At 46.5% G+C, this 115,343-nt stretch carries 93 protein-coding genes (2 of these 93 cut by a window edge); 49 read left to right on the forward strand and 44 right to left on the reverse strand.

The annotated features are described in order from the left end of the window. From ACYVE4_RS04240 to ACYVE4_RS04255, 4 genes are all read left to right on the forward strand, one after another. On the forward strand, window positions 1-1,268 hold the 3' portion of the coding sequence (locus tag ACYVE4_RS04240; protein ID WP_460995671.1) for a S41 family peptidase. 394 nt of this gene lie to the left of the window's left edge; only the last 1,268 of its 1,662 coding nucleotides appear in the window; the start codon falls outside the window, past its left edge; its stop codon occupies window positions 1,266-1,268. A 98-nt stretch (window positions 1,269-1,366) separates the two neighbouring features. Next, a complete protein-coding gene (tsaB, locus tag ACYVE4_RS04245; RefSeq protein ID WP_460996057.1) occupies window positions 1,367-2,059 on the forward strand; it encodes a tRNA (adenosine(37)-N6)-threonylcarbamoyltransferase complex dimerization subunit type 1 TsaB in 693 nt (230 codons plus the stop codon). Window positions 2,060-2,151: 92 nt separating this feature from the next. Continuing rightward, on the forward strand, window positions 2,152-2,931 hold the full coding sequence (locus ACYVE4_RS04250; RefSeq protein WP_460996058.1) for a type III pantothenate kinase: 780 nt from the start codon (window positions 2,152-2,154) through the stop codon (window positions 2,929-2,931). Between the two features lie 372 nt (window positions 2,932-3,303). Beyond that, window positions 3,304-3,987 (forward strand): hypothetical protein, encoded by a 684-nt coding sequence (locus ACYVE4_RS04255; protein WP_460995672.1) that lies wholly within the window; start codon window positions 3,304-3,306, stop codon window positions 3,985-3,987. 1 nt (window position 3,988) lies between these two features. Here ACYVE4_RS04255 and ACYVE4_RS04260 read toward each other — a convergent pair whose 3' ends face one another. Both ACYVE4_RS04260 and ACYVE4_RS04265 read right to left on the reverse strand, forming a co-directional pair. Continuing rightward, complete coding sequence (locus tag ACYVE4_RS04260) at window positions 3,989-4,180, reverse strand: type II toxin-antitoxin system antitoxin (RefSeq protein WP_460995673.1); 192 nt, start codon at window positions 4,178-4,180, stop codon at window positions 3,989-3,991. A gap of 115 nt (window positions 4,181-4,295) precedes the next feature. Beyond that, the gene (locus tag ACYVE4_RS04265) at window positions 4,296-5,144 is read right to left on the reverse strand and encodes an SPFH domain-containing protein (RefSeq protein ID WP_460995674.1); all 849 of its coding nucleotides are present in this window, start codon (window positions 5,142-5,144) and stop codon (window positions 4,296-4,298) included. Between the two features lie 409 nt (window positions 5,145-5,553). On the opposite strand from ACYVE4_RS04265, the gene fucP reads away from it, so the two are divergent. From fucP to lysS, 5 genes are all read left to right on the forward strand, one after another. After that, a complete protein-coding gene (gene fucP, locus ACYVE4_RS04270) occupies window positions 5,554-6,807 on the forward strand; it encodes an L-fucose:H+ symporter permease (RefSeq protein ID WP_460995675.1) in 1,254 nt (417 codons plus the stop codon). A 49-nt stretch (window positions 6,808-6,856) separates the two neighbouring features. Further along, complete coding sequence (locus ACYVE4_RS04275) at window positions 6,857-7,207, forward strand: sugar 3,4-ketoisomerase (RefSeq protein WP_460995676.1); 351 nt, start codon at window positions 6,857-6,859, stop codon at window positions 7,205-7,207. Between the two features lie 143 nt (window positions 7,208-7,350). Beyond that, the gene (locus ACYVE4_RS04280; protein ID WP_460995677.1) at window positions 7,351-8,142 is read left to right on the forward strand and encodes an L-fucose dehydrogenase; all 792 of its coding nucleotides are present in this window, start codon (window positions 7,351-7,353) and stop codon (window positions 8,140-8,142) included. A gap of 74 nt (window positions 8,143-8,216) precedes the next feature. Next, the gene (locus tag ACYVE4_RS04285; RefSeq protein ID WP_460995678.1) at window positions 8,217-9,236 is read left to right on the forward strand and encodes a zinc-binding alcohol dehydrogenase family protein; all 1,020 of its coding nucleotides are present in this window, start codon (window positions 8,217-8,219) and stop codon (window positions 9,234-9,236) included. A gap of 209 nt (window positions 9,237-9,445) precedes the next feature. After that, window positions 9,446-11,200 (forward strand): lysine--tRNA ligase, encoded by a 1,755-nt coding sequence (gene lysS, locus ACYVE4_RS04290; protein WP_460996059.1) that lies wholly within the window; start codon window positions 9,446-9,448, stop codon window positions 11,198-11,200. A 65-nt stretch (window positions 11,201-11,265) separates the two neighbouring features. On the opposite strand, the gene ACYVE4_RS04295 is transcribed toward lysS, so the two are convergent. Next, complete coding sequence (locus ACYVE4_RS04295) at window positions 11,266-11,466, reverse strand: cold-shock protein (RefSeq protein WP_460995679.1); 201 nt, start codon at window positions 11,464-11,466, stop codon at window positions 11,266-11,268. A 340-nt stretch (window positions 11,467-11,806) separates the two neighbouring features. Between ACYVE4_RS04295 and ACYVE4_RS04300 the strand changes: the two genes are divergently transcribed. Then, the gene (locus ACYVE4_RS04300) at window positions 11,807-12,028 is read left to right on the forward strand and encodes a PspC domain-containing protein (protein ID WP_460995680.1); all 222 of its coding nucleotides are present in this window, start codon (window positions 11,807-11,809) and stop codon (window positions 12,026-12,028) included. A 51-nt stretch (window positions 12,029-12,079) separates the two neighbouring features. On the opposite strand, the gene ACYVE4_RS04305 is transcribed toward ACYVE4_RS04300, so the two are convergent. The 3 genes from ACYVE4_RS04305 to ACYVE4_RS04315 all read right to left on the reverse strand — a co-directional run bounded on the left by ACYVE4_RS04305 (window position 12,080) and on the right by ACYVE4_RS04315 (window position 15,556). After that, window positions 12,080-13,111 carry a glycosyltransferase family 2 protein gene (locus tag ACYVE4_RS04305; protein WP_460995681.1) on the reverse strand — a complete coding sequence of 344 codons (1,032 nt, stop codon included), beginning with the start codon at window positions 13,109-13,111 and terminating at the stop codon, window positions 12,080-12,082. Window positions 13,112-13,196: 85 nt separating this feature from the next. Next, the gene (locus tag ACYVE4_RS04310) at window positions 13,197-13,532 is read right to left on the reverse strand and encodes a YbaB/EbfC family nucleoid-associated protein (protein ID WP_460995682.1); all 336 of its coding nucleotides are present in this window, start codon (window positions 13,530-13,532) and stop codon (window positions 13,197-13,199) included. A 17-nt stretch (window positions 13,533-13,549) separates the two neighbouring features. After that, entirely contained in the window at window positions 13,550-15,556 is a 2,007-nt protein-coding gene (locus ACYVE4_RS04315; protein ID WP_460995683.1) for a gliding motility-associated C-terminal domain-containing protein, read from the reverse strand. Between the two features lie 202 nt (window positions 15,557-15,758). Between ACYVE4_RS04315 and ACYVE4_RS04320 the strand changes: the two genes are divergently transcribed. From ACYVE4_RS04320 to ACYVE4_RS04350, 7 genes are all read left to right on the forward strand, one after another. Next, entirely contained in the window at window positions 15,759-17,069 is a 1,311-nt protein-coding gene (locus ACYVE4_RS04320) for a bifunctional 3,4-dihydroxy-2-butanone-4-phosphate synthase/GTP cyclohydrolase II (protein WP_460995684.1), read from the forward strand. A 109-nt stretch (window positions 17,070-17,178) separates the two neighbouring features. Next, the gene (gene trxA, locus ACYVE4_RS04325) at window positions 17,179-17,484 is read left to right on the forward strand and encodes a thioredoxin (protein ID WP_460995685.1); all 306 of its coding nucleotides are present in this window, start codon (window positions 17,179-17,181) and stop codon (window positions 17,482-17,484) included. A 217-nt stretch (window positions 17,485-17,701) separates the two neighbouring features. Beyond that, complete coding sequence (locus ACYVE4_RS04330; protein WP_460995686.1) at window positions 17,702-18,250, forward strand: RNA polymerase sigma factor; 549 nt, start codon at window positions 17,702-17,704, stop codon at window positions 18,248-18,250. Between the two features lie 21 nt (window positions 18,251-18,271). After that, on the forward strand, window positions 18,272-19,288 hold the full coding sequence (locus tag ACYVE4_RS04335) for a FecR family protein (protein WP_460995687.1): 1,017 nt from the start codon (window positions 18,272-18,274) through the stop codon (window positions 19,286-19,288). A 194-nt stretch (window positions 19,289-19,482) separates the two neighbouring features. Beyond that, a complete protein-coding gene (locus tag ACYVE4_RS04340) occupies window positions 19,483-23,058 on the forward strand; it encodes a TonB-dependent receptor (RefSeq protein ID WP_460995688.1) in 3,576 nt (1,191 codons plus the stop codon). Between the two features lie 13 nt (window positions 23,059-23,071). Further along, on the forward strand, window positions 23,072-24,847 hold the full coding sequence (locus ACYVE4_RS04345) for a RagB/SusD family nutrient uptake outer membrane protein (protein ID WP_460995689.1): 1,776 nt from the start codon (window positions 23,072-23,074) through the stop codon (window positions 24,845-24,847). A gap of 143 nt (window positions 24,848-24,990) precedes the next feature. After that, window positions 24,991-25,833: an endonuclease/exonuclease/phosphatase family protein gene (locus tag ACYVE4_RS04350; protein WP_460995690.1), complete on the forward strand. Its 843-nt coding sequence runs from the start codon at window positions 24,991-24,993 to the stop codon at window positions 25,831-25,833. A 77-nt stretch (window positions 25,834-25,910) separates the two neighbouring features. On the opposite strand, the gene ACYVE4_RS04355 is transcribed toward ACYVE4_RS04350, so the two are convergent. The 3 genes from ACYVE4_RS04355 to ACYVE4_RS04365 form a co-directional block, all read right to left on the reverse strand. Further along, window positions 25,911-26,792 carry a hypothetical protein gene (locus tag ACYVE4_RS04355; RefSeq protein WP_460995691.1) on the reverse strand — a complete coding sequence of 294 codons (882 nt, stop codon included), beginning with the start codon at window positions 26,790-26,792 and terminating at the stop codon, window positions 25,911-25,913. A 293-nt stretch (window positions 26,793-27,085) separates the two neighbouring features. Continuing rightward, the gene (locus tag ACYVE4_RS04360) at window positions 27,086-28,363 is read right to left on the reverse strand and encodes an AGE family epimerase/isomerase (protein ID WP_460995692.1); all 1,278 of its coding nucleotides are present in this window, start codon (window positions 28,361-28,363) and stop codon (window positions 27,086-27,088) included. Beyond that, the gene (locus ACYVE4_RS04365; RefSeq protein WP_460995693.1) at window positions 28,356-29,369 is read right to left on the reverse strand and encodes a bifunctional heptose 7-phosphate kinase/heptose 1-phosphate adenyltransferase; all 1,014 of its coding nucleotides are present in this window, start codon (window positions 29,367-29,369) and stop codon (window positions 28,356-28,358) included. The genes ACYVE4_RS04360 and ACYVE4_RS04365 overlap by 8 nt, the downstream gene beginning before the upstream one ends. 135 nt (window positions 29,370-29,504) lie before the next feature. Between ACYVE4_RS04365 and ACYVE4_RS04370 the strand changes: the two genes are divergently transcribed. Continuing rightward, a complete protein-coding gene (locus ACYVE4_RS04370) occupies window positions 29,505-30,554 on the forward strand; it encodes a methyltransferase (protein ID WP_460995694.1) in 1,050 nt (349 codons plus the stop codon). Between the two features lie 78 nt (window positions 30,555-30,632). Next, a complete protein-coding gene (locus ACYVE4_RS04375; RefSeq protein ID WP_460995695.1) occupies window positions 30,633-31,913 on the forward strand; it encodes an MFS transporter in 1,281 nt (426 codons plus the stop codon). A gap of 5 nt (window positions 31,914-31,918) precedes the next feature. On the opposite strand, the gene ACYVE4_RS04380 is transcribed toward ACYVE4_RS04375, so the two are convergent. The 3 genes from ACYVE4_RS04380 to ACYVE4_RS04390 all read right to left on the reverse strand — a co-directional run bounded on the left by ACYVE4_RS04380 (window position 31,919) and on the right by ACYVE4_RS04390 (window position 34,412). After that, entirely contained in the window at window positions 31,919-32,527 is a 609-nt protein-coding gene (locus ACYVE4_RS04380; RefSeq protein WP_460995696.1) for a DUF1684 domain-containing protein, read from the reverse strand. Window positions 32,528-32,536: 9 nt separating this feature from the next. Next, on the reverse strand, window positions 32,537-33,370 hold the full coding sequence (locus ACYVE4_RS04385; RefSeq protein ID WP_460995697.1) for a sugar phosphate isomerase/epimerase family protein: 834 nt from the start codon (window positions 33,368-33,370) through the stop codon (window positions 32,537-32,539). Between the two features lie 121 nt (window positions 33,371-33,491). Beyond that, a complete protein-coding gene (locus ACYVE4_RS04390; RefSeq protein ID WP_460995698.1) occupies window positions 33,492-34,412 on the reverse strand; it encodes a 2-oxoadipate dioxygenase/decarboxylase family protein in 921 nt (306 codons plus the stop codon). 210 nt (window positions 34,413-34,622) lie between these two features. On the opposite strand from ACYVE4_RS04390, the gene ACYVE4_RS04395 reads away from it, so the two are divergent. The 11 genes from ACYVE4_RS04395 (at window position 34,623) to ACYVE4_RS04445 (ending at window position 55,330) form a co-directional block, all read left to right on the forward strand. Then, the gene (locus tag ACYVE4_RS04395; protein WP_460995699.1) at window positions 34,623-35,882 is read left to right on the forward strand and encodes an MFS transporter; all 1,260 of its coding nucleotides are present in this window, start codon (window positions 34,623-34,625) and stop codon (window positions 35,880-35,882) included. Window positions 35,883-35,986: 104 nt separating this feature from the next. After that, entirely contained in the window at window positions 35,987-37,480 is a 1,494-nt protein-coding gene (locus ACYVE4_RS04400; protein WP_460995700.1) for an L-fucose/L-arabinose isomerase family protein, read from the forward strand. Between the two features lie 65 nt (window positions 37,481-37,545). Further along, window positions 37,546-40,743 (forward strand): SusC/RagA family TonB-linked outer membrane protein, encoded by a 3,198-nt coding sequence (locus ACYVE4_RS04405; protein ID WP_460995701.1) that lies wholly within the window; start codon window positions 37,546-37,548, stop codon window positions 40,741-40,743. Window positions 40,744-40,770: 27 nt separating this feature from the next. Next, complete coding sequence (locus ACYVE4_RS04410; RefSeq protein ID WP_460995702.1) at window positions 40,771-42,207, forward strand: RagB/SusD family nutrient uptake outer membrane protein; 1,437 nt, start codon at window positions 40,771-40,773, stop codon at window positions 42,205-42,207. Between the two features lie 118 nt (window positions 42,208-42,325). Beyond that, on the forward strand, window positions 42,326-43,549 hold the full coding sequence (locus ACYVE4_RS04415; protein ID WP_460995703.1) for a GDSL-type esterase/lipase family protein: 1,224 nt from the start codon (window positions 42,326-42,328) through the stop codon (window positions 43,547-43,549). 22 nt (window positions 43,550-43,571) lie between these two features. After that, the gene (locus ACYVE4_RS04420) at window positions 43,572-47,066 is read left to right on the forward strand and encodes a PVC-type heme-binding CxxCH protein (protein WP_460995704.1); all 3,495 of its coding nucleotides are present in this window, start codon (window positions 43,572-43,574) and stop codon (window positions 47,064-47,066) included. Between the two features lie 175 nt (window positions 47,067-47,241). Continuing rightward, window positions 47,242-49,782 carry a hypothetical protein gene (locus ACYVE4_RS04425; RefSeq protein ID WP_460995705.1) on the forward strand — a complete coding sequence of 847 codons (2,541 nt, stop codon included), beginning with the start codon at window positions 47,242-47,244 and terminating at the stop codon, window positions 49,780-49,782. A gap of 74 nt (window positions 49,783-49,856) precedes the next feature. Further along, complete coding sequence (locus tag ACYVE4_RS04430) at window positions 49,857-52,613, forward strand: glycosyl hydrolase (protein ID WP_460995706.1); 2,757 nt, start codon at window positions 49,857-49,859, stop codon at window positions 52,611-52,613. Between the two features lie 7 nt (window positions 52,614-52,620). Continuing rightward, window positions 52,621-53,556, forward strand: a complete 936-nt coding sequence (locus tag ACYVE4_RS04435; protein WP_460995707.1) for an alpha/beta hydrolase — start codon at window positions 52,621-52,623, stop codon at window positions 53,554-53,556. Window positions 53,557-53,576: 20 nt separating this feature from the next. Beyond that, on the forward strand, window positions 53,577-54,284 hold the full coding sequence (locus ACYVE4_RS04440) for an SGNH/GDSL hydrolase family protein (RefSeq protein ID WP_460995708.1): 708 nt from the start codon (window positions 53,577-53,579) through the stop codon (window positions 54,282-54,284). 41 nt (window positions 54,285-54,325) lie between these two features. After that, entirely contained in the window at window positions 54,326-55,330 is a 1,005-nt protein-coding gene (locus ACYVE4_RS04445) for a glycoside hydrolase family 43 protein (RefSeq protein WP_460995709.1), read from the forward strand. Between the two features lie 13 nt (window positions 55,331-55,343). On the opposite strand, the gene ACYVE4_RS04450 is transcribed toward ACYVE4_RS04445, so the two are convergent. The 9 genes from ACYVE4_RS04450 to ACYVE4_RS04490 form a co-directional block, all read right to left on the reverse strand. Continuing rightward, entirely contained in the window at window positions 55,344-56,144 is an 801-nt protein-coding gene (locus ACYVE4_RS04450; protein ID WP_460995710.1) for a GntR family transcriptional regulator, read from the reverse strand. A 44-nt stretch (window positions 56,145-56,188) separates the two neighbouring features. Then, entirely contained in the window at window positions 56,189-56,941 is a 753-nt protein-coding gene (locus tag ACYVE4_RS04455) for an acyl-[acyl-carrier-protein] thioesterase (RefSeq protein ID WP_460995711.1), read from the reverse strand. 111 nt (window positions 56,942-57,052) lie between these two features. Then, window positions 57,053-57,553 (reverse strand): hypothetical protein, encoded by a 501-nt coding sequence (locus ACYVE4_RS04460; RefSeq protein WP_460995712.1) that lies wholly within the window; start codon window positions 57,551-57,553, stop codon window positions 57,053-57,055. Between the two features lie 165 nt (window positions 57,554-57,718). Then, on the reverse strand, window positions 57,719-60,841 hold the full coding sequence (locus tag ACYVE4_RS04465; RefSeq protein ID WP_460995713.1) for an efflux RND transporter permease subunit: 3,123 nt from the start codon (window positions 60,839-60,841) through the stop codon (window positions 57,719-57,721). 63 nt (window positions 60,842-60,904) lie between these two features. Further along, entirely contained in the window at window positions 60,905-61,996 is a 1,092-nt protein-coding gene (locus ACYVE4_RS04470) for an efflux RND transporter periplasmic adaptor subunit (protein WP_460995714.1), read from the reverse strand. A 63-nt stretch (window positions 61,997-62,059) separates the two neighbouring features. Continuing rightward, window positions 62,060-63,340 carry a TolC family protein gene (locus tag ACYVE4_RS04475; RefSeq protein ID WP_460995715.1) on the reverse strand — a complete coding sequence of 427 codons (1,281 nt, stop codon included), beginning with the start codon at window positions 63,338-63,340 and terminating at the stop codon, window positions 62,060-62,062. A 137-nt stretch (window positions 63,341-63,477) separates the two neighbouring features. After that, complete coding sequence (locus ACYVE4_RS04480; RefSeq protein WP_460995716.1) at window positions 63,478-64,845, reverse strand: sensor histidine kinase; 1,368 nt, start codon at window positions 64,843-64,845, stop codon at window positions 63,478-63,480. Then, entirely contained in the window at window positions 64,842-65,531 is a 690-nt protein-coding gene (locus ACYVE4_RS04485; RefSeq protein ID WP_460995717.1) for a response regulator transcription factor, read from the reverse strand. The genes ACYVE4_RS04480 and ACYVE4_RS04485 overlap by 4 nt, the downstream gene beginning before the upstream one ends. Window positions 65,532-65,664: 133 nt before the next feature. Next, window positions 65,665-65,907: a type B 50S ribosomal protein L31 gene (locus ACYVE4_RS04490; RefSeq protein WP_460995718.1), complete on the reverse strand. Its 243-nt coding sequence runs from the start codon at window positions 65,905-65,907 to the stop codon at window positions 65,665-65,667. A 593-nt stretch (window positions 65,908-66,500) separates the two neighbouring features. On the opposite strand from ACYVE4_RS04490, the gene ACYVE4_RS04495 reads away from it, so the two are divergent. The 3 genes from ACYVE4_RS04495 to ACYVE4_RS04505 all read left to right on the forward strand — a co-directional run bounded on the left by ACYVE4_RS04495 (window position 66,501) and on the right by ACYVE4_RS04505 (window position 69,594). Further along, a complete protein-coding gene (locus ACYVE4_RS04495; RefSeq protein ID WP_460995719.1) occupies window positions 66,501-68,981 on the forward strand; it encodes a ribonucleoside-diphosphate reductase subunit alpha in 2,481 nt (826 codons plus the stop codon). Between the two features lie 144 nt (window positions 68,982-69,125). Continuing rightward, window positions 69,126-69,425 (forward strand): hypothetical protein, encoded by a 300-nt coding sequence (locus ACYVE4_RS04500; RefSeq protein WP_460995720.1) that lies wholly within the window; start codon window positions 69,126-69,128, stop codon window positions 69,423-69,425. Further along, window positions 69,418-69,594: a hypothetical protein gene (locus tag ACYVE4_RS04505; RefSeq protein WP_460995721.1), complete on the forward strand. Its 177-nt coding sequence runs from the start codon at window positions 69,418-69,420 to the stop codon at window positions 69,592-69,594. Before ACYVE4_RS04500 ends, ACYVE4_RS04505 begins: the two co-directional genes overlap by 8 nt. A gap of 83 nt (window positions 69,595-69,677) precedes the next feature. On the opposite strand, the gene ACYVE4_RS04510 is transcribed toward ACYVE4_RS04505, so the two are convergent. From ACYVE4_RS04510 to ACYVE4_RS04520, 3 genes are all read right to left on the reverse strand, one after another. Continuing rightward, complete coding sequence (locus tag ACYVE4_RS04510) at window positions 69,678-70,460, reverse strand: LytR/AlgR family response regulator transcription factor (RefSeq protein ID WP_460995722.1); 783 nt, start codon at window positions 70,458-70,460, stop codon at window positions 69,678-69,680. 8 nt (window positions 70,461-70,468) lie between these two features. Next, on the reverse strand, window positions 70,469-71,644 hold the full coding sequence (locus tag ACYVE4_RS04515; protein ID WP_460995723.1) for a sensor histidine kinase: 1,176 nt from the start codon (window positions 71,642-71,644) through the stop codon (window positions 70,469-70,471). 159 nt (window positions 71,645-71,803) lie between these two features. After that, window positions 71,804-72,892, reverse strand: coding sequence for a sensor histidine kinase (locus ACYVE4_RS04520; protein ID WP_460995724.1), 1,089 nt, complete (start codon window positions 72,890-72,892; stop codon window positions 71,804-71,806). Between the two features lie 320 nt (window positions 72,893-73,212). Between ACYVE4_RS04520 and ACYVE4_RS04525 the strand changes: the two genes are divergently transcribed. Both ACYVE4_RS04525 and ACYVE4_RS04530 read left to right on the forward strand, forming a co-directional pair. Beyond that, window positions 73,213-74,286: a sensor histidine kinase gene (locus tag ACYVE4_RS04525; protein ID WP_460995725.1), complete on the forward strand. Its 1,074-nt coding sequence runs from the start codon at window positions 73,213-73,215 to the stop codon at window positions 74,284-74,286. Window positions 74,287-74,448: 162 nt separating this feature from the next. Continuing rightward, a complete protein-coding gene (locus tag ACYVE4_RS04530) occupies window positions 74,449-75,525 on the forward strand; it encodes a sensor histidine kinase (protein WP_460995726.1) in 1,077 nt (358 codons plus the stop codon). Window positions 75,526-75,540: 15 nt separating this feature from the next. Here the strand turns inward: ACYVE4_RS04530 and ACYVE4_RS04535 are convergent, their stop codons facing one another. Both ACYVE4_RS04535 and ACYVE4_RS04540 read right to left on the reverse strand, forming a co-directional pair. Continuing rightward, complete coding sequence (locus tag ACYVE4_RS04535) at window positions 75,541-76,344, reverse strand: hypothetical protein (RefSeq protein ID WP_460995728.1); 804 nt, start codon at window positions 76,342-76,344, stop codon at window positions 75,541-75,543. Between the two features lie 311 nt (window positions 76,345-76,655). Next, window positions 76,656-77,195, reverse strand: a complete 540-nt coding sequence (locus ACYVE4_RS04540; RefSeq protein WP_460995730.1) for a hypothetical protein — start codon at window positions 77,193-77,195, stop codon at window positions 76,656-76,658. 271 nt (window positions 77,196-77,466) lie between these two features. Between ACYVE4_RS04540 and ACYVE4_RS04545 the strand changes: the two genes are divergently transcribed. The 6 genes from ACYVE4_RS04545 (at window position 77,467) to ACYVE4_RS04570 (ending at window position 82,997) form a co-directional block, all read left to right on the forward strand. Beyond that, window positions 77,467-78,807, forward strand: a complete 1,341-nt coding sequence (locus tag ACYVE4_RS04545; protein ID WP_460995731.1) for a hypothetical protein — start codon at window positions 77,467-77,469, stop codon at window positions 78,805-78,807. 128 nt (window positions 78,808-78,935) lie between these two features. Then, window positions 78,936-79,649 (forward strand): porin family protein, encoded by a 714-nt coding sequence (locus ACYVE4_RS04550; protein WP_460995732.1) that lies wholly within the window; start codon window positions 78,936-78,938, stop codon window positions 79,647-79,649. 30 nt (window positions 79,650-79,679) lie between these two features. Then, on the forward strand, window positions 79,680-80,249 hold the full coding sequence (locus ACYVE4_RS04555; RefSeq protein WP_460995734.1) for a hypothetical protein: 570 nt from the start codon (window positions 79,680-79,682) through the stop codon (window positions 80,247-80,249). Between the two features lie 341 nt (window positions 80,250-80,590). Then, window positions 80,591-81,715 (forward strand): sensor histidine kinase, encoded by a 1,125-nt coding sequence (locus ACYVE4_RS04560; protein ID WP_460995735.1) that lies wholly within the window; start codon window positions 80,591-80,593, stop codon window positions 81,713-81,715. Continuing rightward, window positions 81,712-82,476 carry a LytR/AlgR family response regulator transcription factor gene (locus ACYVE4_RS04565; protein WP_460995737.1) on the forward strand — a complete coding sequence of 255 codons (765 nt, stop codon included), beginning with the start codon at window positions 81,712-81,714 and terminating at the stop codon, window positions 82,474-82,476. The genes ACYVE4_RS04560 and ACYVE4_RS04565 overlap by 4 nt, the downstream gene beginning before the upstream one ends. A gap of 194 nt (window positions 82,477-82,670) precedes the next feature. Continuing rightward, entirely contained in the window at window positions 82,671-82,997 is a 327-nt protein-coding gene (locus ACYVE4_RS04570; RefSeq protein ID WP_460995738.1) for a hypothetical protein, read from the forward strand. Between the two features lie 150 nt (window positions 82,998-83,147). On the opposite strand, the gene ACYVE4_RS04575 is transcribed toward ACYVE4_RS04570, so the two are convergent. The 5 genes from ACYVE4_RS04575 to ACYVE4_RS04595 all read right to left on the reverse strand — a co-directional run bounded on the left by ACYVE4_RS04575 (window position 83,148) and on the right by ACYVE4_RS04595 (window position 91,974). Continuing rightward, complete coding sequence (locus tag ACYVE4_RS04575) at window positions 83,148-84,920, reverse strand: hypothetical protein (RefSeq protein WP_460995739.1); 1,773 nt, start codon at window positions 84,918-84,920, stop codon at window positions 83,148-83,150. A 137-nt stretch (window positions 84,921-85,057) separates the two neighbouring features. Beyond that, window positions 85,058-86,677: a RagB/SusD family nutrient uptake outer membrane protein gene (locus tag ACYVE4_RS04580; protein ID WP_460995740.1), complete on the reverse strand. Its 1,620-nt coding sequence runs from the start codon at window positions 86,675-86,677 to the stop codon at window positions 85,058-85,060. A 19-nt stretch (window positions 86,678-86,696) separates the two neighbouring features. Beyond that, window positions 86,697-90,119: a SusC/RagA family TonB-linked outer membrane protein gene (locus tag ACYVE4_RS04585; RefSeq protein WP_460995741.1), complete on the reverse strand. Its 3,423-nt coding sequence runs from the start codon at window positions 90,117-90,119 to the stop codon at window positions 86,697-86,699. Window positions 90,120-90,289: 170 nt separating this feature from the next. Continuing rightward, window positions 90,290-91,282, reverse strand: a complete 993-nt coding sequence (locus ACYVE4_RS04590; RefSeq protein WP_460995742.1) for a FecR family protein — start codon at window positions 91,280-91,282, stop codon at window positions 90,290-90,292. Between the two features lie 41 nt (window positions 91,283-91,323). Beyond that, complete coding sequence (locus ACYVE4_RS04595; protein WP_460995743.1) at window positions 91,324-91,974, reverse strand: RNA polymerase sigma-70 factor; 651 nt, start codon at window positions 91,972-91,974, stop codon at window positions 91,324-91,326. 322 nt (window positions 91,975-92,296) lie between these two features. Here ACYVE4_RS04595 and ACYVE4_RS04600 point away from each other — a divergent pair, with 322 nt between their 5' ends. Next, a complete protein-coding gene (locus ACYVE4_RS04600) occupies window positions 92,297-93,283 on the forward strand; it encodes an FAD:protein FMN transferase (RefSeq protein WP_460995744.1) in 987 nt (328 codons plus the stop codon). Window positions 93,284-93,403: 120 nt separating this feature from the next. Here ACYVE4_RS04600 and ACYVE4_RS04605 read toward each other — a convergent pair whose 3' ends face one another. The 4 genes from ACYVE4_RS04605 to kaiC are packed head-to-tail and all read right to left on the reverse strand — an operon-like array spanning window position 93,404 to window position 97,060. After that, window positions 93,404-94,708, reverse strand: coding sequence for a sensor histidine kinase (locus ACYVE4_RS04605; RefSeq protein ID WP_460995745.1), 1,305 nt, complete (start codon window positions 94,706-94,708; stop codon window positions 93,404-93,406). Next, the gene (locus tag ACYVE4_RS04610) at window positions 94,708-95,028 is read right to left on the reverse strand and encodes a circadian clock KaiB family protein (protein WP_460995746.1); all 321 of its coding nucleotides are present in this window, start codon (window positions 95,026-95,028) and stop codon (window positions 94,708-94,710) included. Before ACYVE4_RS04610 ends, ACYVE4_RS04605 begins: the two co-directional genes overlap by 1 nt. Window positions 95,029-95,035: 7 nt before the next feature. Further along, complete coding sequence (locus ACYVE4_RS04615; RefSeq protein WP_460995747.1) at window positions 95,036-95,326, reverse strand: circadian clock KaiB family protein; 291 nt, start codon at window positions 95,324-95,326, stop codon at window positions 95,036-95,038. Window positions 95,327-95,353: 27 nt separating this feature from the next. Next, on the reverse strand, window positions 95,354-97,060 hold the full coding sequence (kaiC, locus tag ACYVE4_RS04620) for a circadian clock protein KaiC (RefSeq protein WP_460995748.1): 1,707 nt from the start codon (window positions 97,058-97,060) through the stop codon (window positions 95,354-95,356). Between the two features lie 630 nt (window positions 97,061-97,690). On the opposite strand from kaiC, the gene ACYVE4_RS04625 reads away from it, so the two are divergent. From ACYVE4_RS04625 to ACYVE4_RS04650, 6 genes are all read left to right on the forward strand, one after another. Beyond that, a complete protein-coding gene (locus tag ACYVE4_RS04625) occupies window positions 97,691-98,029 on the forward strand; it encodes a PadR family transcriptional regulator (protein WP_460995749.1) in 339 nt (112 codons plus the stop codon). Continuing rightward, a complete protein-coding gene (locus tag ACYVE4_RS04630) occupies window positions 98,017-100,746 on the forward strand; it encodes an ABC transporter permease (protein ID WP_460995750.1) in 2,730 nt (909 codons plus the stop codon). The genes ACYVE4_RS04625 and ACYVE4_RS04630 overlap by 13 nt, the downstream gene beginning before the upstream one ends. A gap of 22 nt (window positions 100,747-100,768) precedes the next feature. Continuing rightward, window positions 100,769-101,230: a nuclear transport factor 2 family protein gene (locus ACYVE4_RS04635; RefSeq protein WP_460995751.1), complete on the forward strand. Its 462-nt coding sequence runs from the start codon at window positions 100,769-100,771 to the stop codon at window positions 101,228-101,230. A 258-nt stretch (window positions 101,231-101,488) separates the two neighbouring features. Beyond that, window positions 101,489-102,487 carry an aldo/keto reductase gene (locus ACYVE4_RS04640; protein ID WP_460995752.1) on the forward strand — a complete coding sequence of 333 codons (999 nt, stop codon included), beginning with the start codon at window positions 101,489-101,491 and terminating at the stop codon, window positions 102,485-102,487. Between the two features lie 73 nt (window positions 102,488-102,560). Next, a complete protein-coding gene (locus ACYVE4_RS04645; protein WP_460995754.1) occupies window positions 102,561-103,457 on the forward strand; it encodes a helix-turn-helix domain-containing protein in 897 nt (298 codons plus the stop codon). A 414-nt stretch (window positions 103,458-103,871) separates the two neighbouring features. Continuing rightward, the gene (locus tag ACYVE4_RS04650; RefSeq protein ID WP_460995755.1) at window positions 103,872-105,014 is read left to right on the forward strand and encodes a Gfo/Idh/MocA family protein; all 1,143 of its coding nucleotides are present in this window, start codon (window positions 103,872-103,874) and stop codon (window positions 105,012-105,014) included. Between the two features lie 174 nt (window positions 105,015-105,188). Here the strand turns inward: ACYVE4_RS04650 and ACYVE4_RS04655 are convergent, their stop codons facing one another. The 4 genes from ACYVE4_RS04655 to ACYVE4_RS04670 form a co-directional block, all read right to left on the reverse strand. Then, complete coding sequence (locus ACYVE4_RS04655; protein WP_460995756.1) at window positions 105,189-107,384, reverse strand: PepSY domain-containing protein; 2,196 nt, start codon at window positions 107,382-107,384, stop codon at window positions 105,189-105,191. A gap of 55 nt (window positions 107,385-107,439) precedes the next feature. Continuing rightward, window positions 107,440-107,943 (reverse strand): DUF2271 domain-containing protein, encoded by a 504-nt coding sequence (locus ACYVE4_RS04660; RefSeq protein WP_460995758.1) that lies wholly within the window; start codon window positions 107,941-107,943, stop codon window positions 107,440-107,442. 4 nt (window positions 107,944-107,947) lie between these two features. Then, window positions 107,948-109,423, reverse strand: coding sequence for an ankyrin repeat domain-containing protein (locus ACYVE4_RS04665; protein ID WP_460995759.1), 1,476 nt, complete (start codon window positions 109,421-109,423; stop codon window positions 107,948-107,950). Between the two features lie 216 nt (window positions 109,424-109,639). Continuing rightward, window positions 109,640-110,404, reverse strand: coding sequence for a DUF3575 domain-containing protein (locus tag ACYVE4_RS04670; protein WP_460995760.1), 765 nt, complete (start codon window positions 110,402-110,404; stop codon window positions 109,640-109,642). A 425-nt stretch (window positions 110,405-110,829) separates the two neighbouring features. Here ACYVE4_RS04670 and ACYVE4_RS04675 point away from each other — a divergent pair, with 425 nt between their 5' ends. Continuing rightward, window positions 110,830-111,240, forward strand: coding sequence for a hypothetical protein (locus ACYVE4_RS04675; protein WP_460995761.1), 411 nt, complete (start codon window positions 110,830-110,832; stop codon window positions 111,238-111,240). 87 nt (window positions 111,241-111,327) lie between these two features. On the opposite strand, the gene ACYVE4_RS04680 is transcribed toward ACYVE4_RS04675, so the two are convergent. The 5 genes from ACYVE4_RS04680 to ACYVE4_RS04700 all read right to left on the reverse strand — a co-directional run. Next, entirely contained in the window at window positions 111,328-111,837 is a 510-nt protein-coding gene (locus ACYVE4_RS04680) for a hypothetical protein (protein WP_460995762.1), read from the reverse strand. Window positions 111,838-111,956: 119 nt separating this feature from the next. Next, on the reverse strand, window positions 111,957-113,177 hold the full coding sequence (locus ACYVE4_RS04685) for a hypothetical protein (protein WP_460995763.1): 1,221 nt from the start codon (window positions 113,175-113,177) through the stop codon (window positions 111,957-111,959). Next, entirely contained in the window at window positions 113,158-113,733 is a 576-nt protein-coding gene (locus ACYVE4_RS04690) for an RNA polymerase sigma factor (RefSeq protein ID WP_460995764.1), read from the reverse strand. Before ACYVE4_RS04690 ends, ACYVE4_RS04685 begins: the two co-directional genes overlap by 20 nt. 23 nt (window positions 113,734-113,756) lie before the next feature. Beyond that, complete coding sequence (locus ACYVE4_RS04695) at window positions 113,757-114,830, reverse strand: hypothetical protein (RefSeq protein WP_460995765.1); 1,074 nt, start codon at window positions 114,828-114,830, stop codon at window positions 113,757-113,759. Between the two features lie 211 nt (window positions 114,831-115,041). After that, window positions 115,042-115,343: the 3' portion of a hypothetical protein gene (locus tag ACYVE4_RS04700; protein ID WP_460995766.1), read on the reverse strand. Its footprint extends 253 nt past the window's final position; the window shows 302 of its 555 coding nt (coding positions 254-555); the start codon falls outside the window, past its right edge — the gene reads right to left on this strand; it ends in the stop codon at window positions 115,042-115,044.

Below are 115,343 nucleotides of genomic sequence, written 5' to 3' on the forward strand. Positions count from 1 at the left end.
TTATAAAGATTGATGGCGTTGACATTAAAGCACGCAAGGAAGCAGACCCCGGTAAATTGTTGAAAGGACAGAACAACACGGCTGTAAAGTTGACGGTTCTTCGTTTTGGCGAAAAAGCGCCCGTTGACTTGAGCGTTGTGCGCGACGTGGTGAAAATGACCAACGTACCGTACTATGGCATGATCAACGACGAAGTCGGCTACATTGATCTGAAGGATTTTACCGCAACGGCTTCGCGGGAAGTTCGCACAGCGTTTCAGGAGTTGAAAGGCAAAGGGATGAAAAAGCTTATTCTCGACGTTCGCGAAAATCCGGGTGGACTGCTGAATATGGCTATCGACATTTGTAACACGTTTATTCCCAAAGATTCAGAAGTTGTCACGACGAAGGGGAAAGTCACCGAGTGGAACAAAACCTACACGGCGCTGAATCCACCGTTGGATCTCGAAATGCCAATTATCGTGCTGACGAATAGCCATAGTGCATCGGCGGCTGAAATTGTGTCGGGCGTGATTCAGGACTACGACCGGGGCGTTTTGATTGGTCAGCGTACCTACGGAAAAGGCTTAGTGCAAACCACGCGGGAGCTCTCCTTTAATACGAAGCTGAAAATCACTACGGCTAAATATTACATCCCGAGTGGACGCTGCATTCAGGCTATCGACTATAGTCACCGCAACCCCGATGGCAGCGTTGGTAAAATTCCAGATTCGCTCAAGACAGCGTTCAAAACCAAAGCTGGTCGCGTAGTGTACGACGGTGGTGGGGTGTTGCCTGATGTGGTGATTGAAGCCCAAACGCCAACGCCTATCGCCCTAAGCTTGACAAACAAAGGGCTGATTTTTGATTATGCCGTAAAATACCGACACGAACATCCAACCATCAAACCCGCTCGTGAATTCAAGCTTACGGATGCGGAATACGCTGATTTCACGAAATGGGTAGCTGATAAAGAGTATGATTACACTACACAGGTTGAAAAAGACTTGGGTACGCTGGAAGCATCGGCTAAGAAAGAAAAATATTTTGACCAGATTCAGGATCAGTTGAAGTCGCTGAAAACGAAGATGTCGCACAGCAAAGATGCCGATTTGAACACGTTTAAGCCCGAACTCAAGACATTGCTGGAACAGGAAATTGCGGGTCATTATTACCTGCAAAAAGGGATTAAAGAATCTTCTTTCGCTACTGATCCCGAAATGAAAGCTGCTTTGGATCTGTTTAAAGACATGAATCGATATACGTCGATTCTGAAAGGAAAACAATGAGTAATTAGTGATGATGATGAATGATAAACGATGAGCAAAATCCGAGCTACCAGGATAATTACTCATCGCTTATCACTCATCACTCATCACTCATCAATATGCCGCTAATTCTCTCTATTGATACTTCTACAGCCAGTTGCTCGGTTGCGCTTCATCAGGATAATCGTTTGCTAGGTTGTTACGAATTGTTTACTGAGCGGACCTCAGCGGCTATGCTCACGACGCTTATTGATAATGTAGTTCGTCAGGCTGGTTATGCGCTCAATCAAGTAGACGCGATAGCGGTAGCGAAAGGCCCAGGCTCATATACTGGTTTACGTATTGCCGTTTCAACTGCTAAAGGCTTATGCTTCGCTCTGGATAAATCATTACTGGGCGTCAATACATTAGCCGCTATGACTGAACAAATTCGGGCGTATTTTCCGGCTAATTACCGGCTTTGTCCGATGATCGACGCCCGACGGATGGAAGTCTATTGTGCGATTTACGATACGACAGGTCAGGAAATCCAGCCTACGTCAGCACAGATTATTGACGCCGATTCATTTGGCGAGTGGCTAGCTCAGGGTCCCGTCGTATTTTTTGGTGATGGTGCAGCCAAATGTCAATCCATGCTGGGCGAGAATGCTAACGCTATTTTTCCAGCTATATCTGTAATTCCCTCAGCCCGAACGGTGGGAAAATTAGCAATTGCCGCTTTTGCCGAAGGTGAATTTGAAAATCTAACCACATTTGAGCCGTTTTATTTGAAAGATTTCATGACAACGCAGCCCAAAAAGATGGTTCTGTAAGTAGGCGATCTTACCAGACGGTTAGAGGAATTGGTGGGAATCTGGGGATTTTGTCCTTATTTCGCCCCGGCAACCGTCTATTCTTCGTTCCTGTGCAGATTATCGTTGATATTGGTAATACCGATGCTGTTTTCGGACTTTACGATCAAACAACCTGGCAATACATCTGGCGTACACCTTCCCGTCGCGACGAACCAGCTGAATCCTACGAACGCCGTCTAAGGCTTTGGTTGCTCGAAGCTAGCATCCCCTTAAGTGCCATCGAAACAACTGTATTAAGTAGTGTTGTCCCCGATCTGACGCCTACCATGCGGGCGATGTTAACCGAACTCTTCAGTTATGATCCAATCGTAGTTGGGCCTGGCGTTTATCCGCTCTTACCAATCGAAATCCTACGTCCGCATGAAATTGGTGCTGATTTGGTGGCGAATGCGCTGGCGGCTTATACACACTATAAACGCACCTGCGTAGTGGTTGATTTTGGCACTGCCTTAACTTTTACGACGGTTTCGGGCGAGGGTAAAATTCTGGGTGTTGCTATTGCACCTGGGCTGAAAACCGCTATTCGCTCTCTCTTCGCCAATACTGCTCAACTCCCAGAAGTACCCATTGAAGTCCCTGAATCCGCTCTTGGAACAAGTACGACTCATGCTATTCAGGCTGGGATTGTTTTAGGCTACGAAGGCTTGGTACGTTCTCTGGTTGTTCGGATTCAGGCAGAATTGAACGGTGATTGTATGGCTGTTGCCACGGGTGGTTTATCTGGTCGAATTCCCTCTTTGCGAGATGTTTTTACCGAAATCGTCCCATCATTAACCCTGGAAGGTGTTCGGTTAATCGGCGAATTTGTTTCTAATTCTTCTGAAGAATAAGCTAAAAACCAACTATTTTCCTGTAAACGAAAAATAAGTTACTATCAACTTCTGTTACTCAAAACAGAGTTGATAGTAACTTATTTTTTTGTACTATATCAATATAACCAAAAACAACAGAAAGTATTTTATACCGTTTAGTAGATTTATTACAAGCCCAATATTGAATTAAAAGCCAGAACAATAGTACATTCTTTTTCTTTTTCCTTCTCCATTCTATTGTATCTACATATAATTAAACATGTCATAATAGGACTATTTTTTAGCTGATAACAAGCTACTTGCCTATTTTCTAACTTGACTAGCGTGCCTTGTCGCTGGTACCAATAAATAAGGGTGTCAACTACTACTTCTCACCAAACATGCGCAGTCATGAAAAAATATCTCTTTTCTATTATACTACTACCGATTGTACTTTTCAATGTTTTTTCTGTTCAGGCAGCTACACCCAAGCCTATCTGGTATTCAGGGAAGGTGATTCTGTGGGATAAGACTAGTTTAGAAGGCGACTTATCCTATAACTGGTTGCTGGAATCAATCTTATTCCGTCAGCTCGACGGGCGCATACTCACGTTTTCTACAAAGCAGGTTAGCCAGTTTGGTTGGTTCGATTTCAGCGTTCATAAGTATCGAAATTTCAAAGCGCTTGACAACAATGAAGTAAAAGACCAGGTTCATCAATCATTTTTTGAGATCTGTCAGGATGGCCCATTGATTGTTGTCAGACGAATCAAACCATTACGCGGGTTGCGGAAGCATATGTTTACGAATCCCACTTACTATGCCGATCAACCCTCGATGGTTGAAAACTCGGATCTCTTCGATTATTTCGTATATGATGCGGGGCGTTTACGTAATATAGATCGGTTTCATTCAGAAGTCTACCTCCCCCTCATGACAACCTACGATAAGCAGCTACAAACATATGTACAACGCCATAATATCAATAATCGGTCTTTATTCGGGCGATTGCTGCTTATTCACCAATACAATATGATGGTTGAACAGGATGCTAAACTAGCTTCAACCAAAGCAACAGGAATTGCCCCCGAATAGCTTATTCATCCGGCGATTGCGGAGCATCATTGGGTGTTTGTGATGGACGTTTTTTCCGTTTTCGCAGGGCATCGGCCAGCAGAAATTCAATCTGACCATTCACACTCCGAAACTCCTCCTGCGCCCACCGTTCCAGTTCTTTCAGGGTCTCAGGCTGAATTCGTAATACAAACGCTTTTTTCTCAGCGGGCATAAGTTCTATTTTAACGATGAGTGATGAACGATAAATAATGAGTGGACTGACGCAAACACTGCAACGGCGAGTTATTCATCACCGTTCCAGTGGCCCGGTTATCGTTCATTACTCATCACTGATAAAGAGTTCCTGCGTTTACAATAGGGCTGACGGATTTTTCACCACATAACACAACCAGCAAATTACTGACCATCGCAGCTTTACGTTCTTCGTCTAGTTGCACAACATCTTTTTCGGCCAATCGAGCCAGCGCCATCTCGACCATACCAACGGCCCCCTCTACAATCTGTTTCCGGGCCGATACAACTGCTGTTGCCTGCTGACGCTGAAGCATGGCTCCGGCAATCTCGGGCGCATACGCTAGGTGACTAATCCGAGCTTCCATTACCCGAACTCCGGCCTGTCCAAGTCGCTCGTCCAGTTCCTGTTCCAGAAATTTGTTAATCTGGCCGGTATTATCACGCAAGGTTGTGACTTCATGCTCATCTTCCATGTTGTCATAAGCGTGCGAACTAGCCAGAAAACGGACAGCGGCTTCCGACTGAATCTGCACGAAATTAGCATAGTTATCAACGTCGAAAAGGGCTTTTGCTGTATCGGCCACCTGCCAGACAACGACAGCCGCAATTTCAATCGGATTACCCATTTTATCGTTCACCTTCAGCTGTTGACCGTTTAGGTTACGAGCGCGTAAACTGATTCGGGTCTTGCTATATAATGGGTTTACCCAGCGCAATCCTGTTTCTTTAATCGTTCCAACGTAATCGCCAAAGAACGTAGCAGCGATTCCTTCATTCGGATAGATAACCACAATTCCTTTCAGTAGAAATGCGCCAGTCAGGGCCAAAAGCCCGCTAAAAAACGGTCCGAAATTCAACATAAACGGGGCTATTATAAAACAAAGGATACCGATCAGCACAAATAAGTATCCCGAAACCGATATTAATTTTTTCTCTTCCATTGCGGTAAAGTTTAGTTTAGAAATGATATCAAAATGATATTGCAATGATAGATTATTTATAAATAGGTTGTACGATAACTAGAGGAACGGTCAGGCAAATCCATCAATGGTTTTATTGTCTAGCTGAACTCCAGAATCTATTTAACCTCACCCCAATCCCTATCCTGTTATAGGAGAGTGGCTTATTTCGAAATTCAGAACAAATAGACGAGACAGACGGAGTGTATAACTGCACACTGAATGAAAATAGAAAGTAGTTATAGTTAGTAACTGAACTTTCTAAAAGATTATATTGCCTAAAGGATCGCTCGGATATATTGCTAAAATAGCTTACTATCTGGATAAAATCCTACAAAATAGGAGTTCGTAAACAGAAGTTATTTGTACCTCTAAATCCCTAAGAACCAACGTGTCTAAACCTACAACTCGTTTTGCGATTGCCTTAATTACAGTTCTCTTTTTTCTCTGGGGATTTGCCTTAAATCTAAATCCTATTCTGATCCCACACCTGAAAAAAGCCTGTCAGTTGAGTGATTTACAGTCTGCCTTAATTGACTCAGCTTCCTACATTGCTTATTGCCTGATTGCTATACCCGCTGGATTGTTTATGAAGCGATACGGCTACAAAATGGGGATTACATTAGGGCTTCTGCTGTTTGCAGGTGGAACATTTTTATTCTATCCAGCGGCAGAACTCCGTCAGTTCAGTTTTTTTCTGATTGCTCTATTCATTATTGCCAGTGGATTAACACTGCTCGAAACAGCGGCTAATCCGTACATTACGGTGCTTGGCGATGCCGAAACCAGTACCCAGCGACTCAACTTTGCGCAATCGTTTAATGGGTTAGCGGCTTTTCTGGCTCCGCTCATTGGTGGGCGATTTATTTTGTCGGGAAAGAATCTATCGGCCAGCGAACAGCAGGCTATGTCGCCGGGGCAATTTGATGCGTATCTGAATCAGGAAGCGGCTTCTGTGCAGATTCCATTTCTGATCATTGGTGGGGTTGTCTTGCTCGTTGCTTTCCTGATCAGCCGGACGAAGTTGCCTGTTATTAACGAAGAAGATGATTCACCTGCCATCGTCCAGGGGTCTATTTTTTCTGAAAAGAACCTGATTACCGGAGTTGTTGCACAATTTTTCTACGTGGGCGCCCAAGTCTGTATCAGCAGTTTTTTCATCCGATTCCTGGAACAGGTAGCGAACAAGGGAGAAAAAGAAGCAGCTGACATACTATCATTTGCTTTACTAGGTTTTATGGTTGGGCGTTTCTTTGGTACGTTTCTGATGAAATACGTAACTCCACCTCATCTGCTGGCAACATACAGTTTACTTAATATTGGCCTACTGGCTATTGCTGTATTTGCTCATGGACTCGTACCTGTTTACGCACTGATCGGCGTTGAGTTTTTTATGTCTATCATGTTCCCTACCATTTTTGCGTTAAGTATTAGAGGGTTAGGCTCTAAAACCAAACTGGGATCTTCATTAGTTATTATGGCGATTATGGGCGGGGCCGTATTCCCAGTCATTATGGGCCGAATCTCTGATCTGACGACCATGCAAACGGCTTATCTGGTGCCAGCGGTCTGCTTTTTGCCTATTCTGTATTTCGCTATAAAAAATTTCGCGGTAAAAAATGTAGCCTTAACTACATCCCATTAGCGTATATATGTAGCCATCACTCAACGCTTTAAATCGACTGGTTATGCTTATGCCAAACGCTTCATTATTGGATAAGGTACCTTTTCCGGTACAACGGCTCTACTGGATATACGGCGTTCCGGCAGAGGCAATACGCGGTACGCATGCGCATCGGGTTTGTCAGGAGCACTTGTTGTTACTAAATGGCAAACTGACCATCAATTTAAGAAGTACAGCAGGCGAATTGAGTACATATATTCTTACGGAATCGGGTGAAGGCTTGTACATTCCGACTATGCACTGGAAAGAAATTCACTTTTCGACCAACACAATCGTACTGGTAGCCGCATCAGACCGATACGATCCCGACGATTACATATACGAAGAAGAATTTAATCAATTATGCTTACAGGTAGCCTGAACCACGGCAGCTGTACACGATTTTCATAGGTTGGTTTTAGGAAAGTCCCACCGGCTTGTGTGCGGACTTTTTTTTACCGTAGTTGCCAGTCTGAGACAGCTATTAAACCCCTACTTTTGTTTACATACTTGCTAGATTAAACCATGGATTTACAACTGCAAAACAAAGTTATTATCGTTACGGGTGGGGCCAAAGGCATCGGCGAAGGCATCGTAAAAGGCCTGGCTGCCGAAGGTGCTATTCCGGTCATTATTGGCCGAAATGAAGCCGACAATCAGAAAGTTGTCGATGAGATCGAAGCCGCTGGTCAACAGGCGTTTCAGGTCGTTGCTGAATTGACCCAGCCTACCGAATCTGAAAAAGCGGTTAAAGCCGTACTAGAACAGTTTGGCCGCATTGACGGGGTGGTGAACAATGCAGGGGTAAATGATGGCGTAGGGCTCGAAACGGGTAACTACGAGGCCTTTATGGCGTCGTTGCACAAGAATCTGGTGCATTATTATTTGACTGTCCATTATGCACTGCCAGCTCTGAAAGAATCGAAAGGGGCTATTGTCAATATAAGTTCGAAAACAGCCGAAACAGGTCAGGGTGGTACATCGGCTTATGCAGCCGCAAATGGTGGTCGCAATGCGCTAACCCGCGAATGGGCGGTTGAATTGCTCAAATACGGAATTCGGGTCAATGCTATTATTGTAGCAGAATGCTGGACTCCACTGTACGAACGCTGGATTCAAACACTTCCAAATCCGGACGAGAAATTAGCTTCGATTGTCGCTAAAATTCCGCTCGAAAACCGAATGACGACCGCTGAAGAAATTGCCAATACAACCCTCTTTTTATTATCACCTCGCTCTAGTCATACAACTGGTCAACTTCTATATGTCGACGGCGGCTACGTTCATCTTGACCGCGCTTTAGCCAACGCATCTTAAAATAGGTCCAGGGTTCAAGTTGGCGGGTGAATTATGCGTCAGCCAACTTGAACCCTGAAACTCTAAACTACATTATGCAAACTTTAGTCTGTACAACGCCCGGCCAGTTGACCTATCAGACCGGCATTAAACCGGAATTATCCCCAGATCACGCGATTCTGCGCATACGCCGAATTGGTATCTGCGGTACTGATCTTCATGCTTTTGAAGGAACACAACCCTTTTTTAATTACCCTCGCATTTTAGGTCATGAATTAGCGGGTGAGATCGTTGAAGTGGATAACGCACCTGGTTTTCAGCCGGGCGAAGCCGTTACATTTATTCCCTATTTCAACTGCGGCCATTGTGTTGCCTGCCGATCTGGAAAACCCAATTGCTGCGTTAATTTACAGGTGTCTGGCGTTCATATCGACGGTGGTATGGTCGAATACTTATCCGTTCCATCGTATTCACTGGTGCATGGCAATGGCCTGAGTTTCGACGAATTAGCGCTGGTAGAGCCACTGGCGATTGGCGCACATGGCGTTCGTCGGGCGGCAGTTCAGCCTGGCGAGTGGGTATTGGTGGTAGGTGCCGGACCAATTGGTTTGGGCGTTATGGAATCCGCACGAATTGCTGGAGGGAAAGTAATTGCACTGGATATCAATGAGTCTCGATTAGCATTCTGTAAAAATCGCCTGAAAGTTGAACACACGGTAATGGCTACCGATTCAGATGTTATGGAGCAACTGGCGGCTATCACCAACGGCGAAATGCCGACGGTTGTCATCGACGCAACGGGCAGTTTACGCGCCATCAATAATGCCTTTCAATACATGGCTCACGGCGCTCGTTACGTGCTGATTGGCCTTCAGAAAGGCGAAGTCAGTTTTAGCCATCCAGAATTTCATAAACGGGAAGGTACGCTCATGAGCAGCCGAAACGCTACGCGAGCCGATTTTGAGCACGTAATTGCTTCCATGAAAGCTGGCCTTGTCGATCCGACTACATATATTACGCATCGAGTAACGTACGGGCAAGTACGCGACGACTTTGCAAGCTGGCTCGATCCGGCTAATGGCGTTATTAAAGCAATGGTCGCGTTAAATGACTAAAATCCTCGTGTCTGTGTCCTCACAGACACCTTTCCGGTAGGGCAAACTTTGCTGACGCACAGGTGTCTGTGAGGACACAGACACGGAGGGCTGATAGAAAAACCAATGCCCGTTCAGATACTAACTCTGCAAACGCCAATCCTTTTCACTATTTTTGCGGCCTTAAATCGACGGTCAACGCACACAGGTTGACCAATTTATTGACGATCATGCTCCTGAGTGAACAAGAAATAAACCGCCGGCAAAAACGCGAAGACTTAATGCGGATGGGGATCGATCCCTACCCCGCTGAGCTATTTGACGTTACGGCCACCATTGCCGACATCCAAGAGGCATTCCAAACAATTGAACCTGAGCAAGATCTTTCGAACGATGCGCATTGGGGAAATATTCAACTTGCCGGGCGGCTTATGGGTTTCCGTATCATGGGCAGTGCTTCTTTTGCCGAACTGCAGGATTCAACTGGCCGGATGCAAATCTATTTCCGACGCGACGATCTTTGCCCCGGCGATGATAAAACGCTCTACAATACCGTATTTAAAAAGCTCCTCGACATTGGTGATATTATCGGTATTCGGGGAAATGTATTCTCGACCAAAACAGGTGAATTATCGGTTTACGTTCGGGAATTTAAGATTCTGAATAAATCGTTGCGACCACTACCCGTTGTAAAAGAAGTAGTGAATGAAAACGGTGAAAAAGAAACATACGATGCCTTTACCGACCCAGAACAACGGTATCGCCAACGGTATGTAGATTTGATTGTGAATCCGCAAGTGCGCGATGTGTTTGTAAGACGCACTAAACTAGTGAATTCGATTCGCCAGTTTCTGAGTCAAAAAGGCTATCTGGAAGTCGAAACGCCAATTTTGCAACCGATTCACGGCGGAGCTACAGCCCGGCCTTTCCGTACGCATCATAACACACTCGACATGACGCTTTATATGCGGATTGCCAACGAGTTATACCTAAAACGGTTAATTGTAGGCGGTTACGATGGCGTATTCGAGTTTGCCAAAGATTTCCGGAACGAAGGCATGGACCGTACCCACAATCCGGAATTCACGCAGGTTGAGTTTTACGTAGCTTATAAAGACTATCTCTGGATGATGGATACCATCGAAGAAATGGTCGAAAAAGTCGCGTTGGACGTAGCTGGAACGACTAAAGTAACGGTTGGCGAAAACGTTATCGATTTCAAGCGTCCCTGGAAACGCATGACTATGTTCGAAGCGATTCAGGAATATACGGGCGTCGATGTATCGAACATGGAAGAAGCTGAACTTCGGCAGGTAGCAGAAAATCGGAACATCAAAGTCGATAGCACGATGGGCAAATCGAAACTGATTGACGAACTGTTTGGCGATGCCTGCGAACCTAATCTGATTCAGCCAACATTCATCACCGATTATCCGGTTGAAATGTCGCCGTTGACTAAGAAACACCGAAGTAAACCGGGTTTGGTAGAACGTTTCGAGGCCATTTGTAACGGAAAAGAAATCGCGAACGCCTATTCAGAATTAAATGACCCACTCGATCAACGCGAACGCTTTGAAGAGCAACTTCGCCTAGCCGAGCGGGGAGACGAAGAAGCAATGGCGCTAGACGAAGATTTTCTACGAGCATTGGAATACGGGATGCCTCCAACAGCGGGCGTAGGTTTGGGAATTGATCGTCTGACGATGATTATGACTAACCAACCCTCTATTCAGGATGTGCTATTCTTCCCACAAATGCGTCCTGAAAAGAAACTTGAGCAATCAGAAGAAAGTGATTATGTAGCGGCTGGTGTTCCTGCGGAATGGGTTCCTGCCCTCCAGAAGCTTGGTTTTCTGACTGTTGAACAGTTGCGTACAGCTAATCCCAATAAGCTTTTCAATGACTTAGGAGGTGTTCGCAAAAAATTAAAACTGGATGTACCAATGCCTACTTTGGATCAGGTACGTAGCTGGACAGGAAATTAAACAACGAAACCCCCACCTAAAACTAGGTGGGGTTTCAATATCTTAAGTCGATGCTGAGGGTAATTCTAGTCTGATATCTTTTGCACCTTTACGGCGTTCAATCCTTTTTTGCCGTCAACCACTTCAAATTGCACGCGGTCTTTTTCCCGAATGGTAATTCCATTTAAACCGGTAATGTGAACAAAAATGTCTCTGTTGGTACCGTCTTCAACGATGAATCCGTAACCTTTGCTCTCGTTAAAGAATTTTACTTCACCTGTTTGCATAAAACGTAAACAATTAAACAATTAAACATTTAAAGGGTCAGTTATTAACAAAGATTCAGGAAACAGATACCAGAACATCCCCTTGGTCAGGATACTTAGTTGAGAGCCAACGAACTTTGTTAAAATATAATGGTGAAAATAGCACTTACGGACTATCAACGCCGTTACAACACAAAGAAAACAAAAATGTTCTTACTGCAATGCGTTTGAAGCCACTTTTTGCCTAATTTCACTAAGTTTATATTGTTTTTTTATCGAAAGAGCAAACAATCTATTAAAGTCAGTCGTTAGCATTAGGTCTTATCTTTGCCCAAATTTTATATACTTCGTCATTAATAGAATGGACAAGATACGTTATTTCATTGAAAATCAAGCGTTTGGCGTCTGCGCTTTTCTGGGAGAGAAGATGAGCATCTCGGCCAGTAGCATCCGCCTATATTTTATCTATACGTCTTTCTTAACGCTTGGTTCCCCTGTTATTATTTACCTGATATTAGCTTTCTGGATGGAAATGAATAAACACCTCCGCCGACACGCCCATCCAACCATTTGGGAACTGTGAACCATGTACGACATAGGATCTAGGATGTAGCGCTTACAGGAAAGACACATCTCATATATCATACATCTCCTTAAACGTTTTCTTCTTTTCGGCAAAATACTGCCATACAATGCTTTTTGGGTACAGCTTTACCGTTGTAGTCTGCTGCTGTTTTAAATGTTGTCGCTGCTGATGCAGTTTTGGCAAATGGCCGTAAAAGGCGAAATGTGCCCGTAAAATTGCCCATACATCCAACCATTCTCCTACCTTCATGAACAGGATCGACGATACACCATCTAGTGTCAGTCGTAAAAGAATTTTGGGCCATAACCAGCCATTAGCCGGCCAGTTCTTATAGAGCATGTATAGACTGTTGCGGTAGTTTAAATACGTTTTTTGCGGATTAGATTTGTGCAGTGTTCCTCCACCTACATGATAAACCGTCGATTGACCACACGCCCAGGCTTCGTACCCACGTCGTTGAATACGCCAGCACCAGTCAATCTCTTCCATGTGCGCAAAAAACGAGGCATCGAAGCCACCTGTTTCGTGAAAAACTGCCGATCGGACGAATAAACAGGCGCCTGTAGCCCAAAAAACTGGCCGATTATCATCGTACTGCCCCTGATCAGTTTCGAATGTAGCGAATACGCGCCCACGGCAGAATATATATCCTAACCAATCGACAAAGCCCCCCGCAGCCCCAGCGTGCTCAAATAGTTCTGGTTCGTCGTACGAGCGAATTTTGGGTTGGCAGGCGGCTATTCTGGGATTTTTCTCCATCAAATCCACTACCGGAGAAAGCCATCCAGGCGTTACGTCGATATCCGAATTTAGCAAGACATAATACTTGGCTCCGCCATATTGGCTTCTTACCCGATCGAGGGCAAGATTATAACCTCCTGCATACCCTTCATTTCGGGCAAGCTCAATAACTCGAACGGTAGGGAAAGTGGCGCGCAGAAAGGCAACCGATGAATCAGTAGAAGCACTATCGGCGACATAAACCGGATGTCCATCGGAATTCGCCAGTACGGTCGGCAGGAATTTGGCTAGAAACGGTTGTCCGTTGTAATTAAGAATGACAATGGCAAGAATATCCACGCAGTAAAATTACGAATTACGGTTTACGATTTGACTATCGCAGGATTACAAGAATCATACTCCATACTTCGTAAACCGTAATTTATTACATAAGTCCGTCCAGATTCAGGCCGGGAATGTTAGGGAGTAGTCCTTGGGTAGCCTCTCGAAGATGTTCACGGGCTTTTACGTCCACATTCGCCAACGCCTTATTGGTAGCAGCAACAATCAGATCCTGAAGCATTTCGCGATCTTCGGCTGGCGATTTGATGAGATCAGGATCGATCTCAATTTTCAGCACATTTTTCAGGCCGTTTACGGTCACTTTCACCAATCCGGCTCCAGATTCTCCCGTTTCGGAGACGGTGCTGAGCGTTTCCTGAGCCTCTTTCATCCGGGCCTGAACTTCCTTCATTTTCCCGAACATATCGAACATATTCATAGTCTCTGAGTTAGTTTTTATCTACGACTCCGAACGAGCAATATCGCACCTGTGCGTACCGTTTGCAAACCCGTTTGGTCAATCACTTCAATACGATACATGTATTGCCCTTCAAGTGCATGTTGGCCATTTACAGTACCATCCCACCCCTGTTGTTTATCGGTTGTGGAATACACAACAGCTCCCCAACGGTCGTAAATGGTCATTCGGAATCGATCAAAATAAATGCCTTTCGCCAAAAATAGTTCATTCATGCCATCGCCATCGGGCGTAAAGGCATCGGGCACCCAGATTTTAGCTTCTCGTCGGAAGGTAAAAAAGTTTGAGTAACTAATGGTGCCATCTTCTGAAATAGCAATGATCCGGTACTTCTGCGATTGCGAATCCAGATCAGCAGCATCCAGATCACGATGTGGATTCATGCCGAGACCATCGATTTCCCGTCTCGTATTATTCGCAGAATCAATCACTTCAATTATAAATTCCTGGAGTTTCTCCGGTGTGAAAGGAGATTCTGCGGTCCAGTCAATTCCTTTCGGCGAGTTTGAGTTCAGGAAAACGGTACAAACAGGTTCTGTCGGCGTCGACTCCACACCACAACCGGCCATATAACTCACTTTGTAGCAGTATAAACCTGTTGATGCATCTGCATTTGCATCTGTGTATGTATTCTGATTAACTACCGTAGCTACTTGTTGAAATGAGCCCGAAGCACCATTAGAACGACTGATAACCAATGAGTAACTGGCAGCAGCGGTTGGAACCATAGCGACCAGATAAGGTTTGTTATCCTGAATTGACACTACCGTGGTCCCTAAATCGCCGGGGGTACCACTATTGATCCCAGTGGTACAAACTGCCGCCGAAGTAACCGTCGTTTGCCCAACAATCGCTTCAATCGAATAGCAGTACTGAACTCCACATTGGATATTACTGGCATCCACATACGAACCCTGGTTTAATACACTTGCCTGACCGTTTATAGCGCCATCTCGCCGAACTCGGTAAAATCGAAAATTAGTAGCAGTACCCGCATAAGGTGGCCAGCTTAGTGTATTCTGTTTATCAGTCGCTTTTACCTCGGGAACCAGGCTGCATACTTCATCCGATCTGAGTGAGGGAGCGCTGCTATTACAGGCATCCTGGGTAACCAGTTGAAAACACTGCACTTGTTTAGCATCCGTCTGTATCGTCAGTTTACCAGCGTCGGTACCCGTCTGTCCTGTAGCCACATATGTACCATTTACTTTTTGGTACAACTGCACTGTTGTGCCGGTAGTGACCTGGTAATCAAGATCAATTGTTTTATCACTGGTTGTTTTTAAACTAGTGACTATAGGCTGTGTTGCCGCTGCCTGCAAGGTTATTGATACTGGAGTTAAGGTCGAACGGCAGTCGGCGGGGGGATTATAAATACCCTGAATCGTTAATGTAAAGTTTACAATAGTTGAATTCGTGTAGGTGTGCGACAACTCGATAGCCATTTCAGCACGAGTCTTTTGTTCGCGATTTCCATCACCCCAGTAAATTTCGTATTTATCGTACTGTCCTAATGTAGATGGATCAGGCACCATAATTGCTCGGCGGCCCGAACAGACCTTGACCGTAAACTTTACCGGATCGACTGGCAACACGGTAATTTCCCGACAGGCAATCGTGCCAGTACCCGTACCGTTGCCACTGCCACTTTGTATAATGGTATATGATCCTGGGGTACTGTAGGTATTAAATCTATTTGTGGTGAGTGTGACGCTGCCGATCGGCGTTTTCCCATCGTACTGATAGTTGTATTGGGCATTAATAATACCCGCACCTGTCCCAACGGTAATCTGCTGGCCCACACAAACTCTTGCTTTATCAACAGTAAAGTTGCCAGGGAAGAGAATATTGTTACAGGCATTCTGGCCCTGTGCAGCCTGAAAGCCACTCAATAACGTTAGTAAAAATAAAGGCAAACGTAGCAATCGAGTCAATCCACTGGTGTCCACCTCGACTTCCATCGGCCACAATCGTAAAATTCGCACAGAGGGTAACTATTTTATCGTTCTGTTATAATAAGTAGTACTATGCTAAAACGGATCAGCGGACATTTTCGCGTCTGGCGAAACGTATCTTTCTTAAAATCAGTTTTCCAATCAAGCTGAGTACCATTCAACCGTATCCACAGGTCAGTTCGTTCAGAAAAGAACACCAAATATACTCCCACAGACACGCTTAGACAAAAATATGAGCAATAATAGTACCAACTCCGAAGCCACTGGAAATCAACAAACAACCCTTGGCAACGAGTTAAATTCGTCAGAAATAGCACCCATTCGGCTGGATCGCATTGAAGAGGCTATTGCCGATATTAAGGCGGGTAAAATCGTCATTGCTGTTGATGATGAAGATCGCGAAAACGAAGGCGACATGATTTGCGCGGCCGAAATGGTGACGCCTGAAATGGTCAATTTTATGGTCCGCGAAGCCCGCGGCCTTATGTGCGCGCCCCTCACGCAGGAACGCTGTGACCAATTAGGGCTGGAAATGATGGTCACTAGTAATACGTCTGTTCACACAACTCCGTTTACGGTTTCGGTCGATTTATTGGGTCATGGGTGTACGACCGGTATTTCGGCTGCAGATCGCGCTAAAACCATTCAGGCGTTAGTCGATCCAACCATTACACCCGACGATCTGGGCCGACCAGGTCATATTTTCCCATTGCGAGCTGCCGAAGGTGGCGTGATCCGGCGATGTGGCCATACAGAAGCCGCTGTCGATCTGGCCAGATTAGCTGGCTTATCGCCTGCTGGTGTACTCATCGAAGTACTTAACGAAGATGGCACAATGGCCCGGTTACCCGAGTTGCGCGTTATGGCAGATCGGTTCGGAATGAAACTCGTTAGTATTCAGGACTTAATCGAATATCGTCTTCGTACCGAATCGCTGATTCATCGGGAGATTGGCGTTGATTTGCCTACCGAATGGGGCCATTTCGACCTAATTGCCTACAAACAAAGTAATACGGGCGATACGCACTTAGCGCTTATAAAAGGAAGCTGGGAGCCCAATGAACCGATTCTGGTTCGTGTTCATTCGTCCTGCGTTACGGGTGATATTTTTGGCTCCTGCCGTTGCGATTGTGGCGGTCAACTTCATACAGCGATGGAGATGGTCGAAGCCGAAGGTAAAGGTGTAATCGTTTATATGTTTCAGGAAGGGCGCGGTATTGGCTTGTTAAATAAGTTAAAGGCATATAAACTTCAGGAAATGGGTCGTGATACAGTCGAAGCCAACCTTGAATTAGGCCTGCCTATGGATGCTCGCGATTATGGTATTGGTGCCCAAATCTTGCGCGATCTGGGTGTTCGCAAGCTTCGGCTTATTTCCAACAATCCTAAAAAACGAGCTGGCTTGATGGGCTATGGTCTGGAGATTGTCGATACGGTCCCAATTGAAATTCCAGCGAATCCGCACAACAAACGGTATCTGCAAACGAAGCGCGACAAAATGGGTCATACGATTTTGAACGAGCCCGTCAACGAAGAACAATAAAGACTAATTACGGTTTTGGGTTTACCGTTCGTGACTAGCTGATGTATCATTCACCTGATCTCATCTAGCTGTAAACCAGAAACTATGAACCGTAAACCACAAACTGACTATGAATAAGCAATCATTCAAAGACCTGATCCAGGGGGACAAACCTGTACTGGTCGATTTCTATGCAGATTGGTGTGGTCCCTGCAAACAGCAGGCTCCTATTTTGAAGCAACTGACTGATCGTGCTGGTGACAAAGTTCGTGTCATAAAGATTGATGTCGATAAAGCGCAGGCTGCCGCTCAGCAATACCAGATTCGAAGTATCCCGACGATGATTATGTTTAAAGAAGGGAAAATCGTCTGGCGACAGTCGGGCGTTCAACCGCTACATACATTAGAAGGCTTAGTGAAGCAATTTGGTAGCTAGCATTCTGTAAAACATATCGAAGAGGTTCGCTATCGCGGCCTATCAACATGTCCTGTTTTGTACCCGTTCGGGTTGCATGACAGGACATTTCTGTTTTTATCACAGCTAAAACAAGTCTATATATCAGCTAATTATTGTATTTATCATATAATTTTAAAAATTATTTAGGGATTTCCTCAGCGAAATTGACTATACATAAATTCCAGAGCCCAACTCAATGAATTCACGTGTAACCGATGCAGAGTTAGTTTATTTCCTCAAAGAAGGCAATCAGAAAGCCTTCGAGGAAATATACAATCGGTATTGGTACAAGTTATTCTGCGTGGCCTATCACGAAACCGGAAGTCGGGAAGATGCGGAAGAGTTGGTACATGATCTCTTTGAAAGCCTTTGGAATAAACGACTACAATCGACCATACACCATCTGAGTGCCTACCTCGTCGTATCCATCAAGCACCTGGTTACTAATTATATAAAATCGAAGATTACGCAACGGCGGTATCAGGAATATTTGATTCTCAATGAATTGCACGAGGCCGAATTAACGGATCAGACGGTTCAGTTTTCAGACTTGTCGAAAGCTGTTGAAGAGGTAATGAAAAAATTACCGGAGAAAACCTGCGAGGTTTTCAAGTTGAGTCGCTTCGAAAATCAGCCAGTTAAGCGTATTGCCCAACAACTCAATCTGTCCGAAAAGGCCGTCGAGTACCACATTACCAAGTCGCTCAAAGTGCTGCAGGAGCAACTTAAGATTTACCAAAACTGATATAGTGCAATCTTTTTTCGCATGAGCCAATACGACTTCGATACATTAGTGCAGAAATACCTCGCCGGGGAAGCGACACCTGAGGAAGAAAGGCTCATGCACGAATGGTCGGAGCGGATGCTCGAACAAAGTACGATTGACCTTAGTCCGATAGAAAAACAGGCCATTAAAACCAGAATCTGGCAACGCGTTTACACGAGCACACTACGTAAATCGCTTTTTCTGGTTCGCAATTTCAGATTCTATGCCAGTGCCGTAGCCGCTTCGGTTTTACTACTCCTGGTTGGTCTTTTCGTTCAACGACAAGCGGTTAAATCAGGTATTCGTCAGCATAGCGCTAAATCCCAGACTGAACTTTCGGGAACCATTCATATCGCTAATACATCGGCTAAACCTCAGAAAATCAACCTTAATGATGGGAGTGTCGCTATCCTTAGTCCGCGAAGTGATTTAAGTTATCAGGAGCAGTTTGGGGCTAAAACACGAGAGCTATTTCTACATGGGGAAGCCATTTTCGACGTTGTAAAAGATCCGTCCCGTCCATTTATTGTCCACACAGGTAATCTGGTTACCCAGGTGCTAGGTACTCGCTTTACGATCAAATCATACGACGAGGACAAAGCAATTGAAGTGCAGGTTGCGAGAGGTAAGGTATCGGTGTATGAAGCCACCGAGAAATCGTTGGGTAATCGCAATGGTGTTATCCTGATTCCCAATCAGAAGATCACCTTCGATAAGCTATCTCAGAAACTTACGCCTGCCCTTGTGGAAGCGCCACACATGATTCAGGCACCTGAAAATAAAACAAGTTTCGTCTTTGATCGCGTACCGCTGACCCAGGTTTTAAACACGCTCAACAAAGCTTATGGGATCGACTTTATCGTTGAGAATCAGGCGCTCAACCAGTGTGCGTTTAATGGTGACCTGAATGATCTACCGCTTTTCCTACAACTTGATTTGATCTGTAAGTCACTGAATGCCAGATATGAACGTCGAGGAACAAGCATCTTTATTAATGGAGAAGGTTGTCTGGAATAACATAAAGAAACCTTAATATATCTCTTCTAGAATTAACGCACGGGTAATATCGGTCGATCTACTTTTGCAGTCCTACATCAGGCAGATGTAGTGCTTACCAATAGGCATTAAGAATTAATCGCTAAGCCAACTATTATGAATTCCCTACGATTATGATGAGAAGTATACCCCTAAAAAAGTTTCTGTTCGACGCCATGAAGACAACAGCAATCCAGCTAGTGCTCTTTATGCTTTTCTATGGCTTGTCGTTCGCCCGCGATACGCATGCGCAGGAGGTGCTGAATAAGGAAGTAACGCTGAAAATGGAATCGACGGAAGTATGGAAAATACTGAACCGACTCGAAAAACAGACGGACGTCAAGTTTGTGTACAGCACCAACAGCATTCGGGCCGATCAGAAAATGTCGGTCAATGTGGCGAATGGCAAACTGTCGAAAGTACTGGACGACCTACTGACACCGCTTCGTATTTCGTATGAAGTCGTGGGAACGCGCATCCTGCTTCGCAAAAAAGCAGTTGAATCGTCTACGTTTACTTTACCGTCTATAAATAATGTTTCGCTCCCGGCAGTAGCCACTACCGACCAGGCCGTGACGGGTACGGTTAGCGACGATAAAGGTGAAGTGTTGCCCGGTGTTAGTGTCGTGGTAAAAGGGACGCAACGTGGTACGACAACCGATGCAAAAGGTCAATATCGCATCAGCGTTCCCGACGGGAAAGCAACACTGATCTATTCGTTTGTTGGTTATCTTTCGCAGGAAGTTCTGGTTGGCAATCAAAGCGTTATCAGTCTGGCGCTTAAAGCGGATTCCAAATCACTGGAAGAGGTAATTGTGGTTGGATATGGTACGCAGAAAAAAGTGAACCTGACGGGGGCTGTCGATCAGGTAACCAGCGAAGTGCTGGAAAACCGTTCGTTACCGAACCTGAGTCAGGGATTACAAGGTACGATTCCGAACCTAAACCTGACCATGGGCGACGGTAAACCTATTCAGTCGCCAACCTACAACATTCGGGGAACTACATCGATTGGTCAGGGCGGTAGCGCGCTGGTGCTGATCGATGGGGTAGAGGGTGATCCGAGCCGTCTGAATCCGAACGATGTAGCCACAGTTTCGGTGCTGAAAGATGCTGCTTCGGCTGCGATTTACGGGGCTCGTGGAGCATTTGGTGTAGTACTGATTACGACCAAAAGCCCAACGAAAGATCGGACCAGCGTAACGTATTCGGTTAACCATTCGATCAAAAGCCCAACCTCAGTTCCGCAATTTGTTACGAACGGGTACACCTTCGCCAAGATGTTCAATGAAGGATGGTCAGCCTGGAATGATTATGCGCAAACCCCTCAGAATATCAACAAAACCGTCAAATTCTCTGCGGCTTATCTGACCGAATTAGAGCGTCGGAACAATGACCCCAGCCTGCCCAAAACCATTGTTGACCCGACAACGGGCGAATATGTGTATTATGAAAACACAGACTGGTATGGCGAACTCTACAAAAAAAACACCAGCGCGACTGAACACAATCTGTCGTTTTCGGGTAGCAGCGGTAAGGCCGATTTTTACGTAACGGGCCGCTATTATTCGCAGGATGGCCTTTTCAAATACAATTCCGATGATTACCGAATTTTGAGTTTGCGGGCTAAAGGATCAATTCAACTGTATCCCTGGCTGAAAATTACCAACAACGCCGATTTCTCATCGATGAAGTATCACAACCCGCTGAACGTTGGTGAAGGCGGTGGAATCTGGCGGAACATTTCGGATGAAGGTCATAACGTAGCGCCGATGTTCAACCCAGATGGTACGCTCTCGTACTCAGCTGCTTATACCGTCGGTGATTTCTGGTACGGCAAAAACGGAATCAACATGGATCGGCGCGTATTCCGTAACACGTCTGATTTTGCGACTAATTTTTTCAACGACCAATTTCGGGTAAAGGGGAATTTCACATTCCAGACCACCGACAACGACGAATTTCGGACTCGGGTACCTGTACCCTACAGCCGCAAACCGGGCGTGATCGAATATGTAGGTACCAACTATAACGATCTTCAGAATCTCTATCGCCAAACGCTTTACACAGCCACGAACCTCTACGCTGAATACGAGCCCAAAATCAACGCGAACCATTACGTAAAAGTGCTGGCGGGGTATAACTACGAGCATTCGAATTTTCGCCGATTGGAAGTAGTGCGAAATGGGCTTATTTTTTCTGATGCACAGGATATAAATCTGGCTTTGGGTCAATCGATCAGTACGGCGGGCGGTAGCGAAACCTGGGCGATTCTGGGCGGTTTTTATCGACTGAATTATGCCTTTAAAGAACGGTATTTGCTCGAACTGAACGGTCGTTACGATGGCTCGTCGAAATTTCCGACCGATCAGCGCTATGCGTTCTTTCCGTCGGTTTCCGCCGGTTGGCGCGTATCGAACGAATCATTCTGGAAAGTATCGCCAAAGGCAGTCACTGACCTGAAAATCAGAGCGTCGTATGGTTCATTAGGCAACGGTAGTATTGGTTCATATGCGTTTCAGGAGCAGTTCGGCATTTCGCAATCCGGTCGTATCCTGAATGGCGTAAAACCACAGAAAACCAGTCAGCCGACGGTGATTCCCGACGGTTTAACCTGGGAAACCTCCACTACGTCTGACCTCGGTATCGACCTGGGCATGTTGAACAACCGACTGACGTTTACCGGCGATGCTTACATCCGTAAAACAACGGGTATGTTCACGGTAGGGATGACGTTACCGGCTGTATTCGGTACGACGGTTCCGAAAGGTAACTATGCCGACCTGACCACCAAAGGTTGGGAAGCTGTGTTGACCTGGCGTGATAAATTCGCAGTAGCCAGCAAGCCGTTTAACTACGAGGTTCGCCTGACGATGGCGGATTACATGGCGACAATCGACAGCTACAATAACCCCAATTTACGTCTGACAACCGATAATTCGACCTATTATGTTGGGCAGAAAGTAGGAGAAATCTGGGGCTACGAAACGGCAGGTTATTTTACCTCCGATGACGATGTGAAGGCATCGCCCAAGCAAAATCTTTACAAAGCCTCAAACACAGGTCAGTGGTTAGCGGGCGATATTAAATTCCGGGATCTAAACGGCGATGGCGTAATTTCTTATGGCGATAATACCGTAACCAATCCCGGCGACCGACGAATCATTGGTAACTCGACTCCACGCTACACCTACGGCATTATGCTGGGAGCCGACTGGAACAATTTCTTCTTCTCGTCTTTCTTTCAGGGAGTTGGGCATCAGGATTGGTGGCCCGGAGCGGAAGCCAGTATTTTCTGGGGGCAATATAACCGCCCTTACAACAAACTTCCTGAGTGGCAATTGGGTAAAATCTGGTCGGCCGATAACCCGGATGCGTACCTGCCCCGGTACCGTGGCTATGTGGCTCAGAACAGTCAGGGGGAGTTAGTACAGGCGCAAACCAAGTATTTGCAAAATGTAGCCTGGCTACGGATGAAAAATATCCAGATCGGGTATAACCTACCTAAAACGTTGATCCGAAAAGTCGGTATGAGTGCAGCACGGGTATTCGTATCAGGCGAAAACCTGCTGACCTGGTCTCCCCTCTATAAACTTACTCGCGACATCGATGTCGAAAATATTGGTCGATCTGATTCTGTTTTGAATCCACCATCCAGCACCAGTCCCGATCCGAATAATAATAGCAGTGGTAACGGGAATAATTACCCGATTCTGAAAAGTTTCACAATGGGTTTATCGGCCACTTTCTAACCCCAACAGAATCATGATAAACATTCGATATACCTGGTTTTTTCTCATTGCTCTTTTTCTGATTGGCTGTAGCGAACTGGAACAAGTGCCAGCCTCAACAGCCTCCAAAGGAGCTGTATTCAGCAGTACAGCCGGGCTGGATTTGTATGTAAATTCCTTTTACGACAATTTGCCCGGTGCCAGCGACCTCCATGAGGGCGATCAAATGGCCGATTATGCAGTTCGTACGCAGGTGCCCGACTTTTTACGGCCTGGCGCTTACGGCCCACAGCAAAGTACGGGTTGGGATTGGACAGCCTTACGGAACATTAACTATTTCATTGCCAACTGCAATAGCCCATCTATCTCTGCTGTTGACCAACGGCATTACCTCGGGCTTGCCCGTTTTTTCAGAGCCTGGTTTTATTTCGAGAAAGTAAAACGGTTTGGCGATGCTCCCTGGATCAATAAACCGTTTGGGGTAACCGATCCCGATCTGTACGACGCCCGCGACTCACGCGCCATGGTGATGGATTCCGTACTAGCCGATATCAACTATGCCTGCGACAACATCAAAACCACGGGCGATAATACTCGCAGTCTGATAACGAAATACGTAGCCTATGGTTTCAAATCGCGATTATGCCTCTTTGAGGGCACGTTCCGAAAATACCGGACTAGCTATAATCTCGGCAGCACGGCGGATAAATGGCTGACCGAATCGGTAAATGCTGCTGACAAAGTCATGAAGGAGGGCGGTTTCAGCATCAACGAAACGGGCGGTACGGATAAATCCTATCGGCAGTTGTTTACCAGCACAACGCCCGTTACCAATGAGATTATGCTGGCCTTCATTTGCGACGCTACATTGAGTGTTTTTAATGATGCCAACTGGTGGTGGACGAGTGCTACCTATGGCGCTCGGGTCAGTTTCAACCGTACGTTTATCAATACATACCTCAACATCGACGGAACGCCGTTTACATCAAAGCCAGGTTATGAAACGATGACGTTCATGCAGGAAACAAAAAACCGGGATAAACGCTTGCAACAGACCATTCGTACGCCTGGTTATACCCGTACCAACGGCGGAGCAGTAGAAGCTGGACCGCCGGTTTTCTCCTATACCTATACGGGCTATATGCCAATCAAATGGTCGCTGGATGATGTTTATTATGATGGCGGTTCGCGGAATATCAATTCCATTAGCATGATGCGGTACGCCGAAATTCTGTTGAATTATGCGGAAGCCAAAACGGAACTGGGTACGCTTACCAATGACGATTGGGCCAAAACGGTTGGCGTGTTGCGCAAGCGGGCAGGTATTACCAGCGGTTTAACCACCAAACCAACCACTATCGATTCGTATCTGCAAGCCAATTATTTCCCCGGCATTTCTGATCCAACACTGCTTGAAGTTCGTCGCGAACGGGGTATTGAGTTAGCGCTGGAAGGTTTTCGTTTCCCGGATATTATTCGCTGGAATCGGGGGTCGTTGATGGATCAGCTCTGGAATGGCTTTTACGTACCGGCTCTAGATACGCCAATGGATTTGAACGAAGATGGGAAACCTGATGTGGTTTTCTATAAAGTAAAACCAGCTACGCAAGTAGCGGGCGTTACGTACGTTAACGTTGCCGAAACGGTAAATGGTGTTGCCAATCCACAGCGCCTGAAAAACGATACCTATGGCGAACTAACGTGGCTCACGAATATCACCCGAAAATGGGACGACAAGTTTTATCTTTACCCCATTCCGTCAAACGATCTGCTGGTTAACCCTAAATTGGGTCAGAATCCGGGTTGGTAGGATTTGTATCTTTTCACCTCACCCTAAATCCCTCTCCTAAAACAGGAGAGAGACTTTTATCATCAGTTTTAGCTCCTCTCCCGTTATGGGAGAAGGGTTGGGGTGGGGGAAATTTGTTTGTTATCCCTTAAAAATCTTTTTTCATGCGCTTACTCTTTCTTTTCCTGCTGAGTACGATTCTAATGGCTCAGAATGCTTTTTCTCAAAAATCAGAACCGATTACGGTCGCCAGCTACAACCTTCGTTACAAAAATAAAAGCGACGGCGTTAACAGTTGGGATAACCGAAAGGAGAACGTGAAAGCTCTGATCCGTTTTCATGAATTTGAACTGTTCGGTACGCAGGAAGCCCTTCGCGAACAATTAAACGACATCGCCGAACTGCCTGATTATGCTTTTATCGGAGCCGGTCGTGATGACGGGAAAGAAGCGGGGGAGCATTCCGCTATTTTTTACAAAAAAGATCGGTTTAAAGTACTTCAGTCCGGCAATTTCTGGTTAAGCGAAACACCCGATAAACCGGGCAAAGGCTGGGATGCCACCTGCTGTAATCGCATCAGCTCCTGGGCGAAATTCAACGATGTGAAGACTAAAAAAGAGTTTTACTTTTTCAACGTTCACTTCGATCATCAGGGCGTTGAAGCCCGTCGTGAGTCGGGTAAGTTGATGGTGGCTAAGATTAAGGAAATCGCTAAAAACAATCCGGTTATTCTCACCGGCGATTTTAACTCTACGCCCGAGACCGAACAAATTCAGGCTATTAAAACATTGCTGAGCGATTCTCATGACGTAACCGCAACACCGGCTTATGGTCCCGAAGGTACTTTCAACAGCTTCAAATTCGACGCGCCGATGGACAAACGGATCGATTACATTTTCGTGAGCAAACCATTCAGCGTGTTGAAATATGGAGTCTTAACAGACGCTAAAGAGCAGCGCTATCCCTCCGATCATCAACCCGTTATGATAAAAGTCGTTATGAAATAATTGACAGCTTTAGGTTGGTAATAGTAAAAAGGGGTGGACTTATGGCCACCCTTTTTTTGTTTCTACAAACAGTCGTTTTATGGTTTGAAAATACTCACATCGTACGTTAGCGGATAGATGTATGTCAGGGTTTGACCAGCCGTTTTGCGGATTTCTTCCTTCGAGGTAACCATGCCATCGCTATTCAGCACGTAGTTATATTTTACGTCTTCAAGAACGGTATTGGTGGCCTGATCAAACAGTTGAAATGAGGTCATCAACTTGCTGGAGAACTTACCATAAATAGGCAGGAAGGGGTCAATCTGATCATACATAGTCAGCCAGCTTGGGTTCAAACGATTCTTATCCGTTGCCCCCAGACATTGATAAGTCATTACCTGCTTCTTCCCGTTAATCGAAATATCGATCTTCTTCAGGTTATCGCTGCCATCATATGAGAACGTAAAAATCTGATTGCCAGTGCCATTTATTGACTTCAACTGACCCGTCGCCGTGTACAGATAATCGTATTCCTGATGCGACGTATTGTTTCCGTTGTTGTCATATTTATTTACGAACGTTTTCTGAGCGCGGCCTTTCGCATCGAACAGAACCAGGGTTTTCCGCCAGATTTTAAAGTTATTCACTAGCTGAATAGTCATTCCCGAACCGTTGGAAGCCCGGATGTATTCCCAATAATAGTTTGGTTCGGCCGTCGATTGAAGTTTAGTAATATCCCCATTGGCATCATAAGAAAGCTGCCAATCGCCGTGTTTTTTCAGCGTATATTTCTTGAAGACAGATAGAACGTCGCCACCAGTTGTGGTAGGGATGGTAGGCGTTGTATTATCCGGACGGGTCTCAGTAGTACCATTTTCTGGCCGAACCGAATCCAGCATGCTGTCTTTGTTACAAGATACTAAGCTCATTGTCAGAGCTGTACCCAATAGGGCGATTGTACTTTTTGCGAATGTGTTCATTGTTGTTGTTTGATAGTTGTTGTTCGAATTGCCTGAGCAATTGATGACACAAAACTACCGGGACGCACAGGATCAGGGCGAGTACCAATGAATACTGAGTAGATTTCAGTAAATAACTATCGAGATAAACTGGCTGATATGTATCCAGACAACTCACCAGATCCAGCCAGCGAAATCCGCTCTTTATAAAGGATATCTTTTACTAATGAAAGAGCGGTACAGAGAATTCCCGGCACCGCTCTTTCAAATATATTTATCTAAAAATCAGCTACTTATTGATTTAATCTATCTCACTAAGGTAATTCCTGGCGCAGTAAACTATCCAGTCTCCGAATCGACTGAACTACGGAACGCACAGTATGATAATTGATTTTCCAGGAATGACTCATATGCGTCCAGATCGGAACGCCTTGTCGTGTCATCAATGGCCACCATTCGCCAACCGGATGGTTTACCATTTTATCCATTACAAACCGATGGACGTTTTCATACGCTTTCCAATATTTTTCATCGCCAAAGATTCGGTACGCGTCCAAAAAACCAATTAAGATTTCGGCCTGTTGCCAGAATTCTTTCTCACGGTCGTATACCTCTCCCCCATGCGAGCCTTCCACAAAAACACCCCCGTATTCCCAATCGACGCCATACTCAACGGCATGCGAAAATGATTTCTGGAATTGATCACGGTAGGTTTCTGGCGAAATACCGAGTATGTCCAACGCATGAAGCAACAACCAGGCAAACTCCCCATTGTGGCCATAACTCGTATTATCCTCAGCCTCTTTTTTGACGCCATCTTCCGTAAACCGATCCCAGCCCCAGATTACATCGAATTTGATTTGGGGAGCCACTCGCCAATCGGCCCAGAACTGTGGAATGCCAGTCCCATACGTCGGATGCATTATTCTCCCGACCAGCAATTCGATGACTTCCAGCAATTTCCGGCGATGAATGGAATGCTGTGTACATTCGTAAAGCGTTGTGAAGGCTTCCATCAGGTGCATGTGTGCATCGAGCGTTTTGCGATCTCCACCAGCAGATCCTGGCCCTTTCAGTGTCCAGTCGCGGTGAAACATTTCGAAGTAGCCCCCGTAGCACGTGTCGGCTGCGTATTTCTGCAATAGATCGAACACTTTTTGCGCATACTCAACCCCGCGTGGATCACCCGTTGCTAAGGTGTATTCGCTGAGGCAATAGATCGCAAAACTTTGTCCATATACAATCTTCTGATCGTTCAGGACTTCGCCCTGGCGGTTCGTCATCCAGTAAAATCCACCGTATTCGTCGTCCCACATACGACTGATTAAATAATCGACGCCATGACGAGCCATCTCGGCTAATTTGCCATCGCCGTAGCCTGCCCGATGCGCCGATGAATAGGTATAAATCGAACGAGTCTGGGCAATAAGGGATTTCTCATTTTCGCCCGAATCATTTCCGTATTGATCAAAATGGGTGATAAAGCCCCCGTTCACCGAATCGACGGCCCGTTGCATCCAGAAGGGCAATAATTCATTTGTCAGGTGGTCGTGGAGCTCCTGACGACACTGCTGTAAAGCATCTTTAGTCATTCGAATGGTAGGTATGATGTAAGGCAAGAATTTCAGATAAACTAGCTGTGCCGGTTTGTGCTAATTTCTGTACGGTCACGGCGGCCGCCAGGTTGGCTATTTCCAGGGCTTGTTGCGGAGTGGCGCCAGCGCCGATACAGGCCGACCAGGTTGCTACAACCGTATCGCCCGCACCAACCGTATCGAGTTCACCGGCTAACGGCAATCCGTCAACCATGTGTGTGCCAGAGTCATCCAGATAGAGAATTCCCTCGTGGCCACGTGTAATCAGAAGTGGTCCGCCACTTTGTTTTCGAAATTGATTCCCGTGCTTAACACACCAGTCCAGATCAACATGTTTGGGGAAATCAATCTGTAAGAAATGAGCCAGTTCGGCAGTGTTCACTTTGAGCGTAGCGCCCCGAACCAACATGCCAACGGTTCGCATATCAGCCACAAATCGAACAGTTGGAAATCGCGCAATCAGATCATTGATGGCTGAAATTCGGTGTACAGTTAGTAACGGTCGGGGAAATTGCTGATTGATTATCAACACATCAAGATTGAATAGCAACTGTTCCAATCCTGCCATCAGATTGGCAAAAATCGTATCGTCCAACGTATTGGCTGTCCCAAAATCAATCCGATTCGCTTCCTGACCATTCTGCCCTGGTTTCGTATAGAGGCAAGTGTCCCAATGTTGGGCCGCTACGCCCATATACTCGGTATTTACCCCCAGCGAGCCAAATAGATGCTGCATCTCGCGTCCAAATAGGTCATTGCCCAGACAGCCAATTACCCAATTATGGGTTACGCCAAGAGCGGCCAGGTTTTGAACAACATTACCCGCTGCGCCCAGTGAAGCACTGGGTTTACTTCCCCAGAACACATCGAGACCGGTTTCTAGCGATTGTTCGCCGGTTTGCGTCTGGAGGGTAAAATATAAATCGATGGCAAAATCGCCGATGACGCCCACGTTCAGGGAGCCGAATCGTTGGAAAATCGTCTGAATATCAGTACTGGTCATTATGCTGGATAGCCGTCAATAAAAACACTAAACTCATTATAATACGCCTACTACTCACTAAAGGCTATTTTAGCAGAATAATAACTAGTAGAATAAGGTCGGCGAAAAGCTTCTGTAACGAATAAACGTATAAGTATGCCCGTTTTCAATCAACTCGATTTAGCGCCAATTACCCGTCATTTGCGAGCCATGTTTGGCTCCCGTTTACTTATTGCAGCGGTCCATCATCTGCCCGTTTTTGAGGTATTGACCGACAAACCGCTGACGATTCATGAATTACGGGATCGGCTTCAGTTGGCAGAACGGCCGGCAATGGTTTTATTTCCCGCGCTCTGTGCAATGGAACTTCTAGCTTTCGATGAGGACGGGCGATTGCACATAACAGAACTAGGTAACTACCTGACAGCAGGGCAAATGCCCAATCTTACGGGCTATACAGGATTGGAAAAAGATGATCCGGGGGTTATTGAAATGGCTACACGTTTAAAAAACGATGGTCCCTTAGAGGCAACAGAAGGCATTTCATTTGTAAAAGACGATGAAAGTCCATCACCTATGGATGATCCTGAGCAGGCTCGTTTTTTTACACTGGGTCTGGCCGGTCGCGCCCGTCATCTTTCGCCCATCGTTGCTGCACATATGACCAAACGGGAATGTCATTTGTTGGATGTAGCCGGTGGTACAGGCTTTTATACCTATGAATGGCTGCTCAATAACCCGACTTCAACCGCTACTCTTTTTGATCGCCCAGCCGTGTTGAGTGTAGCAGCTGAGTTGTTAGACGAATTCTCAAAAAGCGAACGTCCAGGTGCAGTTAGTGTGAAAGACCGCGTAACCTTTCTATCCGGCGATATGCTAACGGACGAACTGCCGAAAACCGATATTCTGCTGGCGGCCAGTCTCTTCCACGATTGGCCTACCTCTACGTGTCAACAGCTTGCTCATCGCTTTGCCAACGCAATCCATCCAGGTGGTGAACTGTGGGTACACGACGCGTTTCTAAATGATTCGCTTGATGGTCCGCTGGCGGTCACGGATTATTCGGCTCAGTTATTCTGGAATACAAAAGGCCGCTGTTATAATCGGGCTGCTTATCGAAGTTGGTTTACGCAGGCAGGTCTTACGCCAACAACAGAAAATATTCCTACTCAGATGGACTATGGCTTAATCTGGGCGCGTAAATAGATCGTGCCTACTCAGTAGAGTTTTCCGGTCTTTGCTCTTTCCAATTACGAACCTATCGAAACCGTTTCAGTTTTACGAATGAGCCAACCTCTTGCGAAATCCCGCTGGTACCGTCTGATACCGATTGCCTTTATTACTTATAGTCTGGCTTATTTAGACCGGGCCAATTTTGGATTCGGCGCTGCCAGCGGTATGGCTGCCGACCTGCATATTACGCCTGATATGTCGTCTTTATTAGGCTCACTGTTTTTTCTGGGATACTTTTTCTTTCAGGTTCCGGGGGCTGTATACGCCGAAAAACAAAGCGCTAAAAAGCTCATTTTCTGGTCGTTGATTTTTTGGGGAGGATTAGCGGTAGCAACGGGTATTGTCAGTAATGTATCGGTCTTAATTGTTATTCGGTTTATGCTTGGCGTGGTCGAAAGCGCGGTCATGCCATCGATGCTTTTGTTTCTAAGTCGGTGGTTTACCAAAGCGGAGCGTTCACAGGCCAATACGTTTCTGATTCTTGGCAATCCGGCTACGATTCTCTGGATGTCTATTTTGTCCGGGTATTTAATTAAGGCGGTCGGCTGGCGATGGATGTTTATCATCGAAGGTCTACCAGCAGTAATTTGGGCATTTTTCTGGTGGAGACTAGTCGACGATAACCCCGACGATGCCAACTGGTTAAGTAAGGCAGAAAAACAGGCCGTAGCCGATGAACTGCAACGGGAGCAGCAAGGGATTAAGCCCGTCAAAAACTATGGAGAAGCTTTCAAATCCCGAATTGTCATTCTATTGAGCTTACAATACGCGCTCTGGAGCATTGGCGTATATGGTTTCGTCATGTGGTTGCCCTCAATTCTGAAGGCAGCCCCCAACATGTCGATTGTCAAAACGGGCTGGCTCTCGTCAGTTCCTTATGTATTGGCCATCATCGGCATGCTGAGTGCGTCGTATTTTTCGGACAAAACCTTAAACCGAAAAGCATTTGTCTGGCCGTTTTTGCTTCTGGGTGCCGCTGCCTTTTATGGTTCGTACTTAGTTGGTGTAGACAATTTCTGGCTCTCTTTTATGCTTCTGGTCCTTGCGGGCGGAGCCATGTACGCGCCTTACGGACCTTTTTTCGCGATCATTCCCGATTTATTACCCAAGAACGTAGCCGGTGGTGCTATGGCCCTGATCAACAGTTTTGGTGCTTTAGGTTCCTTTATTGGCGCCTATATTGTCGGCTATCTGAATGGCAAAACGGGTGATTTCGGAGCTTCCTACATTTTTATGGCAGGTTCACTTTTTCTCTCAGCAATCATTACGATAGTGGCTGTGCGGAAGCCTGTCACAACAACGATCGCTGAGCCAGCAAAAACTTTACCCTGAACTACTTAATGGTCTTTTGCAAAGGTCTTTTCTCCAGCTTTAATGGGAATCGCCAGTTCATTATTTTTAGGCGGAATGGGGCAAGGGTACCCTTCCTGATACGCGCAATAGGGGTTATAGGCCTTATTAAAATCCAGTGTCAGATGGTCGTTTTTAATTTCTCCTACACGCACATCCAGATAACGACCTCCTCCATATGTTTCGTTGCCTGACGTGGCATCTTTGAAGGGTAGAAATAAATAATCCCGAAACTCAGGCAGCCGAATCGTATTCAGGTTTCGATACAGCGTCAACGTCTGCTTTTTTCCATTCAGCACAAACGATAACAGGGCATACACTACGTGTGGCCTCGTTTGACCATTGTAGGTAGGCATTTCGAATGGTTCCGCATGCGTTGTGCGCTCTACCGTAGCGACAACGCGATACGTCGAATCCGGTGGATAAAACCGGACATATGCCAGATCTGCTGCGTCTTTTAAAGGCCCGCCCGACGAGGTAAGCAAGTCTTTTTTATACGTTTCCCGGTGTTTGGCTAACTGATCGGCAAACAAGTTTTGTGCCATCGCAGCAATCGACAGTAGTAAACACGCATACAAAAACAAAAAGGACCGCATATAGCTACATCATTTAAGCCCTTCTAAAAAGACCAGGCTTTGCGGAACCTGTTCCATAGAACGTGATGATTCATCTTCGATAAAATAGTGCTTCACACCTGATTTTTTCGCCTGTTTCATAATCGCAGCAATTCCCACATCGCCCTGCCCGAGTGTTACATTCGATTCCACATCGGCATGGCCGTTCTGACTGTCGGGGGTCCCTGGCTTACGGTCTTTCAGGTGCAACAGCAAAAAGCGTTTTGGGTATTTCTGAAGAAGTGCCACAGGGTCGTAACCGGGAGATTTTACCCAATAAACATCCATCTCAAAATTGACATATTTCGGATCAAGATTGTCAGCTAAATAGTCAAAAAAGGTACCGTCTTTGTAGATTTGAAATTCATATCCGTGCGTATGGTAGCACAAGGTAACGCCATTTTCAGCCAGGATTCTTCCGGCTGTACTAAACACGTCGATAGCCCGTTCGGCGTGATTTATAGTAAATACATCGCCTTCATGAGGAATCCAGAAGCAAGCTACATACTTGGCTCCCAGGGCTTTTGCCTCGGCCAATACTTTGGGCACGTTCGTATCTAAATCCTCAAAACTGGCTCCCACACTTATGGCCTTCAGACCGTTCTTATCAAGAATCTTCCGGAATTCGGCTGTACTCTGGCCGTAAGTTCCGGCTACTTCAACTTCCCGGAAGCCCATTTGTCTGGCTTTCATCATGGTACCGGAAATATCTTTCGCAAACTGATTCCGAAAACTATATAAACCTAAACCTACGGGAGCCGATTTCTGCGCCAGGGCAATCAGACTCTGTAGCAATAGCCAGGTAAAGACAAGGGTGGGTTTCATGATTGTCAAAGGTTAAGGAGCGATGAGTGATGAACGATAAGTGATAAATGAATTACTGAGCTTTTTTTACTTTTTACCGTTCCGACGGACCGGTTATCACTTATCGTTCATCACTTATCGCTCATTTCCCCGTCTGGGTAGTAAATGTGCTTTCGAAAATCTTATCGGCGTTGCCCGTCTCAAACCCTTCGCGCCGTTGCTGACGGCCTATTTGATCAGCAGGAAGGTGCTGAAATTGGGGGAGAACTCGACGTTCGGCAAATTCGACATACGAGCCAGCAATGCGAAATAGGTCGCCACCAGCAAATTCAGCGTCAATCATTTGCGCAACCGTTGACGCTTGCCGCAATCCACCATCGGGGCTAACCTTAATGGTTCCGCCCGCCGAATTAAGCTTTAGCCCGTGTCGTTGCAGGAAAGCGACAAATTCATCAATCGTATTATAACCACCCTTCAGATTATGCACGCTGATGGTGAAATGATTTAGGTAATAACGGTTATAAATGACCCAGGCAGCATATTCACTCTCCGCTAATAATGCCTGATAGTCAGCGAGTGTAGGGGTTTGCCAGAGTGGTTGATGCAGAAATTGGTCCACGGCTTCAGCATCGTCCAGATTCAGCGCATCAACTGGATCGCTTGTAACGGTATTGGTGTATTTGCGGATGATTTGTTGGACCTCCTCTGATAATTCATGGACACGAAGTTCGCTGGCAAAAATTCGGGGGTAATGCGGTTCAGGTGGACTATACCAATAAGCCGTTAGTTTCTTTTCAATGAAGTTATATTCATCCCGTTTTTCATAACCATAGTGGAGGAAAATTTTCTCGAACGAGGCAATCCCCAGATTGGGAACGCCCATTGTTCGAAACGCAATGTGGTCATTTTCAATCTCGTTGGCGGAATCAATTACCTCCTCCTGAATCATTGCGTTAATAACCTTCTGTACATCAGGAACACGCTCACTATAGCGTCGCATGAGTCCGCCCAAAACGGCGTCGAGAGTTTGGTGGGTTGTTTGTTGACCGGGTATAGTAATCATAGGATATTTCTAGAACAGGTTACAAGCAAATATCGCAATCCCAGGCACAGTTTGCTATAGAATGGTAATGTTTTCGCTAAAAGCCTGGCCATTCAGATGATGCGAAACATGACTATATTTCTATTTAACAGAAAAAAAATACTATCTCTATTGCTTTTCTCTTTTCTCCTCTTATATCTTTGCATTACCTAACTTAGTGCGTTAAGTACTATGCAAACACCCTTACGCTGGTTCATTGTTTTCCTGCTTTTCATTGCTACCGGACTGAGTTTTCTGGATCGGCAAGTGTTGTCGATTGCGATCATCAAGATTCAGCAGGAATTCAGCATCACCGATGTCCAGTACGGCATGGTGAACACTAGCTTTCTGATTAGTTACGCCCTAATGTTCACGCTGGGCGGTTGGCTGATTGACCGAGTGGGAGGCAAACTAGGGTTGGCTCTCTCGGTGGGTGTGTGGTCGGTGGCTAATAGCCTGCATGCAATCATTACCAACTTCGCACAACTGGTAACCTTTCGCTTTTTTCTGGGCATAGGTGAAGGAGGTTGCTTTCCGGGGGCGGCCTGGACTGTCTACCGATGGTTTAACAAAGAAGAGCGGGCGTTGGCCAACGGTATTGCTATTGGCGGCTCAGCCATTGGTGCAGTTGTAGCGCCACCATTAACGATCTGGCTATCATCCAATTATGGTTGGCGGGGAGGATTTTTGATCCCAGGACTTATTGGCATTGCCTGGGTAATTATCTGGTTAGCAGTTCCCTGGAAAAAAGAAAATCTGGTGGTTGATCCATCAGCAGAATCAGGAAAAAACCAGACAATTTCATTTCTATTATTGCTCAAACAGAGGGCTACGTGGGTATTTATCGTGATCCGTTTTCTGCTCGATCCAGTCTTCTATTTTATGATGTTCTGGATTCCGAAATACCTGAGTTCAGTACGAAATGTATCGTTTGAGCAGATTGGTAATTTGTTCTGGATTCCGTTCCTGGCGCTAGGTATCGCTAACGTTTTGGGCGGTTGGTTTTCGGGACAACTCATTGCTCGGAATTATTCAGTGAACAAAGCTCGCAAAACAGTTATGGGCATTGCGGCTTTCCTGACACTGGCGGCACCAGCCATCGAGTGGGTGTCGTCGGTGAACGTAGCGGTGGCACTGATGGCCGTTTTCATGTTCGCGCACGGTTTCTGGATCACTAATTACATCACATCCATTTCCGATATGTTCGGGCAAAAAGCCACATCAACCGTGGTTGGTTTATCGGGAACGGCGGGGGCGATTTCGGGTTTGCTACTTAATCCGTTGATGGGCGTAGTTATCCAGAATTACTCCTATCGCCCGCTCTGGATCGCATCAGGTTTGTTGTATCCACTCGCGTTTATACTTCTTATTCTATTGATTCCCATAATCAAATCTTTGAATTTGGGCCAAAAGGCAGACCCAATAATAGATACCGTAGAACACGGATCATAAGCAATCAATCTAATCGATCGGGCGGCTAACTAGGTTTCTATTTTTTTGCAAAAAAACAACTTAGTGCACTAACTAAAAATTGTTAAGACATAAACTACATCTATATGAAAAACCAATCCCTAAATGGCCTGGCCGAGTACCCAATCAATCCGGTGAAACGAAAGAAAACGCGTCCTCGAATTGGTGTATTTGGCGTCGGCTATTTTAAATACTGGGGCCAGTTCGACGGGTTGCTGGATGACATGCTGAAAAAACAGGCAGTCTTTATTCAGAAAATCGAAGCACTGGATTCAGCAGAAATCGTTGATTTTGGCCTGGTTGACGACGTAACAAAAGCGTATGAGATGGTTCCAAAACTGGCCGCTGCCAATCTCGACCTGATTTTCTGCGACATGCTTACGTACGCTACGTCCAGCACGTTCGGCATTATCATCAAAAGTATCGATGTGCCTATCGTATTAGTGGCTCTCCAGCCCGACAAAGCAATGGATTACAGCCGCGCATCGACGTATATGCAATTGTACAACGACGACATCTGTTCGCTGCCTGAGTTTGCCGGTGTAGCCGTCCGGATGGGAAAAAAGGTACCGCAAACAATTATCGGTACGCTACATGACGATACGGCGGCTGATGCTGAAATCGAAAAATTCTGCCGTATTGCTGCCGTATTGCACGATCTAAAAACGTCGCGAATTGGGCACATCGGCCACCCGATCGAAGCCATGCTCGATATGCACTCCGACTCGACCATGCTGACAGCTCATTTTGGGGCTCACATCGTTCAATGCGAAGCGCACGAAATTGTTACCCAGTATCAGCAGGCTACAGACAAAGAAATAGACGCGGTAAAAGAGCGTATTCTAGACTATTTCGATACGCCTGACCCCGTTTCGGACCCGATCTCGGAGAAATTACGTGACTCTGATTTACATATTGCCGCCCAGGCAGCGGTAGCGCTGGAACGATTTATCAAAGCCAAGAAACTGGATGGTCTAGCCTATTATTATGATGGCCCTGACAATAGCGACACGCGCGTAGTCATGTCGAACCTGATTGTGGGTAACTCACTGCTTCAGGGAGCAGGTTTTCCGATGTGTGGCGAATCAGATCTGAAAACCTGCATTGCTATGCTTATTATGGAGCGTTTAGGCATTGGTGGCAGTTTCGCCGAATTTCACCCCGTTGATTTCAAAGAAGATTTCGTCCTGGTCGGACATGACGGACCTCACAACATTGCCATTGCTGAAGGCCAGCCCGTGTTACGTAGCCTGAAAAAATACCACGGCAAACCCGGTTTTGGCGCTGGCGTCGAGTTCAAAATCAAGGAAGGACCGATTACGATGTTAAGCATCAGTTCGACCTTCGACGGCAAAATGAAATTCGTCATTGCCGAAGGCGAATCGATTGCGGGGCCAATTCCACCAACGGGCAATACCAATACGCGCGGCTTTTTCAAACCTGATGTGCGGACCTTCCTCAAACGCTGGATTAGCGAAGGGCCAACACACCATTTCGCGCTCGGTGTGGGCCACCATGCCGAAACGATTCAACAGATTGCGGACTATCTCAAGGTCGAATCTGTCATTATTCGCGGATAAGTAACTGTCAATTAGCCTCACACCACCAATAAATTCATTCGTAACTCCTTAAACCCACAGTATGTATGTATCACATTCTAGTACATCGCCTGCGACGCCGGGTGATTGGCAGTGCGTTGAGCCTGCTGGTCTCTCTAAGCGTTGTTATGGCGCAATCGGCCAAGGTGCCAGTTAGCGGAAAAATCACAACGGTCGACGATGGCGAGGCTTTGGTTGGAGCTACCGTTTCGGAAAAAGGCACAACCAATGGCACAACCTCCGACGTGAGCGGTAACTTCAAATTAAGCGTATCAGCCAATGCGACACTGGTTGTCAGCTTTATTGGTTACGCCCCACAGGAAATTCAGGTAAGTGGGCGGTCAACGATTAACGTAGCGTTGAAATCCGACCAGCAGCAATTGCAGGACGTGGTGGTGGTTGGCTACGGAACGCAGCGAAAAAAGGACCTGACCGGGTCTATCGTCAATCTGACGAGCAAAGACCTGGTCCCTGTTCCATCCGCTACGAGCGTCGATCAGATGATGCAGGGGAAAGTAGCGGGCGTGCAAATTACCCAGAATTCGGGCGCTCCCGGCGGAAATGTTAACGTTATTATTCGCGGAATTAGCTCGATTACAGGCGGTAATTCTCCGCTCTACGTAGTAGATGGGTACGCAATCGGCACGGGTGGGGGTGGCTCTGACCTAAGCACCTTTGCGTCAAATTCGTATTCGGCCAGTGGCATTGCCAGCAGTAGTTCGACCAACCGAATTAACCCGCTCAGCATTATTAATCCAGCTGATATTGAGACAATTCAAGTATTGAAAGACGCATCGGCTACGGCTATTTATGGCTCACGTGGAGCAAATGGTGTGGTGATTATTACGACAAAACGGGGGAAACTGGGCAAGCCAACCATCAGCTTTGAACATTCGACGGGTGTTCAGGAACTGGCAAAAAAACTCAAGCTGCTAACACCTCGACAGTATGCGGAGTACGTTGCCGAAGGTCGTGATAATGCGTGGGTGTTTGCCGGGGGAAAAGCGACTGATCCTAACAATGTCCGCAGTACGGCTACACAGGTAAAACCCGAATTTCGGAACCCAGGCCAGTTTGCCGATCAGGGGTACGGAACTGATTGGCAAGACGTTATTTTCCGGCAAGGCATGGTCCAGAACTATCAATTATCAGCCAGTGGCACCAGCCGGGATGTAAGCTACTATGTATCGGGCGGCTACTTCGATCAGAAAGGAATTATTATCGGGTCGGATCTGAAAAAATTCACACTACGGACCAACATCGACGCCCAACTGACCGAACGTTTGAAAATTGGCGCTTCATTCTCAGGTGCCCATTCTTATGGCGACTTTGCCCGCGCGGAGGGTCACCTCCAATTTCGAGGATTGATTTCAGCCGCGTTAGCCAGCGATCCAACCATTCCTGTTTACAACGCTGACGGTACGCCTTACTCGGAATTCTCGAGTCCAACAGGGATTCCGGTTGAAAATCCGGTGGTGATTGCGGCTGAGTTTTCTGACAAACGAAACAATACGAATGTATTCACTAACAATTATTTACAGTACGAATTAATGCCCGGACTGATTTTTAAAACATCCGTTGGGGTCAACTATTCGAACAACGTAACGCGGCTTTGGAAATCATCGAAAGTGGGGCTAGCCACTAGCCGGACGGGCGCGGCTACGGCTGGTTCGACCGAAATTAAAAGTCTGAACTGGCTGAATGAGAACACCATTAATTATCGACATAAATTTGGTCAGCACGATATCGATGCGTTAGCAGGATACACCATTCAGAAAAATTCGGACGAGATTTTACAGGCTGGCGCTACGGGTTTTTCGACGGATTATGTACCGTATCTGGCTGCCGGCACCGTTTCGACCGGAACGAATTACATCAGCCAATGGGCCATCATGTCGTGGCTGGCGCGGGTGAATTATACGTATGCAGGCAAATACCTCCTCACAGCCACCATACGGACGGACGGTAGCTCGCGGTTTGGCGCCAAGAATCGCTGGGGTACGTTCCCATCGCTTTCGCTCGCGTATCGATTGTCTGACGAAGCGTTTATGAAGCCGCTTTCGGCAATTAGCGATCTGAAAATCCGGGCCAGTTATGGCGTATCGGGAAATAACCTGATTCCGAATTATGCAACGCAAGGTTTGTTGAGCGTATCGCGCACAGTTTCGAACGGTCAGATTGTATCGGGCGTCGTACCGTCATCGCTGGCTAACGATCTGTTGACCTGGGAATTATCGCAGCAAACCAATCTAGGTTTTGATCTGTCACTATTCCAGAATCGGCTGTCGTTTACGTTCGATGCGTACCGGGCTTATAAAAAGAATCTTTTGCTGAATGTAACGCTCCCAGCAGCATCGGGTTTTGGCAGTTCGGTACAGAACATCGGTGAAGTTGAAAATAAAGGTCTGGAACTCACCATCAATTCGCAGAATATTGCGAAAGGGCCATTCCAGTGGAGCACTGATTTCAACATTAGCTGGAACCAGAATAAAGTACTGGCGCTCAACTCCGAAGCCGCTCGTATCGTTACATCCGATTATCAGGTAGCGCAGGTAGGCTATCCGATTGGCAGTTTCCGATTACTAAACATCCTGGGTGTTTTCCAGACGCAGGAGGAAATCAGCAAAAGCCCATTGCAGAATCCGCGCGTGCAACCCGGTGATTTCAAATACCAGGACGTCGATGGTAACGGAACGGTCAATACGTCGGATAAAACGATTGTCGGCAATCCATGGCCGAACTTTACGTGGGGATTGGGCAACCGATTTACCTACAAGAACTTCGCGCTCAGTGTGAGTCTGAACGGCACGTCTGGTAATCAGATTTATTTCCAGGGTGGCGAAGTGTCTCTAAATGGTGCGGGAGTACAAAATCAGTTAGCCGTGATGGCCGATCGGTGGAAATCGCCGGATAATCCGGGAGCCGGTTTATACAGCCGAGCTATTCGGAATGACTACGCATTTGGTTTCAGCGCTGGTACGACCAAATACTTGTTTGATGGCTCATTTACTCGTATTCGAGATGTGAACCTGTCTTATACGTTCCCGTCGACGGTCATGAGTAAGCTGAAATTACAGGCGTTGTCGGTCTATGCCGATATAACGAATCTGTACACATTCACGAAATATCCTGGCTACGATCCCGAAGGAAGCACGAGTGGTGATAATCTGGCTCGAAGTGGCATCGACTTTTTCGCGTATCCGAACCCACGTACCTATACGCTTGGCCTCCGTGTAACTTTTTAATTCATTGATTGGCAAAACATTACTGTCATGAAAAAGCGAATTCTCTCCATATTATTTCTGGCGGTCACGTTCACGTCCTGTAGTGACTTCCTGAATCTGAAACCCGAATACCAGATTAGCGACCAGAGTTTTTACCAGAATCAGAACGATTTTGAAACGGCACTAGTCGGCGTTTACAGTACATTCCGCGGCCTATACAGCACAAGCAACGTACTGTACATGAGCGAATTGAATACAGATAACGCCGAAATCCAGTGGTCGTCGCCCTCAGCGGATGAAATGCAGATGGATCAGAACGCGGTTACGCCAACCAATGCGTTTGTACGCGGTGTCTGGAGTACGTGTCTGTATACGATTTCGCAGAGTACCAATATTCTGAACCGAATCGACGCTGTCAATTTCGACCAGACCGCCAAAAACCGAATCAAAGGTGAAGCCCAGTTTCTACGAGCGTTCAGCTATTTCTATCTGGTGCGTTTTTTCGGGAATGTGCCGATCACCAATCAAACGTTCAGCAGCCCAGCCCAGGTAGCATCCGCCGACTTGACATTAAAACCTGCGGAAGAAGTCTACAAGCTGATTCTAAGCGACCTAACGAGTGCCGAAGGTTTGCTACCCGCAACGCTGAATGCAGATAAAACCCGCGCGTCGCAGATGACTGTCAAGTCACTATTAGGGAAAGTATATCTCACCCAAAAGAATTACGATCTGGCAGCCACCAAACTAAAAGAGGTCATCGACTCGAAGCAATATTCGCTGGTTGCCGACTATAAAACGTTGTCGACCAATGGCAATACGAATCTGGCTGAAACCATTCTGGAAGTCGATTACTTATCCGGCCAATCGTTAGGCAACAATTATTCGGCCCTATTTACGCCAGCTATCACAAGTATGGCTATTTTTCCGGGTAATTTACAAGGGTCCGGCCGTATCGTACCAACATTGAACCTGATTCAGTCCTACGAAGCGGGAGATGTACGGAAAGCCATTTCGGTCAATGATTCGGTCACATTAATTGGTGGCAGGAAATCCTATAGCCGTTACGGGCTAAAATTTGTGGATTTTAAAGCTGTTGACCTGAGTGATGGCAGCGTCTCGTTTACGATATTGCGGTATGCTGATGTGCTGCTGATGTATGCCGAAGTCCTGAACGAACAGGGTAAAACTGCAGATGCATTGCCTTATCTGAATCAGATTCGTCAGCGGGCAAAACTGGCGGCTTCGGCGGGATTATCACAGGCCGACATGCGATTGGCACTGGAACGGGAACGGCGGGTTGAATTTCTGTTTGAAGGACATCGCTGGTTTGATTTGGTACGTACCGGGCGGGCACAAACCGTTCTGAACGCACACTACGTCAGCCAGAAGCTTAATTTTTCAGTGCAGGATTTCGAATTACTTTTCCCAATTCCACAAACCGAAATCGACCTAAACCCCGCGTTGAAGCAGAATACAGGATATTAACTCACCTCACCCCCGGCCCCTCTCCTAAACAGGAGAGAGGAGAATTCGGTGTTAAGCCCCTCTCCTGTTTTAGGAGAGGGGTTGGGGTGAGGTCAACAACCAAACAAGTGTATTACCGATGCGAAAATCGACCACGATTGGCTTACTTTTCTTCGTACTGAGTTACCTCACCAGTGGGTTCATCCAGGCGCAAAACGCGGCAGAGCCCTTCGAACTCAAATCGGGCGACCGGGTCGTATTTCTAGGTAATTCGCTGTTTGAGAACGATATGCAGTTCGGGTATCTGGAACTAGCCTTAACCACACGCTGGCCAGATAAAGAGGTAACGTATCGCAATCTGGGCTGGTCGGGCGATGACGTGTTTGCCGACGGTCGTAGCGATATTACGTCGCCACCAACGGCGTATGAATCATTGATTAACGAAATCGCAAAAGCCAAACCAACAATCGTGTTCATGGCGTATGGCGGTATCGAAGCGCAGGAAGGTGAGTCGGGGTTGCCCCACTTTCAGCGCGGATTAAATCAGTTGCTCAATAAGATTGATTCGCTCGGTGCCAAAACCATCCTGCTATCGCCGATTCCGATTCTGTCGGGGCAATCGACCGATAAGTTGGCGCAACGGAATGCTGAACTGGAACTGTATTCGTCGGCAATGGCTAAGCTGGCATCGGAACGGGAAAAGCGGTACATCGATATTTTTAAGCCTATTCAGGAGGCCAGTAAGAAGGCCATGATAACCGACAACGGTATTCACCTAAATGAAACCGGCTATTATTATCTGGCTACCATTCTTGAGAAAAGCCTCGGTTTTGGTCCGCGTTTCGGAGAAATAAGCCTTGATGTAACGCAGCCAGCAACTGCTGGTGCTTCCGCTACGGCCATAAACGTCGACAAATCGACCGGAAATCTGAGCTTTAAGGTAACTGATACATATCTACCGTTGCTATCACCCGAACAGGATGGCAAAATTGTGGAGGTCGATAATGGGCGACTCATTAAAATCGCAGGGTTGAAAAAAGGATTCTACACGCTGGCCATCGATAACGACGAAGTAAGAACGGCATCGGCTAAGCAGTGGGCAGAGGGCGTTGTTATTCAACAGGGCCCCGCTTTTACGCAGTCGGCGGAGTTGCGGCAGATGATTTTGAAGAAGAACGAGCAGTTCTTTTTCCAGTATCGACCACTCAATCGAACCTATATCATCGGCTTTCGGTCGTATGAGCAGGGACGGCATAAAAAGGGGCTGGAAGAGCAAAGTTTAATCATCAAATGGCTGGAAGGGCAAATTGCCGTCAGCCGTCAGCCCAAGCCTGCCACGTATCACCTTACTCAGCTCAAGTAGATAGCCTCGACAACCAGAGATTATGCGAAAAATGAATTCCATACGACCAGTAGCCCTTCTGCGCAAAAGCCTGCTTATTCCGGTTATTCTACTGACAACAGCGTTGGTGAATCAGGACAATAATCCTGACGTACCCGACCCAGACGTAAAGCGTGAACTTGAATCGTTCAAGGTTGCCGATGGATTTGAAGTCACCCTGTTTGCCGCCGAACCGCTTGTAGCAAAACCAATTCAAATGAACTGGGATGCTGATGGACGGCTTTGGGTAGTGAGCAGTACGGCCTATCCGCACCTTAAAACGGGAGAACAGGCCAACGACAAGATTTTTGTAATAGAAGATACCAACGGCGATGGTAAGGCAGATAAATCGACAATTTTCGCCGAAGGCTTGCTAACGCCAACAGGTATTTTGCCTGGTGATGGCGGTGTGTATGTAGCGAACTCAACCGAAATTCTGCATTTCGCCGATACCGATGGCGACGGGAAAGCGGATAAAAAACGCCGAATTTTGAGCGGCTTCGGCACCGCCGACACGCACCACTTAATTCACACATTTCGCTGGGGACCAGAGGGAAGTCTGTATTTCAATCAGTCGATCTATATCTACAGTCACGTCGAAACACCGTCAGGTATTAAGCGACTGGAAGGCGGTGGCGTCTGGCAGTATCGTCCCGAAAAGCAGGAACTGAGTGTATTCGCTAAAGGGCTTGTCAATCCCTGGGGACTCCAGTTCGACCGTTGGGGCGCTACGTTCCTGACTGATGGTGCGGGTTTCGAAGGCATTAACTATGGATTTCCGGGTGCTACATTCCTGACATCACCTGGTGCCGAACGGATTCTGCGTGGACTAAATCCAGGGCAGCCGAAACACAGTGGACTCGATGTTATTTCGGGCCGGCATTTGCCCGAAGCCTGGCAGGGAAGCGTGATTACGAACGATTTTCGCGCGAATCGAATCAACCGATTTAAGCTGGAAGAGCAGGGAAGCGGTTTTGCCTCGAAGCAACAAGGAGATTTGTTATGGACTGACAACGTAGCGTTTCGCCCAGTTGATATTTCAGTTGGCCCCGACGGTGCGATCTATGTAGCAGACTGGTATAACCCGATCATTCAGCATGGCGAAGTCGACTTCCACGATCCGCGTCGCGATCAGCAGCATGGCCGTATCTGGCGCATCGTCGCTAAAAATCGACCGCTAGTCAAAAAGGGGCAACTTGAAAAAGCAACTGTTTCCGAATTACTGGAAGCCCTTCGAGCGCCGGAGGATTGGACTCGATTACAGGCCAAGCAACTCCTGAAAAAACGTGGCGCCAGCGAAGTGATTCCAGCACTCGAAAAATGGGTGAGTGCGCTTGACAAGAAAGATGCTGATTACGAGCACCTTTTACTGGAAGTACTCTGGACGTACCAGACGTTGGATGTTGTCAATGAAGCGCTATTAACTAGTTTGTTGAAGGCCGAAAACCACAACGCACGGGCGGCAGCGTTACGAGCTTTCTGGTTATGGCACGGCAAACTAAAAAATGAGGCTGCCCTACTAGCGAAAGCCGTACAGGACCCGCACCCACGCGTTCGTCTGGAAGCAGTGATTGCGCTACGAAACGTACCAACGGCAGAATCAGCCCGTACGGCGTTGTCAGTATTAGACCAACCGATGGATGAATTTCTGGATTTTGCTCTCTGGCAAACTGTCCGCGAACTGGAGCCAAAATGGATAAGTCGCGTAAAAACCGACCCAGCGTTTTTGGGCGATGCACGCAGAACGACGTTTGCCCTGAAATCAGTGGGAAATCCAGATGCCGTTGCCCAACTAACTCAGCTGTATCAGAAAGGACAAGTGCCGGAAGACTATCAGAAAGACGTGCTGGCGTCGATTGGCAAATATGGAAAAGCGTCGGAGCTGAATACGCTTTTCGACGTGACTGTTCAGGGCAATACAGCTCAAGATAAGAATACGGCTGCCCGATTAGCAACCTTAGTCGATGCTGCTCGCCAACGGGCCGTAAAACCAACAAATGAGCTGAACCGGATTGTCAATTTCGTCGGTAGTGATGACGAAGCCGTTGCCACTAACGCCATTCGATTGATCGGATTATGGCGCATGGCCGACCTGAGCGACCGATTGGTTAGGCTGATTCGGCAAGGCGATAAACCCGTTAAAAAAGCAGCATTAGGTGCTCTGGCGACAATCGGCAATGAGAATGCCCGAAAGCAGCTGGTCGAGATGACGGGCCCGAAGAACACACCAGAATTGCGTGTGTTAGCTACAGCGCAACTCGTAACAATGGACGCCCCCGAAGCGGCTCGTATCGGCACTGATCTACTGCGAACGATCCCAGAGCAAACCGACGCAACCGAACTGTTTCAGGCCTTTTTTGCCTCGAAAGCAGGGACGCAAGCCTTGGGCGAAGCTATTTCAGCCAAAAATATTCCAGAACTATATGCTAAAGCGGGTCGACAACTGATGCCCCGTGGTATTCCCTGGAATCGGCAAAAGGCCGATGAGGTAGTTGCCTTGCAAAAAGCGCTGGAAGCCTCGGGTGGCACACTCCCGACCGAACGAATGCCGCAACAACTGAACAATCAGGAAATTAGTGCATTAGCGAAAACGATAAGTTCAACCGCTGACCCGATGCTTGGCGAAAAGGTATTTCGCAAAAGTACGCTGCTTTGCCAAACGTGCCATGCCATTGGCGGTGCGGGCGGCCGTATTGGACCTGATTTGAGTAGTCTGGGGACGAGTTCGCCGGTCGAAACCATTATTCGGTCAGTGCTATATCCAACGCTGTCGATTAAAGAAGGGTATGAACTTCAGCGTATTCTGAAAAAAGACGGCACTGAAATGATGGCCTATCTGGTCAGCAACGGCACATCGGAAGTGGTGGTTCGCGACGTAACGGGAATGGAAGTCTCGATTCCGAAGGCGCAAATCAATACGATTGAGAAAACACCCGGTTCACTGATGCCAGTCGGATTGACCGCCGGGCTGGAAAAAGAGGAATTTATTAATCTCATTGGATTTCTGTCAAAAATTGGTGAGTCGGGCCAATTTCGGGTGCCCACAGCCCGTTTTGTCCGTCGCTGGAGTACTGTTTCAACCAGTAAAGAATTGGTAAAGAAGATTGGTGATGCGGGTGTTGGTTACGTAGCGAAAGAGGCCGCTAAACTCTTCGTTCAACCCGTTTACAGCAAAGTATCGGGCGATTTGCCGATTGACGAATTACCCGTTGTTGAGATCAGCCCGACCAAACGTTACAACTTCGTTCGATTTGATATTGAGGTTGTTAGCAAAGGAAACATAGAACTTGCTATCAATTCAACGGCTGGAATAACGGCCTGGGCTGGTCAGAAACCGATTAAACTGACGGCAAACGGCGTCATGACGGATCTTCCACAAGGAATTCATTCCATTACCCTGGCTATTGATAAAACACAGTTTAAAGAAAGCCAGCTGAGTATTCAACTTCAGGATGCACCACAGGCTTCTGCCCAAACCCGGCTCATTATGGGACGATAAACAACTCATTACGTATATGATTTTCCGAACGTTTTAAGCGATTAGGAAACTCCCCGTTGCTGTGTCCTCACAGCAACCTATGCGTCAGCTAAACATGCCTACCGACAGATTGCTGTGAGAACACAGCAACAGGAATCGTATTGCTTTTTCGGAGTAAATTTTAAACATTTCAACCATGCGTACGCAATTCATCCTCTTCGTTAGTACGCTGAGTATCGCCATCTTCGGCTTTACGACCAGCACCGATACGCCTAATCTGGACAACTCGACACTCCGTGGTAAGTCGTTCAACAACATTACGCTGGAGTTGTCGCTCAAGCCGTTCAAAAAGAACGACAAAGCTTACATCGCACAGGTAGCAACCGAACTATTTACACAATGGTCTTCGCTGCTGCGCCATACAGATACCGTATCGGTAATGCTCTGGACATCAGATGGGTCGGAAATCCTGGATTACACGGGCAAGTTAAATCAGCCGCTTGAGTGGGCTAAGTACATGGGAAATCCAAATACCGACCATGAGGTGGGATCAGGCCCAGCTGACCTTTCTCTGCACCAGCGTGCCCAGATTTACATGGATAATCCTCCGGCATTTACGTATGGCGATTTGAAATACATTATCCAGACGCTGAAAGAAGCCGGAAGGCGGGTAACGGGAAAACCCATTCGCATTGGCGCTACGTTCGATCCGGGGCCAGAGTTTGCCAAATCTGAGTTTAAGTACAAAAAACACACTGAAATTCTCGGCGGAAATGCGATGGGCCACAAAACAATGGTCAGTTGCTATTCAACGCTGAATGCTGACAATCAGGCGTATGCAGGTTTTCCGAAAGGCATTCCAGCCAATACGCCGTTTGGCACATTTCTGGGACGGCAAAGTCAACACTTTCTGAGCGATTTAGGGTATGATTTCATCTGGCTCAGCAATGGGTTTGGATTTGGCGTAGAAGGTTGGTCATCGACGGGAGCTATTTTTAACGGGAAAGAATTTGCCGCCGAAAAACTGGCGAATACCCGTGAACTGATCGCTGGCTTCTGGAATTTATTCCGAAAAGAATGCCCTGATTTCCAGATCCAGACGCGTGGAACGAATCTTTCAACGGGCGCTGATTTAGCCCGTGACGGTGTCGATCTAAAACAGATTTACAGCGGAAAATACAACATGTTGCCACCACCGAATTCGCCCTGGGCGGCTTTGGATGGCGATTTTGGATTAGAAATGGTAGGCTATATGTCGCGGATGGCCGAGCTGCCTGACGAACGATATTTGTTTCGCTATTACACCCACGACCCCTGGTGGGTTAATAGCCCCTGGCTGGATCGCTATGGGCAGGAACCGCACGATATTTACCTGCCGATGGCCGTAGCGCGTATCAATGCCAAAGGCGAAATTCGGCTACCAACGCACCTGAATTTCCTGACCGCCGATAATACATACGGCGAAATGCCCGCGCAAGTACCCGACGAGGTAACGCCCCATATCCTGAAAGCCCGCTACGATTCGCCAACCGCACCGGGGCCGCTGGTTTGGGTGTATCCGTTTGACGAATACCATACCTGGGCATACAAACAACCCGACCGATTACCAGAAATCTACTACGGCGACTGGCTTATTCGGCAAGCCATCAACAATGGTTTTCCACTAAATACCATTATCTCGACGAATTCTTTCCAGAAAGTAGTGTCGGATAAACCAGCCTATTTCAATGAATCGGTGTTAGTTAGCATTGTACCTGAGGCAAATTCAGCACTCGAAAAATCGCTGATTACGTTCGTGCAGAATGGCGGTAAACTTCTCGTTTACGGCCCCGCCGATCATGCCGGACCATCGTTCTTAAACTTGTTAAATCTGCAGAACGTAACGGCTATTGAAGGTGATTTTCAGATGAGTTCGACTATCAATACCGATAAATTAACAAAATCCTATCCTGAAAAAATCACACACCGGGCCCTGTTTTCGGGTGGTGGTGTAGCTACGCAGGTAAAAAACAAAGCCGAGACTGATACTAAAATACTGGCGAAAATGACCCAGGCCAGCAATAGTCGCGACGTGGTTTGGACGCGTGAAAAACCTGATTGGAAAGGCGGTAAAGTGGCTTACGTACGCGGCACCAATTCCAGCAAATTTACAGGCGGTAAACTCCTGACGCCCGACGATCCGGAGCAGCTTTTCACAGGGCCATTGCTAATGCGCTACGTATTGAAAGAATTTGGTATTGATTACCAAATCGATAAGCGAAATCCGTCCGTCAAAAATCCTGTGCTGACGATTTCGCGGTCGAGTAATGGGTATTTCTTCTCCGGCTATTGCCCAAACACAACGCTTACGCACCGCTTCAAAATGCCGCAGGGAACACCAATTCTTACGGGCTATGAAACCGAGTTAACAAATGGCTATTCGGTCTATCACATGCCTAAAGCCTGGCATCGCGAAAGCCGTTTCTTCATCGATCAGAACGAGGGCATTGTGTCGTGCCAGGAAATGACATCGGGAGTAGAGCACATAAAACGGTGTGTTCGGCTTACGGGGCTGAAAAACGCTACGGTTCGTATCTATCCCGACGAAGGCGTTACGGAAAAAGGGTTGCACGTGTATGCAAATACGGGCTATCCGTGGGGCAAAAAGCCGCAGGTGGCCTTGAAAGCAGGTGATAAAAAGTTTGGTAATCAGTACGTTGCCGACAATATAACGGGCGATCTGGTGGTGTTTTGGTAACTCTGAACATGTAGCGGATAGGCTTTCTGTTTCTGAGGTTTATCCATCAATTCCTAAAACGTCAATCATTCATCATGAAACTCATTTCCTATTTACTAGGACTGGGGTTGGTTGCCGCTATTGTTTCCTTTCATCAGGAAACAGACGCAATCAACTATACTACCTTACAAGAAGGGTTTAAAAATCCTCCCATTTCGGCCCGGCCAAAAGTGTACTGGTGGTGGCTCAACGGCTATGTCGATACAGTGCGATTGAAAGAAGAATTGCAGGCCATCAAAAAAGCTGGGCTGGGTGGTGTCGATATTTTTGAAATCGGTTTGCCACCCGCCAGCGATCTCAATCAGGTGATTCCACCGGGACCCGCTTTCATGAGCGATGAGTCGGTAAGAACGATTCACATGGCCATAAAAGAAGCGGGTAAATTAGGTTTAGAAGTAGGCCTGAATCTGGCCAGTAGCTGGAATGCGGGCGGCACCTGGGTTGCTCCTAAACACGCAGCCAAAACGATTTATTTTTCCAAAAAAACGGTAAAAGGATCTGAACAAGAGTCGGTTAAACTCCCGTTCCCAACTATTACACCCGATAAACAGGGCAACAAACGTCCTATTGCCTACGGATCAGACGGTAGGCCCGTTTACCACGAAGAAATTGCTGTAATTGCCATCCCTGCTGGTCGTCAGACTCAGTTAGATACGGCACAAATTATCAATATATCGTCTTTTTTTGACCCGAAAAAAGACGAATTACGCTGGAAAGCACCGGCTGGAAATTGGGATATTTACCGGTACGTATGCTCCAATTCTGGCGAGCAACTGATACGTCCTACCCCCCATTCAGTCGGCCCAATCATCGACCATTTCGACTCAACGGCCACGCGGATGCACGTTATGTATTTCATCAATCGACTAAAACCGTTGCTTGGTGATTTTAGTAAAAGTCCGCTCAAAAACCTGTATCTGGCTAGTTATGAAGCCAAGGAATTTACCTGGACACCAACGCTGCCGACCACGTTCCGAAAACTGCACGGCTACGATCTATACAAATTTCTGCCAGCCATTTTCAACAAAGATTGGTATAAACCGGAACTTGGGAAAAGCTTTCAGTTCGATTTCGACAAAACGCTGTCGGAACTGATGATTAATAACCATTACCGGAAATCGAAGGAAATCTGTAATCAATACGGGCTGAAAATCATTTCCGAATCGGGCGGTCCGGGGCATTTGCATCATATTCCAGTCGAAAGTCTGAAGGCATTGGGCGCTTTGGATATACCGCGTGGCGAGTTCTGGTACAATCGCACGTTTTTCATGGAGAATGATAAAGACAGCCTGGTCGATATGATTTACCTGGTGAAAGAGATTGCAGCTGCGTCGCATATTTACAAACGGGGCATTGTAGAAGAAGAATCATTTACAAGCTATTGGGACTGGCAGGAAGGCCCCGGTGACCTGAAATCTCTCGCCGACCGTTCTTTCTGCGAAGGACTGAATCGGTTGGTTATTCATGGTTTCACGCACAATCCGTCGGGGATGGGGTATCCGGGCATAGCCTATTTTGCGGGTACACATTACAACGACCGAAACGGCTGGTGGTCCAAGAGCAAACCGTTCAACGATTATCTCGGCCGCATCTCGTATATCCTGCAAAAAACGGCTTTCGTAGCGGATGTATTGCATTATTATGGAGATAATGTACCCAATCTGATCCCGCCCAAAAATACACGCTTCGCCGTTGGACCGGGCTACGATTATGAGGTAATTAATACCGACGTATTGCTGCGGGATTTAACCGTCGAAAATGGGAAATGGGTGCTACCAGGCGTTGGCACCTATAGCGTACTGAGCATTGGAACGGAAGGGCGGATTCCGGCAGAAGTGCGTACTAAACTCAACCAATTAGCCAAGAAAGGAGCCCGTTTGGCAGAATCGAAATCAGCTCCACTCGAAGCCCTGAAGGCACTGACTATTACACCCGATTTCAGCTATCCCGAGCAGAAAGCAGACCAGCGTTTCACTCCGATTGACTACATTCATTACCAGCGCGATAACCTGGATTTTTACCTGATTCGTAATACGACGAATAAATGGGTTTCGCGAAACTGCACATTCCGCCAGTCAGGAAAAACACCCGAAATCTGGAATCCGGTTTCGGGGAACATCACTCCTATTACCAGCTATACACAACTGAGCGGACGTACCAGCATGCCCATTTCGCTGCCGCCAAACGGAGCCTATTTTGTGGTTTTCAGCAAGGTAAAATCATCTACAGTTGCCCAGCGGAGAGATCGTGAGTATAACTCTGCTGAAGACGCTAAATCCGCGCCAGTTATGACGCTGGAGGGTTCCTGGCAGCTTACATTCCCCAAGGGTTGGGGTGCTCCAGAAACCGCCACGTTCCATAAATTGATGTCGTGGACGCAATCCGACCAGAAAGGCATTAGCTACTTTTCGGGAATTGCTACGTATCAGAAATCATTTCAGTACAAACCCGTGGCAGGAATGGCTAAAAATGGTCGGCTTTATCTGGATTTAGGCAACATATCGAAAGTTGGCGAGGTATGGCTCAACAATAAATCATTAGGCATCGTCTGGACACCACCCTATCGCGTTGACATTACCGACGTACTGAGATCAGGAACCAATACGCTGAAAATAGACATAGCCAATACCTGGTCGAACCGGCTTACGGGCGATGCCATTACGGGCGAAAAATTCACAAAAACCAACATTACAAAAGCCAATAAAAATCTGGTTCCGTGGGGCGAATTACCCCTAATTGAATCGGGATTGTTAGGCCCCGTGACCATCACAACAGCAAACACGATTCGTTGACAAAGCCATGAAAAAGTCTATTGAGTATGTTTTGCTTATAGTGATAGGACTGAATTACAGTCTTTTATCATCCTGCCATCGACCGGTACATCAATACTCAGCACCATCACAGTCGGCGACAGATGTAGTTCGCCTTCATGATGTGGTTTACGGGCGAAAGTTTGGAACGGCACTGACGATGGATGTCCTGAAACCCGCCAAACCCAATGGCATTGCTGTTGTCTATGCGATGAGTGGCGGCTGGCATTCCGATTTCAGCATGATTGAAAAGCGACTCAAGCATTTTCACTATTTCACCGATCGCGGTCAAACTGTTTTCCTGATTCTTCACGGATCGGCCCCTCGCTATCGAGTCGACGAAGTAGTGCAGGATATTCATCGGGCGGTACGATTTATCCGGTATCATGCCGCTGACTATGGTATTGATCCAAATCGATTGGGCATATCTGGCATGAGTTCGGGCGGTCATTTATCCGTTTCCATCGGCACCGGAGTAGGCCGGTCGGATACGCTGAAAACGGCTGATCCAGTTGACAACGTATCTAGTCGCGTGCAAGCGGTTGCCTGTTTCTTTCCACCTGCTGATTTACTAAACTATGGAAACAAAGGACGACTATTCGTGGAGTGCGATACGGTTCGACGCTTTTGGCCGCAGTTTGGCGTAGAAGGCAAATCCAGAGACGAAAAATTGGCCGTAATGCGAAAGTTGTCGCCCATCAATTTTATTACGAAAGAAACACCGCCAACCTTATTGTTTCACGGCACCGTCGACCCGCTTGTACCGCTCGAACAATCGGAACGGTTCATCGCCAAATTAAAAGAAAACGGCGTTCCAGCGCAGTTAATCATCCACCAGGACGGTGCGCACGGCTGGGACGAAACCTGGGAATCTGATCTAGGTGTCGTAGCCGATTGGTTTGAGAAGTATCTTCAAAAAAGATAGATTATTAATCGCAACTCCCTATGAACAAATTACTTACGCTCATCTTATTTACATTTTCGATTACCAGCTTCGCACAACAGGCTGATTCCACTACGTATCTGGCTGATACAAAGAAGGAATTGACTGTGGTATGGCCGAAAAACCGCACGATTAATCTGGTTTTTCACGGACATTCGGTTCCGGCAGGATATTGGTACGACCACGAAGTCCATACACTGGAATCGTATCCGAATCTGTTGCTGGGCCAATTGAAAAAGCAATATCCATATGCCGTCATAAACGTTATCGTAACGGCCATCGGAGGTGAAAACGCGCTGAAAGGACAGACCCGGTTTGAGCAGGACGTATTGGTGCATAAACCCGACGTACTGTTCATCGACTACGCACTGAACGACCGTTTTTCTGACATTAACAAGATCCAAGAAGCCTGGGAAAAAATGATACAGGCCGCCCTTTCCCAACACATCGAAGTCATTCTATTAACTCCCTCCCCCGATCAGCGAATTGATATAGTAGACGCAAAAAATCCGCTGGAACCCTTTGTTCAATTAATTCATCAATTAGCTGAAAAATACCATACAGGCTTAGCAGACCCCTATTCACCATTTCAGCAAATTGCGAAACAAGGCAAGTTGAAAGAGTACATGGCGAGCGTGAATCATCCCAACAAAGCAGGTCACGAAATCATTGTCAGCGAATTGATGAAGTGGTTTACGAATAATAAGTAGAGATTCTACGTTTGGCGGTTTCTCAAACAAAAGAGAAGTTTATGAAACTGGTTTGGGTCCCTCTAGTAGGTTGTTTGCTGTTTTCGTTGGCGCTACGAGCCCAGCCAGGTGAGGTGCGTGAAATCAGAAAAAATGTTCCTCTGGATTCTATCGTTCTCAGTGATCCATTTATCCTCGCCGATAAGAAAACAAACCTGTACTACATGACAGGCACAGGTGGCATGTTGTGGAAGAGTAAGGATTTGAAGCTTTGGGAAGGCCCACACAAAGTAACCAATACCGACCCGAACTCCTGGATGGGCCCTAAGCCGATGATCTGGGCTGCTGAGATTCAACCCTTCAAAAACAAATATTATTATTTTGCCACATTCACAAATCGGGCGGTCAAAATAGATACTGTCAAGGGAACTGCAATCGAACGTCGGGCCAGTCATGTATTGGTCAGCGATAATCCAGATGGGCCTTTCTCGCCGATGAAAGATGCCACTTATTTGCCAGCCGATAAGCCCACGCTGGATGGAACCTTCTGGGTTGATAAAGACGGCAAACCATATATGGTGTATTGCTACGAATGGTTGCAGAACCTAAACGGCACCATTGAAAAGATCGAATTGAAGCCTGATTTAAGTGGCAGTGTTGGCGAAGGGAAATTGCTCTTTCGCGCCAGTGATTCGCCCTGGAGCCGGGAGAAAGACGAAAATGGCAAAGACAAACCGAACAAAGTAACGGACGGCCCATATCTATTTAAGACAGGAAGCGGGCGGTTGGGAATGATCTGGACCAGCTGGATTTACGACGTTTATACGCAAGGAGTTGCTTATTCAAAAAGCGGTACGCTCGATGGGCCGTGGATTCAGGAAAACGATCCGATTACACCACCGAACTATGGTCATGGTATGTTATTTCATACCCTGAATGGCAAACTGTTAATGTCAATTCACAGCCATAGAAAGGCGGCTAATGGACGCACAGTCCGCATACCTCATTTGTTTGAAGCTGACTTATCAGGCGATAAATTAGTCATTGGTAAGCCATACATACCTTAATTCCTTTAAGAACTTAGGGCACCATTGAATCAGCAGGTCGTTGGGTGTGTTCGGGATTGGCGATCACGGCGAATTTGTATTTCTCGCCGTGGTAATACGATTGCTCAATTTCAACAATTTTGTCGCCCGTACAGATTACCGCGCTGTCGAGGACAAAAACGGGCGTCGGTCGGCTTAGTTCAAAATTAGTCGTGTTGGGCTCCAGAATTTTGACTCCCAGCGTTTGTTGTACTTCCGTGATTGTCAGATGGTAATTGGTCTCATAAACCTTAAAATACGAAACCTCAGTAGGCACCCGATTGATTTTGGGGCAAAGTGTCAGGGAAATGTATTTGACTTCGTCTTTAATTAACAGATCGTCGGCGTAGCGAAGCTGATGGAGTTTTAAGACGGGACCGTCAATAATAAAATGGCGACCATTTATTTCCGATGAAATTCCATCCTGTAGAACTGTTTTTTCCAGAACGATATTTTTCGGCGTAAATCCTTCAGCAATCAGGCTATCGTGAAAACCGCGACGGGTTGCATAGATGGAGCCCAACGTCCGTAGCAAATGATGGTCTTCCGTACGGTTCAGCACGTAGGTTCCTTTTCCCTTAATCCGACGCGCCCACCCTTTCGACTCAATTTCTAGTAGCGTTTTTCGAGCCGTGGTATTGCTGATGCTGAAAGTTTTAATCAATTCATTTTCCGACGGAATCTGATCGCCGGGCTGGAGTTCTCCCGTTTTTATTTTGTCAATAATATGCTCGCTCAGCGCTATAAACTTCGCTTTATTAGCTTTAATTTCAGCGGGTTCTCCTTTTTTTTTCATGCCATTTCTTCTTCCAATGTGTCAAGTTAACTGAAACAAACAAGTTATTCTCCCATCCGCCATCGGCTTCTGGCCAACAGCACTTCCTTTCCTGATTCAACCTGCTCAATTCGATGCAGCCGCACATCGGGCGCTTCGGTCATTGACTCAATGCTAAGCTGGTCGTGCCAATGGCTTTCGGTTCGGTAAACTAAGTCAATTTCAGCTAATTCCCGCACCTGAAGTAAGGTATCACCAACGGATTCGAGCAACCAGCCAACATACGCTACATTATTGACGTGCTGATTCTGATCAATGCTCAGCCAGCCAACCTCAACCTGTTTTTTCTGATCAGCCGAAAATGACAGCGTCTGAAAATCAGGTTTGAGTGCAAGTTTGGGCAATGGATACAAGCCCGTTGGCGGAGTCAATTGGCGGATGAAATCCGGAAGCGGTACCATTGTCCGCTTTTCCATACCAAACACGAGCCAGGTGCTGGTTGCGTCGGCCAGTAACGAATCGTTTTCGGCCAAGACCTGAAAATCTCGGTAGATAAAATATTTTTCGACGGCGGTTGGATAGGTTATCAGGCGAATCGGTTGCCCGTAGCGCGGGTATTGATGCATCCGAAGACGAAACCGCATTAGCATCCACCCGAACCCACGGCTCGCCAGATCACGAATACCGATACCGTAATCGATTGCATTACGGTTCGCCGATTCCTGCATTAGATTCATCAGTGCCGGAATGCTCATTCGCCCGAAGGCGTCGCACTCGTAACCACGTACCGTAAACGTATCGGTCTGGATAAAAGCCATACTACAAAGGTACAATGCTATGCTGGGCAACCTATACTAAACATGAAAAGGAGTTTGGGACTACATGATACCATGCCCCAAACTCCTTTTCATGTGTTGTTAACCTGTTATCTACGGATTTGGAACAGCTTTTACTTCTATTTTTGCGCCATTGGCAGTCGAAAATCCGTACGCTTTAATAAGAGCTAACCAGGATAGGTCACTTGGATCGGTTGTGTTTCCGGCAATCTGACGGCTGAAATTGAGATTCGTTTCGGTTAGGTTATCGATTGTCCAGTTATCTACAGCCCCCGACGAGCTCGTTACAATAAAGCCAGTTTCCCCGGTATTTAGCTTCCAGGTACCCGTTAATGATGTATTAGGCAACAGTACCTGCGAAAAAGACCCATCCGATTTGAAGTTCATATAAGACGATGAAAAGTCAACCAGATTTTGGGCTCCTCCTTTCGTGTAGGCCGTTACGGGTACTGTGCCTAGTGAAACAGTAGCTGTCTGAAATTGCCAGTTGCGGGCAATTAGTTCTGATTTCGTTTTTGGTTTAACTTCCTCATCTTTTTTACACCCCAAAAGAAGTGTTGCACTCAGTAAAAAAAGCGTAAATAGTTTTTTCATAATTTGGCTAATAAAGGGAATTAATTGTGAATTACGAATTCAAATTACGTGAATAAATAAGGAGTATCCCTATGAATAGCCATGAAAAAATAGGAATGTGCCATTTATCGATTGATTTAACTGAACTATTCGTCAAATTGACTCAATGATCGGCGCCATCTGAAACTATGCAACGGCTACCATTTTGGGTTTGTGCGTCGTTTCACGGCGGTAGAATATTCGGTAGATAATCGGAAAAATAAGGAGCGTCAGAATGGTAGCTGTAATCAATCCGCCGATCACGACAATGGCGAGTGGCTTTTGCGTTTCAGAGCCAATCCCTGTTGAAACGGCGGCTGGCAGGAGTCCGATAGCAGCCATCAGTGCTGTCATGATAACGGGGCGAATCCTTGATTGCACACCTTCCCGAATCGCAACGTCGAGCGGCATTTTCTGGTGACGATTATTATTGAATACCGAAATCAGAATAACACCGTTCTGTACGCAGATACCAAATAAAGCAATGAAACCTACCCCTGCCGAAATGCCAAAATTAATACCCGTTATATGAATGGCCAGAATACCCCCAATGAGTGCAAACGGTACGTTTAAGAGCACCAGACCTGCGTCTTTTGCATTACCAAAGAGAACGAACAGGATCACGAAAATGGCAGCTAAACTAAGCGGTACCACCTGCCCCAGCCGTCCTGTAGCCCGTACTTGATTTTCAAATTCGCCTGTCCAGTTGATGGAATAGCCTTTAGGCAAACTTTTTAACGCTGTCCGAACTCGTTGCTGTGCATCGGCAATAGTACTGCCCAAGTCACGCTCCCGTACCGAGAATTTGACGCCGATAAATCGCTTGTTGTTGTCGCGATAGACAAACGCGGGGCCTGTTACCTCACGAATCGTAGCGATTTCACGAAGGGGAATTTTACTGCCTCGCAACGTTGGCACCATCAGCCGCATAATGTCGTCTTCGGTTTTTCGATACCGTTCGTCGTAACGAACCCGAATATCGAATTTACGTTCGCCCTCATACAGAATCGACGCAGTTTTACCACCAATTGCCATTTCAATAACGGCCTGTGCATCAGCCGGAGAAACGCCGTATAGCGCCATCTTATGATCGTGAAACAAGACACTGATTTCAGGCTGGCCGATGTTTCGGAGAATACCGACATCTTTTACGCCCGGCACGTCGCGAATGGCGGCAATAACGGTGTTGGCCAGTTTATTCAGTTCGTTGAGATCATCGCCAAAGATTTTTACGGCATTGCTGGCGTTCATTCCGGCTACCGCTTCTGCTACGTTATCGATAATTGGCTGCGAATAATTGTAATTAATACCCTGAAATTGTTTCAGTTTGGCGTCCATTTCCTCGATCAACTGGTCGGTCGTAATCTTCCGTTTCCAATCATCTTTCGGTTTGAGGTTCACCTGCATCTGGACATAATAAAATCCCGACGGGTCAGTACCATCGTTGGATCGTCCCGTTTGCGACAATACGCCGTTCACTTCGGGAAACTCCATCAGTTTTTGCCGGAGTATTTTCACCATTCCCACTGTCTGATTTAGCGAACTGCTCATCGGCAATTTGGCTTCTACCCAGAGAGCACCTTCGTTCAGCGTCGGCAAAAATTCCGTACCCATCAACGTGGCCGACAAGAAGGTGATCGCCATAAATGAAATCGCAGCCAGCAGACTCAGTCGGCGATTGGCGTAGCATCGATTAAAACCAGCCATCACAATCCGATTGAAGAAATTGACCAGCGGATTGTTCTTCTCGCGCACGTTTTTCTTCAGCAGAATCGAGCAAAGCAACGGTACGAGCGTAAGGGTAAACAATAACGCACCAAGCAGCGCAAAACCGAGTGTCCAGGCCAGGGGCGAAAACATTTTCCCTTCTACTTTCTGGAAGGAAAAAATGGGCAGTAAAGCTGTGATAATGATCAACTTGGAAAAGAAAACGGCTTTACCCAGTTCACCGCCCGTTTTTTTGATAAGACCCAGTTTACTCATTCGATTAAACTTAGCCATACCTGACTGATGCGCAAGATGATCGAGCGTTACAAAAATTCCTTCGACCATTACGACTGCCCCGTCGATAATAATACCAAAATCTACCGCGCCCATCGACAGCAGATTGGCCGACATACCCCGTATTCGAAGGCACATGAACGCAAATAGCAGTGCCAGTGGAATAATGATGGATACGATGATCGTTGTGCGCCAATCGGCCATGAACAGAAACACGATCACCGTAACCAGAATAATTCCCTCGGTAAGGTTATGCAATACTGTCCGCGTACAGAAACTAATCAGATTATCGCGGTCGTAAAACGTAACCATTTTGACGTCGGAGGGCAGCACACGCTCGTTCAATTCATCAATTTTAGCCTTGACGCGCTCCAGCACTTCACTCGGATTTTCGTTCTTGCGCATCACGACGATGCCTTCTACTACGTCGTCGTTTTGATCCAGACCAACCTGACCGACGCGGGGGAGATTTGATTCGGCCACCTCAGCAACGTTCTTGACCAGCACTGGATTGCCGTCGAGATCTTCGACAATCAGATTTTCGATGTCCTGAATAGACGTGAGTAAGCCTATGCCGCGTACGACATAAGCTTGTCCGTTTCGTTCGATTACATCACCGCCAACGTTGATATTACTCCGTGTAACGGCTTGATAAACTTCCAGCGGGGTAATGTCGTATTTGGCTAGTTGCGTGGGATTTACGCGTATTTCATAGCTCTTCTCGCGACCACCAAAAGCTACGACATCGGCAACGCCCGCTACCGAACGAAGCTGACGGTCGATTACCCAATTGTGCAGTGTCAGCAATTCGCGGCTATCACGTGAAGCCGATTTGAGGGTAAAGCGAAAAATCTCTCCTGTAGGGCCGTAAGGGGGTTGCACATCAGGCTCAACCCCGTCTGGCAAGGAGACCGTCCGAAGCTGATTATTAACCTGTTGCCGGGCGAAAAAGTCTTCTACATCATCATCAAATATCACCTTGATAATGCTCAGACCAAACATGGTAATGGAACGAACGTTCGTTTTCCGCTGCACTGAGTTCATAGCGACCTCAATCGGTACCGTAACGAATCGTTCGATTTCCTCCGCCGACCGACCGTTCCATTCCGTCACAATGATAATCTGTGTATTAGTAACATCAGGAAAGGCTTCGAGTGGGGTATTCAGGTAGCTGACCACGCCGGCAACCACCAGACCGATGGTCATAAAAAAAACGAAAAAGCGGTTCTTAAGCGAAAAACCGACAATATCCCGAATGAATCTGTTCATTGGCAGAGGGCTCGTGGCAGAGGGTTTGGGTTGTAATTTACCCGATGCTCTGCCCCATGCCATTTAGTCGTTTATAGCGTCGTAGACTAGTAGCTGGTTTTGGGATATTACCCGTTCGCCGGGTTTCAGGCCTGCTTTAATATAGGCCACATCACCCACCGATTTCAGGACATTCACTTCCCGAGTGTCAATATCTGAGCGGCTTCGGAAAACCATAACAAAGTGTTTTGATTGGTCGAAAATCACTGAGCCAGCCGGTATGGTAGCCATTTGTCCGCCATCTTCGTAATGCAACGTAACGGTTGCGTGCATTTCAGGGCGCAGCTTCATGGCCTTGTTATTCAGACGAATACGAACAGTCATCGCTTTCGTACCGGGATCGAGTACGGTATAGATCTTGTCGACTTTGCCTCGAAATAGTTCATCTGGATAACTGAGCGTCTGGATACTCGCATCCATACCAATACGCACTCGTCCGATGTCGCTTTCGTTAACATTTGCCATTACAGATACTTCACTGATCTGACCAATTGTAAACAGATTGTTGGCATTATCGGAACGGAGCTGCATGCCCCGATTTACGTTTTTCTCGATAATGTATCCGTCGATGGGGGCCTTTACGGTGTAGATGGATGTTTTGCCGATACCATAGATCCGCGACACTTCGGCAACGCGATTCACGTCGGCCTGCGCTTTGTCCACTTCTTTCTGAGCAGCCACGACTTCCCGCTGCGACGTAAGTTTGGTTTCGAACAAATCCTGAGCAACGCGCAGATTTTTCTCTGCCAGCAGCAAATCCGACTTAGCCTGAATACCTTGCCGTTCAATATCAGCTACTTCTCCCGATCGAATCAACGCGATTGCCTGGCCTTTTCGAACATAATCACCTAACTCAACCTGCACATCCTCTACGTTTCCGCCAACCAATGGAAACACTTTGATCACCCGATTTTCGTCGGCCATCACTTTTCCAACCAGTGTAAGTTCGCTACGTACCGGCTGCGAAGTCACGCTGTCGATCTTAATCCGGTGCATCATCGTATCCGACAGCATAAATGCTTTGGCTTCTTCAGGTGCTGGTTTGGGGCCGCACGAACTGATTAGCGCGATGCAACTAATTAGTAAAACGGTATTTAATAATGTACTGATTTTCATCTCTGTAATAGCTTTATATTCTGATACTCCCTGCTAGGCTATGTCCACTAAATCCAATTAATATTACTTGAATAAATCTTCACCTATGAGATAATTCAGCTCTTCGTACGCACTGACCCGATCAGCTTTCAGGCGGTTAAGCTGGCTGATACTATCGTTGTACGCTTCAATCAAATCGACAAACTCCAGTAGCGAAATATTCCCCTTCTGAAAACTGGTAACCACACCCCTATTCAATTCATCGAACTGCTCCGTAAACTGCCCTTCCACCGACTGCACCCGGCGTTCGACTTCGCGTACTTTTTGGAGTGAAGTTGCTACTTCGTTATTCACCTGCACCACTTTCTGTCGCTGCAATTGACTCTGGTAGCCGATCTGGCTACGTGCGGCTCGAATGGCGCCTTGGTTGCGATTAAATAGGGGTATATCGGCCGAAACCGATAGGCCAACGTAATTCTGAACATAGCTGCCCGCCTGGTCATAGGTACCGCCGACCCGCAAATCGGGTGTCGCCAGGGCTCGTTGCAGGTTATAATTCAACTCAGCCTGCTTGGCCAGCGATTCGGTTGCCCTCAGGTCAGGGCGATTGCGTATGGCTATCTGCTGGAGCGTGTCTTCCGACTGAACTGGTAATCGGTATTGAGCCAGATTTTCGTTGATTACGACTGGTTTAATCGGCTGATCTACACTCACTAAAGTTCGCAATGCACGCTGATCGTCAGCGAGTTGAAACAGAATCGCCGTACGATCATTACTAAGTTGAAACAATAAAGCTTTTAGTCGGAGCAGTTCGCGCAGGGATACGTTGTTACGATTGTACTGCACTTCATAAGCCGTAACCGTATTTTGCAACGTAGCAATCTGTTGATTAAATCGAGCCAGGGTTTTCTGCTGAAAATAAATCGAATAGAACCGACTCCGTAAGTCGAAGCGAAGCCCACGAAGTAAATCCAGCACCTCGAACTGGGTGAGTTTAGTCGCTTCTGCTGCCAGCGCGATGCGTTTATTTCGCTTCCCGGCCGTATAGAGAAGCTGCTGAATACCAATGATTTTCTCCCCCTGGCGACCGACATCCAGCACCCGCCGAGCTTCGCTATTGTAAGCGCTCAATTCTACGCTAAGCGTTGGATTATCATACAAACTCGCCTGCAACTCCTGGGCCTGACTCGCTTCGAGCCGAAATCGTTCGGCCAGTAAGAGTAAGTTATTTTTCAGGAACAAGCTATCAGCCTGTTTGAGAGTCAGTCGAAGCGAATCCTGTTGAGGGATAGAGATAACTAATTGCGCCTGAACAGATTTTAAGGATAACTGGATAAAGAAAAAGACAAAAAGCAGTAGCCGCATAGATTGCCAAATTGTGGGCTACAAAGGTCTTTAATGTAGATTAAGATAGAATTAGTAGGAGATTAGAGGAGGTTTAAAAATATATTAAAAAAATATTAGAAAAAATAGACAAAATGCAGAAATTCAACTGATTACCCTTATAGATGCGGCAACGAAACCGTAAACGTACTTCCCTGCCCTACCTGACTATCAACCAATAACGTTCCATGATGCAAGTCTACCAGCTTGGAACAGATGGACAGCCCGATACCAAAACCCTGATAATCAAACGCGTTATCGGCTCGGTAAAAAGGTTCAAAAATATGCAGGCGATTTTCTTCTGAAATGCCAATACCTTTATCCTGAATCGCAATATGGCAATGCTGGCTATCGGTACGAATTCGTACCCGAGCCGTTTGGTCAGCAGCGTATTTACAAGCGTTATCGAATAGGTTTATAAAGACTTGTTTCAGCAAATCTTCATTCCCTTCAATCAGCGTTTCTGTATCTGTTTCGGGTATATTGTCGTAATCAATTTGTATATGATAAGCTGGTTTAGCACTGAGCAATTCATCTTTGGCCAGAAAAACAATGTCATCAACGCGAGTAGGTCGAAGAACGACCTGATTACTGGTTTCCAGTGTTCTAGCCAGAAAAAGCAGGCCATTGGTAAGGCCAATCAGTCGATCCGTATCCGATAATAAATTGGTCAGAATTTCTTCGTGTTCAGGCACGGTTAGCGGTCGGCGAAGGCCTAATTGAATTTCGGATTTCAGAGCGGCCAGTGGAGTACGTAATTCATGCGATGCGTGCGATACGAAACTTCGTTGTTGATCAAACGCTTGTTGCAGCCGATGCAGCACATCGTTAAAATTTATCGCTAAGCGCGCAATTTCATCCTGCCGATTTCCTTCATCCAGTCGCTGCTGAAGATTGCGGGCCGTGATGGTCGATACCTGCTGATTAATCTGACTAATAGGCTGTAGTGACTGTCCAGCAAAGAAAATACCGAGTCCAATGGTAATACTCAATCCGGCCAGTAATCCCCAACCTAATGTTAGTTGGAGGTTTTCCAGTTTGCTTTTCCCGAATTTATCATAGGCCGATGCCAGTACAACCAGATCGCGACCATTTTGTCGATAAAGCAACCCGACTAACTCATTCGGACCATTAATCGTTTCAACTTCTTCTTTTTCACGCACTTCAGCCAGCAAAGCGGCTCGGTAATGAATAACCTGATCGTCTACACTGGCGTAAATCAGTCGATTTTTGGCGTCGAAAATCAGGACTTTTTCATCAAACAAAGCGGTTAGCGTATTACGGTCAATGATTTTAAGGAGCTTCTGATCCACTTCTTTTACCTCAATCAGAAAGCGAACAGTCGTGCGCGCCTTATTCTTAAGTCGCTCATAAAACTCTTCCCGGCGATACGTAGCTGATACCAGATAAATCAGTACCGAGAAAACGATCAGAATCGAAGCGACAATGAGCGAAAACTGGAGAGCTATGCGATTGCGAATGGTCATGCCTCTTCTTTCAATACATACCCCAGGCCGGAGCGGGTGTGAATGAGTTTGGGCTCGAAATCGCGGTCGATTTTTTTACGCAGGTAATTGACGTACACTTCTACGACATTCGTTCCCGGATCGAAGTTAAGACTCCAGACCGCTTCAGCAAGGTCAGCTTTCGAAATAACCCGACCTTTATTACGCATTAAGTATTCGAGCAGGGCAAATTCGCGGGCAGTCAAATCAATCGGAACGGTTCCCCGACGCACTTCTTTGGTCATTGCATTCACCGTTAGATTGGCTACCTGCCAGACTTCTTCACTGGAGGATTCAGCGGTGTTTGATACCCGCCGGAAACAGGTAGCGACTCGGGCCAATAGTTCTCGAAAATCGAACGGCTTTACCAAATAATCATCGGCCCCGAGCGATAGCCCTTCTACTTTGTCTTCAATTTCGCCCAACGCGGTGAGCATGATAATGGGCAACGTTGGTTTCTCCGCCCGAACGCTACGGCACACTTCAAATCCACTCATACCGGGCAGATTGATATCCAGAATCAATAAGTCGATACCTGGTTGTAAGGCAATTTGCCGCCCATTAATGCCTTCATAAACCACTTCTGTGGCATAGCCTTCTTCCTGAAGCCCTCGACTGATGTTCTGAGCAATACGCCGGTCATCTTCAATAATCAGGATTTTCTTCATGCAGGCAGCAGTATGTTAATATAGTAGAACGATAAGTGAAGGTAGTTCATTACCTACTAGTCAATAGCCACAATAAAAAACTCCCCTGCTATGGTCATATAACAGGGGAGTTTGTATACTAAAATGCCGTTGCTTATTTCTGGCCGTACCGTTTGCGGAACTTGTCGACCCGACCAGCGGTATCGAGCAGTACGTTCTTCCCTGTGTAGAACGGGTGCGACTGCGAGCTAACTTCAATTTTAACGAGTGGGTAGGTTTTTCCTTCGAACTCGATGCTGTCTCTGGTTTGGATTGTAGAGCGCGTCAGAAATTTATAATCGCTCGACAGATCGTGGAATACCACTTCGCGGTAATCCGGGTGAATGCCCTTTTTCATGGTCTAATGCTCAGTTTCTTGTCATCTTCTCGGTTTCCGACCGAAAAGGACTGCAAAGGTACAGCATTTTGCGGGGACTACCAACATTTTTTACCATGACTTTTAACACCTGATAATGAATGAAATAAATAGTCACCATTAGCTAACATTCGCGTAATAGTAGCTTGCTTTAGCAGCCCTTTCTCTCTACTTTTAGAAACATTTTAGCTTTTACTAACGAACAGCATAGTTCAGTTTCTGGCCCCGCTGTTTATGTCAAAAAAAGCTTTATTAATTTCTTAGGATGCGTCTAACGTAGGATATTCTTAAGTCGTTCAGGATGATGGCTTAACAATTTTTTAACCTACCCTATAGAATTGCATGTTTTCAGGATTGACTAAAATACCCGAACCTTCCGGGTTGATTTTCCGTCTGAATCAATAGAACTTTATACCTTCAGTGGTGTCAGCTGCGATTAAATTCGTTGGTTACTCTATTTTATGTACTTAATCGATTTACGCAGCAAAAACATGGCCCCAAATTTGAACACCTTATTCAACCACAGCTTTCCTCTGTATTCAACATTTTTCCATACTTAACTAGCCCAAAAAATCATGTTCGTAATTAAACGTGATGGCCGCCGGGAGTCAGTCAAATTTGACAAAATCACGGCTCGAATCGAGAAATTGTGCTACGGTCTCGATCCAGCTTATGTGCAGCCTGTAGAGGTTGCTGTGAAAGTCGTTAGCGGTTTATATGATGGTGTCAAAACCACTGAACTCGATAACCTCGCTGCTGAAACAGCCGCTTCGATGACCACCAAACACCCGGACTACGCTATTCTGGCCGCCCGGATTGCAATCTCGAACCTCCACAAAGAGACGAACAAATCGTTCTCTGGCACCATCAAAAAACTGTACCAGTACGAAGATCCAAAAACCGGCGAAAATGCCTCGTTGATTTCGCGGGAAGTCTACGAAGTGGTTCGTCAGCACGCAGCTCTGCTGGATTCGACCATCATCTACGACCGGGATTATGGCTATGATTACTTTGGCTACAAAACTCTCGAAAAATCGTATCTGCTGAAACTCGACGGACGAATTGCCGAACGGCCTCAGCACATGCTGATGCGGGTAGCTGTCGGTATTCACCTGGACGATATCGATTCAGCTATTGAAACGTACAATTTGCTGTCGGAGAAGTGGTTTACGCATGCAACGCCAACGCTGTTTAATGCCGGAACGCCCAAACCACAGATGTCGAGCTGCTTCCTGTTGACAATGCAGGACGATTCAATTGATGGCATCTACGACACGCTGAAACAAACGGCCAAGATTTCCCAATCGGCGGGTGGTATCGGTTTGAGCATTCACAATGTTCGGGCAACGGGCACCTACATTAAAGGTACAAATGGCACTTCCAACGGAATCGTACCGATGCTGCGTGTCTTCAACGATACAGCTCGTTACGTCGATCAGGGTGGTGGTAAGCGGAAAGGTTCGTTTGCGATTTATCTGGAGCCCTGGCATGCTGATGTTTTCGAATTCCTGGATCTGAAAAAGAACTCGGGTAAAGAAGAAGTCCGCGCTCGCGATCTGTTCTACGCCCTCTGGACACCGGATCTGTTCATGAAGCGTGTAGAAGCCGATGACGTTTGGTCGTTATTCTGCCCACACGAGTGCCCCGGTCTGGCCGATTGCTATGGCGACGAATTCGAAGCATTATATGAGCGCTACGAACGCGAAGGCCGCGCCCGCCGGACGGTGAAAGCGCAGGAATTGTGGTTCAAGATTCTGGAATCGCAGACGGAAACGGGAACGCCTTACATGCTGTATAAGGATGCCGCAAACAAAAAATCGAACCAGAAAAATCTGGGTACGATTAAGTCGTCGAACCTCTGCACCGAGATTATTGAATACACGGCTGCCGACGAAGTAGCGGTTTGTAATCTGGCGTCCATCGCGCTGCCGAAATTCATCAAACGTGATCCGGATGGCATCATGCGCTTCGATCACCAGAAATTATTCGAAATTACGAAGGTCGCTACGCGTAACCTCAATAAAATCATTGACCTTAACTACTACCCTGTAGAAGAAGCACGTCGCAGCAACATGCGTCACCGGCCAATTGGCCTAGGCGTACAAGGCCTGGCCGATGCGTTTATCATGCTGCGGATGCCGTTTGAATCGGACGAAGCGCGTCGGTTGAACGAAGACGTTTTCGAAACGATTTATTTCGGTGCCATGACCGCGTCGATGGAATTGGCGAAAGAACATGGCCCATACGAAACCTGGAAAGGTTCACCGATTTCGCAAGGTCAGTTCCAGTTCGATATGTGGGGTGTTAACCCAAAATCGAACCGCTGGGATTGGGAAAGCCTACGTACCGAAGTAGTTGAACACGGCGTTCGAAACTCGCTGCTGCTGGCACCGATGCCAACGGCTTCGACTTCGCAAATTCTGGGTAACAATGAGTGTTTCGAGCCGTACACGAGCAACATCTACACCCGTCGCGTGTTGTCAGGTGAGTTCGTTGTAGTGAACAAGCATCTGTTGAAAGATCTGGTTAAACTGGGTCTGTGGAACGATACAATGAAGAATAACCTGATTCTGGCGAACGGTTCGATTCAGCAGATTCCGAACATTCCGCAGAATATCAAGGATCTTTATAAAACGGTTTGGGAGATCAAGCAGAAACATATCATCGATATGGCTGCCGATCGGGGTGCGTACATCTGCCAATCGCAATCGCTGAACATTCACATTCAGGATTCGAACTTCGGCAAACTGACGTCGATGCACTTCTACGCCTGGAAAGCCGGTCTGAAAACGGGTATGTATTACCTCCGTACGAAAGCCGCTGCCGATGCCGTTAAATTCACGGTCGTACAACCACAAGCCGAGCCCCAACTCGAACCCGCTATGGCTGAAACTGCACCAATCGAAAAACCACTCGATTACGCACAGTACGCCAAGGAGCACGCGACGAATGCTGTTCCAGCACCTGTCCCCATGGTAACCGACCTCGAACAGCAATATGCCGCCATGACCTGCTCACTGGATGATCCAGAAGGTTGCGAAATGTGCGGTAGCTAGTAAAGCTCCAAGTTTAAGGCTTCAAGTTTTCACTCCCGGCTGTGGTTTACATGGCCGGGAGTTTTTGTTCGGGATAATTGTGGTGTTATAAAATAGCTTGTCTTAGTAGCTAAGAATGACCTGCTATTTCAATTTTTAAACTTAATGAACAGGGATAAAGAATATTACCAACGTTTGTTACACCAGTTAGAATATACCCAATTAGACTATGTAGGTGAGCTTTTACAAATAGAGTTAGCAGTTTACGAAATAAGAAAACTGTTACAAGAAATGCGCGAAATAGGCGAATACGACAACCCAATATTAGATAGCTTAAAGCTAGATTTAGGACAGTTAAGAAAGAAGCATGAAATACTGACCCATGAGCTAAATGACTTGGAATTAGATATTTCTCACGTTAAATTTATGATAGACATCTTGAGTCGGGCTAAAGACGATGAATAATAAACAAGACAGAGTTACAGAAACGGCACAAAAAGGCGAAGCTATTGCAGCTAGTGCCTTAGCGAAGGCGGATAGCTTATTAATGAAAACGGCTGCCTTACGTCACCAGATCAGTCAGTTGAAAGATGAACTGGCAGAAGATATTGCTACCCTAAAGCAGAAAAAATAGGATATACCTCTTAAAGCTGCAAAAGCCAATCCCTGAAAAGGATTGGCTTTTTTGTAAAAATTGAATAGGCGTTAACTATACAATCATTTCCCCATCCACTGCTTAAAATCGCTTACTTTTTCGCGGCTTACGAGGGCCTCTTTGTCGAAAACGGGTTTTAGAGTTAGGGCCAGGCGATTGCCGAAATAGGGTTGTATCTGATCGACGGATTGATGGGTGACGATAAGACCCCGATTGATCCGGAAAAAGCGATTGGGATCAAGGGCATCGGCAATTTCATCCAGTGTGTAATCGACCAGGAATTTTTGGCCGGTATGCATCGCGAAGAAACTGTAGCGTTCTTCCGTATAGAAATACGCAATCTCACTTACTTCAATCGATAGCATCCGTTGGCCTTGTCGAACCAGAAACCGTTGCCGATAGTCGCGGGGCGCCTGACTTTGAAGCTGTTGTAATAGTTTTTCGATATTCAGATTTGGGGATGTAGCTGGTTTGCCACGCAAATCTTCGTACTTCTGCAAACTCCGCTGTAGGTCGTCGCGCTGGATGGGTTTCAGCAAGTAATCGATGCTATTGACTTTGAAAGCCTGAAGCGCGTATTCATCGTAAGACGTGGTGAAAATGACGGTACTATGCACCGTTGTTCGCTCGAAAATCTCGAAGCTTTGCCCATCGGCCAGTTCAATGTCCAGAAAAATCAAATCGGGATCGGGTTGGCCTTTTGCCCGGAGAGCCTCTAACCAGTCTACGGTATCGGCAATACTGGCCGTTACGCCCGATACTGTAAGCGTTGGAGCAACTTCAGCCAATAACTTCTGGAGCTTGCGGACAGCTAATTCTTCGTCTTCTACAATCAGGGCATTCATGAAATTCGTCAGTTTTTCGCCAGTAGCGGTAAGGTTACAGTAAAGTACTCAGGTCCCGTTTCGATAACAGGTTCAGGGTAGGCAAGCAGTTTGTATTTCGTTTGAATATTGCTTAACCCAACCTGAGTTGACTCTAGATTAATGGCCGTCGGGCGGGTTGCTTTTTTCTGAAGATTATTCCGAACCAGCAATTGTCCTTCCAGTGTCGTTACGATATCGATGCACAGCGGACGACTTGCCAGAATGATGTTGTGCTTGACCGCATTTTCGACCAGCAATTGCAGAGTCAATGGGGGAATTCGGTGGGTACGGTAGTGATCAGCAACTTCTACCGTCAATTGCAACCCATCGCCATGCCGGGTTTTCAGTAGGTGATAGTACGAATCGATAAAGGCCAGTTCATCGCTGAGTGTAGCGAGTTCATCGCTGGCGTCGGTTTCGGTTGGGTCTTTGCCGAACAACGAGTCTGGAGTGATTCGGTAGCCGGAACGTCGATTGTCTTTTACCAGCTTGCCCGATCGGTGATTGTCCTGAAGCATGTACCGATAAACTCTGGCCATCTGATCCACAAACTGTTCGGCTCGTTTCGGCTCTTCGGCAATGAGCGAAGACAACGAGTTGAGGCTGTTGAACAGAAAATGGGGGTTGACCTGACTTCGTAATCCCTGCAATTGGCCCCGCAAATTTTCTTTCTTGAGTTTCTCTTTATTCATCTGATACTGCTGCCATCGGGATAATGAATACGTTGTCTCATAGAAACCGACCAGCAGCAAAATAGCCACCATATCAAAGCCAAAAACCGTAGGGACGGTATCGTACGTAAGCTGCGAACCGAAGGGACGATATCGAATAAAAAGCCAGGTATATATAGCTAGAAATGATCCCGATAACGCCACAAAAGCCAGACATATCAATCCTGCCCGAACAAATGTCTGGCGTAGTTCCGGATAACGTCGAATAATGCTGTCAGCGGCCCAGTCGTGGCAAATAAACGCCGTCGTTGCCAGTAGCCAGACAAATAATGTAGCGCCTAAAAACGTCGACCAGCTATGTAGATACCCATCGCCAATGAGCAGATACGTAATTAAGGGCACAAACCAGGGCATGAGCAATATATATGACCACCCTCCGCGTGTTGTCAGGCGCAGCCAACGTCGAATGGGGTCAAAATAGGTCATGGTCATGGTTTCTATATCGACTGGCTAGCAGATTTCTTACTAACCAGAATACTATTTTTTTGTGTTAAAGTTAACTATCTCAATTCCTCACCAACAGGTCAACTTGTACTAACTGACCAATGTCTGTTGTGAATTGACGAAATGGACACCTGTGTTGCCTCTTCTTCAAAGCGCATTGGGTAGCAGTAAAGGCAATTCAACGCGAAAGTGTGTATCACTAGCGTCTACTATAATGGTCTTTTCGCTAAACAATCGGTATTTGGCCGTTAAGCTTCCTAAACCGGGTCCGTATGTTTCCAGACGAATGGCTCTGGGTTGCCAGTTATTGACGACCTGTACCCAACCCGTATCTGTAACTCCAATCGCAATAAGTAAAGGCTTCGTACCCGACATTACATTGTATTTTATGGCATTGTCGATCAAGAGTTGCAGACTCAGCGCAGGTAATGCGTAAGCCGCATACGTCGTGTCTGTAAGCACAGGCAGTTTAATTTGCAGGCTTTGCCCGTATCGCACAGTCAACAATTCGGTATAGGAGCGAACAAAATCCAGTTCAGCCTGTAGTGTCACTAATTCACTCGGATTCTTCGTCAACGTCAGATCCGTGCGTCGACTGGATTGTAATATATATCGGTAAACTACGGCTAGCTTATCGACAAACCATTCGGCTCGCTGCGGATCGTCGTTAATGAGTACCGACAATGCGTTTAGGGAGTTAAACAAAAAGTGAGGATTTAGTTGGCCTTTTAGCGTATCGTATTGGTGTTGTAACGACTGGCGCTGTAACTGCTCGCTTTCGGTCATGTCCTGTTTCCATTGCGCGTAGGCATAGAATAAGCCAAGCGCCAGGCAGAGAAACACGTCAAAAATAAGCCCTAATACCCAAATCGGGCGAACGGTTGCCCAGTTGAATTGTACGCCCGTTGCCGGAACAAGGCTATACACCCAAACATCAAAAATGGCCAGAATGATGGTTAAGCTACATACACTGAGCAGCATAACCAACGAACGAAGTAAGGTTTGGCTGGCAGCCGGGTAGCGCCGGATTACCCACCAAATGGTTAAGGTTAGGGTAACGATCGATAGCCAATAGAGGAAAAATACGAGTAAAGTCCCGATAATGAACTTCGTTACATCGCTGAAATACGACGCTCCGATAAAGTAATAATTACCAATCGGAAACAGGACAGGCATCATCAGTAGGTGATACCACCATTCGTATGTTGAAAAAAAGCGAGGTCGATGAATCGGCACCAGATAGATAATCGAAATCCTGGATCGGCTAAAGCGAATAATCGAAAATGGCCAATACTCGTCTAACCTTTGCGCAAGTACTGGATGAATTGTTATAAATGATACATGAATTGAGAAAAAAGGCGTATGAATTGTAAAAGGATAGTGATCAGCCCTAAATTGCCCTTGTCAGCTGTGGATAAATGTCTACAACTTTTACTTTACAAAACTGGGACAATGCTTCTTTCATGGATACTGAGAGCGAGTTATTCGCCCGAAATCTGTTAATTTAGTAGTTGCAATCATGCCAAAACAGCTTTAGTTATCAGCTGTTTCTAACCATGTCTCTACCCATAAAACAACGTCTGACTACTTATCTCGCTCCATGGGAGCTTTGGTTTCATGCGTTGCTGGGTCCAGTTCTGATTCCGATCTGCAACTATTTTTTTATTGGCCCTCTTTACTTTTCCAACTGGCAACTCTTCCTGACAGCCACTGGTCTTCTCACTGTTTTATACCTGATTCCCACCTTACTTATTACTGTTTCAATCCGGTGGATCATTAATCGGTATGCCGACGTAGACCATTCAACCCACAGAACGCTGGCGATTCTGATTGCCCTGACGAGTTTATCAACGGGCGCCGTTCTTTTCGACGTATTTATTTATAGTTTAATCCCGTCATTTGGCTTATCCTTTACCTGGTCGGTTATTCGTCCGGTTTTACTACTGACACTGGTATTCGATTTTATTTTTGGTACATTTCTTAGCCTCTTTCACTCCTATCGGCAGTGGGCAAACGATCAGACGGAAAATGAGCAACTACGGCAAGCCACCTATCAGCATCAGCTCGATATATTGAAAATGCAGATCAATCCGCATTTTCTGTTCAATAGTCTGAACTCCCTCTCATCGCTCATTGGTGAAGATCGACAACGGGCCAGTCAGTTTGTCGATGAACTTTCCAAAGTGTATCGCTATCTTCTTCAGGCCAATACACGGGAATTCGTCAGTCTGCAAACCGAACGGGATTTTAGTATTGCCTACAGCAATCTTCTCCAAACCCGTTACGGAATGAGTTTGCAGATTACCCATCAGATTCACGACGATTATCTACAGTATCAATTACCGACACTGAGTTTGCAAACGCTGATCGATAATGCGATTAAACACAACATCATGGCTATCGATCAGCCCTTATTGATTTCTATTCAAACAATGCCCGATGGCAAATTGCTGGTACAGAATAGCCTGCAACGAAAAATCAACAAGATTGAACAGGCCAAATCCAGGCTGGCCAGCCTGGCTTCTACATATCGTTCTCTGGGAAATGGTGACGTGCAGATCGACGAGACGAGTACCCACTTCGGCGTACTCCTACCGTTACTGGCAACAACCTCGCAACTGGTTTCTTAAGAGGTAAAATGCATAGCTGCCTACAGAGCCGAAAACACTTCCTCCGCCAGTTTAATCAAAACAGGCAGCAGAACAGGCACTTCATAGACAAATGAGGTGCGGTTCATGAAAAAGAAAACGTACTTGCTGCTCCTTGATTAAACTACGACTTAAAAACCAACAATGACACCGTTTTTTGCGGACATATACCGGCGGCTACCTCGCGTTCGCTCACAGACTCAGTGGCACTTTCTGCTGCTGTTTCCGTGGTTTATTCCGCTCATAACCTATTTGGTAATAGGCAATCGCTACTGGTCCGATCCATGGACATTTGTTTCTGCAACGGCTCTGAATCTGACGATTGCCGGAGGTTGCCTGATAACCCTGGATCAATTTACGCAGTTTGTTGTTCGTCGCTACCCCAACCTGGGGCAAACCTGGGAACGCGTTTGGCGGCTACTGGCTGTATTTATGCTTGTAACGCCCTGTTTTGTTTTCGGTGGCATCGCCATTTACAGTTATTTTCATCTATACGGGTTTACGTACGACGCTGATTCACTACCCATCAGCCGAATCATTTTGATCAATATATTGGCTAATTTGCTCTCAGTAGGCATTGACGAAAGTACTTATTCGTTGAAAAAATGGCGGGAGAATACGTTCGAGAAAGAGCAGTTGAAGAAAATCAATATTCAGAGTCAGTTAGAAAGCCTGAAAAGCCAGGTCAATCCGCATTTCCTGTTCAACAGTCTCAATACGTTATCTTCACTCATCGACGATGATCCTGAAAAAGCCGAGCAATTCGTTGATCAAATGGCGAATGTATACCGATATCTTCTCCAAACCAACGCCGGTAACTTAACGACGCTGCAAACGGAATTGGCCTTTATTGAATCATACTTTCACCTCCTCAAAACCCGTTATGGCGCGGGTATTCACTTAACAATTGACGTAGCGACTCAATACAGAATTTTTCTGCTGCCTCCCCTCACCCTGCAAATGCTGGTTGAAAATGCAGTGAAACACAACGTTATCCTCGCCAGTAAGCCCTTGCAGATCGACATCAAAACTACCGATGAAGGCCGATTGCTGGTGTCCAATAATCTTCAGCGTAAAACGGGGCGCGTTCTCTCCAACCAGGTCGGCTTATCAAACATTACGGCCAAGTATCGACTCCTCACCCAAACCGACCCAGTCGTCCTGACGGATGATAATCACTTTACGGTCGATTTACCCTTACTCAGTCCGATAAGCAATTAGCTGAGTGCCTTTTCATCAATACGACTCATAGGTAAATGTAAGTACTCCACTTTGTACTCCATTACGTACTGTAGTGCGCTTCGTAGGCAATCCCTGTTGATTGTATTCGTAAGTGTAAACGATATCGTCGTTAGAAGATAACCCTTGGCTGCGGGCTGAAATCATATTATTACGTGTAAATCGCAGTCGAGTTTCTATCTCAGGGTCCCAAAGGCCATAAAAAGGATTAATCTTATCATCGTGCGTATAATCGATTCTATAATTAAGTCCATGCCCCCCGGCCGTGGATACATCCTGACGGGTGATGTTCTCGCCAGTATACGTATAGCCATAGCTATTAAGGTCAGGATTAGTATCAGACCGGTCAGCATAGGAAGTTAGACGACCCGACCCATCAAATGTGTAGTCAAAGTACCGTAACCGCACCGAATAGTAAATCTTGGTTGCAGTTGAATAGTTATAGCGAGTAGCGGTAAAACGCGTGTTAGTGAGTACGGGAGGATAAACAACGATTTCGCCCTGACCCGGTGTGCTTGAGCTAGGCGTGATATAAAAGATGTGATTAGCCTCTGACTCCGAACTAGTGTATATACGTTGGGGATCGCCATACATAATTGTATTTACTACCTGATTTCGGGTAATGGAAATAGGCTGATTTTGGCTGTCGTAGCTGTAGGTCGTTCTCGTTGTGCCATCATCTGTTGTCTTCAATCTGAGCCGAACAGGTGATAGTGTACCGCCCAGCCGATGATCAACGCAGGACGACAAATTCAGGAGTAAGCCTAAAGCTGCGAAACATAATAAGACAGAAGTGCGCATAAAATTTGGGTTGGATTAAGAATGGTTTTACAAAACGTTTCTCATTCGACGGCAAATACCATTACACAAGCAATTGCAGTCGGATATGTATAAGAGAAATGACAATTAGGTAAGTAACTTTCTAATAAATTACTTTTTGTCTACTAAAATAACCCACATATAGAGATATGATGGGTGTGGCCAAACGAAACCAACTCTTGAAATAGTTGCTAAAACTTCCCTGTCTGATGCTGAAAATCATACGCATAAAAAAATCCCGCCGATTGACTCAGCAGGATTTCTTTATGCAATACTATAACGTTGATTATGAATTATTTGGTTGCTGATATGGTAAATGCAGCGCCCGATTCATCTTCACCATCGGTACTAATCTTGTTGCCATTCACTCTGGCGATCGTTACCCCCTGATAAGTCAATTCGACAGTACCGCTTCCGGCATCGACCAGCGTAACATTATCAGCCGCATCATCAGCAAATACTTCATTGGTTGATTTCAGAAGAAGGCTCATTTTAATCGACACCGACGTAGCTGATTTACGCACCAGCGTAATGGTACCTTTCAAATTGGTTTCGCTGGCAGGATATGTCTTTCCTTTCGTGGTTAATTCGGAGAAGGTATATGTACCCGCTACCCGAGCGCCCATATCGGGAGAAGGATCATTAGCAGACTCTTTTTTACAGCTTGAAAGCGAAACAGCGAACAGCATGGCCAACAGGGCAGCTAAACGGAAAGAGAATCGTGAATTCATTGTAGTTGTTGTTTTTGGTTGAAAAAGAGAAGATTCAAGACCAGTCGTTTCCCGAACCGGCGATACAAAGGTGGTGGGTGAACGACGCCATTCGAGGGGCATTCCGGTTCAATTGACAAAAGAGGAGCCTCAACAGGAAAAACTGCCGAATGAACTGATCGATACAGGCTCTCAAGAACATTATCGACTAACGGATGAATCCCAAACTGTTCGCTACTAATTCAGGAATGGAATTAGCCAATTAATAACAGGAAAGCCGCAATTCAAGCGCAAACTGATTTCGAAGGCCATATCCGGCATCCCAATTTTGACGGGACGAACCAAAGCTGTTCAGCCAGATCATCCAATTAGTTTCTTAAACCAACAACATCTAATGAAACGCTACTACACGCTCCTGTTAAGTTGGGCTCTCATCGTATCAACGAACGCTTGTAAACATGAAAGTGACCTTACACCCGTTGCAAAACCCGAAACACCCCAGCACGGAACGATTCGTGATAAAGGAATACCCGATGGGCAACTTGTTCAGAAAACGATTGGTCCGGAAGGCGGTACGCTAACGTCTGCCGACAACCGCATTACCCTAACGGTACCGGCTGGCGCTGTCGGCTCAGCTACGGCTTTTTCTGTGCAGCCTGTTACAAACACACTACCCGGTAGCCCCGGCAAATCGTACCGACTCCTGCCCGAAGGGCAAACATTCGCTAAGCCCGTTACTATCCGCTTTCAGTATAATCAGAACGACTTGACAAATACTTCAGCCCAAGCTCTGTTTCTGGCTTACCAGGGAGCCGATAGAATCTGGAAGTTTCTACCAAATACTAAACTAGACGAAGTCAGTAAAACCCTATCGGTCGAATCGAACCACTTTAGCGATTGGGGCATTTTCGCCGAAATGTGGCTGGAAGTAGAAAAAGCGCAGCTAAAAGCTGGAGAAAGCACCAAACTGACCATTATGGGGCCGCTACCCATTTTTGACGCAACCGATCCTAATCTATACGATCCAGCCTGCGAGATTGGCGATATTCGGGAATGGGACAGTACCAAAGATGTACGCGACTGGACAACCACAACACCGAGCCTGACGATAAAACCTTCTCAACTGGAAGCTACGTATACAGCGCCCGCTCAAAAGCCATCTGCCCCGCTAACGGTACAAATTACAGTAAGCATCTACAATTTTCTACCCCGCGATTATGCCGAACGAAAAGGCGCGACCGGTAAAGTTATTCTGTTTGCCAATATTGGTGTCGAAGGGGAAGGGTATTTCCGGGCAACTGTAGATGGTGTACCGTACGACGCTGGTATTCAGCACGGTTTCTTACGCTATAAAGACAAATTTACGGTAAGTGGCAACCTCACTACGCAGGAAAATCTGGCTATTTCCATCACCAAATCGGGCGGCTATTTAACCGAAGGCTCGTATAACTACCATGATGGCATTTTGCAGCACAGTCTGGTCAACAAAGCGGAAGTGGTCTATGGAACAGTGGGCGCTGCTAAAGCCTGGCATAGCTCCTACTACGCCTGTTCGGGTGGGCAGAAAGGATCGCCGGGTAGCGTGACCATCGAGAAAGTGGAGCAAATCGGGAGTAAGACCTATGTGACCGGCAAATTCGATATGGTAGTCTATCAGGAAGAAGATGGCATCTGCCCTAGTCGGGGAGTGAGGCAAAAACGAATTGTTGGCGAATTCAAAACAGCAGAGTTGTAAAGCGCATCTGCTACAATTCATTCATCCTTTCTATCAACTGATTACGTCCATCTGGTGGCTCAGGCTGATTCATCTTTCGTGAACTACCCAGAGCCACCAATTTTGCCGTCAACAAATACTAAACTCTCATGAAATCAGCAATTTCTCTTCTTTTCGTCGTCAGCCTACTTTTGCTGACGACACTTATTCCTACTGGCAGTCGGGCCCAATCGACTGGCAAAAAAGTACATTTCGGGCTGAAAGTCGGCGCTAACTTTTCTCAGCTAGATAACCTGTCGTTTTCCACACCCCGCCTGATGGAAAACGGATTACCCGTATTATCCGGTGGCAATGTTGTGTACGATTTCTTCGAACAAAATCAGTCGCTCTCAACCGGTATTGTTGGTGGTGTATTTGTCCGGTTTGGCAACCGTTTTTTCGTTCAACCCGAATTGATGCTCTCCTCCAAAGGTGGTAAGTTCGATATTATCCGACAAGGGCTGGAAACGCAATCGGTGAACGTTCGGGTAACAACGTTTGATCTTCCCGTACTGGTTGGCTATCGATTCGGCCCCCTGCGAGTCAATGTTGGTCCTGTTGTCTCACTGGCTCTTTCTGAGAGCAATAGTTTGTCTGATTCGTTTCGCCAATATGCAGCCCAATCGCTTAGCGAAACGGCTAAAAAGGCCACCTACGGCTATCAGGTGGGTATTGGCGTCACGTTAGGTGGTATTCAACTCGATCTGCGCCAGGAAGGCAATTTGACCAAAATTTTTCCGGTTACAACGAAAGATCCGGCGAATGACATTCGATTCTCATCGAAAACATCCCTGTGGCAACTTACGGCAGGCTTCAGTTTCTAATCTTCCTACAGCCATAAATCAATTCGAAAAATGAATCACAAATTAGTAGGATTCTTTGGCCTGATCGGCGCTCCTTTTCTGGGCATCAGTATGCATCTCATGTCTATTAATCATCCACTGGCCGACTCCTGGATTATTAAACTGGCTGGCATTTTTTACATCACCGGCTGGATGGCGAGTATGGAAGGGCTACGCCAACTGAAAGCGACAGGTAATCATCGATTTGGTCGAGTTATTATCCGACTTATACTGATTACACTCACCCTGGCGAATGTCTATAATGTATGGGAATTGATTAACCCCAACGAAAGCTCAGTGCTGTACTTTATCCTTGATATGAACTGGCCATTAAGTAACGTTCTGATGTTACCTGTAGGCATTGCCGCACTGCGAGCCAGACGATTGCAAGGCTGGGGCCGCTGGATACCATTGGCAATGAGTTTCTGGTTACCGTTAGCCTTACTTCTATCGAAGCAGTACGGTATGAACAGTCCGATCATGCATCTTACAAATGTGTATTCTGCCTTAATGTGGTCGCTCATGGCTATTACTGTGATGAATGCCCGCAAACAGGAAACACAACCCGCGTTGGCTTTGTAGGGTAATCGGCTCTTAGAATCGTATTTGACGGGCTGACTATAGTTTTTACCCCTAAATCCCCTAAAGGGGACTTTTCTCAAGAACGAGCCAAGTCCCCTTTAGGGGATTTAGGGAATAATAGAACGTTTAACTATAGGTAGGGCATCATTCCAGCGTTTATTCAGACTTTTCATCGGCAAAAAGGGCTTTTCTATCGGTGTTATGCGCTAAATAGTCTATTGCGTTTGTACATCTATCCGAAAACACATTTTTTTGACGATTACATGTACTCAACCGTAAGCCTGGTTTTCCTGAAAAACTGCCAATGTGGGGAGGAATCGCGGTTTTAAGCTTCGCGACGAATGACTAAACGAGAGGGAGATCAACTAACAAATCGGCAAAAATGGGAGCTTGCAACAACCGTTTTCGCGATTTACTGGCCCGTCCGCCTATATGTCCATATCAATCATTTTTCGCTTGCCATTCTACAACGAATATGGCCTTATTGGGTCGTAGAAATTATCGTTACGATTCTATTCTTTGGCCTTTGGCTTACGATGATGGACTGGATTCAACAGCGAATTTCCGGTCAGATGCAGAAGGAATTTCTGATCGAATTCGGTTTACCCGCTCAACTGGCTACGTTAGTGGTGGCCGGGGCTTTGGCAATCGTATTCAATATGGCCTTTTACCGGCTATGGATCTTCATGGCCGAAACCGAACGCGCTCGCTATACCCAATCGGTTCCGATAAAAGCTCCAACAACGTCTACGCCCAGACAGTCTGCCGAGCGGGGAGAGCGACGTAAAATAGATGATGGATTAACCATCATGGCTATGCTCTCGGCTTTTTACATGGGTGCCAACAGAAAGGGGTACAAGCGGCTTGAGCTCGTAAAGGTCAGAGCGGAGCAATTAAAACAGGAAGCCACCCAGGCCCAGTTTATGGCCCTAAAGAATCAGGTAAATCCCCATTTTTTATTTAATAGCCTGAGCATCCTTTCCTCGCTCATTGAGGCTAATCCCAAGCGTTCTATTCTCTTCGTCAGTCAATTAGCCAAAGCTTACCGCTACGTATTGGAACAGCGGGATTTCGATAGCATCAACTTACAGGAGGAGTTGGGTTTTATGAATGCCTACACCTTTTTACTTCAAATTCGGTTTGGTGATAAACTGACCGTAATTACCAAAGTTCCATCAACTGTAGCTACGCAGTATCGAATTGCTCCGCTTACGCTACAGTTATTGATCGAAAATGCTGTAAAACACAATCAAATGTCGAGCGAAGAACCGCTGATCGTCCTGATCGGGACGGATGAGGATTTTTTGGTTGTCTCGAATCCAATCCGACTACGTCCCGAGCCCGGTAGTTCGGCCAGATTGGGCCTGAAAAACATTACAGACCGCTATCGATTGTTAACCGATCGTCCTGTTTCCATTACCGACCAGGATGGCCTATTTACGGTTAAAATTCCACTCTTGTTATGAATGTATTGATTATCGAAGATGAACCATTGACGGCACAGCGGCTGGAAAATCTGCTACACGAATACGACCCAACCATTCGGGTATTGGCTCACCTACCCTCAGTAACCAAGTCGATTCAGTGGTTTATGACCCTGCAACCGATCCAGCCCGATTTAATTTTTCTGGATATTCACCTGGAAGACGAATCAGGCTTCAACCTGATCAAACAACTCAAGTTGACCATCCCAATCATTTTTACAACAGCCTACGATACGTATGCTATACAGGCGTTTAAAACCAATAGCATTGATTACCTGCTAAAACCCGTTGACCTCGACGAGCTAGTACCCGCTCTGGATAAATTTAAAGCCATTCATCAACCTTCTTCCGACTCATCACTCACCCGGATCAATCCGTCCAATAGAAGTTCGACCCCAGCCACATACCGCGATCGGTTTATGGTGAGCATTGGGCCTAAGCTCCGTAGCATTCGAACCAAGGAGATTGCCTATTTCTTTTTCCAGGATAAAGCGACATACTTGATGCCACAGGCAGGCTTTTCGATGTCGATTGATTATAGCCTGGATAGGTTAGGGCAGTTGGTCGATCCCGATCTTTTTTTCCGGGTTAATCGTTCGTTTCTGGTATCCATCTCAGCCATTCAATCGGTTCATACCTATTCCGGCAGTAAACTTAAAGTTGAGCTAGATCCGAAACCGCATCAGGACGTATTTGTGAGCGTTGATCGGGTGACTGAGTTTAAAAGCTGGATGGGCCGATAAGGTTAGACAAGCCAAAACAGGCTTATTTAGACTATTTGCGATTAATTTTAACCACCCAAACCCCCGATTCAACCCGGCAAACCCGTCATTAGTCATCTTTTTTTTCGCCCTCTATTCTCCCAAAGCCACCTTAGTAAAACGATTCTAGCTACAGAGAATCTAGATCGGCTATAGATTAAACTGGTGCATGCTGCATGCGTCAGTCACACATCACTCAGCGACAGACTAAGATGACGAACGAGAGCGAGCTTTTTTACTTTTATGCGTATTACCGCAATCCTAAAATAACCATTCACCGGGGAGAGTGTCGTTTTTGTAACCGAGGCCAGGGCATGCAACCCAACAAAATTGGTGGAGCAACGGGCCGCTGGCGGGGAGCCTATCCGAGTTTCGAACTTTCTCTGGAAGCCGCTCAGGTCTTTGCACAAACGTTAGGCGTCGAGCCAACCGTTTGCCAGCGTTGCCGACCCGATAGCACCGAAGAAGCATTGACAGAAGATATGGAGTTAACAGCAGCGTGAGCAGCTAAACAAAGTCAATCTCACTCCTTGGCCTGTGTCCTCACAGGCCACATTTCCAAATGGTTAGCGCTGGCTGACGTATAAGAAGTCTGTGAGGACACAGACCAAGGATAGATATAGCGCTAGCAGTTGTATAATCGGTTGGTTGGCTTAACTAATCTTCAGCGAATGCTCGAAAGGCGTTACTCCGGTTAAGTATACGTGTAGACCTTCTGTTCGGAGGGTACCGAAATGCGACGAGTACATTTCGCCCTCAAGGCCAGTTAACTTGCTGTTTTTGAACGTCCCCGGTCCGAAGGATATCCTATCTTCTCCCATTTTATACTCACCAGAACCACTTTCCAGCGCGAAATTTTCGGGCGAGCCAGGTAATTTATTTACTCCGGTAAGCGTCCCTCCTGCCCGGAAGCAGAGTTCAATCGTCACGTGAATACCAGGCTCACTTTTCACGCTAAACGTTAACTCGTTCGATCCGGCGGTCTCGTTCACCACAATTGTCGTTTCCAGTGTTTTTACGTTGCTCTGAGGCCGGTGCGCAAAGTCCATTTTATTCCAGAATCGCCCATCGGTACTTTGCGAATGCGCATAATTTCCGTCGGCTCGTTTGTATTTTGCGGGTAAAGGCTGGTAATAAGGCGCTTCAATTTTTTGATGCAGGACGTATTTGCCCCCGGATTGAGTAATGCCCTGACTATGAAAATAGCCCGTACTGAAAAAATCGGTGGATAACCGCATGTAATTCAGGATTGCCGCGCCTTTTCGAAAACTAAAAAAGTTCGCGCTCGTCGATCGACCCGAAGCAATAATAATCGGGAAATCAGCTCCGCCAAAAATTGTGGTGGTTGTACTGTTTCGCCTGATCCTGACCAGATTGGTGTGTTTGAAGAACTTTTCGAATACAATAGATGGTGCTTTAGGGGCCGGCAGTGCCTTTTTATAGATTGGCTCTTCCAGATAATAAACCAGTAAATCCGGCAGAATACGTTCGTTGAAACCAGGGAGCGTCTCAATAAATCGGGTTATGCCCGCAAATTCAGGGTTCGCATCGTGAATGGCTAAGTACTGATAATCGTGGTAAAAATTCAGGATGCTGATGGGTGAAAATTGATCCTGCCGTCGTGAATCTACCGTAACCAATTCACCGTTGGGCTCGCAGTGGTAATAGACTAACATCAGATTTCTCCGGACGGGCTCCAGCAGTTTCGGCATAGCTAACAAACGCGCCATCGTCACCAGCGATCGGTCGATAACGGCCGAGTAATTCATACTTCGTTCGAGGTAATTCCCATCAGCGTCACAATAAATGCCTTCCGAAAGCCATTCGTGAATCCGCTTGACATAACCCGGATCAGGAAACAACGCATTAATTTTAGCCAGCGCAGCCGATACGACCCATCGGTGATTCGGCGTATGAACACCACCTACTTTGAGCGCTTCGCCCGCCTTTTGGATAAATTGCTTTAGCAGTGTTTTTGCCTCATTTAGAGACGACTGACTGTTTTTCGCCAGAATCGTAGCAGCCGCACAAAGGGGTTCCAGAATAAAGGCTGTGTCGGGCGGTGAGGCTAAATTACCAAAATCAAGAGTACCATCTGCATGCTGTGCGCTGACGAGAAATCGGATGATTTTCGCCATATACGTCGCGAGTTCCTCCTTTTGGTAGTACGTTGATGAAGGTTCGCAAAAGGCAGCGGCCAGATTCGCGAAATCATAACCCGATCGTCGTTTTACTTCGGTGATTTCTGCGGATAAGGTTGGTAGCAATCGGGCGATTTCCGCATTATTTGCCCGTACGATTTTCGTGTAGAAATCCTCCTCTATAAACGAATCAGACCATCCTGAAGCAGGAAACTGGGGTAATGTAACGAAAGCGCCGAGGCTGAGAAATTGCTGCAAAAATGATTTTCGGCTAATGTTTTCCATGCTGTATTTCGTTTAACCTCACCCCTAACCCCTCTCCTAAAACAGGAGAGGGGAACATAAATCACCCTTTTTTCACCCCTCCCCTGTTTTAGGAGAGGGGCCGGGGACGGTCGGCCGCTGCCGTGAGGTGAATCTTTTTAATACCCCGGATTCTGCGTCAGTGCGGGATTGACGGTAAACGCACCTGTTGGAATCGGATAGATTCGTCGATAGGTTTCTGCGTTCGTTTTAAAACCCCAACTAGTTTCATATTTCCCGAATCGGATCATATCGTTCCGGTGCCAGGCTTCCGACACAAACTCACGGCAACGCTCAGCATAGAGATCGTTTAAGGTCACACTAGATAAAGCCGCCGATGTGGTGCGATTGGCTCGTAATTGATTGACCAGCGAAACGGCCGTTTGCCCTTGCGTTGGCGTACCTCCTCGGAGAATAGCCTCGGCTTTCATCAGAATAATATCGGAATACCGGAATACAGGGACATCGTTATTCTGATTTCGCGACGTAGAGCTAGCATCCGGGTAGAATTTAATATTGCGATAGCCCATATTCCAGGCAATTTCATCGTTCCCCAGGTCGAAGGTAGCTACATCCTGGCGCAGTACAATTGTGGGAGTCAGGTTCACCTGATAGGTATAGGCAGCACTACCATCGGAGCCGGTGTAGAATTGGTCATACCCCTTTTTGGTCGTCGTTACCGTAACGGGTGTTACGCCATCGTTCATGTACTGTAAACCGGTAAGCCACTGGCCATTCCGAATGTCGTTTGGATCGTTGAAATTGGCGTAGAATTCTGGCAGGGTACTGCGGGGTGCACTGGGTGTAAATGGCAAATTGAATTTCTTCGTTTCCGATCGGGGCACATCATAGCGAGAGTGATACATCATGCCATTGGTGTTCGGCATGGCTGTAGCTGCCGGGTCGTAAGGAATGGCGAAGATAAACTCCTTCATCTGTGGCCCATTGTTCGGGTAAAACATCTGCAAATACGATGCCCGAGGTTCCAGCGAATATAAACCTGAATTGATCACGCTATCGCAGGCGATAACGGCATCGTTGTATCGTTGTGTGCCTGTATAGTATTCGGCATTCAGATACATTTTGGCTAGTAAGGCAAACCCAGTAAACTTGTTCGCGCGTCCATAAATGGCCTGCCCCGTGGTTCTGCTCAAATAAGGCAAGGCATTTTTTACTTCTTTTTCAATGAAGTTGAAAACCTGTGTGCGAGCTATCGTAGGATGGGGTGTAAAATCACCATAAGTCGTATCGATGGGTACGTTTCCGTACAGATCCATCATCATAAAATAAGCCAGCGCCCGTACCATTTTCAGTTCAGCCAGATTCATCGGCTTAGCCGCTGCTGAAGCCGGTATGGTTTGGTTCAAAATCGATAATGCCTGATTAGTAGAGCCGATAACGGTCGATAGCCAGTTCCAGGTACTATTCGTTCCACCGTGATCTTTCGTCCAGTTATGATAGTGCCACATCAGATAACCCTGATTATCATACCAGTTACCACCACGAGCAGGCAATATAGCCTCGTCTGTGCTCAACGTTTGCATGAACCAGTAATCGAGCGAGAAGTTGCCCCGGAGAGCGGCATAGGGTGGCCCTGACGCCTGAATAAATTGCGACGAATTTTGGGGGAAAATATCGGGCGTTAATTCCGTATTGACCGGCACATTGAGGTCATGACAAGCGGTCGTGAGGTAGATCAGAAGTACCAGTAATGCGCTGGGTATGGCTATCTTTTTCATTGATTTTTCCGCTAAGAGGTTAGAATGACACATTTACACCCACCAGAACGGTCCGGGTTTTGGGATAGAAATTATTCGAGTCGATACCGGGTGCAATGCCGCCCTGATTGACTTCCGGATCGATGCCTTTGTAACCCGTAATCACGAACGCATTGTTGACAGTGGCATACACGCGGAGATTTTTCACATACTGTCCCAGCTTTTTAAAATTGTATCCCAGCGTAGCATTATCCAGCCGAACATAGCTTCCATCTTCAATAAAGCGAGTCGAATATTTGTAGGCATTCACGTCGCTGGGCGATTCATTTGCTACGTCGACCAGAATATTAGTGAACTGGGCTGTGCTGGGTCGGAACAGATCAGCACGGGTTGCATTGAAAATTTTATTGCCAAATACGCCCCGGAAAAAGAGATTGAAATCAACATTACCATAGCGGAGTGAGTTTGTCCAGCCAACCAGTAGTTTGGGTTGCGGGCTACCTGCATATTGATAATCCGTACCAATTACCGGCGTAGTCGTTAGCGTACCATTTCGGCTCAGGTACTGCGAAACACCTTTATCGTTTTTCCCAGCGTATTCAAGCGTAAAGAACTGACCCAGTGGCATTCCTGCTTTCAAAATTTGCAACGTACTTCCAGTCTGGCCAGCTCCTTCGGGTTGCGTAGTACGCGTAGAGTCGCCACCTACAAACAGTGGATTGGTCAAACTGGTGATTTTGTTGGTATTGTGTGCCAGATTAAGGCCAGTGGTCCAACTAAACTTCGCGGTTTGAACCGGGGTGGCACTCAGCGTAAGTTCAATTCCCTTGTTGCTCATGTTTCCGCCATTGGCGATAATGCTGCCCGCAGGAACCAGTACCGGATTGACGCGATACGAATAAATCATACCCGTAGTCGTTTTGTCGTACCACTCGAGCGTACCGCTTAATTTTCCTTTCAGGATACTGAAATCAACACCGATATTCGTTGTTGCGGTCCGTTCCCATTTTAAGTCTGGATTTGAAGCCTGCGTAGGTCCATAGGCAGCCGTTTGAACGCCATTGTAATAATAGGACCCCAGACTACCCGAAATGACCTGGGCCGTGTAGGCATTGAACCCTGACGAGTTGCCTGTAACGCCATAACTGGCCCGAAGTTTCAGATCGCTGAACAGACTTTGGCCCTGCATAAAGCTTTCCTGACTAACGCGCCAGGCTGCACCAACCGCCGGGAAATAACCCCATTGATTATTAGCCCCAAACACCGAACTACCATCGCGCCGGATCGATCCCTGTACCAGGTATTTGTCTTTATAATTATAGTTTAACCGGGCAAAATCGGAGATTAAGCGCGTTTCCTGATAGATTCCATCAGGTCCGAAATTCACGCGATACGAAGAAACAGCGTAGGGATTGCTGAGCGCAAAGTTGTTGTAGCCAATGTTGTCAACCGGAAAGTTGGTGCTGGAAGTCTGGAAGCCATCGCCCGAAATCGACCCCTGCCAGGAATAGCCCAGCACGGCATTAATGGTGTGATCACCGAAGGATTTGTCCCAGGTCAGGAAGGTTTCCAGCACTTTGCGCGTCGTTTGGTAGGTATTGCGTAGTGCCGAGCCGTTCGTCCCGAAATTCAACAAACTGTGTACCAATGGCGGATCGGGGTTGTTATAAAAATTGGCACTGTTGTACTGCGTATAGTAGCTGTCGTACGATTCGCCATGCAGCGATGTATTGTTCTGATACGACAGATTCAAATCATACGTCAGACCAAACGGGAGGTTGACGTGCGTATTGAACGAGCCAACCAGGTTATTGTATTTTGTATTGTCCTTCGCGTGATTGATCATAGCTACCGGATTGAAATAGCCCGTATTCTGGAAATTCTCGAAATAGCTACCATCCGGATTCATTACCGGCGATACGGGCAGGTGATTAATCATCTGCAACAGGACGTTATTGCGCAAGGGCGTATTGTTGGCATTGCTATTCGAATTCGTCACGTTCAGGCTAAACCGGAGTTTATCATTCAACGCATACTGATCAACAGCCAGTCGGGCAATGACCCGGTTTAACGAACTCCCCTGTAAAATTCCCTGCTTGTCAAGGTAGTTAATGCTGGCGCTATACGTACTGTGCTCAGTGCCACCACTAATCGACAGATTGTGATTCTGCGAAATAGCCGAGCTTTTTTCGACAGCGTCCTGCCAGTTGGTGTTGGCTCCTTTGTCATCATTCGGCGAAAAAGATTGCCCATTCCTGGTTAGGAAATCGCGCAGTTGAGCCGCATCCATCATTTTTAATTTGCTCGACACCGCTTCGATACCTGTGTAGCCGCTGTACGTAACGACCATCTGTCCTTTTTTGCCTCGTTTGGTTGTTACCATAATAACACCGTTGGCCGCCCGGTTTCCGTAAATAGCCGTTGCCGCAGCATCTTTCAACACATCAATCGATGCAATATCGTCAGGAGCAATAATGGAAATATCAGCACCGGGAACGCCATCGATAACATAAAACGGTCCCTGCGAGCTGTTGATGGTGGATGCGCCACGCAATACAACAGCCGCCGGTGCGTTCGGATCGCCACTGGCCGAAATATTCAGTCCCGGCACTTTACCCTGCAAGAGTTGCCCCACATCACTGATGGCCCCGCGGTTCAATTCTTCCGGTTTAATCGTGCTGATAGCGCTGGTCAGGTTCTTGCGCGACTGCGTACCATAACCCACCACAACCACTTCATTGAGTGATTTTTCATCTGCCACCAACCGAACCGAAACCGTGGTTTGATTACCTACCTGTATTTCCTGCGGCTGATAGCCTACGAAGCTGAATACCAGCACCGCTGAATTATCGGGTACCGACAACCGAAAGGCCCCTTCACCATCCGTCGTCGTTCCTTTTGTCGAGCCTTTTAGTAGAACGTTCACACCGGGCAGCGCTTCCCCTTTGGCATCGCGTACGGTTCCGGTAACGACCTTATCGACCACAGCAACCTCCCTCGGTTCTGCCACTTCCTGATTTTTAATCGTCAACGTAGAGCTGACCGACGAGGGCAATGACTCTAATTCAATACCAGTCGAATTAATGACTAATGGTGTCGACTTTGATTTCCCAGCTTTACCCGTTTGAATGAGGTATGCATTCTTTTTTACTTTTTTGTATTTCAGTCCGAACGGCTGAAGGAGCTGACGGAGTTCAACTTCAACGGGCTTCGTAAAGTCCACGGCTGGCGTCATATAACCCTCAATGGCTTTATCTTCAAACAGCAGATCAACCTGATACGTCTTTTTCAATTGTACAAGCGCTTCTTTCAACGGCAATTGGGCAGTAGGTTGTACCCGCTGAAGCGGAGAAATGCTTGTGTTCATCGCGTATCGCTTCGCCATGACCTGACCCGATGCGGGCCAAACCTGCGCCAGCAGCAAGAGCAAACTAAACGGACTAAAGAGTAAGGAATTTCTCATCGTACGATGTATTAAAAGGTATTATTGTAGGCAAAATGTGGCTAATCTGTGAGCAGTGACTTTGTCATTCCGGCGAAGGTGGAATCTTAACATTTTCTTACTCACGAAGTAGAGTATAGTAAGCTTCTTCCTTCGCCGGAATGACAAAAATTCCTTTATGATCAGAGGTTTTACGGTTCTACGAACGTAATCTGATTACCTTTCTGGCTGACATTCACTTCCAACAAGTCGGCAATCACCTGACTTAATTCGCCTGCCGTTCGCGTACTGAACGTGCCAGACACCGTCCGCTGAGCCAGGGCTGTATCAGGAATTAGGACGTGCATGCCATAGTTATCTTCCAGTAATCGGGCAATTTCGATCAACGGTGTCTGGTCAAATTCGAAGCGATGCTCCTGCCAGGCAGCATACACATCCGGGCGGGCTAAATGTTTTCGGGAGAAGTAACCCGTTGAATCTAAACTAACTAAATCGCCAGGTTTCATGGTAATGCGTCGAGCAGCGGGGTTTGCCGTCGGTACAATCTCTACTTTACCTCGCTGTAAGACCACTTTTGCCCCACGCGGTCGGGAAAAGACATTGAACTCAGTTCCCAAAACGACCACATTAAAGTGATGATCGGTACTGACAATGAACTGCTTATGATCGTTCAGATGCTTCACATCGAAGTTAGCTTCTCCCGACAGAAATACCTGCCGGCTTTTCGAGCCAAATCCGAATCGGGGATAACGTATTGATGAATTAGCGTTCAAAGTGACTATACTACCTTCCGGTAATACTACTTTTCGCACTTCGCCATAGCTTGTTTGGACTGAACGGTATAGTATATACGAACGACCAACATATAAACTTCCCATCAACACAATTCCCGCTACAACAGCGGCCCATTGCCACGGTATAAAAAACCGGCTCGCAGCCGGGCGGCTGATTTGCGGAAATAAGGGAATTTCTTCAGCCATTAACTTCCCCAGCGACTGCTGAAGCGTAGCTTCTACTTCAACATCATACTGTGGATTCTGCATTTCCCATTCTTCGAGCCACTCATAATAGCGTTCTCGATTATCAGGTTGTTCCAGCCATTCCGCAATCATCCGACGCTGAAGCGCCGTTACCCGATCCGCGAAATGATCAAAAATGAGTTGTTTGTTAACGAGATTGTTCATACAAGAGTCAACAGGTATGTATAGAGGGTAGCCCGATTCGGTTATAGAAATAGACTACTAAACGTGAGTACGATACAAATTGTAAACAAGGCCGTTCGCAACTGATTCAGTGCTTTGGTAATGTGCATTTCAACAGCTTTCACGGAAATCGATAGTTCGTCAGCAATTTCTTTATGCTTCTTATTTTCAAATCGGCTCATCAGGAAAACCCGCTGACACTGAGGAGGCAATCCGTTAATGATTCCCTGAATTTTCTGATACAACTCTGTAAATTGTAAAATCTGTTGGGGATCTTCCGTCTCAGCAATATCCAGCAAAAAATCAGGCGTTGGCGACTGGTGTGTCAACTCATCGCGCAGGTGATTGTAAATTCGATTGCGTAAGGCCCTGAATAAATACGCCCGTATAGATGTGGTAATATGCAAATGGAGCTGACCTTTCCAGAAAGCCGAAAAAACTTCACAAACCAGATCTTCAGCCTGCTCTTTCGAATGCACAAACCGAACCGCATGATTGCAGAGCGGTCGATAATAGCGCCGGAACAACAGCTCATATCCTTCGCGGATACTGCGGTCAAACGCCTGTCGGATAAAGATTTCCGAATCAACAACTCGACTTTCGTTAGGTTCAGTATCCGTTGTTTTTATTGGTTTACCCCGGTAGTCCGGATACAGTGATTGTGGCTGACTCATAGTTCGGGCTTAATACATACGAAGACACGAAACCGATCTGGTACCCTATCTTGAAACTTGAATTAATTTGACTTTTTAATGAAAAAGTTGAACCACGCATCAGAAAAGCACTTTTTCAGCTATAGAGATTGCATATTTTAACTTGTTCTTTACCTAGCGTGGCACAAGTTAACCCATACTTACCGATACGGCTTACTGATGTAAATCGTTGCCAGCTCCCTTTTCAATTCCGAGTCATGAGAAACTGCCTACCCTCACTTCAACCCCTCTCCTGTTTTAGGTTATGGTAACATAATCAATCAGAATTCCCGATTTTAGCCGCATGAAAACCGTTTTCCTCCTGTTGCTGACGTTATCGAGTTTGAGTGCTACGGCTCAGGTGCTGCGCAAGCGTACTGTGAAATTGATGGGTAGTCGATTTGATATTACCCTTGCGGCAGAGGATTCGCTAACGGCAGAGAAAAATATTGATACGGTTATTGCTGAAGTGACGCGAATCGAGAATCTGATTTCAGACTGGCGACCCGAAACTCAAATTTCTCAGGTCAACAAAAATGCTGGTATTCAGCCGGTTCGTGTAGATGCCGAAGTATTTTCCTTAACGGAACGAGCGCTTCATTTCTCTAAAATCACGAATGGTGCTTTCGATATCAGCTTTGCCGCAATGGACAGAATCTGGAAATTTGATGGCTCAATGACGGAAATGCCTAGCCCGGAAGCTATTAAAAAATCAGTAGCGAACGTTGGATACAAAAACATCGTATTGGATCGGAAACAGTCAACGATTTTCCTCAAACAGAAAGGAATGAAAATTGGCTTCGGGGCGCTAGGTGAAGGCTATGCCGCTGATCGTTGTCGCGATATGATGCTGGCTCATGGTATCAAATCGGGAATCGTTAACGGTTCCGGAGATATGAGTACGTGGGGAGGCCAACCGGACGGAAGCGATTGGACTATCGGCATTACAAATCCGTTACACAACGACACTATTTTTGCCATTATACCCCTAAAACAGTCAGCCGTTGTAACCTCTGGCAGTTACGAGAAATTTGTTGTATTCAATGGCAAGCGATATGCCCACATTATCAACCCTAAAACAGGTTATCCAGCTACTGGCGTCAGCAGCGTTACGGTATTCGGACCCAGTGCCGAAAAAGCGAATGGATTTAGTACGTCGTTGATGGTGTTGGGTAAAGAAGCAGGATTAAAACTGCTCAAAAAATACCCCGAATACCAATACATTTTAATTACGGATGATGGCCGGATTTTCTCCTCGCCCAGCCTGGGCCTTAAACAGAATAGGCTTTAGAGCTTTCGTTGGCCAACAGGATTGTTCTCCAGAAAAGAGGGTTAATTAGGGTAATGCAATGCTGCCTGATTGATTACTGGCTACCTATTTTTCGTATCGAGCGTAATGCCTCTAGTTTCGTTAAGCGGGTAAGTAGATGGAAAATGTAGCTCCCTGGCCTGGACGACTTGAAGCGGTAATCGCTCCTCCATGATTGGCCACTACTTTTTCACAAATGGCTAATCCAATGCCAGTCCCTGAAAACTCATTTTTACTATGCAAACGCTGAAATATCTGGAAAATGCGCTCCAGGTATTTCTCCTCAAAGCCAATGCCCTTGTCAATGACATCGATCTGTTCGTAGAAAACGGTTTGACGGGATGGTTTTACACCGACTGGTAAATCACCAGCCTTAATTCGCTGCGCACGAATATGAATGTAAGGCGCTTCGGCAGGCCGGTGAAATTTCAATGCATTACCAATTAAGTTCTGGAATAACTGCCCAAGTTGAGAAGGATCGCCAATGACAGTAGGGAGAGAATCTATAGTAATATGGGCATTGGTTTCCTGAATGCGCAATTCCAGATCGGTTAAGACAAGCTTGATTACGTCTGCGAGAAAAATGGGTTTTAGAATTTCAGGTTTGATAGATATGCGTGAATACCTCAACAGATCGCGAATGAGCGTCGACATGCGAATAGCGGCCGACTGCATCCGTTCCAGATACGTTAGGCCATCCCCCAACTGGCTGCTATACTGGGTGGCTAATAGATCGCCGAATTGCTGAACCTTGCGCAAAGGCTCTTGCAAATCATGGCTGGCGACGTAAGCAAATTGCCTAAGGTTGTCGTTTGATCGGTTTAGCGATTGATTGGTTAAAAGCAGCGTCTCATTTAGCTTTGCCAGCTCTTCATTATTGACTTTTAGTTGAGCCTGCATTTGTTTCTGGCTTGTTAAATCGGTCAGAATTAAACTCAGACAAGGCCCTTCGTCCAGCAGTAAGGACGTCGCCGATACTAAACAGATAAGTTCGTTTTGCCCATGATTAAGGCTCATTTCTGCCTTCGATGGCTCTTGCCAGCTTTGCTGAAAAAAGGCCTCATACGCGGATTGGTATTCGGAAGCAATGCAGGTTGCAAATGGAATACCGATTACACTAGACAGAGGCTGACCGACCATAGAGGCAAACGTAGAATTGCTGTAGAGAATAAGCCCCTGCCTATCGAGTGTTACGGCCCCTTCGTGCATCGTTTCGATGAAAACACGGTAGGTCTGATCAGCGGTTTTTAGCGTGTAGAGTTCATGCCCTTGATCTCCTTCAAAAACCAGCGCATCAATCTGTCCCGTGCGAATAGCATGAATCGTTTCCAGGGCTTCTTCTAGCTGCATGCGCAATTGGTCATTTTCCGCAACTAGCTGCTCGTACGTTTTTTGAGGATACTTCATCAACCGATAATGCCTAGACCTTTTAGTACCTTGTTTGTCTCTGACAGATCACCAATCAGTCGGCGTGCTGGCAAAGGACTCTGCTTGATTAACAAAGGCAAGGCAATCAGTTGAACAGACTCAGCCAGCTGCTTTTGCTGATAGACATCGATGATTTCCAGAGAGTACCGGCCGGACAAGTGCGTTTCACAAATGTGCTTTATATTCGCTATAGCCCGAACGGAATGACTTGATGCGCCAACGACAAACAGACGTAGTTGATACGTTTGGTCTTCTACACCATTCAGATCAAAAGCGGCATTCCCTGATGGCTCACTCATAGTATGATTACTTCGTCGAGCGAATGTCTAAACCCACTAACACTTTCTCTTCGTTTGAGAGATCACCGATAATTTTTCGGATAGGCTCAGGCACTTTTTTCACCAGCGTAGGAACGGCCAGAATCTGATCACCTGCTGCTAGTTGAGGTTGAACTAACAAATCAATTACTTCAATAACATACTTACCCGGCAAATGTTCTTCGCAGTATTTCTTCAAATTATTCAGGGCAGCCACCGATTTGGCCGTTTTACCAGCTACGTAGAGCCGTAATTCCCAAACACCTTCTTGTTGCTCCATCAATAAACTGGGACTAAATGATACGCCTTATTGGCCGCTTTGTCGATTGCGAATCAGTTGCTCCCGATTTTGCTCCATAATTTCTTTACGAAGTTCGTCTTCAACAAAGGTTTTATTTAATTCATCCTGTAAGGATTCGAATTCTTCTTTCAGGCTGGTAATTCTGGATTCGAGCACTAGCCGTTTGCGCTCAATTTCACGATCCTTGCGCGAAACAGCGTGATCGCGCAAAGCAACGCCCGCCACCTCCTGCAACTGTTGCGCTTCGCGGGCAGACCCTACCAGTACACCTTCCGTTCCCAGATATACATCGATCAAATCCAGCCCCTGGTCACTGATGACAAATTCCCGTACCTGATTCGAATGTTTCATTCCCCGGGATTTCATGACATACATGCCGCGGTTACGTTCACCATTCGATTCGATATCGCGCACGAGTATCCAGGCATCTACCAGTGACGAAACACCCTCATCAGTCTGTTCATTGACCACTGTATTGAGAGAAAGAGCCGTGAAAAGAACCGTAATCTGTTCCGCCAGCAAGAAATCAATCAACCGAATCAACATAGACCGAACTTCACTCAATGAACCTATTGTAACCAGATTGGTGATCGGGTCCAGCACAACGACTTGGGGTTTAAAACGGCTCACCAGTTTATGAATCGTCACCAAATGCATCTCTAATCCATACAGTGTTGGTCGAGAGGCCTGGAATTTCAGTAACTTTTTATCAATATGAGTTTGAAGATCAATGCCAATCGATCGCATATTTCGGCAAATCTGCCGGGGTGATTCTTCAAAAGCCAAATATAAGGCTCGCTCTCCCCGCTGACAGGCAGCATCAACGAAGGAAGCGGCAATATTGGTTTTACCGGTCCCCGCCGTACCGGAAACCAGAATACTGCTTCCTCTAAAAAAGCCTTTGCCATCCAGCATCTGATCCAAAGCCGGAATTCCTGACGAAATCCATTCTGTAGATACAGCGTGATCCAGGGTAAGTGATGTAATTGGCAAAACAGAGATACCATCTTCATCGATCTGGAAGGGGTACTCATTTGTACCATGCACTGATCCCCGGTATTTAATGATACGTAGTAAACGGGTAGATATCTGACTCTCTACCCGATGGTCCAGTAAAATAACACAGTCCGAAACGTACTCTTCTAATCCATGCCGGGTTAGCTTGCCATCGCCTTTTTCACCGGTAATGATGGCCGTTACGCCTTTATTCTTCAGCCAGGTGAATAATCGTCTGAGTTCGCTGCGGAGAATCGCTTCATTCGTCAGGCTGGAAAACAGATTTTCGATGGTATCCAACACAACCCGTTTTGCCCCAATGCTATCAATGGCGTACCCTAATCGAATAAATAAACCGTCCAGATCATACTCCCCCGTTTCTTCGATTTCGCTCCGTTCGATGTGAACGTGATCTATTTTGAGAAGTTGATCAGCCTGAAGCTGATCGAGGTCAAAGCCTAATGACGCTACGTTTGCCGCCAATTCATCCGCTTTTTCTTCAAAAGCCATGAATACGCCTGGCTCTTTGAACTCCATGGCGCCCCGTACAACAAACTCCAGAGAAAACAGCGTTTTGCCCGAGCCAGCTTCACCACAGATGAGCGTTGGTCGTCCTTTAGGCAAGCCACCAGCTGTGATTTCATCTAGACCAATAATGCCTGTAGGCGCTTTAGGTAAGAGGGGGAGTTGATTTTTATCAGAGCTACGTGAAGTCATTCATCAAGGTGGTAAACAACAAACTTATCAAAAATAGCGCAATGTTCCAGTCAACTCTAACCAACTGTATACCCCTTAAGAAGGGTTAAACTCAGTGATCGCATAATGTATTCTATTACCACTACTATTATTTTTAGTAGGTTAAAGAGCTGAAATTTATGATGTTAACTATGGTAAAGCGAAAATGTTAGCGTAGTCAAAGAAGGATGTAAGAAATAGAGAATTTGACTGGGATTCAATAGCGACTTTCGCTAGCTTGCCCGTCTAAGCCAATGCGCTCACCTCCCCCGGAAGCATTTGCTGAAATTATAAAACCTGTAATAGAAGGTAATCAGGTGTCCATTGAAAAGGAGCGATTTTGGAAAACGAAGGTTTTCTGGATGAAATCGCTTGCACGTCCAGCAACAGTTCCGTTCAGCACTGAGAGGAATGGACAACCACTGTCCGGTACAGTACATTAGTTGTCCATTTCTGGACAAAATAGTGGCTATCGATTTCATGAAACAGCTCTGGAAATGAGTACAAGCCCATATAAAGAGTTTGGCTAAGTATTTGTACGACAAAGTCTATATTAATAATCCAAAGCCGACGGATGATAGATTATAACGGCTATTCCAATCCTTTTTCGCTATGAAAAGAGCCTTTTTAGGGGAACTAGAGGAGGTTGTTCTACTGACAGTGGCCGCTCTGCAAGAGCAGGCTTATTGCGCCCTGATTACCCAAACCATTGACCAGCAGATGGCCCGTAGCATCAGCTTTCCTACGGTCCATACCACTCTGCAACGGCTTCAGGAGAAAGGATTTGTTTCCTCCCAAATGGGGGGTGCCACCGCTGAACGGGGAGGTCGGCAAAAACGGCTCTTTACCGTCACGGTGGCTGGTCAGCGGGCTCTGATCGAGTGTCGGCAGGTACGAAGCCAACTGTGGGAGCAAATTCCTATCCCCGTTTTACAGCTATGGGGCGCTTAACTGATCATGAAAAACAGTACTCAAGGCCACCTGAGCAGCGGCCGCCCCGCTGGGCCAACTGGTTGCTAACCCAATTCAGTCCGCCTGGCCTGGAAGATGAGTTGCAGGGCGACATGCTCGAAATGTACGCGTACTGGGTGAAAACCGTTGGTGTGCGGAGCGCCCACTGGCGGTATGCATGGGCAGTACTGCGGTTAATCCGCCCTTTCGCTTTGTTTAGTACCCAACAGACTAACGATTATTCCCAACCCAATTCTCTCAGCTCGACAATGTTACTCAATTATGTCAAAGTTGCCTGGCGCAACATTATTAAAAGCAAATCATTCTCCTCTATCAACGTATTTGGGCTCGCGCTGGGCATGACCTGCTGCATGCTTTTGACGCTGTACATCCGTAGTGAATTATCGTTCGATACGTACCATCAACATGCCGGGAGTTTGTATTTGGTAGGGTCACGGGCGACAATTGGCCAGAATACGGGACAGGAGTTTCCGATGGCATCAGCCCCCTATGGGCCTGCGCTTAAAGCGGAGTACCCCGAGATCGCGCAGATGACCCGGTTATACATCGCCGATGAAAAGTCGTTGCTCCAGGTGCGCGAGCCGGGAAAACCGTTGCAGTCGTTTTACGAAACGAAAGGGTATCAGGTCGATTCAACCTTTTTCAATTTGTTTACCTATAGTTTCACCGAAGGCGATCCTCGAACCGCCCTGTTTGACCCGCATTCGGTGGTATTGTCGGATGCAGTGGCCACCAAGTTGTTCGGCACTACGTCGGCGTTGGGCCGACTGGTTCGGATTGGGGGCGAAGCGGGTATGGGCGACGAATTTAAAGTGACGGGGGTGTATCAAAATACCGGGGCCAATTCGCATATCGACGCTCGTTTCTTTATTCCCCTTGCTGCGGGCGAGATGGGAAACTATCTGCGGGAAGGGCATCTGGATTTTGCCAATAACAACATGTTTCTGACCTATCTGCGGCTACAGCCCAATACCGACCCTCAAACATTGACCGCAAAGCTGCCCGCCTTTATCGAAAAATACGCCCGCACCGACCTTAAATCCGTGGGTTTCGACCGGCAGCTATTTCTCGTACCTGTTCCAGATCTGCACCTATACCCTAATTTTCAGTCGGTGGTTACGCCAACCAATAGTGTTACGTACCTCTACATTTTAGGATCGATTGCCCTGTTTACGTTGCTGATTGCCTGCATTAATTTCATGAACTTGGCAACGGCGCGTTCGGCCAAACGGGCTGCCGAAGTGGGCGTTCGGAAAGTGATGGGCGCTCAACAGGGCGCACTCGTGTGGCAGTTTCTGGGCGAATCGATTATACTTACGCTCATGGCGTTCCTGATTGCGTTGGCACTGGGTGTTCTTTTCCTGCCGATGTTTAATCAACTTACAGGTAAGACCCTGTTGATAAGTGAATTACTTGAGCCGAAAATTCTATCCGCTTTGCTGGGAATGGCCTTGCTCACAGGATTAGTAGCGGGCAGCTATCCGGCTTTTTATCTGTCATTATTTGATCCGGCGAAGGTACTGAAAGGCAAGTTTACAAATTCGCTGTCGGCAGTGGCGCTACGTCGGGGGTTGGTCGTGTTTCAGTTTATGGTATCGGTTGGTCTGGTACTGGCCTCGTTTGTTATTCAGAAACAGATGCTCTACCTGCGCGACAAACCGCTGGGCTTTACCCAGGATCAGCAGATTGCCATTCCATTCCGGAGTAGTGAGTCGCGCGCGGCCTACACCGCTTTACGAAGCGAAATTTTGCAAAATAATCAGGTAGTATCAGCCGCCGGGACGCAGTTCTACCCAGGAATTGCCAACCAGAGCGATATGGTATTTCACCGCCCCGACCAAAGCGTTACCCAGGGCCAGGATATCCGCACCAATCGCGTCGATTTTGACTTTCTGCAAACGATGAATTTCCGGCTAAAGCAGGGGCGTTTGTTTTCGCGCCAGTTTCCAGGCGATACCGCTAACCGGCTCATCGTCAACGAAGCAACGCTACGTAAATTCCAGATACCCGAAGCCAAAGCCATTGGACAGCGGCTTGACTTCGACTGGCAGGGCCAAACAACTCCCTTTGAAATTGTAGGCGTCGTGAACGATTTTCACTATGAAGACCTGCACCAACCCATTACGCCCTATGCGTTCATGCTGAGTAGACGCCCTAGTTTCAACTACATCATCGTTCACGTCAACACCGCCGACATGACGAATATTCTCGGATTTCTAGAACAGAAATGGAAAACGTTACGTCCTGATGAGCCGTTTGAATATACTTTCCTGAACGAAGATTTTCAGAAAAACTACCAGGCAGAAGCCCGTACTTCGCGGATTGTGCGCACGTTCACGATCATCTCCATTTTGATCTCGTGTCTGGGCCTGTTTGGGCTGGCTACGTTTGCCGCTCAGCAACGCCGAAAAGAAATTGGCGTGCGCAAAGTGCTCGGCGCGTCGGTGACCAGCATTGTACTGTTGCTCACCAAAGATTTCCTCAAACTGGTTTTCATCGCCATTTTAATTGCCTCTCCTATTGCCTGGTACGCCATGCGTCGGTGGCTTCAGCTTTTCGAGTATCGTATTGACATTCCGTGGTGGGTGTTCGTGGGGGCTGGTGCACTGGCGTTGCTGCTGGCTTTTATTACGGTCTCGTTTCAAAGTCTCAAATCGGCGCTTGTCAACCCCGTAAAGAGTTTACGTACCGAGTAACCCTCACCTTTTTATCAAAACCATGAAAAACAGTTTTGCGTCCTTGCTGATTTGCGTCGCTCTAACCAGTGCTTTTGCTCAAACGCCCGCTGATGATGTCGCGGGCGTTCGACAGGCTTGTTTCAATTACATCGATACGTTCTACAAAGCCGATACGACGTTGGCTTATCAGAGCATACACCCAACGCTTCAGAAACGGGGCTTTGCATATGATCAAAAAACGGGTAGTTATTCGAAACAGTTGGAAATGCCTTTTCCGGCCTTAATCCGACTGGCGAACGTATGGAATAAAGAGGGCAAACGCGCCAACGCCGATTCACCCCGGCAGGTTGATGTGTTTGAGGTAGCCGACAAAACGGCGATGGCTAAAGTAACGGCGGTTTGGGGGATCGATTACCTGCACCTGATCAAGGAAAATGACCGCTGGATGATTGTCAATGTGCTGTGGCAATCACCTCCGAAATCGATGCAGGTCATCAAATAGTCGAATTGGTTTTTGGGGTTATAAAAAGCCTCCGCATGGGTATCGGGGGTGTATATAGCTCATTGGCGGCATAGACATTCAATCCTAATTAAGGCAAATTTGTAAACCCATTTATTATTCTCATAAGATCCTGGTTTCGAAAAGTAGCAGGTCTTTCAAACTGCATCAGGGATTTAACTACAACCATCAGGAATTTGAACACACCGTTCTGTACAGGCAAGATGAACTTTGCTTCATAAAACTTCAAGTATAGAACAGATGAAAAAAGTAACGTTAGGCACACAGGGATTTCAAGGACCACCAATAGGATTAGGCTGTATGGGCATGACGGGTTTTGCCGGTAATGATATGTATGGAAAAGCTGATGAAGCGGAAGCCATCGCTACGATTCACCGGTCGGTTGAACTGGGCGGTAATTGGCTGGATACAGCCGATTTATATGGCCCCTTTGACAACGAAAAACTGATTGCCAAAGCGGTTGGCAACAGCCGCAACAAGTATATCCTGGCTACAAAATTTGGCTGGGAGATTGATGATTCAGGCAAGCTTACCTGGACAATTAACGGCAGGCCTGACTATGTGCGAAAAGCCGTCGAACGTTCACTTAAAAACCTAAAAACCGATTATATCGATTTGTACTACCTGCACCGCCTTGATAAAACTACACCCATTGAAGAAACAGTAGGTGCCATGGCCGACTTAGTACACGAAGGGAAAGTACGTTATCTGGGTTTGTCAGAAATGTCGGCAGAAACCGTCCGCAAGGCCAATGCTATACACCCTATTACAGCGTTGCAATCCGAATATTCGTTGTTTGAACGAACGGTAGAAGCTCGTGGTATTATTAACGAAGTACAGGAGATGGGGGTTGGTTTTGTGGCTTACTCACCCTTAGGCAGAGGATTTTTGTCGGGCCAGATACGAACCATCGATGATTTGCCAGTAAATGATTTTCGTCGCCACATGCCTCGTTTTCAACCAGCCTACTTCCCTAAAAACATCGAGCTACTTAGGGCGATCGAAGCCTTGGCGATCCAGAAAGACATCACCCCTTCTCAGATTGCACTCGCCTGGACCCTAAAAAAAGGAGCGTTGCCAATACCAGGAACAAAACGCCGAAACTATCTGGAGCAGAATTTGGGGGCTGCTTCCGTTGAGTTGACCGACTCAGATATGGAAAAGCTTGAAAATATTGTTCCTTTGGGTATCGATACCGGAAATGCGTATGATGAATTTGGTATGAGCTTGATTGATTAACTTGTTTTCTCCCATGCTGGTAACTAGCCTGCATGGGAGAAGAAATTAAGCCAATTCTTGTTACCTAGTTGTTATGAAGAACATCCAAACGATTACTGAGTTTCATCGATTACTATCGCTGCCGGAGCCACAGCATCCGCTGGTGAGTGTTACCCAGTCCGAACTGTGTAAATTCGACACCAATGGCCCTTGGGCCCAGTTTATTCACCAGTTTTATTGTATTGCCCTGAAGCGGGATGTGAAGGGCAAAATCAAATACGGGCAACAAACCTACGACTACGATAAAGGCGTTATGAGTTTTACGGCACCCCGGCAAGTGCAATCGTTGGACGTGCAGACCCTGGAATGCGGCACGGGTATGCTGTTGCTATTTCACCCAGATTTACTGCTTAAACATCCGTTGGCAACAACCATTACCCAATATGGTTTCTTTTCGTATGCCGTCAACGAAGCTCTTCATTTATCACCCCGAGAAGAAGAGGATATTCTTGCTTTTTTCAAGAAAATAGACCAGGAATGCCAGTATATTGACCGACACACCCAGGACATTATTCTGTCGCAGCTTGACCTTTTGCTCCACTATTCCAATCGTTTTTACGAACGGCAATTCATTAGCCGAACGAATAGTAGCAGCGATTTGCTGATAAAATTTCAAGCCATTGTCGATGCCTACTTCAATTCTGATCAACCGGAAGAAAAGGGCTTGCTTACGGTGCAGCAAGTGGCAGCCGCCATGCATTTATCGCCCAATTACCTGAGTGACATGCTACGCTCGTTAACGGGGTATAATGCCCAACAACACATTCAGCTTAGGCTTGTTGAAAAAGCAAAGGAAATACTAGCTATCAGCAACTTTACGGTAGGGCAAATAGCGTATCAATTGGGCTTCGAGCATCCCCAGTCATTCAGCAAGTTTTTTAAAGCGAAGACGAATCAGTCTCCATTGTCGTTTAGAGCTTCATTTAATTGATGAATGCAGTGCTGATGTCTACATTCCTGACGATTACCTCTCGTACACGAATTCTCAGCTAACGCACCTAAAAACTGCGACAGGTTGCTGAAGGCTTTTTTCTAATTATAGTGATTGCTTCGTTTTCAAGTAGATTCCTGAACATCATCCCGATTTCCGTGTTAGCTTTTTAGCTTGAGCGATCTAGTAGCTGTATGCTGGCAATGAGCCTGAGTCCTTAAGTGCGAACATCGTTTGTGTAACACTTGTGTTTAGGATCATGAATACACTACATACCGCTCAATTAGCCGGTCAGGCAAACCCTTTAAGGGACGTTTACTCATAAAACGTCTCCCAATCGCTAAAATCCACCTCATTGTCCTAACGTAAAGGCCTTCGAGGCAGTTGTTTTTGGGAATACAACCATAAAAACGCATGGAAACAACAACATCAACAGACCAATCGATTGGTCTTGGTATCATCGGTTTGGGCGGCTTCGGCTTATTTGCCGCCCAACAGTTCTTGCAGATTCCGACTATTAAACTAATCGCTATCGCTGGCTCGAAACACGAAGAAGTGATCACTGCCGACAAACGTTTTGGGGTTAAGCACCTGGAAAGTCTCGATGAGTTAGTCAACCAACCCGATATTGACCTTATTTATATTGCAACGCCCCCATTTTTGCATTATCAACAGGCCATGCTGGCGCTCAAGGCCGGAAAACATGTTATCTGCGAAAAACCACTGGCTATTAACCCTGAGCATGGTCGTGAATTGATTGAGACGGCCCGGCAAAAAGGCTTGCTGATGGTTACCAATCTAATGCAGCGGTACAATCCGATGTTTGCCCGAATCAAACAGTTGATTGACAAAAAGTTACTGGGTGAATTTCTGCATGGTTACTTTGAAAACTACGCAGGCGACGAAGGACTTAACCCGCAACACTGGTTCTGGGACCGCAGCAAAAGCGGTGGCATTTTCATTGAACACGGGGTGCATTTCTTCGACATGTTTGCCGGGTGGCTGGGCGATGGGACCGTAAAAGCGGCTCAGGTAGTGAAACGACCTGATAGCGCTGATATTGAAGATCAGGTTCAGGCAACGGTTGAGTACGGAGATGATCGTACAGGACGTAAACTCGTCAATTTTTACCATGGCTTTACCCAAACCGGACGCATGGATCGCCAAGAAATGCGGCTTGTGTTTGAGCGTGGCGATGTAACACTTTTCGAGTGGATTCCAACTCGCATGATACTGCGCTGTGTTGCCGATGAGGAAACGACGCGTTCCCTAATGGATTTATTTCCGGGAGCCCAGTTGAATGTTACAGCCAATATTGGTGGCAAAGATCGTCCGCTCTATGGTCGACACAAACAATTCGATGCGTATCAGCAAATCGAACTTCGGTTTGGCTTTGGCAACGAGAAACAACACATTTACAGCGAGATACTTCGACTCATGTTTCATGATCAGGTTCAGGCCATTCATTTTCCGGGTACACATCGGATTATTACTGAACAAAACGGCTTGCTATCGCTCGAGACCGCTGCAGAAGCCGATAGGATTGCCCGCAGTTGAGAAACCTGACTGTTCTAGATCTGATTTTCGTGTAAACAGACTCGACAAATGGCCTCAATAGTTACGATGTGCTGTCGATTAGCCCGGTAAAATTGAGAGGGGTAAGCACTTCCTCCATTTCTTCCAGCGTGGCAAAATCCAGAATATGTCGCTCTCCCGCAAATCATCGCTCATTTAATAGCAATCCATCAATATCTGGCCGTGCGACTGGTAAACACTGACAGGTTGACCTAGTTTTTTCTGGCAGATGGATTCTAATAGGGCAAGAACATCCTTTTGCATAGCCAACGAACCACAGATCATCAATACCCCTTTCATCATCAACGTGTTGGCTAGAAAATCGGCGTCACGAGTGAGTAGATCGCTGACGTACGTTCGGTCGCCTTCGCGCGAATAGGCTACGTGCAGGTTTGTAAGTTGTTGAGCAGCTTGATTCGCTTTCAGAAAATCGTGGTAGACGTCGAACGAGGTGCTTTGGCGAAAACCACAGTACAGATGACACGGTATCTGGCCCTTATTCTGGCTAATCATGCCTAGAAACGGAGCAATTCCAGTACCATTGGCGATCATGACAACTACTGGGGCCTTTTTCGGAAAATGAAAATGGTCGTTGTCAACAATCCGTCCCTGAATCGTTGCGCCAGGAGTCAATTCATGCAAAAAGCCAGAACCCAATCCATTTGGATGCAGACGTACACTTAATTGAAGTTCGTTATTCAACACACCAATTGAATAGAGCCGTTCGCGGTGGTCGTTGGCGGGGTAAATAGCCAGTAAATCACCCGATGTGATGCTGTTTTTCCGCTTAGCTTGTAGACGAATTAAAAAAGTCCCGTCTGGTTGAGCTGTTTTCGTATTACTGATTACGGTTAACGTATCAAGTTTGGGAGTGGACGTCCGGAGCAAATCCGACGATACTGGCATAGGCAGATTAGTTTGCTGCGACCAGGCTTCAGCCCACAAACTAAACTCCTCCGGCGACCGATCATTGACCGTATGAATATCGACCAGCGGAACGGCCCACGATTGATGAGAAAGCACTTGGTTCACCTCAAAGGCGAACTTACAAAAGTCAGGATACGCGTGCGAACCAAAACCAAGCACAGAATAACGAACAGGTTGCGGCTGCGGAGACTTCCCGATCAAGTCCGCAAATCGCCTGGCATTGGTTGGTGCATCGCCAAGGCCATACGTAGCCGTCAATACAATCAGGTGCTCGGCTTTTGGGAAAACGGTGTAGTTATTGAGTTCGGTCAGGAAGACCTTTTCGCCCAGTTTCAGGAGTTGCTGATGGACAAATTGGGCATACCGAAATGTACTACCATTTTCTGACCCAACCAGAATAATAAATCGGCTTTCCTCGGCTGAATACTTGTTTTTGACCCGGTTAGCCCGTCGTTTAATTGTGATAGCAAATCCGGAATAGATAAAAAAGAGGATATTTCCAGAAGCGATTGCCAGAATAATGGCCCAGATGGCGCTCGTCCGTCCCGTATGTATATCCAAACTTAGGTTCGTCAGTAAAACGGCAGTCGGGTAGCGATTTTCACTGAGAATATCGCCCGTTAACTGATTGACAGTCAGATGTCTATCTTTGAGCTTTAGGGTATAGTAATCTTCAACATCATCTGAAAACGGGAATTCGATGTGCTGAACTTCCGAAAGTTTTATACTTTTAAACACGGCAAAATCGGCCAACTTTCGTTCAGGTGTTGATTTGATTGCATCAAAATCAATTGTAGGCGAAATTTTCTCTACGCCAACCAGCCCGAAGCGTTCCAGCGAAAGGTACGTTCCCGATAGCGCAATGATGAAAATTGGAATCAAGGATAGTCGGCCAAGTACGACATGGTAATACTGTGCAAAATTGTCCCGCACGATTCGGGTAAAGAATCGCTTTAGTCCACGCTGACGCTGAACAATCAGCATCGTACCAGAAATTGTAATCAGCAGGAGCAAAAATGCCGTTAATCCAATGAAAAATCGGCCCGCTTCATGTAGAAAAAGTGATCGGTGAAGCGCAGTAACCCACTGAAAAAACTCGCTTTGCCCGGTAGGTTTGCCCAGAATTTTGCCCGTTTGCGGATCAACATACGCCGTTAGGCTCTTTCCATCAGCATCGCTCCCCTTGATTTGTACAAACTGGTTGGCATCGACGCTCAGCTCGCTGATTTCGGAAACACTTTTTTTAAGAATCGGAATCGTCTGAGCCAGTGTAAGCTGATTGAATGTATCGACTCGATATGGCTGAATTTTCTGCGAAACAGGTTCAAATGCCAGAATAACTCCCGTTATTGACGCCAGAGTCAGTAAAAGAAAAGAAGATACAGCCAGGGCTAAATGGCTGTATCTCCAAACAGAAATGGTCATATATGAAGCCGCTGTTAATTAGGCAACAGGATTGGCACAACGCAGTTGACGCACCTTAGTTGCTTGTATTAGGACTGAAGCGTACATAGCGGATGTAGCCCGTTCCTTCACTTTTGGCCGAAAGCCCTTCAGTTGTCAGCGGGATTTCGAGATCTTTGGCGTGATCTTCCTTATCCTCCACAGCACTTTCGAACCGCAATTTATAATTGCTATTAAGCTTCGAGTTATCGATGTCAAGCACAATAACGCTCCGATCTCCACCAGCGACCGATGCACCAGAAATAGCACTAATATTCGGTGTTTTTTTTCCCAATGCCTTAAACCAGGCTTTTACATCCGGATACCATTTTTTATCGGAACCCAGCACATATAGCGTTTTCTCGTAAGCGCCTTTCCCGTTTATAAGCGAAACGGCGATATACGCTTTTTCACCCATGTAGTTGGTCATCTGAATCATACATTTATACTGAGTTGTCCCCGATTGTTGAGCTACTGAAACAAATGGGCCAGTAACAACCAGAGCCAGTATCAGTACCCCAATTTTATGCAAACAAGCCATAGATTTATTTCAGAAAAGTGAGCGATACATTGCCTTTTGATAGCGATTCGTTTTCGCTGGCCAGATCAAAAGCAGTTTCTTTAAAACCGGTCGGAATATCCTTTTTGGCCCCGATTGATAACAGGTATTTTAGCATGGCATCGTCTTTCGATATCATGGCGGCTTTATGCAGAGCCGTTATCCCTTCCTGGTTCCGAGCATTCACATCAACCTGGAGGGGCTCAATTTTTTTCAGTAGTGCCAGGTCGTTTTTGGCAACGGCTAAATGATAGAGCGTATTACCATTTTTCTGGGGAGCCTTCACGTCCAATCCTTTATCCTGAAGCAGTTTCATTTTTGCGACAAAATCATCAGCCTGTGGTCCGTTACGATACGATTGCACCAGATAAGCAGTGAGGTTATCACCTTTTTTGTCCAATGCAGTAATATCAGCGCCTTTTCCTAACAGATAACTCACGACTTCTGGTGAGTTACTCTGTACAGACATCGCCAGTGCGGTTACTCCTTTCAGATTACCCTGATTGATATTTTTCACTTTTGGCAGCAACAAATCCAGCACAGCAATATCCCGATTCGATGCAGCAGCATTCATAAATACTGTATTCCCTTCGTCGTCGGCCTGATTTACATCAACGCCTTTGTCCAGAAAATGCTGGATAATTTCATTCTGTTTAGGACGGCGAACAAGCGCGTGAAGTACGTTTTCACCGTTTTTTGCCGTTGCAGTCGGTTTGATACCTAAGCCTTCCAGATATTCGAATACGTCCATGGTATTTGGCCCCCGGCGGCTACCCTGACTGGCCATAATCAGGGCATTCGGATTAACAGGCACTCCACGTTGTTGCAATACTTTCAGCTGGTCGATATTTCCCCCTCTGGCCGCATAACTGAACGCATTGTTACCAGCAGCATCCGTACTTTTCAAATCCAGCCCTTTCGACACAAAATAATCCGTCAGCTTGAGGTCCTTATCGTTAGCAATGGCGATTAACAATGCATTGGCTCCGTCATGATTCAAGTCTTTTTTAAGATCAGCGCCATTGCGGAGACACAAATCATATATTTGGGTATTAGGTTGCCCACCAGTTGCGGCAAAATTCAGAACAGTCAGGCCATGACTATCTTCTGTCTTGGTTTTAGAGCCTTTCGAAAGCAGGTATTCCATAATCTCAACATTTCCCCGATTGGCGGCCCAGTGCAGATAGTTGCGGCTATCATGCGTTATCTTGTTAGGATCGTTTCCGGGTTGCGCCAGGAGGTATTTTATCGTCTCGTTAGGGGCTTGCGCATTGATTGCCATGACAACCGGATCAAACCCTGATGGATTAAGTTGCGACGGGCTGGCTCCTTTTTCCACTTCAGCCTTAACCTGGTTCGCATCTGGCTTATTCTGCCAGAACGACTGTTCCAATAGTACATTTTTCTGCGCCTGAGCGGAGAACGCAAGGCTTATCAGAAGAGCACTTACTAGTTTTTTCATATCTATTCGACGAGAATTGACTTACTTTTTCGGCTCGATATTCTTGAACCGAACGCAAAATTAATAAGACTCAGTCTAAATAAAACTTTTGATAGGCACTAAATTTTCTTGGCTGCTGAAATCCGCGAACGTATGGCGGGTAGAGTAGCAATCGTAAAAAAAAGTCCTGCACTTAGTAGTAAAGTGCAGGACACGAAAAAATAAGCCGGATTATCGTTAAAAACTGTAGGCGAATGCCACGCCAAATGCCCGAACGCCATAATAAGGTCCGTCAAGATTGGCCGTAACCAGGGGCAAGTTAAACGTTGAACTAACCGTATAGAGTGGTAATTGAGTATTATCAATATCGCTTTTCATCTTGGTGATGTCATAAGGCGTTAGCGTTTTCCAATACGGGTCAGTCCCACTAAAAACAGCGTTGACATTCGTTCCATAAAAAGGACCCAGCAACCATAAATCCAACCCTATATGTTTACCCAGCAGAAACTGGTATCCTAACAAAATTCCGGCTCCACCGGCACTAAAATTGGCTTCTAAATGCATCTGATGTAGCCCTCCATCCTGAGAACGATACTGGTAATCGTTGCTGATATTCATATTGGCATAACGCACGAAAGGGGCAATATACCAGCCAGTTGGCGCATGTCCCGCCGGGTAGAACCGATATTCCAGCGTTGCAATTTTTTTGGAAAACAAGGTTGTTTCGATAGCCCGACGAGCATCGGCGTTATCCTGATATTGGTCTAGCAACGCCTGCTTAAAGGGCAAAGGGGTACCGTTTGCCACGTAGTTTCCAGATAAAGTAATTGAGCTATACCGATTTAGTACCCGCTCGACCTGGGCTGTATAACTCTGAATGATTACCCCTGACAGATTAAACTTCACAACCGTTCGGTTGGCAACCTGGGCATCTGCCTGCCCTTGTCCTAGCAGAAAAACTGATCCTACTCCTAAAAGAAACTTTTTGCCAAAAGAGATCATACCGGATGGATTTTAGTGATTGTTTCTTTTCTAAAATTCCCTTCTGGAGCATTCTGCTGAAATAGTTACTACTAACTAATTTTTAGAGCGATGCAAAGCTTATTTCATAGCAGTTCGTAGCTAATTAGAGTTGTTTTGTCGACAACTGACGAACGACAACTTTTCTTTTTCCTCACAAACTCGTAGGTTGCGCCCGAATTTGGCAACATGGGTTGCTAAATGGTGTGGATAGAAACAGAAACGCCCCGGCTGATGGCTGGGGTGATTTTTATTTAGTAGTCAATCTGCTTACTATTATGTCGATTACCTATTCGTTGACCGAATCAGGGTACTAAAAAGCAGGTTCGGTTTTGCTATTGAGGACTTCAAACCCATAAGACCTATACTTGGAATGATGATCAACTCAATCAAGAGCCGGTGTATCAATGAAGCAAATTATTACCCTAGTCGTTGTCTGTCTTTTATTTATTGTCTGGATACTAGTAAAACCGGATCAGAAGCAGCTCGATAATGAGCATCTACAACTTGAGCTGGAAGCACAGGAAAGGTTTCAGGAAAGGACAGATGCGCTGTATAAGGAAAATCAATCGGAATTAGTCCTGGCAGCTGAAAGTGAAATCCGTTATATATTAAGCAATGCTGGTATTCGGTGTCTGGGCGTGAAGGAAGTAGAACCCCGCTGCTTATGGGTGGCTGTTGAGGATGACGATAACAACCTGGATGCTTTGTCAATTAGCTTATGCCATAGCGCCAAAAAGCAATTCTTCAAATCGCTGACAATTGTGAATGCAAAAGGGAATTCAATCAATACCTATACACTAGAGCAGTTGCAGTAAGCCTTACAAGCCACTCATCACCAACTTACTAAATAGTATCCAGAGATCCTTTCTAGCAGGTTTGCAAACAGATGGTAACCTGCCGTTCTACTCTTCTTCTTTCTTCTTGACAATCTGAACAACTTTGCCGTTTTCGACAAGTTTCGTTTTCAAAACAGTTTGCTTGAGTACTTTCAACAGCAGAAACGGCTGCGTTGGAGACGGTAGGGGATTATGAGTCAGTGTGGTATCCGCCAGACGAATATACCGAACCGTTAGTACAGAATCTTGTACAAATACTTTACTAATAGAAAGTTTCGGTGGCTTGGTAGTGGGCGGAAGCACGACCCCAATCACGGTTTCTTTTGAGAAATTTACTACATCAGCAGACTTACCGGTTGCCGCTGGTTTAAACGTCTCTTCGAATGCTTCGGCCTGCTCAAATACAAATAAGGTGGTCTTTCCTTTATTGACGCGCGCACCCTCATTTAGCAGATAACCAGGAAGAAGGCGATACGTTAAATTAATCTGAGCAAGGGCAAAAACGCTAAGAAGCAAACCACTACCAATCAAAAAAGGAATGCGTAAACGACTACGAATAGAGGCAAAAACAGGCATATCTACTATCTACTTCAATCAGAACTACTATTTGTCTAACGTTTGATTACTGATTCAGTGTATGTATGAATAAAAAAAGATAAGTTCTTCCATCAAGGTACTATTCCATTTATACAGTGTTAAAGCCAGATAAAGTTCAGAATCCGTTTGGGCCGATGGTCAAATGAAGTAGGCTTAAACCGTTGTTTACGAGGCACATATCGGTAGTATCGTGATCCGACCCGTAGTGTTGTATTGCGAGTTAAAGCTGTCGGAATGAGATCATCCTCCAACGTATGTAGGCTACCGTTCGTTTGGCTGGCAATAGTATAATAATCCGTTTGGAACGCCCGTATTGTATCGCTGCCCGTAGTGCCGCAAAGTACTACGTGAACCGGTTTTCTAACCTGATTAAGCAAAGGCATATCTTTAACCGTACTGATATTATCAGCCACCAGAATCAGATGTCGGGCTTCCGGAAAGCTGTTTTGAGCCGCTAAAAGTGCTTCAATATCATTTTCTGCATCGTCTTTATTCTGGACTGTATTTCGGGCAGCCGCCAGCAGAACCGGCAGCACATCTATTCCCTTACGTTCGCGGGTGATAAACATTTGCCCAGCGGGGCCATTTGGCCGGGTTTGGTGTCCCAGACTATCGCAGTCGGTGAAAAATACGATACCCTTTATGGCTGGATTACGCGTCTGTTTTTTCAACCAGGCAAAAATCTGCGTTGTGTAAGGATACATGCTGCTAGTCAAATCGCAGACAATGACCGCATCAGGCCACTTGCGTAGGTTACGGTCCAATATGCGATAGGAAGTAGAATCCGTGCCGAAATTATCTGTTTGTATCTGATTTGTAATATCAATTTCCTCGGGACTGAATTCAACAATTCTGGGTGGCTGAATGTAGCTGGTAAGACCATTTTGCAATGGCTTGATTTCGCCTATGCTATTAATATAAGCCGATGGTGCCGCAGCAATTGTATACATTTTCTCGCCGACCATCGGAAATGCTGCTTTTCCAGACTTACTATTTTTTAAGGGATGAGTTGATCGTTTTTCAGCCATAGCTTTTGCTGACGGAACAGGCTTAGACGCTGAATTAGTCCCAGGAACTGATTTGTCAGTAGTGAGCCTTACAACTACCTTAGTATCAGGCGCATCATTCCGGGTTAGAAACCATCCAAGTAAACTTAGCAAGGCTAAAATTCCTCCTAAAATAGTACCTCGTATCGTCCAGCGACGACGGCGTAAGATAGGTTGTATTTCCTCCCAATCGGCAGGGTTATAAGCCGGTCGGTAGTTGTCCAGTGACTGACGTACCCAGTCATGTAGCTGCTTATCCTCTTGTTCGCTCATGATTTTTAGGTAGTTGGGTGGTCAGTGCTTTACGCAGTAAACGATTGGCTTCGGTCAGGTGAGACCGCGATGTACTTTCGACGATTCCTAGTTGCTCGGCAATTTCCCGATGGGTGTAGCCTTCTAGAACGTACAAACTGAAAACCATTCGATACGGAACGGGCAACTCATGCAATACCGCCAGAATATGTTCAGCCGAAAGTTGGGCAAAAATGGCTTCGTCGTTCAGATAGGGTTCTTCCAACGTATCCCCAACCAACTCCACCGAAAAATCCATCGATTGCTTTCGGCGTTTGCGATAATAATCAATGGCTGTATTGACCATAATTCGTCGCAACCATGGCATCAATACGGCTTCGTTTTTGAGGTCTTTCAGGCTCCGGAATACCTTTAAAAATCCGTCATTCAGCATCTCGCGAGCATCTTCCCGGTCACTGGCATACGCCAGACAAACGGATAGGGCATAGCTATAGAAACGTTCGTAAAACGCCTTCATGGCCCCCTCTTTACCGCGACGGCAACCATTAATTAGATCGGTTAATGAACGATCTGTCAAATCGAGATAACGTTGAGTATGCGTTACTGACAATTCATATACGTATACGTTTCCGTAGTGGTATAACTTTGAGAAGCTGACGCGGGATTCGGGTACTTCACCGTAATAGCATTATTCGTCACCAGCCCCTGACTATTTACCTGGTTACTAGCCGTTTGCTCTGAATAAGGCTCCATTTTTCCAGTAGTCGTATTTAGATAAAATGCATTGGCTGTTACTAAAACACCAGGCTGACCATATTCCGAGTTTACTATGGGCCAACCTTTAAAAGCAGGTAAAGCCGTTGATGATGGTTGAGCGTTACTCCAGGTCTGTGCAAAGGTCCGATTTAAGGTATTATTGATGTATTCATCCGTTTTGGTTAAATGCCGATCAGTGTCATACGTGTAGGTTGCTTCATATCCTCCCGGAATCGTTAGCTTCGTCATTAACCCATTCTGAAGAGCAATTGGCCGCACTTCGGAAGCGCCTGATTTCTCAACATAATCCATTAATTGCTTTTTCTGATACGTCCAGATTCGTAGGGGACCTGTTGGGCTATCTGGAATTTCGGTCGCTACAGCCGGATCATACGTATACGTACTTCGCGCTGTTTTCGTCACTAAATCACCTGCGCTGTCGTAGTTATACGTTTCTATCGTTGCCGTATTGACGCCATAAGCCCCGATATTTTTTGTACTGACGCTGGCTAGTCGGCCATTGGTGTACGAATAGCTACTGGTAATGGAAACCTGCTCGTTCTTTGTTTTATTATTGAAAACGGCGGTTCGCTTTTCCAGAGAATTCATCGCCGTCACATACCCATCCGTATCGTACGTGTACGTGACGGTTGTTGTGCCGGTTTGCGTATCGCTCCCACTGGTTGCTCGTTTGTCCAGCGTTGTGACCATACTAATCAAATTTCCCGACGGATCGTATCCATAACGGCTCTGATTTGTAGTCGTATAAAAAGCAGATACGGAGTTCGCCCTGTATTGTTGAATCTGACAGGTGGTCTGCGGAGCAGTCTCATTTGCATCTCGACTGCAACCAACACTAAACCAGCCGATTACTATACAATACAGCAAGGCGTACAAAAAAGAACCAATCGTTTTCATGACGTTTATCATTCATCAGTTTCCCTATATCGACATAGACGAACGTCAGGTGAAAAACGCTGGTAGAAAATCAACTTTTCTTGTGAGAAATTTTTGTTTGCTCTGACTCCTGGGTCTGTGTCTTCACAGAACCCTCATGCGCCAGCCGACTTAGACATCCGGGAATATAGCCTGTGAGGCCACAGGCCAGGTGAGTCTATAGAAACTAGGACTAATTCTGTGTAGCGGTCGAATTCAGGGGATTACGGACGTTCATACCAGCGACATTGAAGCAGGAGTTTTGATTATCGCTTTTGCATTCAAACAAATCGAACGATTCGACACCTTTATCCAGTCGCTCGAAATAGAGAACGAACGGTACTTTTTCGTCATTCTTGATATCGAGGGTTTCGGGCGACATTGGAATTCCTTCGGTTTTGAGCAACGCATAGGTTTTCTTCCCATCCGAAGTCGCCAACACAGCTTTCGGATTAAACGAAATACTGCTCGTGCCGTAATAGTTATTGTTGCGCT

This window comes from Spirosoma harenae (assembly GCF_054776975.1).

Excerpts from the sequence above, each read along its gene's own strand:
- tsaB (WP_460996057.1), top strand. The coding sequence starts at position 1,367 with ATGCCGCTAATTCTCTCTATTGATACTTCTACAGCCAGTTGCTCGGTT.
- ACYVE4_RS04255 (WP_460995672.1), top strand. The coding sequence starts at position 3,304 with ATGAAAAAATATCTCTTTTCTATTATACTACTACCGATTGTACTTTTC.
- ACYVE4_RS04260 (WP_460995673.1), bottom strand. The coding sequence starts at position 4,180 with ATGCCCGCTGAGAAAAAAGCGTTTGTATTACGAATTCAGCCTGAGACC.
- ACYVE4_RS04265 (WP_460995674.1), bottom strand. The coding sequence starts at position 5,144 with ATGGAAGAGAAAAAATTAATATCGGTTTCGGGATACTTATTTGTGCTG.
- ACYVE4_RS04275 (WP_460995676.1), top strand. The coding sequence starts at position 6,857 with ATGCCAAACGCTTCATTATTGGATAAGGTACCTTTTCCGGTACAACGG.
- ACYVE4_RS04280 (WP_460995677.1), top strand. The coding sequence starts at position 7,351 with ATGGATTTACAACTGCAAAACAAAGTTATTATCGTTACGGGTGGGGCC.
- ACYVE4_RS04285 (WP_460995678.1), top strand. The coding sequence starts at position 8,217 with ATGCAAACTTTAGTCTGTACAACGCCCGGCCAGTTGACCTATCAGACC.
- lysS (WP_460996059.1), top strand. The coding sequence starts at position 9,446 with ATGCTCCTGAGTGAACAAGAAATAAACCGCCGGCAAAAACGCGAAGAC.
- ACYVE4_RS04295 (WP_460995679.1), bottom strand. The coding sequence starts at position 11,466 with ATGCAAACAGGTGAAGTAAAATTCTTTAACGAGAGCAAAGGTTACGGA.
- ACYVE4_RS04300 (WP_460995680.1), top strand. The coding sequence starts at position 11,807 with ATGGACAAGATACGTTATTTCATTGAAAATCAAGCGTTTGGCGTCTGC.
- ACYVE4_RS04310 (WP_460995682.1), bottom strand. The coding sequence starts at position 13,532 with ATGAATATGTTCGATATGTTCGGGAAAATGAAGGAAGTTCAGGCCCGG.
- ACYVE4_RS04320 (WP_460995684.1), top strand. The coding sequence starts at position 15,759 with ATGAGCAATAATAGTACCAACTCCGAAGCCACTGGAAATCAACAAACA.
- trxA (WP_460995685.1), top strand. The coding sequence starts at position 17,179 with ATGAATAAGCAATCATTCAAAGACCTGATCCAGGGGGACAAACCTGTA.
- ACYVE4_RS04330 (WP_460995686.1), top strand. The coding sequence starts at position 17,702 with ATGAATTCACGTGTAACCGATGCAGAGTTAGTTTATTTCCTCAAAGAA.
- ACYVE4_RS04335 (WP_460995687.1), top strand. The coding sequence starts at position 18,272 with ATGAGCCAATACGACTTCGATACATTAGTGCAGAAATACCTCGCCGGG.
- ACYVE4_RS04340 (WP_460995688.1), top strand. The coding sequence starts at position 19,483 with ATGAAGACAACAGCAATCCAGCTAGTGCTCTTTATGCTTTTCTATGGC.
- ACYVE4_RS04345 (WP_460995689.1), top strand. The coding sequence starts at position 23,072 with ATGATAAACATTCGATATACCTGGTTTTTTCTCATTGCTCTTTTTCTG.
- ACYVE4_RS04350 (WP_460995690.1), top strand. The coding sequence starts at position 24,991 with ATGCGCTTACTCTTTCTTTTCCTGCTGAGTACGATTCTAATGGCTCAG.
- ACYVE4_RS04355 (WP_460995691.1), bottom strand. The coding sequence starts at position 26,792 with ATGAACACATTCGCAAAAAGTACAATCGCCCTATTGGGTACAGCTCTG.
- ACYVE4_RS04360 (WP_460995692.1), bottom strand. The coding sequence starts at position 28,363 with ATGACTAAAGATGCTTTACAGCAGTGTCGTCAGGAGCTCCACGACCAC.
- ACYVE4_RS04365 (WP_460995693.1), bottom strand. The coding sequence starts at position 29,369 with ATGACCAGTACTGATATTCAGACGATTTTCCAACGATTCGGCTCCCTG.
- ACYVE4_RS04370 (WP_460995694.1), top strand. The coding sequence starts at position 29,505 with ATGCCCGTTTTCAATCAACTCGATTTAGCGCCAATTACCCGTCATTTG.
- ACYVE4_RS04375 (WP_460995695.1), top strand. The coding sequence starts at position 30,633 with ATGAGCCAACCTCTTGCGAAATCCCGCTGGTACCGTCTGATACCGATT.
- ACYVE4_RS04380 (WP_460995696.1), bottom strand. The coding sequence starts at position 32,527 with ATGCGGTCCTTTTTGTTTTTGTATGCGTGTTTACTACTGTCGATTGCT.
- ACYVE4_RS04385 (WP_460995697.1), bottom strand. The coding sequence starts at position 33,370 with ATGAAACCCACCCTTGTCTTTACCTGGCTATTGCTACAGAGTCTGATT.
- ACYVE4_RS04390 (WP_460995698.1), bottom strand. The coding sequence starts at position 34,412 with ATGATTACTATACCCGGTCAACAAACAACCCACCAAACTCTCGACGCC.
- ACYVE4_RS04395 (WP_460995699.1), top strand. The coding sequence starts at position 34,623 with ATGCAAACACCCTTACGCTGGTTCATTGTTTTCCTGCTTTTCATTGCT.
- ACYVE4_RS04400 (WP_460995700.1), top strand. The coding sequence starts at position 35,987 with ATGAAAAACCAATCCCTAAATGGCCTGGCCGAGTACCCAATCAATCCG.
- ACYVE4_RS04405 (WP_460995701.1), top strand. The coding sequence starts at position 37,546 with ATGTATCACATTCTAGTACATCGCCTGCGACGCCGGGTGATTGGCAGT.
- ACYVE4_RS04410 (WP_460995702.1), top strand. The coding sequence starts at position 40,771 with ATGAAAAAGCGAATTCTCTCCATATTATTTCTGGCGGTCACGTTCACG.
- ACYVE4_RS04415 (WP_460995703.1), top strand. The coding sequence starts at position 42,326 with ATGCGAAAATCGACCACGATTGGCTTACTTTTCTTCGTACTGAGTTAC.
- ACYVE4_RS04420 (WP_460995704.1), top strand. The coding sequence starts at position 43,572 with ATGCGAAAAATGAATTCCATACGACCAGTAGCCCTTCTGCGCAAAAGC.
- ACYVE4_RS04425 (WP_460995705.1), top strand. The coding sequence starts at position 47,242 with ATGCGTACGCAATTCATCCTCTTCGTTAGTACGCTGAGTATCGCCATC.
- ACYVE4_RS04430 (WP_460995706.1), top strand. The coding sequence starts at position 49,857 with ATGAAACTCATTTCCTATTTACTAGGACTGGGGTTGGTTGCCGCTATT.
- ACYVE4_RS04435 (WP_460995707.1), top strand. The coding sequence starts at position 52,621 with ATGAAAAAGTCTATTGAGTATGTTTTGCTTATAGTGATAGGACTGAAT.
- ACYVE4_RS04440 (WP_460995708.1), top strand. The coding sequence starts at position 53,577 with ATGAACAAATTACTTACGCTCATCTTATTTACATTTTCGATTACCAGC.
- ACYVE4_RS04445 (WP_460995709.1), top strand. The coding sequence starts at position 54,326 with ATGAAACTGGTTTGGGTCCCTCTAGTAGGTTGTTTGCTGTTTTCGTTG.
- ACYVE4_RS04450 (WP_460995710.1), bottom strand. The coding sequence starts at position 56,144 with ATGAAAAAAAAAGGAGAACCCGCTGAAATTAAAGCTAATAAAGCGAAG.
- ACYVE4_RS04455 (WP_460995711.1), bottom strand. The coding sequence starts at position 56,941 with ATGGCTTTTATCCAGACCGATACGTTTACGGTACGTGGTTACGAGTGC.
- ACYVE4_RS04460 (WP_460995712.1), bottom strand. The coding sequence starts at position 57,553 with ATGAAAAAACTATTTACGCTTTTTTTACTGAGTGCAACACTTCTTTTG.
- ACYVE4_RS04465 (WP_460995713.1), bottom strand. The coding sequence starts at position 60,841 with ATGAACAGATTCATTCGGGATATTGTCGGTTTTTCGCTTAAGAACCGC.
- ACYVE4_RS04470 (WP_460995714.1), bottom strand. The coding sequence starts at position 61,996 with ATGAAAATCAGTACATTATTAAATACCGTTTTACTAATTAGTTGCATC.
- ACYVE4_RS04475 (WP_460995715.1), bottom strand. The coding sequence starts at position 63,340 with ATGCGGCTACTGCTTTTTGTCTTTTTCTTTATCCAGTTATCCTTAAAA.
- ACYVE4_RS04480 (WP_460995716.1), bottom strand. The coding sequence starts at position 64,845 with ATGACCATTCGCAATCGCATAGCTCTCCAGTTTTCGCTCATTGTCGCT.
- ACYVE4_RS04485 (WP_460995717.1), bottom strand. The coding sequence starts at position 65,531 with ATGAAGAAAATCCTGATTATTGAAGATGACCGGCGTATTGCTCAGAAC.
- ACYVE4_RS04490 (WP_460995718.1), bottom strand. The coding sequence starts at position 65,907 with ATGAAAAAGGGCATTCACCCGGATTACCGCGAAGTGGTATTCCACGAT.
- ACYVE4_RS04495 (WP_460995719.1), top strand. The coding sequence starts at position 66,501 with ATGTTCGTAATTAAACGTGATGGCCGCCGGGAGTCAGTCAAATTTGAC.
- ACYVE4_RS04500 (WP_460995720.1), top strand. The coding sequence starts at position 69,126 with ATGAACAGGGATAAAGAATATTACCAACGTTTGTTACACCAGTTAGAA.
- ACYVE4_RS04505 (WP_460995721.1), top strand. The coding sequence starts at position 69,418 with ATGAATAATAAACAAGACAGAGTTACAGAAACGGCACAAAAAGGCGAA.
- ACYVE4_RS04510 (WP_460995722.1), bottom strand. The coding sequence starts at position 70,460 with ATGAATGCCCTGATTGTAGAAGACGAAGAATTAGCTGTCCGCAAGCTC.
- ACYVE4_RS04515 (WP_460995723.1), bottom strand. The coding sequence starts at position 71,644 with ATGACCATGACCTATTTTGACCCCATTCGACGTTGGCTGCGCCTGACA.
- ACYVE4_RS04525 (WP_460995725.1), top strand. The coding sequence starts at position 73,213 with ATGTCTCTACCCATAAAACAACGTCTGACTACTTATCTCGCTCCATGG.
- ACYVE4_RS04530 (WP_460995726.1), top strand. The coding sequence starts at position 74,449 with ATGACACCGTTTTTTGCGGACATATACCGGCGGCTACCTCGCGTTCGC.
- ACYVE4_RS04535 (WP_460995728.1), bottom strand. The coding sequence starts at position 76,344 with ATGCGCACTTCTGTCTTATTATGTTTCGCAGCTTTAGGCTTACTCCTG.
- ACYVE4_RS04540 (WP_460995730.1), bottom strand. The coding sequence starts at position 77,195 with ATGCCCCTCGAATGGCGTCGTTCACCCACCACCTTTGTATCGCCGGTT.
- ACYVE4_RS04545 (WP_460995731.1), top strand. The coding sequence starts at position 77,467 with ATGAAACGCTACTACACGCTCCTGTTAAGTTGGGCTCTCATCGTATCA.
- ACYVE4_RS04550 (WP_460995732.1), top strand. The coding sequence starts at position 78,936 with ATGAAATCAGCAATTTCTCTTCTTTTCGTCGTCAGCCTACTTTTGCTG.
- ACYVE4_RS04555 (WP_460995734.1), top strand. The coding sequence starts at position 79,680 with ATGAATCACAAATTAGTAGGATTCTTTGGCCTGATCGGCGCTCCTTTT.
- ACYVE4_RS04560 (WP_460995735.1), top strand. The coding sequence starts at position 80,591 with ATGACTAAACGAGAGGGAGATCAACTAACAAATCGGCAAAAATGGGAG.
- ACYVE4_RS04565 (WP_460995737.1), top strand. The coding sequence starts at position 81,712 with ATGAATGTATTGATTATCGAAGATGAACCATTGACGGCACAGCGGCTG.
- ACYVE4_RS04570 (WP_460995738.1), top strand. The coding sequence starts at position 82,671 with ATGCGTCAGTCACACATCACTCAGCGACAGACTAAGATGACGAACGAG.
- ACYVE4_RS04575 (WP_460995739.1), bottom strand. The coding sequence starts at position 84,920 with ATGGAAAACATTAGCCGAAAATCATTTTTGCAGCAATTTCTCAGCCTC.
- ACYVE4_RS04580 (WP_460995740.1), bottom strand. The coding sequence starts at position 86,677 with ATGAAAAAGATAGCCATACCCAGCGCATTACTGGTACTTCTGATCTAC.
- ACYVE4_RS04585 (WP_460995741.1), bottom strand. The coding sequence starts at position 90,119 with ATGAGAAATTCCTTACTCTTTAGTCCGTTTAGTTTGCTCTTGCTGCTG.
- ACYVE4_RS04590 (WP_460995742.1), bottom strand. The coding sequence starts at position 91,282 with ATGAACAATCTCGTTAACAAACAACTCATTTTTGATCATTTCGCGGAT.
- ACYVE4_RS04595 (WP_460995743.1), bottom strand. The coding sequence starts at position 91,974 with ATGAGTCAGCCACAATCACTGTATCCGGACTACCGGGGTAAACCAATA.
- ACYVE4_RS04600 (WP_460995744.1), top strand. The coding sequence starts at position 92,297 with ATGAAAACCGTTTTCCTCCTGTTGCTGACGTTATCGAGTTTGAGTGCT.
- ACYVE4_RS04605 (WP_460995745.1), bottom strand. The coding sequence starts at position 94,708 with ATGAAGTATCCTCAAAAAACGTACGAGCAGCTAGTTGCGGAAAATGAC.
- ACYVE4_RS04610 (WP_460995746.1), bottom strand. The coding sequence starts at position 95,028 with ATGAGTGAGCCATCAGGGAATGCCGCTTTTGATCTGAATGGTGTAGAA.
- ACYVE4_RS04615 (WP_460995747.1), bottom strand. The coding sequence starts at position 95,326 with ATGGAGCAACAAGAAGGTGTTTGGGAATTACGGCTCTACGTAGCTGGT.
- kaiC (WP_460995748.1), bottom strand. The coding sequence starts at position 97,060 with ATGACTTCACGTAGCTCTGATAAAAATCAACTCCCCCTCTTACCTAAA.
- ACYVE4_RS04625 (WP_460995749.1), top strand. The coding sequence starts at position 97,691 with ATGAAAAGAGCCTTTTTAGGGGAACTAGAGGAGGTTGTTCTACTGACA.
- ACYVE4_RS04630 (WP_460995750.1), top strand. The coding sequence starts at position 98,017 with ATGGGGCGCTTAACTGATCATGAAAAACAGTACTCAAGGCCACCTGAG.
- ACYVE4_RS04635 (WP_460995751.1), top strand. The coding sequence starts at position 100,769 with ATGAAAAACAGTTTTGCGTCCTTGCTGATTTGCGTCGCTCTAACCAGT.
- ACYVE4_RS04640 (WP_460995752.1), top strand. The coding sequence starts at position 101,489 with ATGAAAAAAGTAACGTTAGGCACACAGGGATTTCAAGGACCACCAATA.
- ACYVE4_RS04645 (WP_460995754.1), top strand. The coding sequence starts at position 102,561 with ATGAAGAACATCCAAACGATTACTGAGTTTCATCGATTACTATCGCTG.
- ACYVE4_RS04650 (WP_460995755.1), top strand. The coding sequence starts at position 103,872 with ATGGAAACAACAACATCAACAGACCAATCGATTGGTCTTGGTATCATC.
- ACYVE4_RS04655 (WP_460995756.1), bottom strand. The coding sequence starts at position 107,384 with ATGACCATTTCTGTTTGGAGATACAGCCATTTAGCCCTGGCTGTATCT.
- ACYVE4_RS04660 (WP_460995758.1), bottom strand. The coding sequence starts at position 107,943 with ATGGCTTGTTTGCATAAAATTGGGGTACTGATACTGGCTCTGGTTGTT.
- ACYVE4_RS04665 (WP_460995759.1), bottom strand. The coding sequence starts at position 109,423 with ATGAAAAAACTAGTAAGTGCTCTTCTGATAAGCCTTGCGTTCTCCGCT.
- ACYVE4_RS04670 (WP_460995760.1), bottom strand. The coding sequence starts at position 110,404 with ATGATCTCTTTTGGCAAAAAGTTTCTTTTAGGAGTAGGATCAGTTTTT.
- ACYVE4_RS04675 (WP_460995761.1), top strand. The coding sequence starts at position 110,830 with ATGAAGCAAATTATTACCCTAGTCGTTGTCTGTCTTTTATTTATTGTC.
- ACYVE4_RS04680 (WP_460995762.1), bottom strand. The coding sequence starts at position 111,837 with ATGCCTGTTTTTGCCTCTATTCGTAGTCGTTTACGCATTCCTTTTTTG.
- ACYVE4_RS04685 (WP_460995763.1), bottom strand. The coding sequence starts at position 113,177 with ATGAGCGAACAAGAGGATAAGCAGCTACATGACTGGGTACGTCAGTCA.
- ACYVE4_RS04695 (WP_460995765.1), bottom strand. The coding sequence starts at position 114,830 with ATGAAAACGATTGGTTCTTTTTTGTACGCCTTGCTGTATTGTATAGTA.